102 protein-coding genes, 2 tRNA genes, 1 rRNA gene and 1 riboswitch (1 of these 106 running past the window's edge) are annotated in these 115343 nt (G+C 41.7%); of the genes, 53 read left to right on the top strand and 52 right to left on the bottom strand.

The features are described 5' to 3' along the window. The 4 genes from C9J46_RS12140 to C9J46_RS12155 form a co-directional block, all read right to left on the bottom strand. Positions 1-113, bottom strand: a 16S ribosomal RNA gene (locus tag C9J46_RS12140); the annotation flags it as partial. Positions 114-486: 373 nt separating this feature from the next. Further along, positions 487-1590 carry an acyltransferase gene (locus C9J46_RS12145; RefSeq protein ID WP_107260912.1) on the bottom strand — a complete coding sequence of 368 codons (1104 nt, stop codon included), beginning with the start codon at positions 1588-1590 and terminating at the stop codon, positions 487-489. 22 nt (positions 1591-1612) lie between these two features. Further along, complete coding sequence (locus tag C9J46_RS12150) at positions 1613-2596, bottom strand: acyltransferase (RefSeq protein ID WP_233217747.1); 984 nt, start codon at positions 2594-2596, stop codon at positions 1613-1615. A gap of 356 nt (positions 2597-2952) precedes the next feature. Further along, a tRNA-Leu gene (locus C9J46_RS12155) sits at positions 2953-3037 on the bottom strand. 224 nt (positions 3038-3261) lie between these two features. On the opposite strand from C9J46_RS12155, the gene C9J46_RS12160 reads away from it, so the two are divergent. Next, positions 3262-3753 (top strand): RDD family protein, encoded by a 492-nt coding sequence (locus tag C9J46_RS12160; protein ID WP_107207685.1) that lies wholly within the window; start codon positions 3262-3264, stop codon positions 3751-3753. A 33-nt stretch (positions 3754-3786) separates the two neighbouring features. Here the strand turns inward: C9J46_RS12160 and lptG are convergent, their stop codons facing one another. Beyond that, positions 3787-4860, bottom strand: a complete 1074-nt coding sequence (lptG, locus tag C9J46_RS12165) for an LPS export ABC transporter permease LptG (protein ID WP_107207684.1) — start codon at positions 4858-4860, stop codon at positions 3787-3789. Further along, positions 4860-5960: an LPS export ABC transporter permease LptF gene (lptF, locus tag C9J46_RS12170; RefSeq protein WP_107207683.1), complete on the bottom strand. Its 1101-nt coding sequence runs from the start codon at positions 5958-5960 to the stop codon at positions 4860-4862. Before lptF ends, lptG begins: the two co-directional genes overlap by 1 nt. Before the next feature lie 195 nt (positions 5961-6155). Between lptF and pepA the strand changes: the two genes are divergently transcribed. The 5 genes from pepA to C9J46_RS12195 all read left to right on the top strand — a co-directional run bounded on the left by pepA (position 6156) and on the right by C9J46_RS12195 (position 12648). After that, complete coding sequence (gene pepA, locus C9J46_RS12175) at positions 6156-7664, top strand: leucyl aminopeptidase (protein ID WP_107247465.1); 1509 nt, start codon at positions 6156-6158, stop codon at positions 7662-7664. 49 nt (positions 7665-7713) lie between these two features. Beyond that, positions 7714-8166, top strand: coding sequence for a DNA polymerase III subunit chi (locus C9J46_RS12180; RefSeq protein ID WP_107207681.1), 453 nt, complete (start codon positions 7714-7716; stop codon positions 8164-8166). Positions 8167-8194: 28 nt separating this feature from the next. Then, positions 8195-11056 (top strand): valine--tRNA ligase, encoded by a 2862-nt coding sequence (locus C9J46_RS12185; protein ID WP_107290955.1) that lies wholly within the window; start codon positions 8195-8197, stop codon positions 11054-11056. Between the two features lie 181 nt (positions 11057-11237). After that, positions 11238-11654, top strand: a complete 417-nt coding sequence (locus C9J46_RS12190; protein ID WP_107287771.1) for a DUF2061 domain-containing protein — start codon at positions 11238-11240, stop codon at positions 11652-11654. Positions 11655-11742: 88 nt separating this feature from the next. Then, on the top strand, positions 11743-12648 hold the full coding sequence (locus tag C9J46_RS12195) for a helix-turn-helix domain-containing GNAT family N-acetyltransferase (protein WP_107290956.1): 906 nt from the start codon (positions 11743-11745) through the stop codon (positions 12646-12648). Between the two features lie 69 nt (positions 12649-12717). Here the strand turns inward: C9J46_RS12195 and C9J46_RS12200 are convergent, their stop codons facing one another. Further along, positions 12718-15150 (bottom strand): glycoside hydrolase family 2 protein, encoded by a 2433-nt coding sequence (locus tag C9J46_RS12200; RefSeq protein ID WP_107290957.1) that lies wholly within the window; start codon positions 15148-15150, stop codon positions 12718-12720. Between the two features lie 194 nt (positions 15151-15344). Further along, the gene (rraB, locus tag C9J46_RS12205; protein WP_107207676.1) at positions 15345-15743 is read right to left on the bottom strand and encodes a ribonuclease E inhibitor RraB; all 399 of its coding nucleotides are present in this window, start codon (positions 15741-15743) and stop codon (positions 15345-15347) included. Between the two features lie 304 nt (positions 15744-16047). Between rraB and C9J46_RS12210 the strand changes: the two genes are divergently transcribed. The 5 genes from C9J46_RS12210 to C9J46_RS12230 all read left to right on the top strand — a co-directional run bounded on the left by C9J46_RS12210 (position 16048) and on the right by C9J46_RS12230 (position 19955). Beyond that, positions 16048-17058, top strand: a complete 1011-nt coding sequence (locus C9J46_RS12210) for an ornithine carbamoyltransferase (RefSeq protein WP_107207675.1) — start codon at positions 16048-16050, stop codon at positions 17056-17058. Positions 17059-17330: 272 nt separating this feature from the next. After that, on the top strand, positions 17331-18260 hold the full coding sequence (gene pyrB / locus C9J46_RS12215) for an aspartate carbamoyltransferase (RefSeq protein ID WP_107260904.1): 930 nt from the start codon (positions 17331-17333) through the stop codon (positions 18258-18260). A 15-nt stretch (positions 18261-18275) separates the two neighbouring features. Further along, positions 18276-18743 carry an aspartate carbamoyltransferase regulatory subunit gene (gene pyrI, locus C9J46_RS12220; protein ID WP_107207673.1) on the top strand — a complete coding sequence of 156 codons (468 nt, stop codon included), beginning with the start codon at positions 18276-18278 and terminating at the stop codon, positions 18741-18743. A gap of 218 nt (positions 18744-18961) precedes the next feature. Then, positions 18962-19453 carry an arginine repressor gene (locus C9J46_RS12225; protein WP_107207672.1) on the top strand — a complete coding sequence of 164 codons (492 nt, stop codon included), beginning with the start codon at positions 18962-18964 and terminating at the stop codon, positions 19451-19453. A 115-nt stretch (positions 19454-19568) separates the two neighbouring features. Then, on the top strand, positions 19569-19955 hold the full coding sequence (locus C9J46_RS12230; RefSeq protein ID WP_107207671.1) for a RidA family protein: 387 nt from the start codon (positions 19569-19571) through the stop codon (positions 19953-19955). A 98-nt stretch (positions 19956-20053) separates the two neighbouring features. On the opposite strand, the gene idi is transcribed toward C9J46_RS12230, so the two are convergent. From idi to C9J46_RS12275, 9 genes are all read right to left on the bottom strand, one after another. After that, positions 20054-20578: an isopentenyl-diphosphate Delta-isomerase gene (gene idi, locus C9J46_RS12235; protein ID WP_107207670.1), complete on the bottom strand. Its 525-nt coding sequence runs from the start codon at positions 20576-20578 to the stop codon at positions 20054-20056. Between the two features lie 108 nt (positions 20579-20686). Next, on the bottom strand, positions 20687-21412 hold the full coding sequence (locus C9J46_RS12240; RefSeq protein ID WP_107290958.1) for a 1-acylglycerol-3-phosphate O-acyltransferase: 726 nt from the start codon (positions 21410-21412) through the stop codon (positions 20687-20689). Positions 21413-21585: 173 nt separating this feature from the next. After that, entirely contained in the window at positions 21586-23862 is a 2277-nt protein-coding gene (parC, locus tag C9J46_RS12245; protein ID WP_107207668.1) for a DNA topoisomerase IV subunit A, read from the bottom strand. 73 nt (positions 23863-23935) lie between these two features. Then, positions 23936-25819, bottom strand: coding sequence for a DNA topoisomerase IV subunit B (gene parE / locus C9J46_RS12250; RefSeq protein WP_105059453.1), 1884 nt, complete (start codon positions 25817-25819; stop codon positions 23936-23938). Between the two features lie 214 nt (positions 25820-26033). Continuing rightward, the gene (gene yqiA, locus C9J46_RS12255) at positions 26034-26612 is read right to left on the bottom strand and encodes an esterase YqiA (RefSeq protein WP_107290959.1); all 579 of its coding nucleotides are present in this window, start codon (positions 26610-26612) and stop codon (positions 26034-26036) included. After that, positions 26612-27436 carry a 3',5'-cyclic-AMP phosphodiesterase gene (cpdA, locus tag C9J46_RS12260; RefSeq protein ID WP_107290960.1) on the bottom strand — a complete coding sequence of 275 codons (825 nt, stop codon included), beginning with the start codon at positions 27434-27436 and terminating at the stop codon, positions 26612-26614. The genes yqiA and cpdA overlap by 1 nt, the downstream gene beginning before the upstream one ends. Before the next feature lie 38 nt (positions 27437-27474). Then, positions 27475-27903, bottom strand: coding sequence for a DUF1249 family protein (locus tag C9J46_RS12265; protein ID WP_107207665.1), 429 nt, complete (start codon positions 27901-27903; stop codon positions 27475-27477). A 38-nt stretch (positions 27904-27941) separates the two neighbouring features. After that, positions 27942-28565 (bottom strand): ADP-ribose diphosphatase, encoded by a 624-nt coding sequence (gene nudF, locus C9J46_RS12270; RefSeq protein WP_107207664.1) that lies wholly within the window; start codon positions 28563-28565, stop codon positions 27942-27944. 100 nt (positions 28566-28665) lie between these two features. Beyond that, positions 28666-28887, bottom strand: a complete 222-nt coding sequence (locus C9J46_RS12275; protein ID WP_107207663.1) for a hypothetical protein — start codon at positions 28885-28887, stop codon at positions 28666-28668. Here C9J46_RS12275 and tolC point away from each other — a divergent pair. Further along, positions 28886-30184: an outer membrane channel protein TolC gene (gene tolC / locus C9J46_RS12280; protein ID WP_107207662.1), complete on the top strand. Its 1299-nt coding sequence runs from the start codon at positions 28886-28888 to the stop codon at positions 30182-30184. The two genes, C9J46_RS12275 and tolC, sit on opposite strands and share 2 nt — an antisense overlap. Positions 30185-30258: 74 nt before the next feature. Here the strand turns inward: tolC and hldE are convergent, their stop codons facing one another. The 3 genes from hldE to C9J46_RS12295 all read right to left on the bottom strand — a co-directional run bounded on the left by hldE (position 30259) and on the right by C9J46_RS12295 (position 36369). Continuing rightward, positions 30259-31689, bottom strand: a complete 1431-nt coding sequence (hldE, locus tag C9J46_RS12285; RefSeq protein WP_045083504.1) for a bifunctional D-glycero-beta-D-manno-heptose-7-phosphate kinase/D-glycero-beta-D-manno-heptose 1-phosphate adenylyltransferase HldE — start codon at positions 31687-31689, stop codon at positions 30259-30261. Between the two features lie 78 nt (positions 31690-31767). Further along, the gene (gene glnE / locus C9J46_RS12290; RefSeq protein WP_107290961.1) at positions 31768-34665 is read right to left on the bottom strand and encodes a bifunctional [glutamate--ammonia ligase]-adenylyl-L-tyrosine phosphorylase/[glutamate--ammonia-ligase] adenylyltransferase; all 2898 of its coding nucleotides are present in this window, start codon (positions 34663-34665) and stop codon (positions 31768-31770) included. A 123-nt stretch (positions 34666-34788) separates the two neighbouring features. Then, positions 34789-36369 carry a methyl-accepting chemotaxis protein gene (locus C9J46_RS12295; protein ID WP_107207660.1) on the bottom strand — a complete coding sequence of 527 codons (1581 nt, stop codon included), beginning with the start codon at positions 36367-36369 and terminating at the stop codon, positions 34789-34791. Positions 36370-36499: 130 nt separating this feature from the next. On the opposite strand from C9J46_RS12295, the gene C9J46_RS12300 reads away from it, so the two are divergent. Beyond that, positions 36500-37294, top strand: coding sequence for a potassium channel family protein (locus C9J46_RS12300; protein WP_107247479.1), 795 nt, complete (start codon positions 36500-36502; stop codon positions 37292-37294). Between the two features lie 66 nt (positions 37295-37360). On the opposite strand, the gene C9J46_RS12305 is transcribed toward C9J46_RS12300, so the two are convergent. Then, positions 37361-38875, bottom strand: coding sequence for an inorganic triphosphatase (locus C9J46_RS12305; RefSeq protein ID WP_107207658.1), 1515 nt, complete (start codon positions 38873-38875; stop codon positions 37361-37363). A gap of 185 nt (positions 38876-39060) precedes the next feature. On the opposite strand from C9J46_RS12305, the gene C9J46_RS12310 reads away from it, so the two are divergent. The 3 genes from C9J46_RS12310 to C9J46_RS12320 all read left to right on the top strand — a co-directional run bounded on the left by C9J46_RS12310 (position 39061) and on the right by C9J46_RS12320 (position 41774). Beyond that, the gene (locus C9J46_RS12310; protein ID WP_107207657.1) at positions 39061-39741 is read left to right on the top strand and encodes a TIGR00153 family protein; all 681 of its coding nucleotides are present in this window, start codon (positions 39061-39063) and stop codon (positions 39739-39741) included. Between the two features lie 30 nt (positions 39742-39771). Continuing rightward, positions 39772-41040, top strand: a complete 1269-nt coding sequence (locus C9J46_RS12315; RefSeq protein WP_107207656.1) for an inorganic phosphate transporter — start codon at positions 39772-39774, stop codon at positions 41038-41040. A gap of 116 nt (positions 41041-41156) precedes the next feature. Then, the gene (locus C9J46_RS12320; protein ID WP_107207655.1) at positions 41157-41774 is read left to right on the top strand and encodes a TIGR04211 family SH3 domain-containing protein; all 618 of its coding nucleotides are present in this window, start codon (positions 41157-41159) and stop codon (positions 41772-41774) included. 83 nt (positions 41775-41857) lie between these two features. Here C9J46_RS12320 and C9J46_RS12325 read toward each other — a convergent pair whose 3' ends face one another. Further along, a complete protein-coding gene (locus tag C9J46_RS12325) occupies positions 41858-42814 on the bottom strand; it encodes a general secretion pathway protein GspB (protein WP_107290962.1) in 957 nt (318 codons plus the stop codon). Beyond that, positions 42814-44487, bottom strand: coding sequence for an AAA family ATPase (locus C9J46_RS12330; protein ID WP_199190632.1), 1674 nt, complete (start codon positions 44485-44487; stop codon positions 42814-42816). The genes C9J46_RS12325 and C9J46_RS12330 overlap by 1 nt, the downstream gene beginning before the upstream one ends. A gap of 236 nt (positions 44488-44723) precedes the next feature. On the opposite strand from C9J46_RS12330, the gene C9J46_RS12335 reads away from it, so the two are divergent. Then, a complete protein-coding gene (locus tag C9J46_RS12335) occupies positions 44724-45959 on the top strand; it encodes a multifunctional CCA addition/repair protein (RefSeq protein ID WP_107290963.1) in 1236 nt (411 codons plus the stop codon). 76 nt (positions 45960-46035) lie between these two features. On the opposite strand, the gene C9J46_RS12340 is transcribed toward C9J46_RS12335, so the two are convergent. The 3 genes from C9J46_RS12340 to folB form a co-directional block, all read right to left on the bottom strand. Beyond that, positions 46036-46839, bottom strand: a complete 804-nt coding sequence (locus C9J46_RS12340) for an undecaprenyl-diphosphate phosphatase (RefSeq protein ID WP_107247480.1) — start codon at positions 46837-46839, stop codon at positions 46036-46038. 62 nt (positions 46840-46901) lie between these two features. Then, complete coding sequence (gene folK / locus C9J46_RS12345) at positions 46902-47375, bottom strand: 2-amino-4-hydroxy-6-hydroxymethyldihydropteridine diphosphokinase (protein ID WP_107247481.1); 474 nt, start codon at positions 47373-47375, stop codon at positions 46902-46904. Continuing rightward, the gene (gene folB / locus C9J46_RS12350; RefSeq protein WP_045130746.1) at positions 47372-47725 is read right to left on the bottom strand and encodes a dihydroneopterin aldolase; all 354 of its coding nucleotides are present in this window, start codon (positions 47723-47725) and stop codon (positions 47372-47374) included. The genes folK and folB overlap by 4 nt, the downstream gene beginning before the upstream one ends. A 247-nt stretch (positions 47726-47972) precedes the next feature. On the opposite strand from folB, the gene plsY reads away from it, so the two are divergent. Continuing rightward, positions 47973-48584, top strand: coding sequence for a glycerol-3-phosphate 1-O-acyltransferase PlsY (plsY, locus tag C9J46_RS12355; RefSeq protein ID WP_005369836.1), 612 nt, complete (start codon positions 47973-47975; stop codon positions 48582-48584). A gap of 54 nt (positions 48585-48638) precedes the next feature. Here the strand turns inward: plsY and tsaD are convergent, their stop codons facing one another. After that, entirely contained in the window at positions 48639-49658 is a 1020-nt protein-coding gene (tsaD, locus tag C9J46_RS12360; protein WP_107207651.1) for a tRNA (adenosine(37)-N6)-threonylcarbamoyltransferase complex transferase subunit TsaD, read from the bottom strand. A gap of 249 nt (positions 49659-49907) precedes the next feature. Here tsaD and rpsU point away from each other — a divergent pair, with 249 nt between their 5' ends. The 5 genes from rpsU (at position 49908) to C9J46_RS12385 (ending at position 54707) form a co-directional block, all read left to right on the top strand. After that, a complete protein-coding gene (rpsU, locus tag C9J46_RS12365; RefSeq protein ID WP_005301411.1) occupies positions 49908-50123 on the top strand; it encodes a 30S ribosomal protein S21 in 216 nt (71 codons plus the stop codon). Between the two features lie 31 nt (positions 50124-50154). Further along, positions 50155-50598, top strand: coding sequence for a GatB/YqeY domain-containing protein (locus C9J46_RS12370; RefSeq protein WP_005369839.1), 444 nt, complete (start codon positions 50155-50157; stop codon positions 50596-50598). Positions 50599-50731: 133 nt separating this feature from the next. Next, a complete protein-coding gene (gene dnaG / locus C9J46_RS12375) occupies positions 50732-52489 on the top strand; it encodes a DNA primase (RefSeq protein ID WP_107207650.1) in 1758 nt (585 codons plus the stop codon). Between the two features lie 92 nt (positions 52490-52581). After that, on the top strand, positions 52582-54432 hold the full coding sequence (rpoD, locus tag C9J46_RS12380) for an RNA polymerase sigma factor RpoD (protein ID WP_005369841.1): 1851 nt from the start codon (positions 52582-52584) through the stop codon (positions 54430-54432). 199 nt (positions 54433-54631) lie between these two features. After that, positions 54632-54707: transfer RNA gene (locus C9J46_RS12385), tRNA-Ile, on the top strand. Positions 54708-55109: 402 nt separating this feature from the next. On the opposite strand, the gene C9J46_RS21545 is transcribed toward C9J46_RS12385, so the two are convergent. After that, positions 55110-55286 carry a hypothetical protein gene (locus C9J46_RS21545; RefSeq protein ID WP_158259613.1) on the bottom strand — a complete coding sequence of 59 codons (177 nt, stop codon included), beginning with the start codon at positions 55284-55286 and terminating at the stop codon, positions 55110-55112. A 427-nt stretch (positions 55287-55713) separates the two neighbouring features. Between C9J46_RS21545 and C9J46_RS12395 the strand changes: the two genes are divergently transcribed. The 4 genes from C9J46_RS12395 (at position 55714) to C9J46_RS12410 (ending at position 60144) form a co-directional block, all read left to right on the top strand. Further along, complete coding sequence (locus C9J46_RS12395) at positions 55714-56082, top strand: hypothetical protein (RefSeq protein ID WP_199190633.1); 369 nt, start codon at positions 55714-55716, stop codon at positions 56080-56082. 10 nt (positions 56083-56092) lie between these two features. Further along, on the top strand, positions 56093-57277 hold the full coding sequence (locus C9J46_RS12400) for a site-specific integrase (RefSeq protein WP_107290966.1): 1185 nt from the start codon (positions 56093-56095) through the stop codon (positions 57275-57277). A gap of 251 nt (positions 57278-57528) precedes the next feature. Then, complete coding sequence (locus C9J46_RS12405) at positions 57529-59373, top strand: N-6 DNA methylase (RefSeq protein WP_107290967.1); 1845 nt, start codon at positions 57529-57531, stop codon at positions 59371-59373. 3 nt (positions 59374-59376) lie between these two features. Next, positions 59377-60144: a restriction endonuclease subunit S gene (locus tag C9J46_RS12410; protein ID WP_107290968.1), complete on the top strand. Its 768-nt coding sequence runs from the start codon at positions 59377-59379 to the stop codon at positions 60142-60144. An 801-nt stretch (positions 60145-60945) separates the two neighbouring features. Here the strand turns inward: C9J46_RS12410 and C9J46_RS21950 are convergent. The 5 genes from C9J46_RS21950 to C9J46_RS12435 form a co-directional block, all read right to left on the bottom strand. Beyond that, complete coding sequence (locus tag C9J46_RS21950; RefSeq protein WP_107290969.1) at positions 60946-61071, bottom strand: viroplasmin family protein; 126 nt, start codon at positions 61069-61071, stop codon at positions 60946-60948. A gap of 91 nt (positions 61072-61162) precedes the next feature. Continuing rightward, complete coding sequence (locus tag C9J46_RS12420) at positions 61163-62623, bottom strand: ATP-binding protein (RefSeq protein WP_107290970.1); 1461 nt, start codon at positions 62621-62623, stop codon at positions 61163-61165. Positions 62624-62822: 199 nt separating this feature from the next. Next, the gene (locus tag C9J46_RS12425) at positions 62823-63488 is read right to left on the bottom strand and encodes a hypothetical protein (RefSeq protein WP_107290971.1); all 666 of its coding nucleotides are present in this window, start codon (positions 63486-63488) and stop codon (positions 62823-62825) included. A 315-nt stretch (positions 63489-63803) separates the two neighbouring features. Then, complete coding sequence (locus tag C9J46_RS12430) at positions 63804-64016, bottom strand: YMGG-like glycine zipper-containing protein (protein WP_107290985.1); 213 nt, start codon at positions 64014-64016, stop codon at positions 63804-63806. Between the two features lie 26 nt (positions 64017-64042). Further along, complete coding sequence (locus C9J46_RS12435; RefSeq protein ID WP_107290972.1) at positions 64043-64537, bottom strand: hypothetical protein; 495 nt, start codon at positions 64535-64537, stop codon at positions 64043-64045. A 902-nt stretch (positions 64538-65439) separates the two neighbouring features. Between C9J46_RS12435 and pykF the strand changes: the two genes are divergently transcribed. Then, positions 65440-66852, top strand: a complete 1413-nt coding sequence (gene pykF, locus C9J46_RS12440) for a pyruvate kinase PykF (protein WP_005369842.1) — start codon at positions 65440-65442, stop codon at positions 66850-66852. Positions 66853-67215: 363 nt separating this feature from the next. After that, positions 67216-67839, top strand: a complete 624-nt coding sequence (locus C9J46_RS12445; RefSeq protein ID WP_107247482.1) for an FCD domain-containing protein — start codon at positions 67216-67218, stop codon at positions 67837-67839. 320 nt (positions 67840-68159) lie between these two features. Here C9J46_RS12445 and ilvN read toward each other — a convergent pair whose 3' ends face one another. The 6 genes from ilvN to C9J46_RS12475 form a co-directional block, all read right to left on the bottom strand. Further along, complete coding sequence (gene ilvN / locus C9J46_RS12450) at positions 68160-68657, bottom strand: acetolactate synthase small subunit (RefSeq protein WP_005369845.1); 498 nt, start codon at positions 68655-68657, stop codon at positions 68160-68162. Continuing rightward, on the bottom strand, positions 68657-70375 hold the full coding sequence (locus C9J46_RS12455; protein ID WP_107207648.1) for an acetolactate synthase 3 large subunit: 1719 nt from the start codon (positions 70373-70375) through the stop codon (positions 68657-68659). Before C9J46_RS12455 ends, ilvN begins: the two co-directional genes overlap by 1 nt. A 326-nt stretch (positions 70376-70701) precedes the next feature. After that, positions 70702-72525: a long-chain fatty acid--CoA ligase gene (locus C9J46_RS12460; protein ID WP_107207647.1), complete on the bottom strand. Its 1824-nt coding sequence runs from the start codon at positions 72523-72525 to the stop codon at positions 70702-70704. A 350-nt stretch (positions 72526-72875) separates the two neighbouring features. Beyond that, the gene (leuO, locus tag C9J46_RS12465; protein ID WP_107207646.1) at positions 72876-73829 is read right to left on the bottom strand and encodes a transcriptional regulator LeuO; all 954 of its coding nucleotides are present in this window, start codon (positions 73827-73829) and stop codon (positions 72876-72878) included. A 323-nt stretch (positions 73830-74152) separates the two neighbouring features. Next, a complete protein-coding gene (locus C9J46_RS12470; protein ID WP_107207645.1) occupies positions 74153-75271 on the bottom strand; it encodes an MJ1255/VC2487 family glycosyltransferase in 1119 nt (372 codons plus the stop codon). Positions 75272-75281: 10 nt separating this feature from the next. Beyond that, on the bottom strand, positions 75282-75791 hold the full coding sequence (locus C9J46_RS12475; protein ID WP_107207644.1) for a phosphatase PAP2 family protein: 510 nt from the start codon (positions 75789-75791) through the stop codon (positions 75282-75284). 508 nt (positions 75792-76299) lie between these two features. On the opposite strand from C9J46_RS12475, the gene leuA reads away from it, so the two are divergent. From leuA to thiQ, 8 genes are all read left to right on the top strand, one after another. Continuing rightward, positions 76300-77844, top strand: coding sequence for a 2-isopropylmalate synthase (gene leuA, locus C9J46_RS12480; RefSeq protein ID WP_005369859.1), 1545 nt, complete (start codon positions 76300-76302; stop codon positions 77842-77844). Between the two features lie 63 nt (positions 77845-77907). Then, positions 77908-78996 carry a 3-isopropylmalate dehydrogenase gene (leuB, locus tag C9J46_RS12485; RefSeq protein ID WP_107290973.1) on the top strand — a complete coding sequence of 363 codons (1089 nt, stop codon included), beginning with the start codon at positions 77908-77910 and terminating at the stop codon, positions 78994-78996. Positions 78997-79010: 14 nt separating this feature from the next. Then, complete coding sequence (gene leuC / locus C9J46_RS12490) at positions 79011-80453, top strand: 3-isopropylmalate dehydratase large subunit (RefSeq protein ID WP_107207642.1); 1443 nt, start codon at positions 79011-79013, stop codon at positions 80451-80453. A 15-nt stretch (positions 80454-80468) separates the two neighbouring features. After that, positions 80469-81071: a 3-isopropylmalate dehydratase small subunit gene (leuD, locus tag C9J46_RS12495; protein ID WP_107207641.1), complete on the top strand. Its 603-nt coding sequence runs from the start codon at positions 80469-80471 to the stop codon at positions 81069-81071. Positions 81072-81211: 140 nt separating this feature from the next. Then, on the top strand, positions 81212-81994 hold the full coding sequence (locus C9J46_RS12500) for a DUF547 domain-containing protein (RefSeq protein WP_107290974.1): 783 nt from the start codon (positions 81212-81214) through the stop codon (positions 81992-81994). A gap of 27 nt (positions 81995-82021) precedes the next feature. Then, positions 82022-82135: riboswitch (TPP riboswitch) on the top strand. A gap of 113 nt (positions 82136-82248) precedes the next feature. After that, positions 82249-83238, top strand: a complete 990-nt coding sequence (thiB, locus tag C9J46_RS12505) for a thiamine ABC transporter substrate binding subunit (RefSeq protein ID WP_173425485.1) — start codon at positions 82249-82251, stop codon at positions 83236-83238. 12 nt (positions 83239-83250) lie between these two features. Continuing rightward, the gene (gene thiP, locus C9J46_RS12510) at positions 83251-84861 is read left to right on the top strand and encodes a thiamine/thiamine pyrophosphate ABC transporter permease ThiP (protein ID WP_107290975.1); all 1611 of its coding nucleotides are present in this window, start codon (positions 83251-83253) and stop codon (positions 84859-84861) included. After that, positions 84848-85582, top strand: coding sequence for a thiamine ABC transporter ATP-binding protein (gene thiQ / locus C9J46_RS12515; RefSeq protein ID WP_107207638.1), 735 nt, complete (start codon positions 84848-84850; stop codon positions 85580-85582). The genes thiP and thiQ overlap by 14 nt, the downstream gene beginning before the upstream one ends. Positions 85583-85663: 81 nt before the next feature. On the opposite strand, the gene C9J46_RS12520 is transcribed toward thiQ, so the two are convergent. Beyond that, a complete protein-coding gene (locus C9J46_RS12520) occupies positions 85664-87040 on the bottom strand; it encodes a PhoH family protein (protein ID WP_107290976.1) in 1377 nt (458 codons plus the stop codon). A gap of 322 nt (positions 87041-87362) precedes the next feature. On the opposite strand from C9J46_RS12520, the gene rapA reads away from it, so the two are divergent. The 3 genes from rapA to C9J46_RS12535 all read left to right on the top strand — a co-directional run bounded on the left by rapA (position 87363) and on the right by C9J46_RS12535 (position 92230). After that, the gene (gene rapA / locus C9J46_RS12525) at positions 87363-90281 is read left to right on the top strand and encodes an RNA polymerase-associated protein RapA (protein WP_107290977.1); all 2919 of its coding nucleotides are present in this window, start codon (positions 87363-87365) and stop codon (positions 90279-90281) included. Between the two features lie 152 nt (positions 90282-90433). Next, a complete protein-coding gene (rluA, locus tag C9J46_RS12530; protein WP_107207636.1) occupies positions 90434-91135 on the top strand; it encodes a bifunctional tRNA pseudouridine(32) synthase/23S rRNA pseudouridine(746) synthase RluA in 702 nt (233 codons plus the stop codon). A 141-nt stretch (positions 91136-91276) separates the two neighbouring features. After that, a complete protein-coding gene (locus C9J46_RS12535) occupies positions 91277-92230 on the top strand; it encodes a D-2-hydroxyacid dehydrogenase (RefSeq protein WP_107290978.1) in 954 nt (317 codons plus the stop codon). 67 nt (positions 92231-92297) lie between these two features. Here the strand turns inward: C9J46_RS12535 and djlA are convergent, their stop codons facing one another. Further along, a complete protein-coding gene (gene djlA, locus C9J46_RS12540) occupies positions 92298-93149 on the bottom strand; it encodes a co-chaperone DjlA (protein WP_107207634.1) in 852 nt (283 codons plus the stop codon). A 172-nt stretch (positions 93150-93321) separates the two neighbouring features. Between djlA and lptD the strand changes: the two genes are divergently transcribed. From lptD to C9J46_RS12570, 6 genes are all read left to right on the top strand, one after another. Further along, complete coding sequence (lptD, locus tag C9J46_RS12545; protein WP_370444984.1) at positions 93322-95937, top strand: LPS assembly protein LptD; 2616 nt, start codon at positions 93322-93324, stop codon at positions 95935-95937. A gap of 45 nt (positions 95938-95982) precedes the next feature. Beyond that, the gene (surA, locus tag C9J46_RS12550; RefSeq protein WP_107290979.1) at positions 95983-97284 is read left to right on the top strand and encodes a peptidylprolyl isomerase SurA; all 1302 of its coding nucleotides are present in this window, start codon (positions 95983-95985) and stop codon (positions 97282-97284) included. An 8-nt stretch (positions 97285-97292) separates the two neighbouring features. Beyond that, positions 97293-98285: a 4-hydroxythreonine-4-phosphate dehydrogenase PdxA gene (pdxA, locus tag C9J46_RS12555; protein ID WP_107207632.1), complete on the top strand. Its 993-nt coding sequence runs from the start codon at positions 97293-97295 to the stop codon at positions 98283-98285. Continuing rightward, positions 98282-99106, top strand: a complete 825-nt coding sequence (gene rsmA / locus C9J46_RS12560; protein ID WP_107207631.1) for a 16S rRNA (adenine(1518)-N(6)/adenine(1519)-N(6))-dimethyltransferase RsmA — start codon at positions 98282-98284, stop codon at positions 99104-99106. The genes pdxA and rsmA overlap by 4 nt, the downstream gene beginning before the upstream one ends. Positions 99107-99214: 108 nt before the next feature. Continuing rightward, on the top strand, positions 99215-99607 hold the full coding sequence (apaG, locus tag C9J46_RS12565; protein ID WP_369919091.1) for a Co2+/Mg2+ efflux protein ApaG: 393 nt from the start codon (positions 99215-99217) through the stop codon (positions 99605-99607). A gap of 36 nt (positions 99608-99643) precedes the next feature. Then, positions 99644-100459 carry a symmetrical bis(5'-nucleosyl)-tetraphosphatase gene (locus tag C9J46_RS12570; protein WP_107290980.1) on the top strand — a complete coding sequence of 272 codons (816 nt, stop codon included), beginning with the start codon at positions 99644-99646 and terminating at the stop codon, positions 100457-100459. A gap of 61 nt (positions 100460-100520) precedes the next feature. Here the strand turns inward: C9J46_RS12570 and folA are convergent, their stop codons facing one another. The 7 genes from folA to rplU all read right to left on the bottom strand — a co-directional run bounded on the left by folA (position 100521) and on the right by rplU (position 105280). After that, positions 100521-101003 (bottom strand): type 3 dihydrofolate reductase, encoded by a 483-nt coding sequence (gene folA / locus C9J46_RS12575; RefSeq protein ID WP_107260868.1) that lies wholly within the window; start codon positions 101001-101003, stop codon positions 100521-100523. A 39-nt stretch (positions 101004-101042) separates the two neighbouring features. Further along, positions 101043-101519, bottom strand: a complete 477-nt coding sequence (locus C9J46_RS12580) for a threonine/serine exporter family protein (protein ID WP_045083540.1) — start codon at positions 101517-101519, stop codon at positions 101043-101045. After that, positions 101516-102319 (bottom strand): threonine/serine exporter ThrE family protein, encoded by an 804-nt coding sequence (locus C9J46_RS12585; RefSeq protein WP_107290981.1) that lies wholly within the window; start codon positions 102317-102319, stop codon positions 101516-101518. The genes C9J46_RS12580 and C9J46_RS12585 overlap by 4 nt, the downstream gene beginning before the upstream one ends. Before the next feature lie 127 nt (positions 102320-102446). Next, the gene (gene cgtA / locus C9J46_RS12590; RefSeq protein ID WP_005369899.1) at positions 102447-103616 is read right to left on the bottom strand and encodes an Obg family GTPase CgtA; all 1170 of its coding nucleotides are present in this window, start codon (positions 103614-103616) and stop codon (positions 102447-102449) included. A gap of 83 nt (positions 103617-103699) precedes the next feature. Continuing rightward, positions 103700-104626: a DMT family transporter gene (locus tag C9J46_RS12595; RefSeq protein WP_005369900.1), complete on the bottom strand. Its 927-nt coding sequence runs from the start codon at positions 104624-104626 to the stop codon at positions 103700-103702. Between the two features lie 66 nt (positions 104627-104692). Next, on the bottom strand, positions 104693-104950 hold the full coding sequence (gene rpmA, locus C9J46_RS12600) for a 50S ribosomal protein L27 (protein ID WP_005369901.1): 258 nt from the start codon (positions 104948-104950) through the stop codon (positions 104693-104695). Between the two features lie 18 nt (positions 104951-104968). Next, the gene (rplU, locus tag C9J46_RS12605; RefSeq protein ID WP_005369904.1) at positions 104969-105280 is read right to left on the bottom strand and encodes a 50S ribosomal protein L21; all 312 of its coding nucleotides are present in this window, start codon (positions 105278-105280) and stop codon (positions 104969-104971) included. Positions 105281-105558: 278 nt separating this feature from the next. Here rplU and ispB point away from each other — a divergent pair, with 278 nt between their 5' ends. Together ispB and C9J46_RS12615 are read left to right on the top strand one after the other, a co-directional pair. After that, positions 105559-106530, top strand: a complete 972-nt coding sequence (gene ispB / locus C9J46_RS12610) for an octaprenyl diphosphate synthase (RefSeq protein ID WP_107207626.1) — start codon at positions 105559-105561, stop codon at positions 106528-106530. A 125-nt stretch (positions 106531-106655) separates the two neighbouring features. Next, on the top strand, positions 106656-106847 hold the full coding sequence (locus C9J46_RS12615; protein ID WP_107207625.1) for a hypothetical protein: 192 nt from the start codon (positions 106656-106658) through the stop codon (positions 106845-106847). A gap of 70 nt (positions 106848-106917) precedes the next feature. On the opposite strand, the gene mdh is transcribed toward C9J46_RS12615, so the two are convergent. Beyond that, complete coding sequence (gene mdh / locus C9J46_RS12620) at positions 106918-107856, bottom strand: malate dehydrogenase (RefSeq protein WP_107290982.1); 939 nt, start codon at positions 107854-107856, stop codon at positions 106918-106920. A gap of 392 nt (positions 107857-108248) precedes the next feature. Between mdh and argR the strand changes: the two genes are divergently transcribed. Continuing rightward, complete coding sequence (argR, locus tag C9J46_RS12625; RefSeq protein WP_045083547.1) at positions 108249-108719, top strand: transcriptional regulator ArgR; 471 nt, start codon at positions 108249-108251, stop codon at positions 108717-108719. A 261-nt stretch (positions 108720-108980) separates the two neighbouring features. Next, positions 108981-109964 (top strand): TAXI family TRAP transporter solute-binding subunit, encoded by a 984-nt coding sequence (locus C9J46_RS12630; RefSeq protein WP_107247492.1) that lies wholly within the window; start codon positions 108981-108983, stop codon positions 109962-109964. Positions 109965-110004: 40 nt separating this feature from the next. Here C9J46_RS12630 and C9J46_RS12635 read toward each other — a convergent pair whose 3' ends face one another. After that, a complete protein-coding gene (locus tag C9J46_RS12635; protein WP_107207622.1) occupies positions 110005-110622 on the bottom strand; it encodes a flavin prenyltransferase UbiX in 618 nt (205 codons plus the stop codon). A 12-nt stretch (positions 110623-110634) separates the two neighbouring features. Further along, positions 110635-111987: a UDP-N-acetylmuramate:L-alanyl-gamma-D-glutamyl-meso-diaminopimelate ligase gene (gene mpl, locus C9J46_RS12640; protein ID WP_105061285.1), complete on the bottom strand. Its 1353-nt coding sequence runs from the start codon at positions 111985-111987 to the stop codon at positions 110635-110637. A 199-nt stretch (positions 111988-112186) separates the two neighbouring features. Between mpl and fbp the strand changes: the two genes are divergently transcribed. From fbp to C9J46_RS12655, 3 genes are all read left to right on the top strand, one after another. Further along, positions 112187-113200, top strand: coding sequence for a class 1 fructose-bisphosphatase (gene fbp, locus C9J46_RS12645; protein ID WP_107290983.1), 1014 nt, complete (start codon positions 112187-112189; stop codon positions 113198-113200). 131 nt (positions 113201-113331) lie between these two features. Continuing rightward, entirely contained in the window at positions 113332-113862 is a 531-nt protein-coding gene (gene ppa / locus C9J46_RS12650; protein WP_105059407.1) for an inorganic diphosphatase, read from the top strand. 36 nt (positions 113863-113898) lie between these two features. Continuing rightward, a complete protein-coding gene (locus C9J46_RS12655; protein ID WP_107247494.1) occupies positions 113899-114261 on the top strand; it encodes a rhodanese-like domain-containing protein in 363 nt (120 codons plus the stop codon). A gap of 82 nt (positions 114262-114343) precedes the next feature. Here the strand turns inward: C9J46_RS12655 and C9J46_RS12660 are convergent, their stop codons facing one another. Further along, on the bottom strand, positions 114344-115343 hold the 3' portion of the coding sequence (locus C9J46_RS12660; RefSeq protein ID WP_107287783.1) for a translocation/assembly module TamB domain-containing protein. The gene runs 2756 nt beyond the window's last position; 1000 of the gene's 3756 nt are visible here — the last part of the coding sequence; its start codon lies off the right edge, out of view; its stop codon occupies positions 114344-114346.

Consider the following 115343-nt stretch of genomic DNA (forward strand, 5'->3'; position numbering starts at 1 on the left):
CGTCCGCCGCTCGTCAGCATTGATAGCAAGCTATCAATCTGTTACCGCTCGACTTGCATGTGTTAGGCCTGCCGCCAGCGTTCAATCTGAGCCATGATCAAACTCTTCAATTAAAGTTTTTGTGGTCGCTCTTGTAAAAAGGCGACCGGCTCAATGAATACTGTTAATTCATCATAAAATGATGAATGAATTGACTGTGCTGATACTTACGTATCAATTGGTCACTAGTATCATTGATAAATCTTTCGACTTAACTTTTCAACGAGTGCCCACACAGATTGCATGGTCAAATTGTTAAAGAACAATACTGATTTTGTCGCTTGCCAGTGGCTTGCTCCGTGTCAGTGAGGCCGCATTATAGAGATTCAGATCACATTGGCAAGCTTTTTTTTCAATAAAAAATACCACAAAAATGCGATAGCTCAACATCTAATCACGAACATAATAATCGTATATTTTACACACTGAACGTCTGACATTTCATATCTATTTAAAGCCCATAACCCGTTTTCCTAATGCTTGTCCTTTAAGCTCTATATATTTATATGTCGTCTTCGACACAAGGATAACGATCAAAAGAACAGAAACAACAAGTACATTATTATAAAACGTCGAACCTAAATCGATAAACCGTGCACCCTCTATCATTGGAGCGATTGCTTTACCTAACACTTTTTGTCCTACTAATGCGACCGATGTAACCATAAAGAGAATAGCGGCATGTGTTAAATAGATAGAATAGGACCATTTACCTAAGACTTGAAATATACTTCTATTTAACAGTTTTGAAATCGCACCAGACTCAAAAGCAAAAAACAATACAACAAGATAGAACAATAGCGTTGCGTATATATATCTGTAGCTTATTTCATTTGAAACCAAATAAACTACAGCACTTAAAAGCGCGACTTCAATAATAGAGCCTGCAATAAATGGAATCGATATGTGCTTTACTTTGGTAAATAAAACATACGTGAATGCGCCACCAAAAAAACATGATAATCCATTAAATACATATGGTTGAAGTAGTGTTGAATTGTTCCCCATTAAGCCTAAAACCATAACGGCTATCGTCAACCAGCTCCATACTTTGTAACGACCAAATAGATATAGCGTCAGGAAGAGTAAAACATAGAGATAAAACTCAATGCTTATACTCCACGATGGATAGTTGAACGATAAAGGATCGGTTAATGATGTCCATGATTGCACCATTAATAGGTTAGGGAGTATTTCAGACAGAGATCCATGGCCTGTAAAGGGCAATGTATTAAAACTAAAACCAACGGTTTTATACGCAATATATTTTACCACCTCTAACCCAATGAATACCATCAGCATGCAAACATACAATGGATATAGTCGAAAAAAACGCGATGCTATATAAGATTTAAAGTGTAGGTTGTCCCTAAAACCATAACTATGGGCGAGCACAAAGCCACTTAGGGCAAAGAAAAACTCTACAAATAATTCGCTGCCTCTAAAAAAAGGTAACTCAGTCACACTCCCAACTGCACGAAAGTGAAATAACACAACAGATAATGCACATAACCCGCGAAAGGCATCAAGGGCTTCAAAACGTCTTGCCATATAACAACTCAACTTCAATCAATTAATGTCTAACGACTAATTTGGACTCGATGAAGTGCCAGCTAATCATTGCAAATGAGAAAACAAGTACAGTTGCAATTGCTGTACCTTGATAAATATTCTTGAAAAAACCATACATGATTAATGTTTGTAAGATTGGAAAATGCCAAATGTAGATACCGTATGATATATCACCAATACGCTTGCTAACCGCTATTGGCTTTAACTTAAAGACAATAACGTACACTATAAAACTCACCGCGAACGCATAAATCACAAACCAGCTTTGTAAAAAGAATACTATCGGGATCAAGATCAGTAGATGCCAAAGCCTTAAAAACTTAGGCTCCGCAAAATTCCAATATGCCCCTAGCATGAAGAACACTAACATAGATGGTAATTGTCGATTAATGCTTGCTGGTAAACCATGATACTCAATGAAATACTGCACTGTATAAAAACAGCAAATCGATACTAAACCTAGTAGTATTGTCAGCTTTTTATTATCTAACTTTTTATTCAGTACACCATAGATAATAGGTACACAAATATAGAACATGACTTCAATTTTAATGGTCCATAATGCTGCATTAACAAAAGGTTGAAAATTATTTTCAAATAAACCGGGTAACGTCGGATGCAAGAAGTTAGCGAACACATAATTAGACGCTAAGTATTTACCGGCACCATTATTTATGTCGTCAATAAAACTACCGGAGTAATGAAAATATCCAAAAATAAACGCCGTTGTAATAACAATAAAATACAGTGGGTAAATACGTAAGAAACGTGACTTTACATAAGTCGATAAAGACTTTCTTTTTAAGTAGCTTTTTACTATCAAATAGCCACTAATAACGAAGAAGCAATGCACTGCTAAGCCGCCTGGTACATACATGAGGTATTCATTTTGAGTTTCTATCCCTATATGGAAATAGAAAACAAGTACAGCGAGGAAAATTCGTAATACATCAAAATTATTTTTAACCACGAGATCAAAACTCAAAAATGAACCAGAAATAATTATTACACAGTTTTTTTATAATCAAAGTATCCTTCTCATTTCAGATAAGACCTTCACATAAATTATTATAAATAAAAATGAGAGACTATATATTCATTTAGAACAATCATATCTATCTTTTTGTTATATATGAGTAAATGAGATGACATATTTGATTATAAACTAAATACTTGAATAGCTACGTTATTCGATTGATTCGACGCAATGCTGCAATCAAGTCAGATAACGTCTGTTTAGTGTAACAATAAATATGATATGAATGTCAAGGAGGTGTTGGTGAGCTTACTATCTAAAAACAACAAAGCCCCAATCTTTCGATTGAGGCTTTGTTTGAAATTTGGTGCCCGAGGACGGACTTGAACCGTCACTCCCGAAGGAAACGGATTTTGAATCCGTCGTGTATACCAATTTCACCACTCGGGCTTATTGCGGCTATTATACGTATCCAATGCAGCGAGGCAAGCCTTTATCGTTAAGATATTCAACCAATCTCTTTGACCGCTATTTTTTCATCCTATTTACCTCTTTGTTGGTGATAATAACACCAGACCCCTTACACATTCTGTAGCAATATCAAGCGTTCTCTGACTTATTGTTTACTGTTACACTCAGCACATATGGACACAGTCAGATAAATCGGATGTTTTATGTCAAAATCAGCAATAATAAAAAAAACCACTTCCCCACAATATCCAACCTTATTTCGGCGTTTAGCCGCTTGGTTTTATGATGCTATAATTGTCGCTGCGATTCTTATGCTAGCAGGCGGTATAGCAATGGCAGGAATAGCGCTTTTACTTCATTTTAATATTCTCGATTTAGCTCACTATGAAGATGTAAGTGCTTATTTAACACATCATCCACAAGCTAATTTACTTTACTCTAGTTACTTAGGCGCCGTAATTATTGGATTCTACACTTACTTTTGGACTCATGGTGGCCAAACGTTAGGTATGCGAGCATGGAAATTAAAAGTACAAAATAAAGATGGACGCCCAATTACTATCACTCAAGCATTGATCCGCGCTGCAACGGCAGCCTTAGGGTTAGGGAATTTGCTCGCATACAACACTAAACGTCGAGCATTACAAGACGTAATGGCTGAATGTGAAATGATAGTGACAAAAGATATTCGCTAATAAAAAAGGAGCCTTTAGGCTCCTTTTTCCATTTTATAGTTTGCGTCTTAGCAAATATATCGTGATAAACAAGAACGCTAAACTTGGACCTAATGCCCCTAAAATAGGCGGTAATCGGTACACTAAAATCATCGGTCCAAACACTTGGTCTGAAATATAAAATGCAAAACCAAAAATGACACCTGAAAGGACACGAGCCCCCATAGTAACAGAGCGAAGAGGACCAAATACAAAAGATAATGCTAATAGCATCATAACAGCAATGGATATAGGCTGAAGCGCTTTACGCCAGAATGCTAACTCATAACGAGAAGCATCTTGCTTGGTCTCTTTGAGATAATTCACATAATGATATAAGCCAGACAACGATAATTCTTCAGGTTTCACCGTCACAACCGCTAATTTATCTGGTGTTAATGTTGTTTCCCAATGCTTACTTGCTATATGGCTATTGGTTAACTGACTACTACCTGTCATGTCTGTTATGGTTACATCATGCATTGTCCAACCCGTCGCTTTATCGTAAGACGCGCGTTTTGCAGATGTTACATCTTCCAACTGGCCTTTGTTGTCAAACTGCCAAATATTAACAACATCCACTTTATTGAGATCATGAACACGTCCCATATAAATGAAGCTATTATCATTTTTAGCCCATACGCCACTTTGTGCAGAAATCATACTACCGCCATAAACCCATATCGAACGATACTCACGTGCCATTTTCTGCGCTTGCGGTGCTCCCCACTGTCCCAGTAATACAACCACTATCATCATAGGAACTGCCGTTTTTAAGGTCGATAAACCTATATCAAGTTTAGAAAAGCCTGCCGCTTGCATTACCACCAGCTCAGAGCTTGATGCCAGCATTCCTAAACCAATCAATGCGCCTAATAATACCGCCATAGGAAAGAACATAATGATGTCTTGCGGCATTGATAATAAAACAAAATACAGCGCCTTGAGGAGATCGTAGCTTCCTTGTCCCACTTTTCTTAGTTGATCAACGTATTTAATAATCGCAGATAAGCCCACTAAGGTTGATAGTGTCAGTGAGAAAGTTGCAATGATCGTTCGACCTATATACCAGTCGAGAATTTTAAACATTAACTGCGTCTCCGTAATTTATCTTTAAGGCGTCGCACAGGCATAGAATCCCAGCTATTTAAAGCAAGAGCAACTAACAAGGTTGTAATATTAATTGGCCACATGCCAATAGCTGATGGGATAATACCATCCTCAATCGCTGATTTTGCGGATGAGATCGCTAAGAAATAAGCCAGATAAATCAACACAGCAGGTGCTAATTTTGCAAATCGTCCTTGACGTGGATTAACAGCCGATAGCGGAACAACAATCATTACTAACAATGGAATACAAAGTACTAAAGAGAAACGCCACTGTAATTCAGCTTTTGCAGCTAAGCTTTGATCTTTTATTAAGGTCATTGTGGGCTGGGCTTCCCAATCACGATTACCAGCTTTAACTTCACGTTGCCCTATTAGCGCTTGGTAGTCATGAAAATGAGTAATGGAGTAATTTAGCTGAGTAGGGATGCCTTCATATCGAGCACCGTTATTTAATTCTAACATTTGACGACCATCAGATAACTCTTTGACGGTACCATTGTCTGCAACAATCACACTAGGCTGTAAGGTTCCAGAGGCTTTTAATTGCGCGACAAAAACCTTATGAAGTTTTGAGCCTTTATCGGTGATATTGTCAATAAATATAACCCCACTTCCATTCGGTGCCGGCTGAAACGTCCCCTTTACCAACATATTTAACGTTGGCCCAGCCTTTGTCTCTTCTTTAAGCTGCTCTATATGCTCTTGCGACCAAGGTGCAACCCAAAATGAATTCACAGCGGCAATTGCCCCCGTAATAATGGCCAAAGCTAATGCTGATTGGAGTAATAATTTGTTCCCCATCCCCGTCGCATTCATCACCGTGATTTCACTTTCAGCATATAATCTACCGAACGTGAGTAAGATCCCGATGTATAAACTCAGAGGGAGCATTAATAGTGCCATCGAAGGGATAGATAATCCCATGAAGGTTAGAATGAGATCACTCGGGATCGAGCCATCGGTTGCATCGGCTAAAATGCTAATAAACTTTTGGCTAATAAAGACAAGGAAAAGTACAAAAAGTACCGCTAATTGGCTCTTTAATGTCTCTCTTGTCAAATACCTAACAATAATCACGCGTTATATTCCCATAGAAAACTTGTTTTTTTGATGGAATCACTATAGTTTTTCGATAAATCAGTTATTTTGTTATCTTTCAGCTAAATGAAAGACTGCACTCTAAGCGTATACCGAAATCACGGCAGAGCAAACAGTGTGGTATTATCCAACATTTAGCGTTAATTGTCTTTAATTAGGATGTTAGGAGTACGCATGGAGTTCAGTGTAAAAAGCGGCAGCCCCGAAAAACAGCGTAGTGCTTGTATTGTTGTTGGCGTCTTTGAACCACGTCGCCTCTCTCCAATCGCGGAACAGCTAGATAAAATCAGTGATGGTTATATCAGCTCCTTACTGCGTCGTGGCGACCTCGAAGGTAAACCTGGGCAAATGCTTTTACTACACCACGTACCAAACGTGTTATCAGAACGTGTTTTACTGGTCGGTTGTGGTAAAGAACGGGAATTAGATGAGCGCCAATACAAGCAAATCATCAAAAAAACGATCAGTACTTTAAATGAAACTGGCTCTATGGAAGCTGTGTGCTTCTTAACAGAGCTTCATGTAAAAGGTCGTGATACATACTGGAAAGTACGTCAAGCTGTCGAAACAACTAAAGATAGCTTGTATACCTTCAACCAGTTTAAGAGTAATAAACCAGAGACTCGTCGTCCACTACGTAAACTAGTCTTTAATGTACCGACTCGTCGCGAGCTCTCTTTAGGTGAACGCGCTATCAGCCATGGTCTAGCGATAGCATCTGGTGTTCGCGCAAGTAAAGATTTGGGTAATATGCCACCAAACGTGGCAAACCCAGCCTATCTTGCTTCACAAGCACGCCGTCTAGCCGATGATTTTGAGACCGTAAGCACTAAAATCATTGGTGAGCAAGAGATGCAATCTTTAGGGATGACATCATACCTTGCAGTGGGTCGTGGCTCTAAAAATGAAGCGATGATGTCTGTTATTGAGTACAAAGGTAACCCCGATTTAGACGCTAAGCCTATCGTTCTTGTCGGTAAAGGGTTAACTTTTGATTCAGGTGGTATTTCGATTAAACCTGGTGCTCAAATGGACGAAATGAAGTACGACATGTGTGGTGCAGCCTCTGTGTTCGGTACCATGAAAGCATTAGCTAAGCTTAATTTACCCATCAATGTGGTTGGTGTGTTAGCGGGCTGTGAAAATATGCCTGGCGGCAATGCTTATCGTCCTGGTGATATTTTAACCACCATGTCAGGTCAAACAGTTGAAGTATTAAATACCGATGCTGAAGGTCGTTTAGTGCTTTGTGATGCATTAACTTACGTTGAGCGTTTTGAACCTGAATGTGTGATTGACGTTGCGACACTAACAGGTGCTTGTGTTGTTGCTTTAGGTAATCACATTAGTGGTTTAATGAGTAACCATAATCCACTGTCGCATGAAATTATAAATGCGTCAGAGCAATCCGGTGATCGCGCTTGGCGTCTACCGATGAGTGATGAATACCAAGAGCAAATTGCGAGCCCATTTGCTGATATGGCAAACTTAGGCACGCCTGGCGCTGGTACTATAACGGCTGGTTGTTTCTTATCTCGCTTTACTAAAAAGTACAACTGGGCGCACCTTGATATTGCAGGTACCGCTTGGAAAGGTGGTGCTGCAAAAGGCTCTACCGGTCGACCAGTCCCTCTCCTTGTCCAGTTCTTATTAAACAGAGCAGGCCAAGAGATCGTCGAGTAAAAGACATCGAAAAGGGCCGCAAGGCCCTTTTCTTTAGGAACAAAAAACCATGACTCATGCTACGTTTTATATAATCGATGACAAGCAAGAGAGCGCTGATAGTCACTTTCAGTGCCATTTTGCCTGTCATTTAGCAGCAATGAGTTACCGGCAAGGTAACAGCGTTTACCTACTCGCAGCAAATAAACAGCAAGCAGAACAAATAGATGAATATCTATGGCAGCAAGATCCTGACAGTTTTGTGCCCCACAACCTTGTCGGAGAAGGGCCTAATGGCGGCTCTCCCGTTGAGATAGGGTGGTCAACATTACGTCATACTGGACGCCGTGCTACGCTAATTAATTTAGCGGAAAACGCACCAAATTTTGCGGTTAGCTTTGCACAAGTGGTAGACTTCGTTCCTTGCGATGAAAAGCTCAAGCAGTTAGCGCGCGAGCGTTACAAGGCATATCGTCTTGCTGGCATTCAAATTACGACTGCCACTGCTACTGAGACGCCCTAATTCCACATAGAATCCTTCTAAGAGCGCTATGGAAAAGACATACAACCCACAATCAATTGAACAAGCGCTATATCAGCGCTGGGAAGAGGCTGGTTACTTCAAGCCTCATGGTGATACATCTAAAGATGCTTACAGCATTATGATCCCACCACCAAACGTCACAGGTAGCCTACACATGGGCCACGCGTTCCAGGATACCATTATGGATACCCTGATCCGTTGTGAGCGTATGAAAGGCAAAAACACCTTATGGCAGGTTGGTACTGACCACGCAGGTATTGCTACCCAAATGGTTGTGGAACGTAAGATTGCTGCTGAAGAAGGCAAAACAAAGCACGATTACGGTCGTGATGCTTTCATCGATAAGATCTGGGAATGGAAAGGCGAATCTGGTGGCACGATCACTAAGCAGCTTCGTCGCCTTGGCGCATCAGTAGACTGGGATCGTGAGCGCTTCACGATGGATGATGGTCTATCAAATGCCGTTCAAGAAGTTTTCGTTCGTCTATACCAAGAAGATCTTCTTTACCGCGGTAAGCGTCTAGTTAACTGGGATCCTAAACTACACACTGCGATCTCAGATCTAGAAGTTGAAAACAAAGATAAAAAAGGCCACATGTGGCACTTCCGTTACCCATTAGCTGATGGCGTACAAACAGCGGAAGGTAAAGACTACATCGTTGTTGCAACTACACGTCCTGAAACTATGCTGGGCGATACTGGTGTTGCCGTTAACCCTGAAGATCCACGTTACAAAGATCTGATCGGTAAAGAAATCATTCTTCCAATCGTTGACCGTCGCATCCCTATCGTAGGTGATGAGCACGCTGATATGGAAAAAGGCACCGGTTGTGTAAAAATCACACCTGCACATGATTTCAATGACTACGAAGTAGGTAAACGTCATAGCCTACCTATGATCAATATCCTAACGTTCAATGCCGATATTCGTGATGCTGCAGAAGTATTCACAACTAATGGCGAGCCAAGTGATGCATACAGCACTGCGCTGCCAGAGAAATACCATGGCATGGAACGTTTTGCTGCACGTAAAGCGATTGTTGCTGAATTTGATGAACTAGGTCTACTAGAAGAAATCAAAGATCACGACCTAACGATCCCTTACGGTGACCGTGGTGGCGTGGTTATTGAACCAATGCTAACTGACCAATGGTACGTTCGTGCAGCTCCGCTAGCAAAACCTGCTGTTGAAGCGGTTGAAAACGGTGATATTCAATTCGTACCTAAGCAGTACGAAAACATGTACTTCGCTTGGATGCGTGACATTCAAGACTGGTGTATTTCACGTCAGCTATGGTGGGGTCACCGTATTCCTGCTTGGTACGACAACGACGGTAATGTTTACGTTGGTCGTAACGAAGCTGAAGTACGTGAAAAACATAACCTAGCACCGGTTGTCGTATTACGCCAAGACGATGATGTACTTGATACATGGTTCTCTTCCGCGCTATGGACATTCGGTACGCAAGGCTGGCCAGAAAACACCGCTGATCTTCAAACCTTCCACCCATCTGATGTGTTGGTAACAGGTTTTGATATTATCTTCTTCTGGGTTGCGCGTATGATCATGATGACCATGCACTTCTGTAAAGATGAAGGCGGCAAGCCACAAGTACCATTTAAAACCGTTTACGTAACGGGTCTTATCCGTGACGAAAACGGCGATAAAATGTCGAAATCTAAGGGTAACGTTATCGACCCTATCGACATGATCGACGGTATTGATCTTGAGTCGCTAGTAGAGAAGCGTTGTGGCAATATGATGCAGCCACAACTTGCAGCGAAGATCGAAAAAGCGACACGTAAAACCTTTGAGAACGGCATCGAACCTTACGGTACTGATGCCCTACGTTTCACTCTTGCTGCTATGGCTTCAACGGGCCGTGACATCAACTGGGACATGAAACGTCTTGAAGGTTACCGTAACTTCTGTAATAAGCTATGGAACGCAAGTCGTTACGTACTAATGAACACAGAAGATCAAGATTGCGGTTTCGCAGCAGGTAGCGAGCTTGACTACTCACTAGCAGACAAGTGGATTGAATCACAATTCCAGCTAGCGGCAAAAGAGTTCAATGCTCACATTGATAACTTCCGTTTAGATATGGCTGCTGGTGTACTTTACGAGTTCATCTGGAACCAATTCTGTGACTGGTACCTAGAGCTAACTAAACCTGTTCTATGGAAAGGTACAGAAGCACAGCAACGTGCAACGCGTCATACTCTAATCACAGTGCTAGAGAAGACATTACGTCTTGCGCATCCTGTTCTTCCTTACATCACTGAATCAATCTGGCAGAGCGTTAAGCCACTCGTTGACGGTGTTGAAGGCGAAACCATCATGACTCAGGCATTGCCTCAGTTTGATGAAGCGCAATTTGACCAAGCAGCAATCACTGACATTGAGTTTGTTAAAGCGTTTATCACGAGTATTCGTAACCTACGTGCAGAATACGATATCGCGCCAAGTAAGCCATTATCAGTAATGCTAAAAGTGGCTGATGCCGCTGATACTGCACGTGTTGAAGCAAACCTGACAGTACTGAAATCTCTAGCAAAACTAGAAGAAGTGAAAGTATTGGCGGACGGTGAAGCAACACCAGCTTGTGCTACTGCACTTGTAGGCAAATCTGAATTGATGATCCCTATGGCGGGCTTGATTGATAAAGATGCAGAGCTTGCACGTTTAGACAAAGAAATCGCGAAAATGGAAGGCGAAATCAAACGTACTTCTGGCAAGCTAAGTAACGAAGGCTTCGTTGCTAAAGCGCCTGAAATCGTGATCACTAAAGAGCGTGAAAAGCTAGCCGGTTATGAAGAAACATTAGTGAAGCTTATTGAGCAAAAAGCAACGATTGCTGCGCTATAATCTCACCAATCATTCTTGATTAATAAAAACCGACAGTCACATACTGTCGGTTTTTTTATACCTCAAATTCCACCATCTCCTTTCAAGCAATAGCTTTTACCTATTAATAATATATAAAATAACAAATTTAGTTATTGCTAATATTCAATGATAATGACCTCATCGAATTGAGGATCACCTTATGAAAAAGACAGTCAGTTTTGCCGCCATCCATTTTACTATTGCTTTTACAGTGGCTTACCTTCTTACAGGCGATATCATTATTGGTAGTTTAATTGCAATGATTGAGCCGATGGTTAATACCGTTGCCTTTTATTTCCATGAAAAAGTATGGCAAAGCAAAACACTCAAACAATCACACTTTAATACGCCAAGTCGCAAAACAGTAAGCTTTGCTATTGTGCACTTCAGTGTCGCATTTAGTGTTGTGTACCTTCTTACAGGTGACATACTGATTGGTAGCTTAATGGCAATGATCGAACCTGCAATTAATACCATGGCTTACTATTTCCATGAGCGTGTATGGCAACGTAAAAATCACAACCAAAATGAGACACATCAGCCAACTTGGCTAGATGCAATGGCTTGTCAGCACTAATAAACACCATGATAGATTAAACAGATTGACATTGTTGCAGGCTGCAACTATTTTAATTGCGTAGTGCAATTAAATTCAAGGATGGATCATGCAGCCCCAACAACTTCGTCAGCTCTCGCGCCAATTAGTCCGTCAACTCGGCATGTTAAATAGTCAATGTGGCCAACTCGCCCTTACCCCAGTGCAAGCCCATACTTTGATTGAACTCGAACAAGGGCCTTGTACGGTTAATCAAATGGCAGAGCGTTTACGGGTCGATAAATCCAATGCCAGCCGTAATTTAGCCATGTTACTCAATCAAGGATTAATCCAATCAATTGCTAACCCTAGCGATAAACGTAGCCAACTCTCCCAGTTAACACCCAAGGGTATTCAAACACTCACCGCTCTTCACCATCAGCTTGATCAAGATACCCAAACGATTTTAGATCAGCTGGATCTAGATGAAATAGAGCAGTTAGAAACAAGTTTACGCCGTTATCATAAAGCTTTGACAATCACAGAGCATCAACAGGGGTACGTGCTAAGAGAAATCACGCCTTTGGATAATGCCGCCGTTGCTGCACTCATTCGTCGTGTTTCAGCAGAATATGGATTAACCCCAGATAGAGGCTTTAGCGTTGCGGATCCTCATCTTGATGATCTCTGCCAGCATTACCAATTACCGAAAAGCCGTTATTGGGTAATAGAAAAAAACAATCGTATTTTAGGCTGTGGCGGTATAGCGCCATTAACAGGAGATGCGCAGTGGAGTGAACTGCAAAAAGTCTTCTTCTTGCCAGAGCTCAGAAGTAAGGGACTCGCACGGGTATTAACCGTTAAAGCATTAAAGTTTGCCCGAGAAAATGGCTTTAAAGGATGCTATTTAGAAACCACAGAGGTATTAAAAGAAGCGGTGAAACTCTATCAATCTTTAGGTTTTGTCGATATTCCAACTGCGCTTGGTAATACAGGGCACAACGCTTGTGAAATTCACATGCTTAAAACCTTCTAACATATTAATTGATAATAAAAAGCCTGCTCAGAGACTCTCTCAGCAGGCTTTTTTAAACGATATACTGTATTAATAGCTTTGCTTTAAATGGTAAACACGTAAGCCTTGCACAACTTCATCGTAACTGGCTGAGCCAATGTATTTCACTTGGCGTTGGTGCTCAGGGACGAGCGTGAAGCTTGAATCTTCAAACCGACCTTCCCCTTCAAATTCCAAATGAACATAGAAAGCAGGTTTGCTGCTACTCAGCATCACTGATATTTCACCATTCATTTCAGCAACTTCAAAACGTAAATCAGGATCTTCTAATTCACATTCTTTAGGTTTAGCTGGGAACCATGTGTTTTCAATTAGTTTATCGCCGTTACGTAAATGCACATGGAAGAAGCCTTCAGTCTCGTGACCATCAAGATCCTCGTTTAACCATTCCCACACCACTTTCGTGCAATCAGGATCAAGGAACTCTGAAATAGGTTCACGATATAAAATCTCACCTTCCCAACTCTGCCATACCACTTCACCTTTTAACTCAGCACTATTGCGACCATCATTAATTAAGTGAAGTTTTACCCCTTGCTCATCACGAATAAAGGTCGCCATCTGTGGCGCAAAGAAACGTCGAGTATGATAGTGCAACTGTTTCCAACGACCACTATATTCTAGCGAAGACCATGAGCTTACTGGCCAACAATCATTCAATTGCCAGAATAAAATGCCACGGTTTGTCGGCTTATGTGCACGCCAATATTCTGCTGCCGTTTTAATCGCCATCGCTTGTTGTACTTGCGATAGGTACAACATATTGACGAAACCATTAGGGAAACGGAAATAACGGGTAAACATTTCAGTGATAATCGAGTTACCACGGCTATTTTTCTGATGACATTCAAAACTTGGTGACGTGATATTCCAATCTTGCTCAGGAGCAAACGTCTTCACTGTCGGCAGTGACGGCCATGATTGGAAACCAAACTCTGAGCAAAAACGTGGCGTAACGGTTTGGTAGGCTTCAAAATCTTTACCTGAATGCCATACATCCCAAAAATGCATGTCGCCACGTTTATCATCGTGCCACGCATCGCCAAAATCTAACTCACCATTACACGGCGAACTCGCCCAAAAACGACGAGAAGGATCTTCTTTTTCAACTACTTCTGCTAATGCTCGGTTTAAACGATCATAGTTAACAAGATATTTTTCTCGGTTTTGACGGGATTCAGGATACCAACTAATCGCACCTATCACTTCATTGTCACCACACCATAAGGCTAGGCTTGCATGATCTTTTAGACGGCGGACTTGGTATTCAACTTCCTGTTTTACTTCTGCTACAAAATCAGGTGTTGAAGGGTACAGCGCACAAGCAAACATCAAATCTTGCCATACCATGATCCCTAACTCATCACATAACTCATAGAAGATATCTTTTTCATACATGCCTCCGCCCCAAACACGTAGCATGTTCATATTGGCAGCTAACGCATCTTCAAGCAAAGAACGATAGCGTTGATCCGTCATGCGTGAAGGCATCGCATCCATCGGAATCCAATTGGCACCTAATGCCGAGATCTCAACATCATTAACTTTAAAGACCATACTTTGGCCAAGTTCATCATCTTCAGTGATCAACTCAAGCTTGCGCAGACCAATCTTCTTATTGATATAACTGCCGTCAGCTTCAATTTTAAGATCATATAAACGTGGTTTACCATACCCAGCGGGCCACCAACGACGAGGCTCTGCAATACGGAACAAGACAGATGTTTTCGTTGCGTCACGATCAAGCGTCAAGTGGAAGGTTTGATCGTTAAACGTGACAGCTGCGTTTGCTAATCCTTTCTCTGATACCACTTCATAATTGAGCGTGACAGATAATTCGCACTCTTGATCTAGCCACTTTTGTTTCGTACTCACATGACTGATTCGAACATGCTCAATTGGCTGTAATTCAATATCGCCATATACCCCTAATACAGATAAACAAATACCCCAGTCCCAACCCGCATGACATTGGGTTTTACGCAAGGTATTCATATGAGGGATCTGGTTATTACCTTCTGCCCATGGCACTGGAAATGGCAATTTATCAGCACGCTTTTTAGCTGCAAGATCAGCACGGTGTAATACGATTTCAATTCTGTTGCAGCCTACTTGCAGACAACTTAATACATCTACTTTGTGACGCATAAACATATTATTGAAATCAGCCACAGTGTGGCCGTTTAAACGAATTTCAGCCACGGTATCAAGGTGATCCATCACTAAATCCATCGCATTACAGGCTAACTGCGCTTCGGTTAAGTCGAACTGTCGACTTACGATCCAATCACACTCCCCAACCCATTGGACTTTCTTTTCATTGGTAGCCCAGTAAGGATCAGGGATCTCACCTGCAGCAAAAAGCGCAGAATGAACATCACCTGGTAAATCAATATGCAGATCTTGTAAAGCCGCTCGCTGAACACAGGTTAATTGCCATTGACCATTAAGCGAAATTGTCATCATAACTCCAGCACTGAGTACACTCAGTAAGCTTGATAATAAAAAAGGTATATCTACGCAGTTTTTCAATAACGCACTGTGATCATTATTAAACTTTGATCATTAAGCAGAATAAAAAGTGCGAGTCCCCACAGCTAAAAGGCGAAAAAGCCAGCAAATATGCCGGCTTTTTTATTATTCGTCTATTTTAACGATTATTCTTCGTCGTCGTACTCTTCATCGTCGTCTTCACCAGACTCGAAGTAAGTGCCCCAACCGTCGTAATCGATATTGTGTTTTTCAGCAAGTTTGATCAACTTCTCAGCTTGTTCGTCAATCAACTCAGCGTTCAGTGCTGATTCCATTACAGCATCGAAACAAACAACTTTACCGCCGCCATCTTCTGGCGCTAGTTCAAGTTCTTCTGCTTCTAAAACTTCAAAACCAAGTTTAAAGGCTTCTACAGCAGCACCTTCTAACTCTTCAAACGTATCCGCTGAAAAGTGGTGCTCAATCGTATAAAGAGCATCTGGCTCACTGCCATCTTCAAGTAACGCGGCAATAATTTCGCGTGTTTCTTCTTTTTGCTCTTCGATCAGTTCTGCATAAGGCATGGGTTCACTCCGACTGTGGAATCAATTTGCTGGCAAATATCGCATGGTTTGCCATCAATTACCACCTGTTAGTGAGAAGCACCGATAATTAGTATTGCCTTGAGTTTTAGCGTTCATATTCAACATTCTTATTACTGTCGGAAAAACCAAGGAAACCAAATAATCTTGCATAATAAGCGCACAGCTATTCACAATGAAGTAATAATAAGATAAACATAAAGCAACAATAACGAATATCTAGTAACCTAGTCACAACAAAGGGGTATTCGGTTAGAAACATTATAAAATGCAAGAGGGAACTATCATGGCTTTTAATCTTCGTAACCGTAACTTCCTTAAATTATTAGATTTTACTCCACGAGAAATTCAACATCTTCTCGATTTATCTGCTGAATTAAAAAAAGCCAAATACAATGGTTACGAGCAGCCACGCTTAAGCGGAAAAAATATTGCGCTTATCTTTGAAAAAGCATCGACCCGTACTCGTTGTGCATTTGAAGTGGCAGCTTTTGATCAAGGTGCAAAAGTGACATATCTTGGCCCATCAGGCTCACAAATCGGCCACAAAGAATCAATGAAAGACACCGCGCGCGTATTGGGTCGTATGTATGATGGCATTGAATACCGCGGCTTTGGTCAAGCCATTGTTGAAGAGTTGGGGCAATACGCTGGCGTACCTGTTTGGAATGGGTTAACCGATGAATTCCATCCGACTCAAATCTTAGCTGATTTTCTAACGATGCAAGAACATGGTCGTGGCAAGCAACTCAATGAAATCACCTTTGCTTATTTAGGTGATGCACGTAATAACATGGGAAATTCATTGCTCGTTGGGGCGGCGAAAATGGGGATGGATATTCGTCTCGTTGCGCCCAAAGCGTTCTGGCCTGAAGACGAGTTAGTGGCACAGTGTCGTGAAATTGCATTAGAAACAGGCGCGAAAATCACTCTCACAGAAAATGTGCAAGAAGGCGTTCAAGGATGTGACTTTTTATATACCGATGTATGGGTTTCAATGGGCGAAGCAAAAGAAGCATGGGCTGAGCGTATTCAGTTAATGCTCCCTTATCAAGTCAATATGGACTTACTAAAAGCAACAGGGAATCCACATGTGAAATTTATGCATTGCTTACCCGCTTTTCATGGTGAAGACACCACAATTGGTAAGGAGCTTGCGCAAGAATATCCTGAACTGGCCCAAGGCGTTGAAGTCACCGATGAGGTCATTGAATCCAAACATTCAATTGTTTTTGATGAAGCAGAGAATCGTATGCACACTATTAAAGCGGTCATGGTGGCAACACTAGGGCATTAATAAATGCCTGTTGATAGTTTTCGCAAACGCTTGCGTCACTTAAAAATGACGGTATAATTCTTGCCAATTTGTCGAACACGAGCTAAGAGATGAACCTGACAATAACTCCACTACAGAATTATCGTCACCGCTTTTTAACGCAGGTTCGTGTTTCTATTTTTATAAAAAAAGCCTCCTTTTATTAAGGAGGCTTTTTTTTGTCTGTAAATCGGCAAGGATCACGGTGAATGCCGTATTGAGCGTTATTTATTTTATTTTGAGGGAAAGAAACCATGGCTAATTCGCTGTTTAAAAAGCATATTATTTCCATCCCAGAGCTTAGTCGCGCAGAGCTTGAATTAATTATCCAAACCGCAGGACAATTGAAAGCTGATCCTAATCCTGAACTGCTAAAAAACAAAGTGATTGCAAGTTGCTTCTTTGAACCATCAACCCGTACCCGACTCTCATTTGAAACGGCTATTCAACGTTTAGGCGGGACTGTGGTGGGGTTTGATAGCGCTGGCAATACGTCTCTAGCAAATAAAGGCGAAACCCTGTCTGATTCCGTTCAAGTGATTACTTCATACGTTGACGCTTTCGTTATGCGTCACCCTCAAGAAGGCGCTGCTCGTCTGGCATCTGAATTTTCTAACGGTATTCCTGTGATCAATGGTGGGGATGGGGCAAACCAACACCCAACGCAGACCCTGTTAGATCTGTTCACCATTTACGAAACCCAAGGCACGTTAGATAACATTAATATCGCCTTTGTTGGTGACTTGAAATACGGTCGTACGGTGCACTCGTTAACCCAAGCATTATCTAAATTTGATAACGTGAAGTTCTTCTTTATCGCCCCGGAAGTACTCGCAATGCCAGACTATATTTGTGAAGAATTAGATGATGCAGGTATCGCTTACAGCTTGCACAGCGATATGGAAGATGTGATCCCTGAGCTTGATATCCTTTACATGACGCGAGTACAAAAAGAGCGTTTTGATGAATCAGAATACGCCCACATGAAAGCGGCTTATATCTTAACGGCGAAGATGCTAGAAGGGGCAAGAGACAACTTAAAAGTGCTGCATCCACTACCACGTGTCGATGAAATTACGGTAGATGTTGATAAAACTAAACATGCTTACTTCTTCCAGCAAGCAGAAAATGGTGTTTACGCACGTCAGGCGCTATTAGCCCTAGTTCTTAACGAAACCTTATAAGCAGGAGCGATGATCATGTCTAAAGAAACCCAACTAAAAGTTGAAGCAATCAAAAACGGCACTGTTATCGACCATATTCCTGCGCATGTGGGTATCAAGGTACTTAAGCTCTTTAGTATGGATAACTCGAACCAACGAGTGACAATTGGTTTGAATCTGCCTTCGTCAGCACTTGGTGCCAAAGATCTGATCAAGATCGAAAACGTCTTTATCAATGAAGATCAAGCTAACCAACTCGCACTCTATGCCCCGAAAGCAACCGTTAACCAAATTGAAAATTATGAAGTAGTAAAGAAACTTAACTTATCATTACCTGACTTTATTAGTGCGGTATTTAAGTGCCCAAATACTAACTGTATTTCACACGGTGAGCCGGTAAATAGTGGCTTTAAGGTACTGACTAAAAAAGCAGATATTCAACTTAAATGTAAATACTGCGAAAAAGTTTTCTCTCGCGAAATCGTGACAGAGTGCAATGCATAACTTTGTTATAAACAGCCCGTTAGCTTCATAGCGGGCTTTATTCATTAAATCTCAGCCACAAAATAACACAAAATACCAGCTAGGTATTATTTAGTGATAACCATCAAGTTTCTTCTGATTATTCCTTGTTATCATATCTGCATTAAATATCACGAAAAATGATTATTATTGCGATATAGAACAAATAAAATGCATAAAAAAGCAACAAGGAGCTGTCCATGAATGGACATGAATCACCACACGGGATCATCAGTCATTATTGCGAAAAAAACATGACAGCCGTTTGTAAACAATTATTACAAATGCACCATTTTTCTACTCAAGATCATATTCGCGACGCGCTAATTAAAGAGGGGTTTGATGATATCAGCCAATCTACCGTTTCACGTCTTCTCACTAAACTCAAAATAGTAAAAGCACCAAATGTCTATGGTAAACGGGTGTATTGTGTTACTGAAACCACCAATCCCACATATACTGATTCTGAGATCGCTTCACAAATTGAATTTGTTACTCATAATAAATTAGTGATTGTAGTAAAAACCCATCCGGGCTCTGCACAACTCATCGCTAGAATTATTGACCTTAATCCCCATCAAGAAATTTTAGGCACCATAGCTGGCAATGACACTATTATGGTTGCACCTCGCAATATTGATCGGATCCGTGATTGTGAACAAGCCGTTTGTCTAAGTCTTGGGATGATATAAAAACGTTCTAATCAGCTTGAATCTTCCTGACTTAGCCCCCATAACACCATCAATCAGATAGCGTGACGTGTCACTTACGCTATAACAATCAAAAAAATATAAGTAAGGGTAAACAATGACTAAGGTTCTTCATACAGAGCAAGCTCCTGCAGCAATCGGTCCATACGTACAAGGTGTTGATCTTGGTAATATGGTGCTAACTTCCGGTCAAATCCCTGTAAACCCTGCAACAGGTGAAGTACCGGAAGCAATTGCAGCGCAAGCTCGCCAATCTTTAGACAATGTAAAGGCGGTAGTGGAATCTTCAGGTCTTCAGGTTTCTGACATTGTTAAGATGACTGTTTTTGTTAAAGATCTAAATGACTTCGCTGCCGTTAACGAAGTGTATGGTAACTTCTTTGATGAGCATAACGCACCTTACCCAGCACGCTCTTGTGTTGAAGTTGCACGTTTACCAAAAGATGTAAAAATTGAAATCGAAGCGATTGCTGTTCGTAAATAATCGTTGCTAATAAACGTTTCATTGCATCTTAATTTGCCATAAAAAAAGCTGCTAACGGGATCTCGTTGGCAGCTTTTTTATTCTTAAAACAACACTAATTACTTAGTGGCAAAAGCAAACACTTGACTAAACCATGCCGTAAATAACTCAGGCTGAGTCTTTAGCGTTTGTTTAATCGTCTCTTCAGACCACCAGCGATAATCCATCACTTCATCAGCGTTAGGAACAACCTCTATCTCGCCAGCATCAGCCACCAGCACATGATCGAGCTCATGCTCAAATAATTGGTTATCAAGCTCTGCGTAATAACAGAAGTGACCAATATCAGATAATGAAGTCACTTGCGTGATCCCCATTTCTTCAGCTAATCGTCGTATCCCTGCTTGCTCTATCGACTCATATTGGCGAGGGTGTGAACAACACGTGTTAGTCCACAACCCACCACTATGATATTTGTGCAACGCGCGTTGATGAAGTAAGTATTCACGACCAGACGTGGTATTTCGATATAACAAAACCGAAAAAGCCAAATGCAAAGCACCTTGTTTATGTGCTGCCATTTTCTCTTGTAAGCCTTGAAATTCACCTTGGCTATCAACCAAGACTACATATTCTTCAGTCATCACTCTTTACTACTGTTATAAATTACCCCCTGATATTCAGGGATTAAAATAAAACAAGGACATGTGATAAACATGTCCTTGTTTATTAATACTTACGAAACAAATAAATTAGCGTTTACTACGTTCACTCGCTTCTGCATTAAGCTCTGCTAATTTTTCTTCCATGACATCATGACAACGGCTAGAGAGACTGCGAACATCTTCTTTTGTTAAGCCATCAGTTGAAATCGGCTTCATCACTTCAACAATCACTACACCGTTATTCCAACGATTTAACCTAACATGATCCGTTGAGCTACAAACAATCGGTACAACGGGAACATTCGCACCAATTGCAGCATGAAAAGCACCGGTTTTAAACGGTAATAAACCACGACCACGAGAGCGAGTGCCTTCAGGGAACATCCACACTGAAACTTTGTTTTGCTTAATTTTATCGACAACTTGACCTATGGTACCCACTGCTTTGCTGCGGTTTGCACGATCAATTAAGATGTTACCCGTGATCCAGTATAGCTGACCAAATAACGGTAACCATACTAAACTTTTTTTACCCACGGTAACGGTACGAGGCATGATTGCACCAGAAACCGTAAAAAGATCATAATTATTCTGGTGGTTCGCAATATAAATAGCAGAGCCTACTTTTTCAGCACCCTCTGCGTATCGGAACTCTAATTTGATCCCTAGTACACGTGACATTTTGCTAAACAAACGTCCAAAGGTATAAACGTGTTTAGGGTTACGTGGGCTTAATAAACAATATCCGCAACCAAAAATAAACGTCACGATAGCAAAAATTGCGATAGCAAATATCCGCAAAACAAAAATCATTCTAGCTCTCCTCAGCGTACAAGCGTTCGCTAGTATACTCACAGCAAGAGAAAATACACGTTTTATGTGTATTCTTTACTCACTTGTTATTCGCTTATCAATAGAAACGATACGCACAGCTTAGATCAAAAAAGCCCTCAACTTGAGGGCTTTGAATAGCGCATCAGAAATAACTATTCCGATGGAACGTCAGAAGATTGCTCGTTTGGTGAATCAATCTCCATCCGTGTTACTCGCTGTAAGCCTCGAGGTAACATCGCTCCTCGACGTCCACGCTCACCACGGAAATTATCGAGATCCGACGGTTTCAATCCTAGTTTACGTTTGCCCGCATAAAGAGTGACATGGGTATCTGCACTAATTACCGTTAAGTAGGATAAGAATTCTTCACGCGCTTTTGAACGTGCAGATGGAATGTTGATGATCTTGTTACCCTTACCTTTCCCCAGTTGCGGTAAATCTTTAATTGGGAACAGTAACATTCGACCTTCATTGGTAATGGCTAATATCTGATCATTCTCAATATCAGCAACAGGCTGTGGCGGCAGCACAGCAGCATTTTCAGGTACCGTTAATAAGGCTTTACCACTCTTATTTTTCGATACCATATCTGTGCTCTTACAGATAAATCCGTAACCTGCATCCGATGCCATTAACCAAATTTGATCGTCTTCTGCCATTAACACTTGGCGCATATTTGTGCCTGGAGTTAAATTTAAACGCCCCGTGATAGGTTCACCTTGGCTACGCGCAGATGGCAAGCTATGTGATTCTAACGCATAGCTACGTCCATCAGAGCCTAAGAAAATCGCAGGCTGATTACTCTTACCGCGAGCATGCGCAAGGTAACTGTCACCCGACTTATAGTTTAGCGTGCTCGGATCTACCTCATGCCCTTTAGCATGACGGATCCAGCCTTTCTCTGATAGTACAACGGTGATCGCCTCACTTGGGATCAAGTCACGTTCAGTTAATGCTTTCGCTTCTTCTCGTTCAACTAATGGCGAGCGGCGATCATCACCGTACTTCTCAGCATCAGCGAGAATTTCTTTCTTAATTAAAGTATTTAAGCGACGCTCAGAGCCAAGTAACTTTTCTAGTTGCTCACGCTCTTTGGCTAATTCGTCTTGCTCTGCACGGATCTTAATTTCTTCAAGCTTGGCTAACTGACGCAGTTTAATTTCTAAAATTGCGTCTGCTTGAATCGCTGATAAACCAAAACGTGACATGAATTCTGCTTTTGGATCTTCCTCATTACGGATGATCTCAATCACTTCATCAATGTTAAGGTAAGCGGCCAGTAAACCTTCTAAAATATGTAAGCGCGCATTCACTTTATCTAAACGGTACTGTAAACGACGACGTACTGTTGTACGGCGATATTCCAGCCATTCAGCAATAATCTCCACTAAACCTTTAACTTGTGGACGACCATCTAGACCCAACATGTTCAAGTTCGCACGGAAGCTCTTTTCAAGATCCGTTGAAGCAAACAAGTGATTCATCAACTGCTCGCAATCAATACGGTTAGAGCGTGGCACAATCACAATGCGAGTTGGGTTTTCGTGATCGGATTCGTCACGTAAATCCTCAACCATTGGCAATTTCTTCGCACGCATTTGGCTAGCGATTTGCTCAAGCAGTTTTGCACCTGACGTTTGGTGTGGCAATGCGGTAATAACAATATCACCGTTTTCTTTATGCCAAACCGCGCGCATTCTAATACTGCCTCGGCCACTCTTATAGACTTTCTTTAAGTCAGCTTTAGAGGTAATGATTTCCGCTTCAGTTGGGTAATCAGGGCCTTGAACAAACTCCATTAGCGCATCAAGATCTGCCTTTGGATTTTCAATCATATGTACTGCTGCATTGGCAACTTCACGCGCATTGTGCGGTGGAATATCAGTTGCCATACCAACAGCAATACCCGTTACGCCATTAAGCAAAATATGCGGCAGACGTGCAGGTAACATCTTAGGCTCTTGCATTGTACCGTCAAAGTTTGGTACCCAATCTGCGGTGCCTTGGCCTAATTCAGACAGCAACACTTCAGAAAATCGAGACAAACGTGATTCGGTATAACGCATCGCCGCGAATGATTTCGGATCATCCGGAGCACCCCAGTTACCTTGACCGTCAACCAGTGGGTAGCGGTAAGAGAAAGGCTGTGCCATTAATACCATGGCTTCATAACAGGCAGAATCACCATGAGGGTGATATTTACCTAATACATCACCCACTGTACGGGCTGATTTTTTATATTTTGCCGTTGCACTTAAACCCAACTCAGACATCGCATAAATAATACGGCGCTGTACGGGTTTAAGGCCATCACCGATAAACGGTAAGGCACGATCCATGATTACATACATGGAGTAATTTAAATAAGCGTCTTCAGTAAACTTCCTAAGAGGAAGCTGTTCAACGCCATCCATTGAGACATCAGTCATCGTTAGATAATCCGTCTTTAATTTTGCTTATCTGCCAGTTATTACTAGCAGATGAAATAGAGTAAAAAGCTGATCACACTTCAGCCATATCGCCTTTGCTTTGCAACCAGTGACGACGATCTTCAGCACGCTTCTTACCAAGTAGCATGTCCATCATTTCGTTGGTTTCACTGTCGTCATCAATCGTTAACTGCACTAAACGGCGAGTATTCGGATCCATGGTGGTTTCACGCAATTGCAATGGGTTCATCTCACCCAGACCTTTGAATCGCTGAACATTAACCTTGCCACGCTTACCTTTTAGGCGATCAAGAATACTGTTTTTCTCAGCTTCATCGAGGGCGTAGTACACTTCTTTACCCAAATCGATACGGTACAAAGGAGGCATTGCAATAAACACATGTCCGGCACGTACTAAGGTTTCAAAGTGCTTCATAAATAACGCACACAACAAGGTAGCAATGTGAAGACCATCGGAGTCCGCATCCGCAAGGACGCAGATCTTACCGTAACGTAGCCCACTTAAATCATCACTATCTGGATCAATACCAAGTGCGACCGAAATATCATGGACTTCTTGAGAGGCAAGGACTTGATCGGCAGACACCTCCCACGTATTTAAAATTTTACCGCGAAGTGGCATGATCGCTTGGAACATACGATCACGAGCTTGTTTTGCCGAGCCGCCCGCCGAGTCACCCTCGACAAGGAATAATTCAGTGCGATTAAGATCTTGTTGTGAACAGTCCGCTAACTTACCAGGCAGTGCTGGGCCTGATGCAATTTTCTTACGTACCACTTTTTTGCTTGCACGCATACGACGGTGCGCATTTGCAATACAGACTTCTGCTAATTGCTCTGCCAGTTGTGGACGCTCATTAAGCCATAAGCTAAAGGCATCTTTTACCACACCAGAAACAAACGCCGCACATTGACGTGACGATAAACGTTCTTTGGTTTGACCGGCAAATTGTGGATCTTGGATTTTTACCGACAAGACATACGCACAACGATCCCAAATATCATCAGCCGTTAATTTCACGCCTCGTGGCAGAAGATTACGGAATTCACAGAATTCACGCATCGCATCTAACAAGCCCTGACGCAGACCATTAACGTGAGTCCCCCCTTGCGCTGTTGGGATCAAGTTAACATAACTTTCAGTGATCAATTCACCACCTTCAGGTAGCCATAACAGCGCCCAATCAGCGGCTTCTGTTTGCGAACTGAACACACCAGTAAATGGTTCTTCTGGCAGTAATGTATACCCTTTTACACCTTCAGCAAGGTAGTCTTTTAAGCCATCTTCATAGCACCAACGAATCGTTTCATCAGTGATTTTATTGGTGAATACAATTTCTAAACCAGGGCATAACACTGCTTTAGCTTTTAGATTGCTCTTAAGGCGAGAAACTGAGAACTTGGCACTGTCGAAATATTTTGGATCTGGCCAAAAGTGAACACGTGTGCCTTTTGCGCGACGACCACAGGTGCCTATCACTTCAAGTTCTGAGACCTTATCGCCATTTTCAAACGCAATTTGATATACTTGACCATCACGTTTTACCGTGACTTCAACACGCTTAGAAAGGGCGTTTACAACCGAGATACCGACCCCGTGTAAACCACCTGAGAATTGGTAGTTTTTACCAGAAAACTTACCACCTGCGTGAAGCTTACATAAAATAAGTTCAACCCCTGAGACACCTTCTTCAGGGTGAATATCAACAGGCATACCACGACCATCATCAACCACCTCTAATGATTGATCGGCATGAAGGATCACTTCAACTTTACGGGCATGTCCAGCCAATGCTTCATCGACACTGTTATCGATAACTTCTTGACCTAAGTGGTTAGGTCGAGCCGTGTCGGTATACATACCGGGACGGCGGCGTACTGGCTCAAGGCCATTAAGAACCTCAATGGCTCCAGCGTTATAGCTTTGATCTGTCATATCACGGAAATTTACGGGAAAGTTTTGAAAATAATAGTCAGTAACCCAGCGCTATATGTCAAGTTCTGGGACACATGAAGGCTCATGACTGTGAGTAATGATGCTATTTACAAGAACATCAGATACAACATGTCATAGAAATATAAGTAATATCAGAAAACATATCGCGATACAGAATCACTCGCGAACACTAAACATGGCAACATTCTACCAGTTATAATTCTAAGAATTGGATAATTGATGCAGGAAATCGTTCAAAATTGACAAAACTATGATCCCCATTAGGTTCAACGGTCAATTTTGATTCAGCATATTTCAGCATGGATTGGCGATAGTCTAATACTTCATCCCCCTCTTGCAATAGCACCCAAAAACGTTGTGGAGCATGTAATGTCGCCACATCGAGTTGCTGTAGTTGCGCCATATGCTGGGGAGCAAGTACATAATTTTCGCCACTATATGGATTCTGCTGGGGTCCTAAATAATCAACTAACAACTCATAGGGTTTTACAGCAGGGTTAATTAATACCGCAGGTAAAGCAAACCGTTCACTTAACCAAGTACATAAATACCCACCTAATGAACTCCCTACTAAACCTATCTTGTACTCGTCTTTGAAGCGAAGGATCAACTGTTCAAGATAAACCTGCGCCTCTTCAGGATAGCTAGGTAGTTGCGGCATCACAACCTTAATATCAGGTCGATGAACCGCGCAATACTGCGCCATTTGTTGTGCTTTTAGTGATTGTGGCGAGCTATTAAAGCCGTGTAAATAAATAAGTAATGATGGCATTAGTACCCTGCTGAATCAAACGTTGGTTGGAATACATCACCTTCAAGACGTTCAACGTGAGTAATAATATCCCCTGTCGCGGTTAACTCTAGATAACGCCAACCTGGGGTGACTTGATCTAATGCAAAATCATCAGAATCGGGAAGAAATTGAATACACGTCGAAGGCGTCGCTAGCACTCTGACATCCCGATGAATACGATCCAATTCTTGATGAATATGGCCGCATAAAATAGCTTTCACTTGAGGGTGTTTATCAATCACCTGCCACAGCGCATCACTATTGTGTAACTGATGTTGATCAAGCCATGCGCTCCCCGCGGGTAACGGATGATGATGAAGTAATACCAAAGCATGTCGTTCAGGGTGTAGCGATAAAGCGTGATCAAGTAATGCTAATTGATGATGTGATAGTTCACCATGAGGAACACCAGCCACTTGGCTATCAAGTAGGATAACTTGCCAATGATCACCGACCAAGATTTGTTCACTATCTTTAATTTGTTCAGAAGGTAATATTGATGCCATGGTTGGTTGGTAATCGTGATTGCCCGGTAACCAAAAACACGGTTGTTCCCAACGAGCAATGCCTTCAGCAAAACGTTGGTAGGAATCAGGAGTGTGATCTTGGGAAATATCTCCCGTTGCAACAATTGCATCAAATTTACGCGTAGAAGCATCTACCGCATTAAGGACGGCATGAAAGCTCTGTTGAGTTGCCACACCAAGCAGAGCGCCTGATTCATTGGCAAACAAATGAGTGTCTGTAATTTGAAGAAGAACCACACTATCAGGGTTCGTCTGTGGCAGCGAATAGGTCTGCAAAACGTCAAAAACCTTGTCTTTTAATCAATCAAAAACAGTTAACAAACAGATTGGTTACTGATCCCACGGCGTAAACAATGGTTTAACCAATCGCCTAAAAAACGATTTACTTGATGTTTCTCATCTTTCTGATGCATACGCAAGTTAGGATAATCATATATTGGCTTTAAACGAGAAATCTGTTGAGCGGAACACACTTCTGCGACTCTAGCATCATGATAAAGCCTTACTGTTAACGCTGGCGATAAATAATCAACAACATCTTGATCACTCTTTAACCCTAGAGAAATCATCGTAGTATAGCGTGTGGATTCTATTATTTTTAAGCGATATATATCATCACACACTCGATAAAACCTTTCATCACCCACTTCGTCACTACGAGGTAATAACGGGAGCAACTTAGCATAATTGGTTTCATACAAGCGCATTAGGCTTGATAAATCGACAGAGTATCGAGAGTTCAATGACAAAATCCTTTAAATAGTTACAACCTTTTATTGGCCTATTGCTGTAACTGTAAATAATGAAGCTGTAACCATTGTAAGGCAATAATCGAGGCTGCATTTTCAATTTTACCAGATTCTACCCACTGATAGGCCTGTGTTCTTGACACAACATGCACCCGAATATCTTCACTTTCTTCAGCTAAACCATGAATACCACTCGCTGTTGTGCTATCAACAGTGCCAACGAATATATCCAGCATTTCAGAGCAACCACCTGAGCTTGATAAATAACGCGTCACTTTTTGAAGTTCAGTGACGGTTAGCCCCGCCTCTTCAACAGCTTCTCGTTTAACGACCTCTTCTGCAGATTCACCTTGGTGATCAATCATGCCCGCGACAATTTCTAACTGCCAAGGCTCACAGCCAGCCGCCATCGCACCGACACGAAATTGTTCAATTAAAACAACCTCATCAGTGACTGGATCATAAGGTAATAAGGCGGCGGCATGCCCACGTTCAAACATTTCTCGATTGACCGTATCGCTCCATCCGCCTGCAAAAAGTTTATGACGAAAACGGTATTTCACCATTTTAAAAAAGCCATTGTAGACAATATCTTTCGCCTCAACTTTTACATCATCCACACCAAACTGCAGTGGACTTTTCTCATTTTGGCTCATCATTATTCCCTTGTATAAATAAAGTGCGCTAGCTCGCAATAATTAACAGATAATCATAACAAACAGAGAAGGTTAGCTATCTTTTCATTCAATCAGATTATCAGCAACGTTTAACTTCAACAAAATTAATAAATATTACATTTTTTTTTAAACCAAATTGATAAGAGTTTAAATTTCCACCACCATAAATAAAAAATAAACCATCATATTTAGGTAAATTTTTGCAATGATCAGTTTCAAGCAAGGCATGTTGAGGTAAACTACAATTTGTAATTATATTTTTAGCTCCCATTTTGTCAGCAAGACCAGGAAAGGCATCCATGAAAAAATTGCTTCCAATCGTTATCAGCCTTGCATTTGGCTCACTAAGTCAATCAGCTCTTGCTGATGATCTCGCTCAAATTTATCAGCAAGCAAAACAAAATGATCCACAACTTCTAAAAGCTGCAGCAGATAAAGATGCAGCATTTGAAGCAATTAACTCATCTCGAAGTACGTTACTACCGCAGATTAACTTAAGCGCGGGCTACAATACTTACCATTTAGATGCCAAAGACAAAAATACAGATGGATTTGTTGGCGGTCTTCAGCTTGACCAAGAGATTTATAATCGCTCAAGCTGGATTGGTTTAGATGTATCAGAAAAAAAAGCCCGTCAAAGTGATGCTGCATACTCAGCTGAGCAACAAGGCTTAATTCTTCGTGTCGCACAGGCTTACTTTAATGTTTTAGAAGCCAAAGACGATCTGAGTTTTGGTGAGGCCGAAAAGAAAGCTGTAGGCCGACAACTAGAACAGATGAAACAGCGCTTTGAAGTGGGTCTATCTGCCATTACGGATGTCCATGACGCCCAAGCACAATACGATAAAGTTGCAGCTGATGTGATTCTAAAAGAAAATGCAGTAGCAAATAGCTACGAAGAACTGCGTGAAATTACAGGCCGTGAGTACACCTCTCTGGATGCCTTGAACACCAAGACTTTCTCCGTAACGCCATTACAACAATCACCTGATACGTTTGTAAAAACAGCTGAGACTGACAACCTATCATTATTGGCGTCAAGAATTGGTCAAGATATCGCAAGAGACAATATTTCACTTGCAGAATCAGGCCATCTACCAACCTTATCGTTCACTTCAGGTTATCAATATAATAAGTCAGGACCGGGCACTCCAGATCCAGATCAAGGTTCTTTGACTGCAGGAATTCAGTTAAACCTTCCAGTCTACTCTGGTGGTAATATCAGCTCTCAAGTAAAACAAGCGCAATACGCATATGTTGCCTCTAGTGAAGAGCTTGAAGGCCAATACCGCACAGTTGTGAAAGATGTACGTAACTATTACAACAACATTCATGCCGCTGCTGGTTCAATAAAAGCATACAAACAGCTCGTTATTTCAGCTAAATCAGCTTTAGAAGCAACAGAAGCGGGCTTTGATGTGGGTACGCGTACTATTGTTGATGTTCTTGACTCAACAAAGAGCCTCTATTCAGCAAATAGCCTATTAGCTAATGCTCGTTATAATTATATTCTTGCACAACTACAGCTAAAACAAGCGGTAGGTACCCTGAGTGAGCAAGATATTGTTGATATAAATAAAGGCTTAATTAAACAATAAGTTTTAATCATCAAAAATAAAAAAGCGCCCAAAGGCGCTTTTTTATTATCTGCGATTTTTGTCGCTATAATTTATTAGCCACGACCACCACGGATCGCTTCAATAATTTTGGATGTAGAGCAGCCGTCTTCAAAGTTAAGTACCAGTACTTGACCACCAGCTGCCACAACTTCTTTACCACCCGCAATTTCTTCAGGTTTATAATCGCCACCTTTCACCAAAAGGCTCGGCAGCACTTCACTGATCAAACGTTGTGGTGTTTCCTCGGTAAACGGTACCACCCAATCAACTGCACCAAGACCTGCCAATACCGCCATACGACGGTCTTCTGGATTGACTGGACGACCAGGGCCTTTTAAACCTTTAACTGAGCTATCAGAGTTCACCGCAACAATTAAACGATCGCCTAATTTTGCCGCTTCAGTTAAATAAGCAACATGACCGGCATGTAAAATATCAAAACAACCATTTGTCATAACTACCGTCTCACCACGCGCACGTGCTGACTTTACGGCTTGAATTAATTGAGGCTCAGAAATAACACCAAAACCACTGTCTTGACTACCATGAATGGCATCTGTTAATTCAATAGTAGATAAGGTTGATGTACCCAACTTCGCGACAACGACACCAGCCGCAGCATTGGCTAATTTACACGCATCTGATAACGATTTACCTGCAGATAATGAAGCGGCAAGCACTGAGATCACCGTGTCACCAGCACCTGTTACGTCATACACTTCTTGCGCTTGCGTTGGCATATGTAAAGGCTCACTGCCTTTTTCAAGTAACGTCATGCCATGCTCAGAGCGAGTGACTAACAAGGCTTCAAAATCAAACTTTTCAATAAGGGCTAACCCTTTCTCAACTAAGTCTTCGTCTGACGTGACTTTACCAACAACCGCTTCAAACTCAGATAAGTTTGGTGTAAGCAGTGTGGCGCCACGGTAACGTTCAAAATCCGAACCTTTTGGATCAATTAACACAGGCACATTTGCTTCGCGCGCTAATTGGATCATACCTTGAACGTGCTCTAATACACCTTTCGCATAATCAGATAAAATGACGGCTTTCACATCCGTTAAGGATTGCTTCATGCGCGCAATGATCGGTGCGGGATCAACGTTATGAAAACCTTCTTCAAAGTCTAAACGGATCAACTGTTGCCCACGACTCATTACACGAAGTTTGGTAATTGTCGGATAGTTAGGCAGTGAAACAAAATCACAATAAACGTTCAGTGAAGATAACTTTTCAGTCAGCGCTTTCGCTTGCTCGTCAATGCCCGTTAAACCAATCAATTTTGCATGCCCACCTAATGCTGCAATATTCATTGCAACGTTAGCGGCACCGCCCGGGCGCTCTTCAATCTGATCAACCTTAACAACAGGTACTGGCGCTTCTGGTGAAATTCGCCCTGTAGGACCTGTCCAATAACGGTCTAGCATGACATCACCAACAATCAAGACACCTGCTTGGTTATAATCAGGAAGGGTCAGTTTCATTTTTTTCTCCGGGAATATGAAAACGCTCAAATACTAGCATAAACTAAAATCAAGATGCATCAGGACAATGTTATTCCGTTAATTATCATCACTATTGATTGGCTCTAAAATTTGCAGCCAGATCGCTTCAACATTTTCTCGTAGCTCAACAAATTGTTTATCAGATACATACGCATCTGATCCTAATAAATTAAGCTTATGGGTTTCATTACGCATTTCACAGTAAGCATGCTGGAGTAATTTTGCATCCTCAGCAGAAATGATGCCTTCTTGCGTCATTGATGAAAATATACGGATATTATCAGACCAACGAGTTACGTCAGGTTGCTCAGCAGCATTCGCTAACACAAGAAATTGGGCGAGAAATTCAATATCGGTGATCCCACCTTTATCTTGTTTTAAACCAAACATTCCCGCTTTTTTCTTACCTAAATGATCACGCATTTTATGGCGCATCTCGACAACGGCTTTGGCTAATTCATTTCGTTTGCGAGGAATTGATAATATCTGCTGGCGAACATCGGCAAAGGCATGCTGCAATTGTTGGTCACCATAAATCATGCGAGCACGAACAAGCGCCTGATGCTCCCATGTCCACGCCTCTTGCTGCTGATAATCAGCAAACGCGGTGACGGTACTGACCAATAACCCTGATGCACCAGATGGACGTAACCGCATATCAACCTCATATAACACGCCTGATGCGGTTCGAGTTGAAAATAGGTGAATGATCCGTTGCGCTAGACGTAAATAAAATTGACGGCCATCTATTTCTTTAAGGCCGTTGGTATAAACATTATCAGGGCAATCATGCATAAAAACCAAATCAAGATCAGATCCATAACCAAGCTCCCAACCACCAACTTTACCATAGCCCACAACACCAAACCCTTTCCCCTGTCGTTCAACTAAGTGGCTCGGCTCACCATATTTCTGAGCGATTTGTAACCATGCTTGGTTCACTACAGCTGCAACAATCGCTTCAGCTAAATAAGTTAAGTGATCACTAACCTTCATCACAGGTAAAATACCAGCAATGTCAGCCGCTGCAATTTTCAACAACTGAACTTGTTTAAACTGTCGAATCGCCTCCATTTGCTGCTCCATATCTTCTTCTGGAATACGAGCAAGATATTCACGCAATTCGTCTTTATAACTGGTGAGCTCTGTCGGCTTATAAAGGTGCTGTGGATCGAGTAATTCATCTAATAAAAGTGGATATAACGCCAGCTGATCGGCAACCATTGGGCTTGCTGCACAAAGTCGAATCAATTGCTGTAAAGCGGCTGGGTGTTCAACCAATAGCTCAAGATAAGTGGTACGTGTTGCGATCCGAATGATCAGTTTGGTTAAACGCGGTAACAGTTGAGTCGCATCATCTCGCATCACAACCTGTGATAATACTTCGGGCATTAGGCGAGCTAACACTTCGCGCCCACGGGGGCCCAATGTACGTTTAGATAGCTCAGCTTTAAAACCAATTAAGTGCTCTGCTAACTCAATGGATGCTGGCTCATTTAATTCAGCAAGGATCGCGAGTAAGACTTCATAATTGAGCACCATTGCCCACATTTCATGGTATTGAGCATCAACACTTGCTTGATCATCTTGCTCCTCCACACCGATGATATCTTCAAAAATCAAGTGAATTGCAGACATATGAGATTCGACATCTTGCAGTAAAGCAGCCCAATCAGCATATCCCATTGCACACGCTAAACGTGCTTGACCAAGTGCTTTATCTGGTAACGTTTGGGTTTGTTTATCATCGATTGCTTGGAGTAAATTCTCTAAACGGCGCAAGAAACAATAGCCATCTTGTAACACAGCCACATCTTGTGATGGCAATAAACCTAATTCATTCATCGCTGATAAGGTGGGCAGTAATCCTCGTCCTCGCAGACTCGGTTCACGTCCACCACGGATCAACTGAAATGACTGGGCGATAAATTCAACCTCTCGGATCCCACCAGCGCCTAATTTAATATTATTGCTAAGTCCTCGACGTCTGACTTCACTGCTGATCATCGCTTTCATGCGACGCAAAGCTTGTACAGCACTGAAGTCGATATAACGACGAAAAACAAAGGGCCGTAGCATTTGACGTAATTCTTGATACTGGCTAAAGCTTTCTTTGCCCATCACGCGCGCTTTGATCATCGCATAACGTTCCCAATCACGTCCTTGCTCTTGGTAATAATCTTCAAGGGCAGCATAGCTCATCACTAATGGGCCACTGTCGCCAAAAGGACGTAAACGCATATCAACGCGATAACAAAAGCCATCATAAGTTTGTTGATCTAACGCTTTAATCAACTTCTGTCCTAGACGGGTAAAGAACTGCGCATTGGCAAGACTTCGACGCCCACCTTGTGTTTCACCATTTTCTGGATAGGTAAAAATAAGATCGATATCAGAAGAAAAGTTTAGCTCTCCACCACCCAGTTTACCCATCCCTAATACCAACATAGGTTGAGCTTCACCGCTTGCGTTCATTGGTGTGCCCCAATCAGCACAACATTGACGATATAACCAATGGTAGGCTTCCATGATCAACGCTTCAGCAAGCTGCGATAAAGACTCTAAACTCTGCTTTAACGGGACAACATTAGTAAAGTCATGCCAAGCAATAAGGCACATTTGTCGACGACGAAATTGCCTTAACACATGCATTAATTGGTTTTCATCTTTCACATCATTTAACTGCTCAGATAAGCACTGGCGGTAATCAATCGATTCAAGATGCTGACGATGATGCAGTAGCCAAGTTAGCCATTCAGGATCTTGCACTAATGACGAAAAAATAAAATCACTTAAGCCTAAAACTGAACGCAGCTCTTCTCTATCTTGCCCTTGCCATTGCGCTAACGCTTCAGGGTGATGTTCGGCAAGTTTATGAATAGCAAGATCAGCGGCATCAGCCAGAGAAGTAAAACGAGAAATATTAGGAAAAAAAGCGCTCTTTTCTACAGTCATGTGCTTTCCTTGAACAAGTAATCTGACAGAATTGTTTCTACATTAGCATAGAAAAACGCCCATCAAATGATGGGCGTTATAATTTTATACATTACTGATTATCTCATTACACGAGGCGATGAGTTACACCTGAAATGCCTTAATTTTTGTTTCTAAATCATTAGCATGTTGGTGCATGGTATCTGACGTTTCAGCAAGCTCAGTCACCACTGTCACCGACGCTTCTACCAGCTCTCGTACATTGGTTAAATTCTGGTTCATCTCATCAGCAACCGTTGTTTGCTGCTCTGCTGCGGTGGCAATATGGAAATTCATATCATTAATTAGCTTTACTTGTGCAACAATTTTTTCTAATTCATCCCCAGCATTGGTCACCAAGTCAACCCCTTCAGCCGCCTCTTCAACACTTTGCTCCATCAAACCCACGGCTTGCTGGGCACTTTGTTGTAATTGACTGATCATCTCTTGAATTTCAACCGTTGCAGTTTGTGTCCGTTGCGCCAAATTACGTACTTCATCGGCAACAACAGCAAAACCGCGTCCAGCATCGCCTGCGCGTGCAGCTTCAATCGCAGCATTCAATGCCAGTAGATTGGTTTGCTCTGAAATACTTTGGATTGTCACAATAACTGTGCTGATCTTCTCAACGCGTGCTTCGACCTGATTAACCGCATCAGCAGATTGACGAATATCGCCAGAAAGCTGATTAATTGTGCTCATTGTTTTGCCTACAAACTCTTGTCCTTGCGCTGCTTGCTCTGATGTTCCAACTGTGGCATCAGAAGCTTGCCTTGCATGTTCAGCGACGGTTTGTACCGTAGAGGTCATTTCTGACATCGCAGAAGCTAATTGATCAATCTCTGCAAACTCTTCTTGTGCCGACGCTTTCGTCTCTACCATACTAATTGACATAATATCGGACAGGCTCGAAAGCTCACTCGCCACTGTACGTTGAGCTTGCAATACTTCCTGTAACTGAAAACGTGCGGTTTCTAGTTCACGTGCTAAATCACCAAATTCATCACGGCAATCCATCTCAATCGGCTCAATTAAATTACGTTGTGCCAAATTTTTAATACTTAGTTTTAAGTAATTAATTTGACGTAGCATTATCCTTGAACCACCCAGTAGTAGCACCATAAAGGCAAGGATCATAACCCCTGTTTGCCATGCAATTTGCCATAAGTATTGATGGTAATAGTTATTAGCAACTTGGCTTGACTGAGAGCCCACGACCACTAAATCACGCTGGGGAAGTAATTCTGCATATTCATAACGCCCTTGATCTAACGTTAGTGGAGAAGAGATCGTTAATTGAGAGAGTAAAGCTGACAAGGGTTGATTTTCTGACGTTGTTGCACTGAGTTGATCCAGTTGCGTTACAGATGGATGCCCAACAACCTTGCCACTTTTACGATCAATGATATAAACATACGCGTCTTGAGCAGAAACTTGGTTAAAAAAGGATTTTGCTATATCGACACCTGATTTATCATTACCTTTCAATAAATTAGAATATGAAACCGCTTGTTCTTTGGCACGATCTTTTTGGATTTGTGAGACTGCAGAATAAAATGTTTGGGCATCCCATAACTGCTTTCCAAGTAGCAGTACCGTACTAAATACCATTAATAGGATCAATTTGGGCACAAGACGGATATTTGTTAGTCCTTTTTCCCATGATGAAAAGTGCATCGTTGCCATTTGGATCCTCCTTATTGCCCTTCAATTTTCAAGTCAAATAAATGAAGATGAAGCACAATAACTATCAATGAATTTTGCTATCGTCTTTCTTAATAGCAATATATCGACAATAACCACAAAGACCTTAGTGATGAAAGTAATTGATGACGTAAAGTATGAGCTACATCCCATGAGTTTGATGGCATTGGTTCTCTCTATCACCTCGCTTATCATTGTGACCAGCACACTTTTTCTCAATAAACACAGTCCAACGTTTCGTATTTTTATTGCCATAGACACTTTTATCTGCCTGATTTTCTGGTGCCAACTGCTGATAGATTTATTTAGAAGTGAAAGTAAAGCGGCCTACCTAAAGCACCACTGGCCTGATTTTATCGCCAGTATTCCCGCTATCGAACCGTTACGTTTTATGCGTATTTTACAAGTTCTGCGCGTTATTCGCTTATTACGTTCGAGTAAACACATTTACTTTCAGCTACAAAACAATCGCCGAGAAACCACTTTGGCTTCGATCTTCTTATTATTGACGGTCCTTATCACTATTGGCGCAAGTTCTATCTTATTTGTAGAAGGCAATGTCCCTGAAGCGAACATTCATACTGCAGGGGATGCACTATGGTGGGTATTTGTCACTATCTCAACCGTGGGTTATGGCGATTATTATCCGGTTACAACATTAGGTCGAATCATTGCTGTCGGGATCATCATCTGTGGTGTGGGTTTATTTGGTATGGTGGCTGGTTTGATAAGCTCAATCATTTCAGATCCACAACATGAAAAAGACTTACTCGAAAAAGCACATCGAAAAGAATGGCGAGAAATGCTAGCCAATCAACAAGTCTTACTGGCTAAATTAGATCGCTTGGAAACAAAACTTGATCAACTATCACAAGAGAAAAGCACCAATACACCAAGCCAGCATTAAGAAAACAAAAATATATCGCTATAAAAAAGCCTTGCTTGAGCAAGGCTTTTATTTTCTCTATAGCACTTAAGGCCAATATGGCGCGAGTTCAATACTCATCTTACGTGTTTGATCCATTGCATGGATCAATGATTCATTTTGACGCTGCAACCATTTCTCAATTTGTACAAAGTCATCACCTTCAAATAACGGCAATAACTGACGTATTGGCTCTAAGGCATAAAGGTCGTCAATGCCTTGCAATAAATCAAACCATGGCATACGGAAAGATTGACGTAATTCAGGATCGTAAAGCGCAGCAAAAGATAAACCACACATTAAATTCCGTTGCAAACGTGGTTTCTGATCAATGTAATCAGAACGGGTTAATTGGCGCTCAGCAGGAAAAGCATCCATTAGCTCACGCCATGAACGAGATAAGATATTATCGGCAAAAGGTTTAATCGCACCAGCAAGTTTTGCGCGTGATTTATCATCTAAAAACGGCTGCCAACCACGGCTTAATATCCAACGACTTAAATCAAGCAATAAACCGCAATAACGTGCAGAGTTCATCAAACGCAGCATATCTTCGCTATCGGGTAGCTGTTCATAGCGCGTATCTAACTGCTGTTGTAGTGATTTTCGGACATTTAACTTACGCAACACATAAGATTTATCGTCCGTTAGCGCTTGAATACTATTGGCATCCTCTAACCACGCTAACTCACCTTCTAACCATTGTAATTCTTGGCGTAACAAAGCACTGGCACGACGCGGGATAATACCGCCGAACGTTGCAAAGGTTTGGCGCAATAAGCTTAATGATTGGGAGATTTGAACTAACGCTTGCTGATCTTGCGATTCAGTATAAATTTGTTCGTGGTATAACCAATGCTCTAATGCGTGCTCTAACGTTTTAATAAACGTCGATTCAACCGTATCTTGCTCAGTCGTTGCCACCAGCGTTAAAGGCTTTGGTGTATCACCTTGATAATCTGCTGCTAAGCGGTAGCCACGAGCCGCTTTACTCAAATTACCTAATCGCATACCACCATCCGCACAAAGTGCACGGGCAAGCGTAAATAAAGCATCGGTTTGACCCGATTTAAGCTCTAACTCAACTTCACAAATTGGCGATGATTTACCATTAGTATGGACATCACCATGATCATAGGCCAATTCAATCTGGCTTCCATCCGGCATGGCGACTAACCATTGCTGACGGGTGAAATCGGTTGAGAATAAAGGTTTAATTTGCTGTTGAGCGAGATCAACATCAAAACCTTCTGGCCACGCATCCGCTGGATGTAAAGCCAAAATGGGCGCATCACCATCAATTTCTACATTATATTCAGGACGCTGGTGTAAACCCGCAACGACCCGACCTGCAGTTTTTAATGTTTGTACATAAACATCGTCAAAACGACGTATCCGAAGGCCAATATCATGCTGACGCAATAATTGGTCTGGCGTATCAAAGTAAATATTGCCTAATTCTCGACTGCTCTGCTGCAGAATTTTCGCTTCAGTTATTTTGTTCAATAATTGACTAGAAAATTCTGGTGAGACGATAAACTTCAGTTCTATCTCGGTTTCCATAGTTATACCTATAAACAGTGGCAATCCAAGGATATTTGCTTCTGCGCTTAAGGGCAAGTCAGAAATATCGATAAAACCTTGATCAAAATTAGTTCCACTATACTCATATATACGTTAACATGCGCGCTTCAATGACCATCGCTCAAGATTTAGCCTTTTTCGGGCGCTCTCTAGGTTGATCGGCTATGCCAGTAAATACAATTATGGGGCTCTTTGCAAAATCCCCAATCAAACCACTGCAACGTCACGTTATTCGCGTAACTGAATGTTGTAACTTGCTTATCCCATTCTTTGAAGCATGTAATGCTGGAGACTGGGAAAAGGCGGCTGCTTTACGCGAACAGATCTCGCAACTTGAAAAAGATGCGGATGTGCTTAAGCGTGAGATCCGTCTGAAGCTTCCTCGTGGTCTTTTCATGCCAGTAGATCGTACTGATATGTTAGGACTGTTAACCCAGCAGGATAAACTCGCTAACCTCTCTAAAGATATCGCAGGTCGTGTCTTAGGTCGTAAGCTACAAATCCCTGCGATCATGTACCCAGACTTTGTCGCTTACGTTCAACGATGTTTAGACGCTGCTGATCAAGCACGCCGTGTAATTAACGAATTGGATGAGCTTCTTGAGACTGGTTTCAAAGGCAGAGAAGTGACGCTTGTTGCCGAAATGATTAATCAGCTAGATGTTATCGAAGATGATACTGATTCTATGCAGATTGTTCTACGTCAACAATTAATGTCCATCGAAGACCAACACAGCCCGGTGGATGTCATGTTCCTGTATAAGATTCTCGAGTGGGTAGGCGCAATTGCTGATCAAGCACAGCGTGTAGGCTCGCGTTTAGAGATTATGCTTTCGCGTTCTTAATAACGAGAATTAACAAAACAAGGTTTTACAATGGAAATCCTGGCTAACTACGGCACTCTAATTATTGGAGTGGCAGCTATTTTTGGTCTTTTAATGGCGATTGGTATTGGTGCAAATGATGTTGCCAATGCCATGGGTACTTCAGTAGGCTCAAAGGCGCTAACTGTAAAGCAAGCAATCATCATTGCGATGATTTTTGAGTTTGCAGGTGCTTATCTTGCTGGTGGTGAAGTAACAGATACAATCCGTAAAGGTGTTATCGATACCTCACTCTATGCAGCCCAACCTGAAGTACTGGTATACGGCATGATGTCAGCGTTACTTGCTGCTGGTACATGGCTACTGCTCGCTTCTTATATGGGCTGGCCAGTATCAACAACTCACTCAATTATCGGTGCAATTATCGGTTTTGCGTGTGTGTCTGTTGGTACTAATGCAGTGGATTGGCATTCAATCCAAGGTATTGTTGGTAGCTGGTTAATTACCCCTCTTATTGCAGGTATTTTTGCTTACCTAATATTTATCAGCGCCCAAAAATTAATTTTTGACACTGATACTCCACTGAAAAATGCAAAGCGCTTTGTTCCTGTCTACATGTTTATTACTGCGATGGTCATTGCACTAGTAACAATTAAGAAAGGTCTAAAGCACGTTGGTTTGCATTTAACAACCAGTGAAGCTTGGGTTGCATCACTTGTTGTATCACTACTCGTGATGGTAGCAGGTTACTTATACATTCAGCGTAAATACACCGACGACGGCTCTTCTGTTGATAGTAATGGCTATGCCGGTGTTGAAAGTGTATTTAGCGTACTAATGGTAGTAACCGCTTGTGCAATGGCATTTGCTCACGGCTCTAATGACGTAGCTAATGCGATTGGTCCTTTGTCTGCTGTAGTTTCTACGGTTGAGCATGCTGGCCAAATTGCAAATAAAAGTGAAATTGCATGGTGGATCCTTCCACTAGGTGGTATCGGTATTGTTATCGGCCTCGCAACTCTAGGTCATAAAGTAATGGCTACCGTAGGCACAGGTATCACAGAACTAACCCCAAGCCGTGGTTTTGCTGCGCAGCTTGCAACAGCATCGACTGTTGTACTGGCATCAGGTACAGGTTTACCTATCTCAACGACACAAACACTTGTTGGTGCCGTTTTAGGTGTGGGTTTTGCTCGTGGTATTGCAGCATTGAATCTTGGTGTTGTTCGTAACATCGTTGCATCATGGGTAGTTACTCTGCCAGCGGGTGCACTACTTGCTGTCATTTTCTTCTACATTATGCAAGCCATATTTAGTTAAATAGTGGCACAGGTTCAAAAGAGGGAGGCTTAGCCTCCCTCTTTTCTTGCACCTTCCTGCCAAAATTCTTACTATCAACGACCTTAACAAAATCAAGACTCCCCAAGGATCAGATTGTGAAGCACCTCATTAGTCTTTGTTTACTTATTTGTGCGGCAATTGCGCCTATTGCAAATGCGGCACAAGTTCGTTATATCTCCGACAACCTATTTACCTATATGCATTCAGGCCCCGGCACACAATACCGTATAATTGGTAGCGTTGATGCAGGTACTAAAGTTACCCTACTAAGCTCTAATAAAGCGGCAGGCTTTACCCAAATAACCGATGACCGTGGTCGTAGTGGTTGGGTCGATTCAAAATTTGTTTCAACCGAAATTGGCCTAAAAGAGCGTGTTCCTGCGCTACAAACTGAATTAACAGAAGTTAAGGCTAAACTTGCTGAAGCACTTACTTCAAGCGATAGTCAAAACGCTGGGCTTAAAAACACACTAGCTCAACGTAATACACAGATTAATGATTTAGAAACACGCAATAATAAACTGCAAAGCGAGTTGTCTTCATCTCAAGATCAAATCCGTGAACTTCGCGCAAAAATTGATACTCAAAAAGACGACCTATTAATGAAGTGGTTCACTTATGGTGGCCTTGTTGCAGGTGCAGGCTTATTATTTGGTCTTGTGCTACCTCACCTTATCCCACGCCGTCGTAAACGTAATAACGGTTGGGCATAATGACCAAAGAGGCAGAGGTCTCGACATCTGGATCAAAAAAGGCAGCTAAGCTGCCTTTTTTATTATCTCTTGTTAGCGTGCATTTACCACTCTGATAATGCTGGCATACTGATTTCGTAACCATCAAATTTTAATACCACATCACGTGACTCGATACGGGCTAATTTGACGCCTGGCGCAATACTGTCCCCTTCATGAAATTCCTTACCATTGACCTTAACCCAACGTTTAGCAGGGGCTGACGAATAGATATGCTGCTCAAAGTTCATTTTAGGTAATTGGTTTTGAATCGATGCTGGTAGCAAGCCAATAGGGATCACTTTACTTTGTGATTGTTTAGGCGCTTTAACTGAAGGTTGAGCATCAACTTTATCCCCACTGCGATCCAGTTCATTGTCTTGATAACTTTCGCCATCTGTTGCCACAATCGCGGATTTAAGCTGAGCGGCTAACTTAGGTGATAATCCAGAAAGATCTAAATTATCTAGTTGATAGGGATCTTGATCTTCAGATTGTTTTGCAACAGGTTTAGATACCGCAGCATAACTGTCTGCAGAAGCATTCGCTAAATAAGATTGAGTCGGCGTTGCGACTTCATAATCTTGATAAGCAGGCGCGGCTGAATACAGGCTATCACCAACAGGAAGAGGCTCTGTCACCAATTGAGGATAATCCAGAAAAACAACGTCTTTGTTTGGTGATAATACAGTCGCCTGACGGCTCTCTGCTGGCGCTTGCAATACTCGCTGATCATATGTTGATGTCGAGGGTTGCGATTGAGGTACTTGCTTTAACGGTGCACTCAGCGCTGTTGTTTGAACCTGCTCATATTTGGCTTGCTGATAAAACTTATATCCAACAATTGAAGCGGCAGGAAGTAATGCAATAACAAGTGGCCATGCCCATGATGTTGGCATTTTCTGAGCTTTAACACTTCGCATTGGATGCACAACTTTAACGGTTCCTTGACCCGCTTCTCGTTCAGACTGATCCGTATTTTTATTATCTGATTGTTTTAAACTATCTAGCAATTGAGACATTAGCTGTGCTCCGGCTGTAACGTTGGTCCAGGTAGGTTCATCGCAGAATCCAGCACCATAAGTGTCATTGGCCCTGCTATCCCATCAGCCGCTAAATCTTGTGAACGTTGGAAACGACGCAATTTATCTAATATTGATTGATCAAAATAGCCTTTTCTTGGCGACTCCTCACCAAGAAAATCATTCAATTGTTGGTCAAGCCACGCAACGCGTGGACCATTCTGTCCAAAACGAATACTGGTTTTATCACCTAATGGTGGGCGCCACAATAAACTAAATTGTCCATCCCAACGTGATTCAAACCATTTTGGTGTCACCGAAATTCGCTCTTTCCCTAAGAGTAATTCAATACGATCATCGGTGATCGCGTATAACACCGCGTAAAAAGGCTTCTGCGCGCCATCTTTTAAAGTTACGATCACGGGACGGTTAATTAATCCTAATTTTGCTAATGTCGCTTTACCACTAAAACACGCCAAGCTGATCCGCGAACTGGTAGCACATGTTGCTTGATTTAATGCGGTATCAAAGCCCCATAAACGATATAACGTTTGCATCGAAGTTCGCTCTTTACGACTCGCATCAATCAGTTTCGCTAACCTTTCTTGGGTATTTTCTGGGTGATTTAAGGCTGTTGTTATTTTCTGATTATTTAACTCACTCGATGTCTCAACGGCAGACAAATTTACCGCAGCGTATGACGAATGGTTCGGTGCTATCGGTGATGCAACTGGCGCGACAGGTAATGGCCAATAATGCCATACCCCTATCACTAATGTTGAACATAATGCCATAGCAACTCCCCATGGGAGCCATGATGCCGCAGTTTTAGCCCCTTTTAAGCGCGCTTTTGACTGAACAGGGACTTGCCAACTTAAAATATCTTCACACGCTTGAACCGCCATTGTTTTAGTCACTTGATGCGTGCCGGCTTGACAAGCCAATTGCATCGACTTATCACACACAAGATTAATTAAGCGCGGAATACCTTGAGTTGCTTTCGCAATATATTTGATGCTACTTGCGTCAAATACAGGGTATAAACAATCGACAGCAGTTAAACGGTAGTGAATATACTCACTCACTTCGGTTTCGGTTAAGGGCAACAGGTGATAACGAGAAGTTATACGTTGAGCAAGCTGACGTAAACGCTCTTGTTGCAATAATTGCTGTAATTCAGGCTGACCAATTAACACGACCTTAAGCAATTTTCTGCTGTCCGTTTCTAAATTGGTCAATAAGCGTAATTGTTCTAATACATCAGGCATAAGGTGCTGTGCTTCATCCACCAGCAGCAATGTTTGTCGACCTTCAGCATGATTCGCAATTAAGTGGCGATAAATGATATCTGTTAACTGTTTAAAGCTCGCGTCAGATTGATAATGTAAGCCTAACTCATCACAAATCGCAGCTAATAAATCATGAGCAGATAACGCTGGATTTAAAATAACAGCAACTTGTGTTTGGTGTGACAACCGGGAAATCATCGCACGTAGTACGGTGGTTTTACCGGTACCCACCTCTCCCGTTAATAAACCAAAACCACCACCATCGGTTAATCCTGACAACATATGTGTCAATGCTTCTCGATGTCGTTCACTGAGATATAAAAAACGTGCGCTAGGGACGATAGAAAAAGGCGCTTCAGTGATCCCGAAAAAGTCTTGATACATAGAAATACTCTAGTGCTTAAAATAAGTGATAACCGTTTAACGAGGTTAAATGCTCTTTTGTTCTAAAATACCCGTCAACATTGCGGTATTTATTATCATGGGTATTGATTGGGTTATTGTATACTGCCAAGCAGTAGCGCATAGACCAAGTTCACACTGAATACAGTATTATGGTCAGTTTTTAACTAAAATCGGTAGAGATTCATCTCATTAGTTTCAGATATAAGGAGCTTTCATTGCAAACCTATCTTGTTGGTGGTGCCGTTCGTGACACCTTATTAAACCTTACGGTAACAGATAAAGACTGGGTGGTGGTTGGCACAACACCTGAAGCAATGCTAGCTGCAGGATTTGAACAAATAGGCAGTGACTTTCCTGTTTTTCTTCACCCAAAAACGAAACAGGAACATGCTCTAGCTCGAACTGAGCGAAAATCCGGGCATGGTTATACTGGCTTTACTTGTTATTCTGCACCTGATGTAACGCTTGAACAAGATTTACAGCGCCGTGATCTTACCATCAATGCGATGGCCCAATCACCAACGGGTGAGTTAATTGATCCTTACCATGGACAACAAGATCTTCACGATAAAATTTTACGTCACGTCTCCCCTGCATTTAGTGAAGATCCTTTGCGTGTCTTACGTGTCGCGCGTTTTGCCGCACGTTTTGCCCATTTAGGTTTTACTGTCGCGCCTGAAACTATCGCGTTAATGCAAGAGATGGTGATCAGTGGTGAATTAGAAAGCCTCACACCTGAGCGGGTATGGAAAGAGTGGGAAAAATCACTCTCTAGTGATGACCCACAAGTATTTCTTACGGTACTGCGCCAATGTGGTGCGTTATCAGTTGTCATGCCTGAAATTGATGCACTGTTTGGGGTACCACAACCTGAAAAGTGGCATCCTGAAATTGATTGCGGTATCCATACTTTATTAGTGGCTAAAAAAGCCGCTGAGTTAACGACCGATAAAACCATTCGTTTTGCCGCACAGGTACATGATTTGGGGAAAGCCTTATCCCCAAAGGAGGATCTACCTCATCACAAGACACACTGTCGAGATGGTATTAAACCTATCAAAGCACTGTGCCAACGTTTACGTATACCGAATGACTATCGCGATCTGGCATTATTGGTCTGTGAACAACACACCAAAATCCATTATGCCGAAGAAATGTGTGCTGATACCTTTATTAAAATCTTTGATCAAATTGACGCATGGCGAAAACCCGACCGTGTTGCTCAACTAGCAACGTGCTGCCGTGCTGATGCTCGTGGACGCACCCACTTTGAGCAAACACCGTACCAACAAGCTGATATTTTCCAAACTGTATTTGCTATAGCACAACAAGTGGATGTAAAAGCAATTGTTGCAGCAGGGTTTAAAGGCGCAGAGATCAGAGAGCAATTAGCGGCAAAACGTATAGAGGCAGTTGCTCTACATTTAACAGCGACACGCCAAAGTAGCTAAGTATTAGCTTTAAAACAAAAGACACAAAAAAGCCGACTTAATGTCGGCTTTTTTGATCGTAAATAGCGCGTTAAAATTACTTGGACATCAAGAATAAGAACAAACCAATACCCAAAATTAAGCGGTAGATAACAAACGGTGTCATTCCCAAACGCGTTACTAATTTCAAGAACACATGAATACACGCATAAGCACTGATAAACGAAACAGCAATACCAATACTTAGATTACCGAAATCAATTGGATCTGTGCCCGTCACCAATTTTAAACCAAGGTAACTACCAGCAAGCAGAATAATCGGGATCGACATTAAAAATGAAAAACGCGCTGCAGCCTCACGCGTAAAGCCAAGATACAGTGCAGCTGTCATCGTCGCGCCAGAGCGAGAAGTTCCAGGGATAATAGCCGCCGCCTGCGCTAGACCAATAAACAACGCACTCTTCCAATTCGCTTGATACTCGTTATCGGTTTGCTTGGCGCGTTTATCAACCCACCATAGCAACAAACCAAAGATAATCGTGGTGCACGCAATCACCCATGCTGAACGCAAGTACATTTCGATAAAGTCTTTCATCACCAAACCGAAGATACAGGCGGGGATTGTCGCTATCACAATCATCCATGCTAATTTCGATTCAGCGCTATGTTCACGTTTAAAAATGGAGTTAATCCAAGCGGTTAATAACGAAACCACCTCTTTTCGAAAATACAGAATAACCGCCATCAACGTACCAACATGTACAGCGACATCAAACGCTAAGCCTTGATCAGGCCAACCTAAGATCTCAGACGGTAAGATTAAATGGGCGGAGCTAGAGACGGGTAAAAACTCTGTCAGTCCTTGAATAAGGGCTAACATAAATGCTTCTAAATGACTCATTAATTGTCCTTAATTAAACACAGCATAAAAAGTAAGTAGTGACTAACTTTTTACTAAATGACTCATTCAACAGGCCATAATATTTGCTGTTGAGAAAAATTTTGCCAAAGTTGCGCCAATGTTTGAGTCTCTTGTGGTATCACTAAGTCCGGATTTAACTCACTGAGAGGCCACAAAACAAAAGCAAAACGGTAAATATCAGAACGTGGTAACGACGGTAAAGCATCACTTACAGCATCGCCATACAACAACAAATCAAGGTCGATAGTACGACTTTGATTTTTAACCGCATGTGCCGGACGCCCTAATTGGCATTCAATTTCTTTAAGTTGAGATTGTAATGCAGATAACGATAACGATGTCTGTATTTCAATCACTGCATTAAAAAAATTATCACCATCAAACCCCACAGGCTCAGCTTCAAAAATGCGAGACATTCGCCAGTTACTTGCCAGTGTCTTTACCGCATCTAAGCCAGCTTTTAAATGATATTCACGTTCAATATTACTACCAATACTGATATACGCGGTGATCACTTACTACCTCGCTCTATTTGCACTCCAACGCCACGCGCATTCACCACAGCACCAGGTTTAGTCACTCGCACTTTGATCCAAGGCACATTAAAATCTGTCATGATTAAATTTGCCACATCTTCAGCTACACGCTCAACTAACAGAAATCGTCCCTGTTCAATCAAATTCGTAACAGCGGTACTTACCGTAGAATAATCCAATGCATAAGTAACATCATCACTGTTAGCAGCAGGTCGATTATCATGCGCCATTTCCAAATCAAGCACTAATTTTTGCTTAATTTCCTGCTCCCAGTCATATACCCCAATAGTGGCAATAACTTCTAATTTTTCGATAAATACCGTATCCATGCTCAATCGCTAATTTTGTTAGAGGTCGGATACCCAATGTCAGCAAAAGCGCGTATTATCAGGTAATATTCGTTAACATGAGTGTTGTTAGTAATGATGCAACATTATCACTGTTAACTTGGCTGGAACTATACCACAGCCATGAACGAGTCAAAATTACTGTTCCGTAATATTGACGCAGATAAGATCCAGTTAACATTTCAATTCCTGTTGAACTGGCACTTACCTTAGCTATTCGGAAAAATGCATGACACCACTAGCGCTACTGATGATCATTGCCGCCTACTTACTTGGGTCTATTTCTAGCGCCGTATTAATTTCGCGGTTGTATCGACTTCCCGATCCTCGAAAAAGTGGTTCCGGTAATCCTGGTGCTACTAATGTGCTTCGTTTAGGTGGAAAAAGTGCAGCAGCACTAGTCTTGGTATCTGATATTTTGAAAGGTATGTTGCCGGTATGGTTAAGCTACTTTTTAGGTATTAATCCATTTTTACTCGGTATCATTGGAATTGCTGCCTGTTTAGGCCACATTTATCCACTATTTTTTCATTTCCAGGGCGGAAAAGGAGTTGCAACAGCCCTTGGAGCATTAGCGCCTATTGGATGGGATTTAAGCGGCATGCTGATTACAACATGGGTACTCACACTGGTTGTAACCGGCTACTCTTCACTCGCATCACTTATCACAGCCCTTGCTGCACCAATGCTCACTTGGTTGGTAAAACCTGAATACACCATGCCTGTTTCCATGCTGTCTTGCTTAATTATTTTGCGGCACCACGAAAATATTCGTCGCCTACTTGATGGACAAGAAACCAAGATTTGGGATAAGTTTTCCAAGAAAAACAAAGACGCTTAAACAAAAAAAGCGAAGCTCTTTGCTTCGCTTTTCTATTGCTATACCCATTTTTTATTAGTCAGCAATCGGTTTAAGTTGATCAATCGGCCAGCGTGGAAAGGCTTTAACACCTAAATCCATCGTTTCTTTGTTTTTCAGACGTTGCATGCCTGCATAAGCGATCATTGCACCATTATCTGTACAAAATTCTGTACGAGGATAGAACACTTCCCCTTTTAGGTTCTTCATCATGCTTTCAAGCTCTTGACGTAAGTACTTATTTGCACTGACGCCGCCAGCAATCACTAAGCGCTTTAAACCTGTTTGTTTTAGTGCACGTTTACATTTAATGGCTAAGGTATCGACTACCGCCTCTTGGAATGCAAACGCGATATCAGCTCGGGTTTGTTCATCATCGTCGTTAGCACGAATGGTATTCGCCGCAAATGTTTTTAAACCAGAAAAGCTAAAATCAAGACCGGGACGATCTGTCATTGGACGAGGGAATTTAAAACGCCCTTTAGTACCTTTTTCTGCCATTTTAGACAGTAATGGGCCACCTGGGTAATCAAGCCCCATCATCTTCGCTGTTTTATCAAAAGCCTCACCAGCCGCGTCATCAATCGACTCGCCTAGGATTTGGTATTCACCAATGCCTTTAACTTCAACCATCATGGTATGACCACCAGACACCAGCAAGGCAACGAATGGGAATTCAGGTGCATTATCTTCTAACATTGGCGCGAGAAGATGCCCTTCCATATGGTGCACCGCAACAGCAGGTAAATCCCACGCATACGCTAGGCTGCGTCCAATGGTTGCACCCACTAATAATGCACCAACAAGACCCGGGCCTGCGGTATAAGCAACACCATCAAGATCGTCATGAGTCAGTCCGGCAGAAGCAAGCGCAGCCTTAATCAATGGAATCGTTTTCTTAACGTGATCACGCGATGCCAACTCAGGCACAACACCACCGTAATCCGCATGTAGCTTTACTTGACTGTAAAGTTCATGTGCCAAGAGACCTTTTTCATCATCGAAAATCGCAATACCTGTTTCATCACAGGAAGTCTCGATGCCCAGTATACGCATAACAACCTCTATACTATTAGGGGGTTTAAATGAAAAATCGGTATAGTTTCAATAACAACCGATAACTCAAATAGGGTTAGGAAGTACTAATTAAGGGGCATGTTACCGTTGTTGACATAAATTAACCAGTTCATAGACGTAGAATGCTTTACAAATGCCCCCAGATCAGATTAGAATTTCGCACCATTTTTAATCAGCTGACACTTTGAACGTCAGCTTTAAATAGAATCACTCTGAGGTGAGTATTACATGCCAGTAATCAAAGTACGTGAAAACGAACCGTTTGACGTAGCACTACGTCGTTTTAAGCGCTCTTGCGAAAAAGCAGGTATCCTTTCTGAAGTTCGCCGTCGTGAGCACTTCGAAAAGCCAACAACTGTACGTAAGCGCGCTAAAGCAGCGGCAGTTAAGCGTCACCTGAAGAAATTGGCTCGCGAAAACGCGCGTCGCGTTCGTCTGTACTAATCTTTAGATTTTAATACAGAAGGATCGCGTAATGACTCTAATTGAACGTCTTAAAGACGAACAAAAAGCGGCGATGAAGGCGAAGGATAAACCTCGTCTTGGCGCTATCCGTTTAGTTCTTGCAGCAATTAAACAACGTGAAGTTGACGAAAAGATCACTCTTAACGACGACGACGTGTTGGTTGTATTAACAAAAATGGTTAAGCAACGTCGTGACTCTGTAGCTCAATATGAAGCTGCAGGCCGTCAAGACTTAGCTGATGTCGAGCATGCTGAAATCAGTGTTCTAGCCGAGTTTATGCCTCAACCACTAACTGAAGAGGAAATCTCTGCGTTAATGGATGAAGCTATTGCTGCGACTGGCGCTGCCACTATGCAAGACATGGGCAAAGTGATGGGCGTACTGAAACCGCAAATTCAGGGTCGTGCCGATATGGGGATTGTTAGCAAGTTAGTGAAAACTAAACTAGGTTAATCACTCTCCTATTCAGCGACAAGCCGTGCTATCCTTTTGGGATGCACGGCTTGTTCGTATCTGATTGAGCGAGAACTCCACACACTCCAACAACAATCTTCTTTCATTTCACTATCAGGTTATTTGCTTTCTTATGGCAGGAAAAATACCACGTTCATTCATTGATGATCTTATTTCTCGACATGACATTGTCGATGTCATTGATGCGCGGGTAAAACTCAAAAAACAAGGCAAAAACTTTGGTGCTTGTTGTCCTTTCCATAATGAAAAAACACCCTCTTTTTCTGTCAGCCAAGAAAAGCAGTTTTACCACTGTTTCGGTTGTGGTGTGCACGGTAACGTCCTTGATTTTGTCATGGAATTTGATCGCCTTGATTTTGTTGATGCGATTGAAGAATTAGCTTCACAGCTAGGTTTGGAAGTGCCACGTGAAAACGATGGCAATAACACCCAACGTGGTCCAAAAGCCGCTGACAAACGTAATTATTATGAATTGATGGGCCAAGTTTCACAATTTTACCAATCTCAACTTCGTACCAAAGAAGGTGAAATTGCTATCGATTACCTCAAAGGTCGTGGCTTATCCGGTGAAATCGTAAAGAAATTCTCGATTGGGTTTATTCCTGATCAATGGGACATGGTACGTAGTCGTTTTGGCAGAGATAATGAATCGCAAAAAGCACTTGTCAACACAGGTATGCTGATCGAAAACGATAATGGTCGTCGTTATGATCGCTTCCGTGGTCGAGTGATGTTTCCGATCCATGATCGACGTGGACGAGTCATTGGTTTTGGCGGTCGTGTGTTAGGCGATGGCACCCCAAAATACCTCAATTCACCAGAAACCGATATTTTCCATAAAGGTCGTGAGTTATACGGCTTATATGAAGTGTTACAAACTCACCGTGAACCAAATAAAATCATGGTGGTTGAAGGCTATATGGATGTCGTCGCGTTAGCGCAATTTGGTGTTGATTACGCCGTAGCGTCACTCGGTACATCAACCACAGGCGATCATATTCAAAGTCTGTTTCGTCAAACTAGCACGGTTGTGTGTTGTTATGATGGCGACAGAGCAGGACGAGACGCTGCATGGCGAGCAATGGAGCAAGCGCTGCCGTATTTAACAGATGGTCGCCAACTTAAATTTATGTTCTTGCCTGACGGCGAAGATCCTGATTCATGTATTCGTGCTGAAGGCAAAGACGCCTTTGAACAACGTGTTGATGAAGCGATGCCATTATCAGAGTTTCTCTTCAACAGTTTAATGCGACAAGTCGATACCACCAGCCGCGAAGGGAAAGCGAAACTTAGCACCCTCGCCGTTCCCCTGATCGATAAGGTCCCTGGTGGCACGCTCAGGCTATACTTACGTGAACTACTTGGCAAAAATTTAGGGTTGCCTGACGAAGCCCAGCTTCAGCAACTAATATCAATGCATGGCAAAACATCAAAACCTGTGGGCCAAGTACAAATCAAACGAACACCAATGCGAGAAGTGATCGCATTATTGATTCAGCACCCTCATTTTGTCACTCACCTTGAGTTTGACATGGGTGCATTTGAAAATATTGAATTATCAGGCTTAAATTTATTGCTATCGATAGTTGATAAATGCCGAAGTAATCCCAATATTAGCACTGGACAGCTTTTAGAACACTGGCGCGGTACCAAGAATGAAGCCACAATGGCTCGTCTTGCTGCGTGGGTATTACCGTTGTCGAAAGATGAAGACAACAGCTTAGATGTATTTTTAGACGCAATGGACAAAATTATTGATCAGTGCGTCAAACAACAAATTGAACAGTTGCAGACTAAATCGAGAACTGTCGGCTTATCAGTCGAAGAAAAGCAGGAATTACAGTTACTATTACTGAATCGTCCTGTTTAATAAGTAGTCAACAATTAAGAAATTTGTTATAATTAACGGTTTGCAACTCTGCATACTAAATTATCACTCAGACCCGAAGTTGGATACCGTCTATGGAGCAAAATCCGCAGTCACAGCTAAAGTTACTTGTTGCGAAAGGCAAGGAACAAGGCTATCTGACCTACGCCGAAGTAAATGACCACCTACCAGAAGATATTGTTGATTCTGATCAGGTAGAAGACATTATTCAAATGATTAATGACATGGGTATTAAGGTAGTTGAAACTGCCCCTGATGCCGATGAACTCATGATGACTGAAGATAATGCCGACGAAGACGCCATTGAAGCAGCGGCGCAAGCATTATCAAGCGTAGAAAGCGAGATCGGCCGCACGACAGACCCTGTACGTATGTACATGCGTGAGATGGGTACGGTTGAACTACTTACTCGTGAAGGCGAAATTGATATCGCAAAACGCATTGAAGATGGTATTAACCAAGTTCAATGCTCTGTCGCTGAATACCCGTCTGCAATTGCTCACTTACTTGAGCAATTCGATAAAGTTGAAGCTGATGAGCTTCGCCTAACTGATATTATTTCAGGCTTTGTTGATCCTAACGAAGAAGCAACAGCTGCACCAACTGCAACGCACATTGGTTCAGAGCTAAGCGAAAGTGATCTTGAAGACGAAGATAAAGATCTTGAAGATGACGAAGACGCTGAAGATAGCGATGAAGAAGAAGATGACGGCAGCATCGATCCAGAGCTTGCTCGTGAAAAATTCTTAGAGCTACGCCAAGCCTACGATAAAATGGCGTTAGCAATTGAAACAAACGGTCGTCAAAATGCGACGACTGAAGTTGCAGTTGAAGAGTTATCTGAAGTATTCAAGCAGTTCCGTCTGATCCCTAAGCAGTTTGACCGTTTGGTTAGCTCACTACGTGACTCTATGGATAAAGTACGCACCAACGAGCGTCTTATCATGCGTATGTGTGTTGATAACAGCAAAATGCCGAAGAAAACTTTCGTTTCCTTATTTGCAGGTAACGAGTCAAGCCAAGATTGGATTGATGAAGCGCTAAATTCTGGCAAACCTTATGCTGAGCGCTTAAAAGCATACGAAGAAGATCTTCGTCGTTCTTCTCTTAAACTACGCATGCTAGAAGAAGAAACGGGTCTTTCTATCGAGCGTATTAAAGACATCAGCCGTCGTATGTCTATCGGTGAAGCAAAAGCGCGCCGTGCGAAAAAAGAGATGGTTGAAGCAAACTTACGTCTGGTTATTTCTATCGCGAAGAAATACACCAACCGTGGTCTGCAGTTCTTGGATCTAATCCAAGAAGGTAACATTGGTTTGATGAAAGCCGTTGATAAATTTGAATACCGTCGAGGTTACAAATTCTCAACTTATGCGACATGGTGGATCCGTCAGGCAATCACACGTTCAATCGCAGATCAGGCACGTACCATTCGTATCCCTGTTCACATGATTGAAACCATCAACAAACTGAACCGTATCTCTCGTCAGATGCTTCAGGAGATGGGGCGTGAGCCATTACCAGAAGAATTGGCTGAACGCATGCAAATGCCGGAAGACAAGATCCGTAAGGTATTGAAGATTGCTAAAGAGCCAATCTCAATGGAAACCCCAATTGGTGATGATGAAGATTCACATTTAGGTGACTTCATTGAAGATACCACGCTTCAATTACCAATGGATGCAGCAACAGCAACCAATCTACGTGCAGCGACAAACGATGTACTTGCAGGCTTAACACCACGTGAAGCTAAAGTACTACGTATGCGTTTCGGTATTGATATGAATACTGACCACACGTTAGAAGAAGTGGGTAAACAGTTTGATGTAACGCGTGAGCGTATTCGTCAGATTGAAGCAAAAGCGTTACGTAAGTTACGCCACCCAAGCCGTTCTGATGTGCTACGCAGTTTCCTCGACGAGTAAACTTTAGCATTAAAAAAAGCGAGCCTAGCGCTCGCTTTTTTGTATCTAAAGTTATGAGCACAATAAAATAACAAAGCCACTTATTTGATTTATGCTGCAAATATCTTGAATAGAAGACTAACTGTTGAAAAAGCAAACAAAATCCTAGCCTTAATCGCTAGACAAGGGCAAATCCATCCCCTATAATTTGCCCCATATTGGCCCCTTAGCTCAGTGGTTAGAGCAGGCGACTCATAATCGCTTGGTCCCCAGTTCAAGTCTGGGAGGGGCCACCAAATTTCAGAGAGCCTGATGAAGAAATTCGTCAGGTTTTTTGCGTTTAGGCCTGTCCATATCCGGTCTGCAAATTACTTCAGACACTTCCTGCCAGAAAATACTTAGCTCTGTATTAAATCATCCTAACTCTGCTCATGCCATTTAACAGCAACATTTCAGCTTAAAACACATCGCAGCTAAAAATTGAATTTTGACGTGCATTCCTCGACGTTGACGTCGCCAGATTCACCCTAAATTTTCAGCCCAAGACCGGACTAGGACCGGAGCTGCGATGGCGACAACGTTTTGGGTAAGAAAATTTTTTTTACTACGAGGTAGCGCAATGGTTGAGGGGGGTATTGGGCCAGTCTAGTGTGACCGACCCAGCGATCTAGGATTTTACGGTTGGGGGGATGAGGGCATTAAAATGGGTTCTTAATCAATTTAATACCGGCCAATTCATAACGTATAAATTGGTCTTTTCCATCCCAGTCATCCGGCATACGTGACCCAAGTTTTATTTTAGATATTAGTGCATCTTCTTCTTTAGTTATAACAGCTAACCCCGCCATGTTATGTATAACCTTAGCAATATCCATATACGTTGGTCTTACTAGTTCGCATACGGATGCAAGAATCACTTTTACTGGAATAGAATGCTCCAAAATCAACTCACCCGCTTTAGGGCCTCTTCTTTGCGCCTCAATCGCACATAGGGCTTATCCATTTAGCCATGTGTTTGCCTGAATTTAACTTACCAGCTGATTTTAAAGAGGCAATTCTGACTGAGTCACTAAGATATCCTTTAGTAGAACTATCAATACCAAGCTCATTAAGAATGTATGCAATGATTTTGCATGATGTTATAAATAATGCATCATTTGCAGTGTTAAAGCCCAATGTTTTCATATCTAAGTTAACATTATTACTCAATTTTCAACCTATAAGATGTGGGTAAATACACCGCAATAATTTACATATCAAATACATATTAACTCTATGATTTTAGTCATGATGGAGTTAAATATGATTAAGCTAAACAATCTTCAAGAAATCTTAACCCTACCAATCACTACCGCCTTACAAGAACAAGTCTTATCCATACTCACTGAACCATTCCACGATAAAACAGAAACCCAACAAGCATGGGATGAACTGCAATGCAAACTCTGGTTCCTAACATCTATTTCGGAACTATATGGTAACGGCGTCAATGGTACTGACATCGAGCTGCTAGAACGAGCATTAACCTACACCGAGTTCGAGGATGAATTAGAGCCAGATATGGTACTTACCTTGAGCATCGTCGAGGACTCTGGCAAAGGTATCTATCTATTGATGCCTAAGACATTGCTAGCAGAATTGCGACAACATTTCTCAATCAGTAATGAGTGAGGTGGTAGTGATGAAATCGAAGAAATTTAAGTTCAACAAGCGTCAACTTGACTCACTACCGCCGACGCCGCCGACGAGTCGCAGCAAAGAAACTGAGTATACCGATGAGTTATGCAGTGGTTTAAAACTGATTGTTAACCGCCAAGGTAGAAAGCGATTCCTGTTCAGGTACACCCTCAATGGGACCAAGAAATCTATTCAGCTTGGCGAATACCCTGCGATAGACATCAACACGGCTCGGCAAATCGCTAATGACCATAAGCGGGAAATTGCTCTAGGTAATGACCCCAAAGCAATGAGGGATGAAAAGCGCAACGTACTCACATTCCAAGAGTTCGCAGAGCTGCACTATTTGCCCTATGCCATGATGAACAAGCTCACAGCTATGAGTGATGCAGGTAGTCTCAAGCTCCATTTCTATCCGAAATGGGGTAAGAAACCTCTCTCTGATATCGGTCAGCAAGACATTCAGAAATTGCTTGATGGATTACTTGAGGGACGGAAACCAGCAACCGTGAACCGCCTACGTTCCCTAATCCTGCGCATGTTCAGGCTTGCAATGGAATGGGGATTCGTAGACAAGCATCCCGGTCAGTACATACGTAAACTCAAGGAGAATAATGTTCGTCAGTTCTTCCTTAACCGTCAGGAGGTAGCAAATTTCATCAGGGCATGTAACGAGGAACCAAATCGCACTCAGGCTAATGCATTGAAATTCGCTCTGCTTACGGGGATGCGCATAGGTGAAATAACAAGCTCAAAATGGGAGTGTCTTACCGTCGACGACGACGGCAATTGGAGCCTGTTTTTGCCACATACGAAATCGGGTTTATCTAGGACTGTGCTGTTGAATGATCTAGCTAAGGAGGTAATGAAAGATCAGCGCAGGTTCCAGAAATTAAAGAACCCTTATATCTTCGCAGGTGATGCAGAGGGTAGACCGATTGCCCATCCGAAGAAAGCATTTGCTCGAATCAGGAAAGCATCCGGTATTAAAGATAGCTTTCGTATCCACGATCTTAGGTACAGCTTTGCATCGATTCTTATAAATAGTGGTAACGCTACGCTCTATGACGTTCAGCATTTACTTGGGCATCAGAGTCCGCAGACTAGTACTCGATATGCTCATTTGGCTTCGAGTCGGCTGAGGGAGGTAAGTGCGAATGTGGCTACGTTGGTTGAAGATATTCGATAGATAGTCAATTCCATTAGGCTAATTCGGTAATCAGACGACTTTCCACGGTTGTGTAGTCAAAGAACAAAACAGTGGTATCGAATCTGTCCGCTGTTTTTTTTATTCGTTCATTTAGATGAGCGTGCTTTGTGTACTAACAAAGACAAAAAAGCTCCCATACGTCAATTTCATTAACTAGAACTTTTTATTTTAACACCAATAGTGTAATGTTTCTGAACTTAAATTCACAAGAAGTGTAATAGAGGGTAGTTATGTCTAAGCTTGGAGCTTTTTTTGTAATCTCACCAGAAAATTGGAGATGTCAATCTCATGGAGATGTAGCGGCAGCAAAGCGTAGAGCTGAAGAGTGGTATAAAAAAAATGGTACTTATGATGGTGCTGAAGAGGTCATCGAAGAGTTTGTTCGTCAATGGGCCCTTAATCAGCTGATAGTCGAGTATGGTTATCCTGAGGAATGGTTAAATGAAAAGCTAACAATAGAAGAACCTGTAAAAATGGGGGCTTCAGAAAAGCAAGCTGATATTGCTATAAAAAACCAAAATAGAAGACCTTTTATCTATGTCGAGACTAAAAAGAGAAATGTAACTCCAAGCGAATTTCAAGCTGCTGAGCGTCAATTAGAAACTTATTTAGCTTCAACTCATACTGCAACTATTGGTTTAGTTACGGACGGGAATGAAATTCGATGTGTTAGGAAAAAAATTGATCCTAATGATTTTGAGTACATAGCAGATATCCCTCCTTATGGTGGAGTTACGGCTGCGAAAGTTAAACTGGTTCGTGAAATTCCAGAGTCAGATCCTAGCCGTGTGACAGGCTTGCAGCCACTAACTGAGAAATATAAAAAACTCTTAGTAGAATGTCACAATGTAGTTCGAGATATTGATGGTCTTCATGATGATGAAGCTCTAGATGAGTTGGCGAAAGTAATTTACGTAAAGATTTATGATGAGAGAGCAACTATTGAAAAGGAAGAAGGAACGGAATTTGTATTCCAAACCTATGGTACTAGTAACCCATCAGAAGCAGCATCGATCATAAGGGAGCTTTATCAGGAGGCTCGCAAAAAAGAAATTGAAGTCTATAACCAAAGAATTCCGGGGTATGAACGCTCTAGAGGTGTATTTAAAACTCCTATTAAACTTAGTGATGTAGCTCTTTTTAAAATAGTCGAGAAGTTACAAACATTTTCTTTCATTGATAGTAAAGCCGATATAAAGGGAGCTGCATTTCAAAGTGTTTTAGGGTCTGCAATTAGAGCTGGTATGGGACAATATTTTACACCTGACCCTGTTGTAGATCTAGCTGTTGGGATAATGAGACCAAATTCTTCAGATGTAATTCTTGATCCATTCTGTGGTTCTGGGCACTTCTTGAGCCGGTGTCTTGATTATGTAGTCAAGAAACAAGGTGCACAGCTTGACTCTTATGGACTCCATCAGTTTAAATTTTTCCATCTACATGGGATTGAGAAATCAGACAGAATGGTACGCATCGCAATGACAGATATGATGCTACATGATGATGGTCATACTAACATTCGTAACTTAGATTCACTTCTTAGTTTTGAAAACTATCCAGATATTGTTGCTCTTGGAGACCAAGAAAAAAATACTCCAGAAGTTTTCTCTATGATCCTTACCAATCCACCATTTGGTTCAATTATGCGGCAAGAAGTAATGGGAATGGTTGGGCGATTTGAGTTAGGGAATAAGAAAAAATCATTACCTTTAGAGATCCTTGGGCTTGAGCGATGCTTCCAGTTTCTTAAACCAGGGGGTAAATTAGCAATAGTTTTACCTGATGGGCTCTTAAAAAATAAAAGCTCATTGTTTGTACGCGATTGGGTAAAGAATGTCGCAAGGATCAAAGCTGTAATTAGCTTACCCGAAGAAGCTTTTACTCCATATGGAGCAATGGTGAAAACATCACTTTGTATATTTGAAAAATATCGTGAAGAAGAAAGCTACTGCGACACAGACGAAGCATATCTTTGTGAAATTGAGAACATAGGGTTCGATGCTACTGGTCGTAAAAAAGAAGGTAGTGAGATTTATAATGTCATTGAAGATTTTCACAATACTGTAGGCTGGTAAATTATGAAAAGAAAAGTTGTTAATCAATCTAATCTGAATGCTGAGGGACGATGGGATATCGACTACCATCTCCCAGCTGAGGGGATTAAAAAATACCCATCTAATTTGCTTCATCCAGTGTCAAAAGCGGCAGTTATAGTGAAGGCAAAAAAAGATCCGACTAAAAAACCCGATGAAATGTTCCGATATATTGATATTTCCTGTGTGGAAACTAGCACTGGTACTGTAACTGAGCCCCAAGAGTTAACAGGTAGCGAAGCTCCATCAAGGGCTAGAAAGCTAGTGCAAGCATATGATTTGATTATTTCTACTTGTCGTCCGACTCGAGGTGCTATTGCAGTTGTTCCCGAACAGTACCATAATGAAATATGTTCAACAGGATTCAGTGTTATTAGACCGAAAAAAGGAGTCAACCCTTTCTATCTTCATTTTGCTTTAAGGCTATCTAGCTCACTTGAGCAATTTAGGAAATTTTCTACTGGGTCTAGTTATCCAGCAATTTTAGATAGTGATGTGTTAAAAACACAAATTCCACTACCAGATGAAGCAACTCAAAATAAAATTGCCGCATACATATTAAGCTCTTTGAAAGAAAGACGAAATGCGATCTATACAGCTAACTCGACATTTCACAATAACGTTGAATTAGTAATTGAATCCCTGATTGAAACGTCATCTTTTGACACTGCAATTGAGTTTTCTGAACACTCATGTGCCACCGGTGACATAATAAATCGAATAAATGAGTTAGCACCATCAACCCCAACTTAAAATCCTAGATCGCTGGGTCGGTCACACTAGACTGGCCCAATCCCCCCCCCTCAACCATTGCGCTACCTCGTAGTAAAAAAAATTTTCTTACCCAAAACGTTGTCGCCATCGCAGCTCCGGTCCTAGTCCGGTCTTGGGCTGAAAATTTAGGGTGAATCTGGCGACGTCAACGTCGAGGAATGCACGTCAAAATTCAATTTTTAGCTGCGATGTGTTTTAAGCTGAAATGTTGCTGTTAAATGGCATGAGCAGAGTTAGGATGATTTAATACAGAGCTAAGTATTTTCTGGCAGGAAGTGTCTGAAGTAATTTGCAGACCGGATATGGACAGGCCTAAACGCAAAAAACCTGACGAATTTCTTCATCAGGCTCTCTGAAATTTGGTGGTCCCTCCCAGACTTGAACTGGGGACCAAGCGATTATGAGCGAAGACCCAACCATATAAACCAACATATTTCCCTCCTTTATATAGGCAAGATTTCTCCATCAAATCTTTGCGAGTAAGACCTTGTCGCCTTTGACGATGTGTCGCCATTGCGTCAGCGTCGAACGGGGGGCTAAATCTTTATGGGAGTGGAAGACCGGACTAAAGTGTCAACCCGCTAGAACAATACTCTAACGGGCTGAATTGTTAGCTATATCACCTAAACGTTCACTCGTCTCTTAGAAAGGACACTCATCACCATCTTCCAGAAACATAAGAAACTCACTACCAATTTCATCGTCACTCATATCCAATAGCTCTTCAGTATTCAGGTCTTCAAGATCCCAATATTCATTCCATGCTTCTTGAGCCTCTTTCTATGTTTTATAGCTACAATACTTTGCCCCCTTGTAACCATCAACATAAGTTCTGGTCTCATCCCTGCTGCTAAAAATGCCTGTCTTACGTCCCTTAAATACAACATAAAATTTTTGCTTTGCCATGTTACTCACCTAAAGTTGAAAATTGCTTGTTACTACTCACGCAGACGCCAAAAAAACAGAGGCGTCACATCGTCAACCTACATCACCAGACTTACGAAAATGGTTTCCCTGCTACCTTGATGAAGCGTTTTTTACTTCGCCCTATAAGGAAGTAGATCCCCGCAGCATTAAAGCTCGCCTCTTGGGATTTAAGCTTAACTGTCAAAGATGCCGCCGTTTTAGGCATGCCGTATGAACTCTCCAGCATTTGTAACATCCTCAGTAACTCGCTTGGCTCCCCCTCCCACACGGTTTTGTCTTTGCAATTCATCGCGATGAATTTTTCAAAGGCGATAGTTAGCGAGTCATGCTCTACACCAGATGCTGAGAGCGATTTGACATTATCTTTATAGGCTTTCTGAAGCGAACCATTTGGTAACTCAGCAACTAACTCGAAAGCAGCTAACCAAACGGAAAAGTCCATGATACTAGCTGAGTAAACAGGTTTAACATTCGGTTCAGCTTGAAGAAGCAGAGCAGATAACTGAAGTAACGAACCAAAGATTATGGGTAAATCTCTTGCCCTGCACTCCTTGAGTTCTCGTTCAGAACGGCGATTTTTTTCATCCATTTTCGCTAACGACAAACGTAAGCAACGGTCGGCAAGGTCAGATTCCTTAACAAAGGAGTGGATACCATTGAGTACCAAAGGCGAGTGCAGACTAATGCTCGATAGATCACTATCAGCATAGAGTTTACGTGTGGCAAAACTTGATCCTGTCGCAACTGAGCACAGCAAATCACTCATGTTTCGATTGAGTGAGCGCATGTTGTCATACATCAACACGTAGCTACTGTTGCTGTGGATAGCCAAATCTTTGTTTGAGCGTGGGAATATCAGCGTTGAATTGGAGTTTGGATCCGTTAGCCCTCGAATAATGTTTCCCGATGTAAAACTTTTACCTGAACCTTTTTCTGCTTGTATGACGAGAATTGGATATGGCACACCGACTGCTTTGGGATGAGAGAGTACGTAGGTAATGTATGCAATCAGCATCATTAACTCGTTGATGGAAGCATTTACATATGGCTTTAATAGCTTGATACCCTCTCGCCAATCGCATTCTAGCAAAGGTAAAATCATAGGCTGCATTTGAGGTGAGCGAAGAAAATGAACATGATGAAATTCATCGCCATCTTCTATTATTTCAACTTTTCCATTCCGAAAAACCACCAGATGCCCTTGTTCATCGCCAAGATCAATCAAGACTGACTTTGACACAGAATCTAGCCCTACTCGTTGAGACAAGTAACCGTTGAAAGCAGGGGCTTCATAAGCCATCGCTTCTAGTTCTTCCTTAACTTCATCAATGACTTTGCTGCGAATTCTTTGGTCGAGTTTATTACGAACTTTTGCCCTAATGATATTCGCCATTTCTTGAGAATTTATGTGTGTACATTGAGTTATCGGCCCCAAGTGCTGTTTGTAATATGCGGATCCATCTTTGAACAAAAAATCTTCAGATGAAAATAACTCCACTACGGATTCGAGGCTGTTTTTACTGTCGTTCATCGTCTTTACCAACGTGTATTTGAGCGCTGTTAACGCCCGAAAAATATTGAAGACTGAACCAACAGGTGTGAGATACCACTAACGCTACTGCTTCAGCAGTGAAATTGGTGTAAAGAAAGACTTGTATATAAGGAATTGTATAAAAATAGGTTATTTAGGCGTGTATGTATTTATGCGCTTTAAGCTTTTGAGGTGCGTGTTATTTAAACAACTCCTCGAATGGGTCGTTATCACCCATGTCCATATCAAGATTAGTGCTCGTCAGTTCTGCGACTAAAGCATCAAGGTTGTCTTCTTCCAAGTGAAGGTTTGTGTCAACTGTTTCTACCACTGATTGATGTTCTTCACTGAGTAATCCATAGCGAATTGCATCATCAATACTTGCGACAATATGTTCGTCAGCAAGTTTATCTTGCAGTTCAATCCATTGCTCATCGGTAAGCGGCTCGAAATCTGTTAGGGACATACTTGAAGCCTTTTCAAATTCATACTGTTCTTTTTCTTTACTCGACCACAATTTTATGACTTCCTTTGTCGCAGCTTCAAATGCAAGCGCTTTACTCAGATGCCAAGAGTTCATGGAATTATAAGGCACAAGAGCGAGACGTTTATTGCCATTCTGAAATAGCAAAACAAACAACTCGTATGCACGGATGGAATGCGTCGTTTTCAATGCTTCTTCTAGTTCACTATTTTCTGATGCTACCAGATAGTATTCGCGCTCTAGTTTTAACGCATTGATATGAACATCAACTTTATGAGCCATAAATGGTACGTTATATTGTAGTGAGGTGAGCTCTTCTTGAATTGAACGCCCTTGAGCGTGAAAGCCAATCAGCTTGCTACCTAATGTCAGTGTTTGCATATTATTCTCCATTAGGTGGTGTCTTAATTGATTCGTATTCTATCTATTCCAACTCGTTTTTTAACACAAAAATTTCATCTTAAGCAATTGATTTAAAAAATAAAAACAAGCATCTCAAAGCATTCTCAGAGCCCTTTAAAAGAGCCTATAACGAGCAGTAAGACCTCCCTAGTACAAATACACAGGGATACGTTAAAACCGTTCGCCTACTTTTTAGCCAAAAGGGTGAGTTATCAACCACCCTTTACTTTGATATCCTATCTTTACCCCAAAAAAACAGCAGCCATTCACTGAACAGCTACTGTTTTTACTTATTTAGTCTTCCTCTCCTAGCACGTAACCCAACACGCCACCAACACTTGCACCTACAGCTAGACCTACCGGACCAAAGAACCGACCGATCATTATCCCCGTTGCCGCACCTTTCAGTGCTCCCTTGGTACTATGTTTTATCTCGTAGCGAGTTTCACCATTATCGTTATTCACTACTACTGCCGCTGTTAATACTCTCTTATCAATCTTGCTCATGTCATTCCCTCTATATAAGCAAACATTCATTTGCTCTTTTCTGTTGGCTTAACAAGAGAACCTAGTTCCTTACAACGTTGTTCATATTCAGGTGCTAGCAAGTGCAAGAAGACTGAATTCTCAGCAGGGCTGGTAAGCGCCATATCTCTCAAACAAGCCGCAAGAAACCCCACATCATTAGCGCTGCCACCTTTAAATACAGATTTCAGAACAGTACTCTTGAACAACTTGTTCTTTTGAGCATCCAGAACTACAAAAATATCGTCTAATGCAATCCACTCCTTGCTATGTAAACCTCCGCCTTCGTTACTAGCCAATCGGATATGTAGAGTATTTAGATCATCATGAACCGAAAGCTCATAAAACACCCTATTCTCAGTTTTTCGGCTGAGCTTTTTCGCCTTGCCATTTAAAACAACATTAGCAAAGTGGTTCACAGGAGTTTCTTCAGTCGCTAGCTCAGGACTCTCGCTAACGGTTGGCTGAACAACATCTTCTTTATTGTTTAATTTCCGTGGCATATATCACCTCATTCCAGTTAAAAACAAAAAGGCCCTTACCAGACGAACCAGTAAGAGCCATTACAATTCAATAATATGTATTTGTTTTAAGTATTGTTACTGAAAGGACTCCTGTCTTTTCCGGTCTACTTCCGGTCTTCCACTCCCATAAAGATTTAGCCCCCGTTCGACGCTGACGCAATGGCGACACATCGTCAAAGGCGACAAGGTCTTACTCGCAAAGATTTGATGGAGAAATCTTGCCTATATAAAGGAGGGAAATATGTTGGTTTATATGGTTGGGTCTTCGCTCATAATCGCTTGGTCCCCAGTTCAAGTCTGGGAGGGGCCACCAAACATAGAAAGGCAGAAAAGGTTAATCCTTCTCTGCCTTTTGTTTTATCAACAGTCTTTCAGATTCAGATCACAAAAGCCATTATTGTGATTTCATCAATTACTTTGATAATTATTCACCACAACAGAATATGTTACAGCCTAAAGACAATATTAAATAACCCTTCAAGTCTTGATAAATAACAATACTTTATTTTTATTTTTCAGCATAATCATCATCGTTACGTCACATAACAATGAGACGATTTTGACTCTTAACTCTAAGTGCAAATCATAAGAGTTCTGCTATAATGTTGCGCTCGTTAAACTCATATCCAATAAACTGTTTGATATTATTAATTAACGCAAGTATCAAGATCTAACCAACGATAAGTAACAATAAAAATTTGTACTGTCACTTTATCAAAGCGCCAACGTTTTTATAAAGTAATGTTTATCGAGTTTTTTATTACAACCATCGTAGTAACTATTCTCTCATTTAGGATGTAGTGACACAGCAATCAGATGAGAACATTGGTTCTATGATGATAATTTCCCCTTGGGTAAAAGTTCGTCTGGAGAGACCCTCAATGAAAAAGACCAAGATCGTATGTACGATTGGACCTAAAACTGAATCTGTAGAAATGCTTACTAAACTAGCTAACGCTGGTATGAACGTAATGCGTCTTAACTTCTCACACGGTGACTTCGAAGAGCACGGCCAACGTATTCGTAACCTACGCGAAGTAATGGCTAATACAGGCAAAGAGCTAGCAATCCTGTTAGATACTAAAGGCCCTGAAATCCGTACAATCAAACTAGAAGGCGGTCAAGACTTCTCTCTAGTAGCTGGTCAAGATTTTACATTTACAACTGACACTTCAGTTGTAGGTAACCAAAACTGCGTTGCAGTAACTTACCCAGGTTTTGCTAAAGACCTAACAAAAGGTAACACTATCCTAGTAGACGACGGTCTAATCGAAATGGAAGTGTTAGAAACAACTGATACTGAAGTTAAGTGTAAAGTACTTAACAACGGTGACTTAGGCGAAAACAAAGGTGTTAACCTACCTGGCGTTTCTGTAAAACTGCCTGCGCTTGCTGAAAAAGACAAAGCTGACCTTAAGTTCGGTTGTGAGCAAGGTGTTGATTTCGTTGCTGCATCTTTCATCCGTAAAGCTGAAGACGTACAAGAAATCCGTGCGCTTCTAACCGCTAACGGTGGCGAAAACATCCAAATCATTTCTAAGATCGAAAACCAAGAAGGTGTTGATAACTTCGACGCTATTCTTGATGCATCTGACGGTATCATGGTTGCTCGTGGTGACCTAGGTGTTGAGATCCCAGTAGAAGAAGTAATCTTCGCTCAGAAGATGATGATCGAGAAGTGTAACCGCGCACGTAAAGTGGTTATCACTGCAACTCAAATGCTTGATTCTATGATCAAGAACCCACGTCCAACTCGCGCAGAAGCGGGCGATGTTGCTAACGCAATCATGGATGGTACAGATGCAGTAATGCTTTCTGGTGAGTCAGCGAAGGGTAAATACCCAATTGAAGCTGTCACTATCATGGCGCAAATCTGTGCACGTACTGATTACGTTGTTAAGCCAGAGCTAGGTTCTCGTCTAGATAGCCCTCGTCTACGTATCACAGAAGCGGTATGTAAAGGAGCAGTAGATACAGCTGAGAAACTAAACGCTCCGCTAATTATCGTTGCTACTGAAGCTGGTAAGTCAGCTCGCTCTGTACGTAAGTACTTCCCAACAGCACGCATTCTTGCTGTAACAACAAATACTAAGACAGCAGCTCAGCTATGTCTTTCTAAAGGTGTTACACCTGTTGTTGTTGATTCAATTGAAAGCACTGATGCATTCTACCTACGCGGTAAAGAGCTAGCGCTTGAAACAGGTCTTGGTGCTAAAGGCGACATCGTTGTTATGGTTTCTGGTGCTCTAGTCGCTTCAGGTACTACAAACACAGCATCTGTACACGTACTTTAATTCGTACCTACAGATGTACAAAAAGGAGCTCTTGTGGCTCCTTTTTTATTTTATTCTCTTAACACCTTAAACATCCTCCCCCTTAAGGTGCCCCTTTTAATCTTAACAATAAATACGTGATAGCCCTTACTTTAGGGAATGCGACATCATTATGTTAGCCATCACTTATATGATACCCCTTCTATAAATGATCAAATAGCACCTAAAATGTTTAAGCAATAAACAAACCAATGTATACTTTAGTCTCAAATTGCTAATAAATTCATATATAACAAGACGATAAATTCTCAATAATAATAATAACGAGAATTTAAGAAGCTGAAGAGGATTGACGTGTCTAGCCCGACTTTAACGAATCAGGTTATGGAGATCATCCGACAAGATATCTTGCTCGGTAAACTGACTCCAGGCCAAAAGCTCGTTGTTGCTGATCTTAAAGAGCGATACAACGTAGGCGCATCTCCAATTAGAGAAGCCTTAGTACAATTATCATGGAAAAAGTACGTTAAATTTGCACCACAAAAAGGATGTTGGGTCGCCCCCGTTTCAATTGAAGAACTACAAGATCTTTTTAGTGCTAATAATGTTATCTCTCGAGAGCTACTAACACGTGCGATCACACAAGGTGATGAAGCTTGGGAACTCAATATCTTAACGACCTATCACAAACTCAGTCGCTTAGATCCAGCACTTGATGACACTGATTTATCAGAATGGGAGCAACGACATAGTGATTTTCATACCGCTATTTTAACCAGTACCAACTCTCCTGTAATGCTTGATATCTATAATGATATCTATGATCAAATAAAACGTTATCGTCATATTTGGGTGAGTAAAACACGACAAGCTGAAGATCGTTACAACGATCAAGGGGAACACGAAGCCTTAATGAAAGCAGTCCTTGATCGTGATATAGAGCTCGCACAGAAAATCATGCAGACCCATTTTGAAAGAGCGGTTGATGATATAAAAAACCACCTCTAACCTTTTCAATACTAAATAAAAAGCTCGTTAATACAATTAACGAGCTTTTTTGATTACCAGCCAAAGATCTCTTTATGGTGGGTGTTTAACAGTAATACAACTAACAAAAAGTAAATTGCACTCACTTTACAGCCTAAAATAACGAGAATAGCTGTGGTTAATCGGACCAAAAATTGCCGCAGCATCGCTTACCTCATATGGTATAAGCGCTTCCCTGCCTTCTGCTCCTTACTAAAGGTTAGTCGATATCTATGTATTAAAAAAACAAAAGCCGATTGCTTATTACGACAATCGGCTTTGTTAATAAGTGCGCTATACAATTACGCCTTTAATGCACGCTCTCCTCGAGCCATGCCTACTACGCCACTTCGAGCGACTTCAATAATTTCTGTCGCTTCACCTACTGCCGCTAGAAATGCATCAAGTTTTTCACCTGTACCGATTAATTGAATCGTATAAATTTGGCTTGTCACATCAATAATCTGTCCACGGAAAATATCTGCAGTACGTTTAACTTCTGCTCGCGCAAAACCACTTGCTTTGACTTTGGTAAGCATTAATTCACGCTCAACATGCTCTGATTCAGTAATGTTACTGACTTTTAAAATATCAATCAGCTTATGAAGGTGTTTTTCAATTTGCTCATAAGCCGATTCATTTTTCACATTGGTCGTGATGTTCAAACGAGACAACGTTGGATCGTCAGTCGGCGCAACAGTAAGTGACTCGATATTGTAACCACGTTGAGAAAATAGCCCCACCACACGAGATAATGCGCCCGGTTGGTTTTCAAGTAATACTGAAATAATTCTACGCATTATGTTCTCTCCGTCTTGCTTAACCACATCTCATTCATTGCACCACCACGGATAAGCATTGGGTAAACATGCTCTGTTTCATCAACACTGATATCAATAAAGACTAATTTATCTTTTAGTGCTAACGCTTTCTCTAGTTCACTTTCTAATTTATTAGGATCTGAAATTCGCACACCGACATGGCCATAAGCTTCAGCGATAGCCGCAAAATCAGGCACAGAGTCCATGTATGAATGAGAGTGGCGACCTTGATAGATCATATCTTGCCACTGTTTTACCATGCCTAGGAATCGGTTATTTAAGTTAATAATCTTAACTGGGATATCATATTGCAGCGCCGTAGATAGCTCTTGAATATTCATCTGAATACTGCCATCACCAGTTACACACACCACTTCTTCATCAGGCAAAGCAAACTTCACTCCCATCGCAGCAGGCAAACCAAAACCCATCGTGCCTAAACCACCAGAGTTAATCCAACGACGTGGCTTATCAAACGGGTAATAAAGCGCGGCAAACATTTGATGCTGACCAACATCAGAAGAGACATAAGCTTCGCCATTCGTTAAGCGGTGAAGCACTTCAATGACTTGCTGTGGTTTAATACGATCGCCATCAGTGTCATAACTTAAACATTCACGTTCACGCCACGATTCAATTGATTGCCACCATTGCACGATCTCTTGTTGATCATTTTTAACTTCATGCTCTTTCAATAATTTAAGCATGCTATTTAATACGGTATCCGCCGATCCCACGATAGGAATATCTGCTGATACGGTTTTAGATATTGATGAAGGATCAATATCTATGTGCATGATCGTTGCGTCAGGGCAGTACTTTTCTAAGTTGTTGGTCGTACGATCATCAAAACGCACCCCAATACCAAATATAAGATCTGCGTTATGCATTGCCATATTCGCTTCATAAGTGCCATGCATACCCAACATACCTAAACACTGTTTATGTGTACCAGGGAATGCCCCTAACCCCATCAGGGTATTTACAACAGGAATGTTTAATGACTCAGCAAGCTCAATCAATTGCTCGCTACACGATGACATGATGGCACCGCCACCGACATACAATACTGGCTTTTTCGCAGATAATAGCGCTTTAACACCACGTTTAATTTGTCCTTTATGACCTTGGGTCGTCGGATTATATGAACGTAAGGAAATCGATTCTGGATATTGATATGGATATGCTTCAGCAGGGTTTAACATATCTTTAGGGATATCAACCACAACAGGACCAGGACGGCCTGTAGATGCTATATAGAAGGCTTTTTTGATGATTTCAGGGATGTCTTCAGGTTTGGTTACAAGAAAGCTATGTTTAACGACTGGGCGTGAGATCCCAACCATGTCACATTCTTGGAATGCATCGTTACCAATTAAGCTACTCATTACCTGCCCTGATAACACGACCATAGGAATTGAATCCATATAAGCCGTTGCAATACCAGTAATAGCATTCGTTGCGCCAGGACCAGAGGTCACCAGTACAACACCTACATCACCCGTAGCACGCGCATAGCCGTCTGCCATATGAACTGCAGCTTGTTCATGACGAACAAGAACATGTTCAATATCGCTTTTCTCATGAAGGGCATCGTAGATATCAAGAACAGAGCCACCAGGGTAGCCGAATATATGCTTAACGCCTTGATCGATCATAGAACGTACGATCATATCAGCGCCGGACAACATCTCCATATTTTGTCTCCAGGTCGATGAAACATAGTTAGGGCTTATTTTTAGCCTAATAAACGCCATGAATAATTCATGCTATGTATACTGCGCAATGCCATAACAACACACAGTTACCTGCAACAACTTTAACGCTTTTGCAGCATTTGAATCTAGAGGAAAAGTCGACTTTGATTTTAAAATCTTAAAAATTGCTGTTTTATGACTTTTTACAGGTCAATAAAACCATCTAGGCACATTAATAACCACTGCATAGTTTTATTGCCAAATATGTTACTGGATAAAATAAAAAAGGAGCCATAACGGCTCCTTAATTTATTAAAAATAAAACATTACTTGTCTTTATGAGAGGCCTTTTTATGGCTTTCCTCATACATATGTTCAATTTCTTTGTGATAACGATCTTGAATCACTTTTCGACGAAGTTTTTGAGTCGGCGTTAACTCGCCTTTGTCCATCGAAAATGATTTAGGTAACAATGTAAATTTTTTCACTTGTTCAAAACGTGCTAAATCTTTTTGTAGCTCCACAACACGCTTTTCAATCAACTCGACAATTTGGCTATGTTTGATCAGCTCTAAACGGTCTTTGTATTTGATATTTAATTCGCGTGCATGTTCTTCAAGCGTTTCAAAACACGGAACAATCAAGGCTGATACAAACTTACGAGTATCAGCAATCACAGCTATCTGCTCAATAAAGTGATCTTTACCTATCGCACCTTCAATCACTTGCGGTGCAATATATTTACCACCAGACGTCTTCATTAACTCTTTAATACGATCTGTGATAAACAAGTTACCTTGATCATCAAGATAACCCGCATCACCGGTTTTCAAGAAGCCATCTTCAGTGAAATTTTTCGCGGTTTCTTCTGGCATATTGTAATAGCCACGCATAATCATTGGACCACGAACTAAAATTTCATTCTGCTCGCCAATTTTAACTTCAGCACCAGGCATTGGCATACCAATAGAATCAGGGTTATAACAGCTGTCATCCCAACAAGAAACCGTCGCTGTGGTTTCTGTCATGCCGTAACCTAACTTAACGTTAATTCCAATCGCATGAAAAAAGCGTCCAATGCCCGCATCTAATTTCGCACCACCACATGGCATAAATTTAATATTACCACCGAGTACTGCCTGTAGTTTAGATAGCACCACTTTCTCGGCTAACGCATAAGACTTCTTCAATAACCAAGATGGCTCACGACATTCTTGACGGGCAGCAGACATCTTAGCGCCCATGTTCACCGCCCAGGTAAATATCATTTTGCGGTGTAAGGGTGCGCGAGAGACTTTATCGTGAATACCTGAATAGATTTTTTCAAATACACGAGGAACCGCTGACATATAGTGCGGTTTCACCGTGATTAATGCTTCTTTTAATTTATTCGTATCTGATAGGTAGCAATTTACAACACCACGATGTAGTGCGTAAAACGTCCATGCGCGTTCAAAGACATGCGATAACGGTAAGAAGCATAATGACGTATCACCTTCATCTAATGCTAAACGTTGATCATGTGCTTCAATCTGAGAAGCAATATTTGCATAGTCTAACATGACCCCTTTCGGCGTACCGGTTGTACCCGAGGTATAAATCAGTGTGATCAGATCATCCATTTGTTTTTCAGCTAAACGAGTATCAAGTTCTAGCTGATACTCACCACTTGCTTGCTTAACAAACTCATTATAATGACACGCCAATGGATGTTCTGGGATCGTAACATCGTCAGACAATGCAACAATGCGTTCAAGCTGAGGACATTGCGCTGCAATTTCAACAGCCGCATCCATTTGAGCTTGCTCGCCAACAAAAAGTACTTTTACACTTGCGTCTTGAAGAATATAAGCCGCTTGCTGCGCTGTACTTGTTGGATAAATAGGAACGGTAATACAACGATTGTATAACGCGGCAAAATCAGCAACAGTCCAACGAGGCATATTGTTTGCGAATATGCCAACTTTATCTTGTACTTGTAAGCCTTGGCACAATAATGCTAAAGCCAGTTGCTGAATTTGCTCACCAAAACAATTCCAACTAATATCTTGCCACTCACCATCGACTTGATGACGTAATGCAGGCTTATCACCTAAGCGAGAAACTTGACTGCGAATGCGGTGAACAATATGAAAATCGTGTTGTGCCATAAGTACTCTATTTTTTTAGCTTACACTTGTAAGCTTATTCGAGATATGCAGTCTACAATTCAGCCTATAAAAAGCCAACCATAATGCACATAAAATTATATTTCCCAACGCTTACCCGCTACTCTACGCCTTGTGAATAAAGGCTATCAAACGACTTTTTAATCAAAAAGCAAAAGTGTAAGAATCTATAAATAACATGGTTGAAGAACGAAAAAATCAACCTTATTTCACGTTGCGGCATTATTCATATTGCGAAACAGCAGACAACTCTTACCACTATAATATCGATAGCTTTTAACCAAAAAAGGTCAGCAATTGTGCTGACCTTCACGTTTATATCATGGGGTTTATTACGTTAAATCGCCACAAATTGTCATTAGCTGATCTCGCATCCAGATATTGCCTTTATCCTTTTGTGTAGATTCATGCCAACTTAGGTAACCGCTAATTTTGTTATTCGCAAAGGGAAGCTCTAACACTTTTAAGTGTAGGTTATCAGCCACAGATTCTGCTAACCAACGAGGCGCTACCGCTATTAATTCAGATTGACCGACCACATACATGATATTGCTTAAACTCGCACCTTGATAAGCTTCATTGTAACTGTGCGCTTGATTGTAAATATGATCGGCAAAACCTTTAATTTCAGGGTTCGTTTTTAATACGGCGTGCATTTCATGATTAAATTCAGCTTCAGAAATACTGTCATGTAAACGGGGGTGATTTCCAGATGCGATAACAACAAGTTCATCACTGAATAATTCTGTGCTACAAAAACCTTGTTCATCAAAGCGTACATAATCAATCACAAAATCAATTTCTTGATAACGCAATTTCTGTGCTAATCCGGCTTCAAATTCTGCTTCAAGTTGAAGACGTAAATGAGGAGCTTGGGAGTGCATTTCTTTTAAAATCTGAGGTGCAAAACGTATGTCTGAGGGGCTGCAAATTGCCAACTTAAAAGTACGGCTAGATGTCATTGGATTAAAGATAGAACATGGCAACTCATTCTTCACTAATTGCAGTGCTTGGCGAAGTGGACCAAACAATTGTTTTGCGCGTTGCGTGGGTTGAATACCGCGACCATGACGAATAAATAGCTCATCATTAAACATTACTTTAAGGCGCGCAACTGCATTACTTACCGCAGGTTGTGACATACCTAGATTATGTGCAGCGCGAGTAATGTTCTGCTCTTGCATTACGGCGTCAAAAACAGTTAATAAATTAAGATCAACACTACGTAATGTTGATTCCATTGAGTAACTTTCTGTTGGGAAAACTGACGCTGTTTTACGTGTCATATTATGCCTCTAAATTTATGAGTTCATCGGCACGTCCTATGCCTTCAGTAACTTAGAAGCTTAATTATTGCTTCTAATCTAAACCCGCTTGATTTGGGATGAGACCAGTATTATCCAAACAAATTGATGAGACTAATAATAGAATATAAGTGATTATGAAGATTGTATGAATTAATCCACATTCAGAAATATAAACATTAAAAAATCATAATCTTAAATCAAACATAAAATAAATAAAAAAAGATATGAATAAAATTTTAGACCTTTTTTTAAGGTGAAAAGCGATAACAAATTCAAGAATAATCAGTAATTTTTCTATTAATTCATTTCACCAATGATTTAATAAGCGAAGGTGTTGTCGTAATATATTGGCTTTCAGGGTAATGCTCAGACATTGCTTCAGCAACTGATTCTGGAAACTCGACTTGCTGCCATAACTCTTCTTTTAGCGTATCAAGATCATGCCACTCCTTATTAAGTAACCACTTACTAACTTCACTTGCGACATCTGGGATTTTAACCCGCCCAACACTCTCGCTATCAAGCCAAACTCGCATCGTCGTCACATCTAATGATGGAGTAACATGCGCTAATCCCATCATCGCTAACGTGGCAACATTACTACTTTGTTCAAATTGCCCTTGGAGTGGTTTTAACAATAATTTTTTCCCTAGAGAAATGGCCTCTGAAGGCAGTTCAAAACCACCGTTTGCCACAACACCTTTACAGCAATGTAAATGGTGATGAAAACCCTCTCGACTTAATGGTTTCAACTGCACGTTTTGCCATTGTGATTTACTCTCAATATCGGGGTGATAACAAACAAAATTCACTTGCTGGAAATGAGAGAGTAAATCGGTAATTTGAGAAAGTGACTCAAAGGGTAAATACACCAAAATAAATGGTTTTTGCTGACAACTTGGTGTATCAAAACAAGGAATAATTGGCGGTAATATTGGGCAGTTAAAATGGTGCCAATGCAGACCAATTTGATATTGAGTCGGAGCAAAATAACGTGTAAGTAATCGATCAAATACGCTTTCATTCGCTTTTGGCACATCATGCAGGAAAGCAGCTTGATGACTTAACGAGAGACTGGGCACTTTCTGCTGTTTTGCAGCCCATGCCGTAATGGGCTCAAAATCATTCAACACAAAATCATAACGAGATAAATCTAACGTTTTCACCTCTTGTCGAAATTGCCGTAAATTAAGCTGATGCCATGTTTTTAACCGTTGGATACAGCCTTGTTCGGTAACGAAAGTCAACCCTTTTCCCAATTGATAATCACCAAAGCAGGCCATATCAAAAAACTTATCTCTTTCTCGCCCTGAAAAATAATAATCAACCTCACAATCTAATCCATCAAAAGCACGTGCCATTTCACGAGCTCGAGAAATATGGCCATTACCCGTACCTTGGATCCCATAAAGTATTTTCATTGTATGTTCCTTACAAGATATAACCGGCTAATTCGAAACAAGCAAAACCTAATAATGCGCCAGCAATGATATCGCTAAGATAATGTACCCCCAGCAATACACGGGAGAAGCCAATGCAGCTTGCCCATAGCCACACCATTTCACTATACGAAGGATAAAAGCTTGAAATTAAGGCGGCCATCATAAAAGCCGCCGCAGTATGACCTGATGGCAAGCTATAGCGATCTGAGGGTTTAATAAAGGAGGGTAAACTAACCGGACGACTGCGTTTAAAGCTGTTTTTGAGCAACCAATACAATGGGAGTTCAATCAAAAACATCAACAAACCATAAAAAATGAAAGCCCCCCCCTGTTGTTGATCACCCCACCATATGAGCAAGCCAATCATGGCATATAAGTGACCATCACCGGTTCGTGAAACAATACGGCTAATTTTAGCCAATGGAATATTAAATCGATGACAGAGACATAGCGTTGAAAACGCATAATCAAAACGCTGAATAGGGGTAAGTAATGTCATCATTGTTCTCCTTTTTATAACTATCACTAGGATAAAAAGGACTTGTGACAACAAGGTGAAACTTCAAAGGAGAGTCAGTGACAATCTAGAAGAAAAGAGAATTACGTAAATTGTTAATAATTTGACAACTATTTATCATTAAATGTTATTGCCCTATCATCTCTGTTTTTTTCCCTTATTTATGGAAAAACATATCGCAATAATTAAAAATCAATTAGTTACCGCCATAATTGTAAAATAAACGTAATTATTGGTTGACCTTTGACCTGTCTATTTGGTATTCATTTGTTAATCAACTTTATATAAGTGTGTATAAAATGAAAAAACGTTTCTCTTTACTCCTTAGCCTCCTCCTTATCGTGACTTAAATCGCGCGGGTTGCTTTTGAGTGGGAAACGCCACTAAAGATTTTAAAACCCGCGCAACTTGCGCGGGTTTTTTCATATATCGACTAGCGCAAGTGAATGCGAACTAACCTGTAACGGTAATAGATTAAAAGGAAGTAGCAATGAAAGATCAGGTCATTATTTTCGATACTACGCTACGTGACGGTGAACAAGCGTTATCGGCAAGCCTTACCGTAAAAGAAAAACTACAGATCGCATACGCATTAGAGCGTTTAGGCGTTGATGTGATTGAAGCAGGCTTTCCTGTTTCATCCCCTGGCGATTTTGAGTCAGTACAAACTATCGCGAAACACATCAAAAACAGTCGTATTTGTGCTTTATCACGAGCAGTAGCAAAAGATATTGATGTAGCGGCAGAGTCATTGAAAGTCGCAGAAGCTTTCCGCATTCACACCTTTATCTCAACCTCAACCGTTCACGTACAAGACAAGCTACGTCGTAGCTATGATGATGTCATTGATATGGGTGTCGCAGCTGTAAAGCGCGCGCGTAATTATACTGATGATGTTGAGTTTTCATGTGAAGATGCGGGCCGTACACCAATTGATAATCTGTGCCGCATGGTAGAAGCCGCTATCGATGCGGGCGCTAACACCATTAACATCCCTGATACCGTGGGCTACACCCTGCCAAGCGAATTTGGCGGCATTATCACTCAACTATTTAACCGCGTTCCAAATATCGATAAGGCAGTGATTTCTGTTCACTGTCACGATGATTTAGGCATGTCTGTTGCCAACTCAATGGCGGCCGTTCAAGCGGGTGCTCGTCAGGTAGAAGGAACCATTAATGGTCTAGGTGAGCGTGCAGGTAACTGCTCACTAGAAGAAATTGCGATGATCATCAAAACGCGTCAGGAGTTACTGGGCGTTACAACCAATATCAAACACGATGAAATTCACCGTACCAGTAAAATGGTTAGTCAGTTGTGTAATATGCCAATTCAAGCCAATAAAGCGATTGTTGGTGCTAATGCCTTTAGTCACTCATCGGGTATCCACCAAGATGGGATGCTAAAAAATAAAAACACCTATGAAATCATGACGCCTGAATCGATTGGCCTTAAAAACCAAGCACTAAACCTAACCAGTCGCTCTGGTCGTGCGGCAGTTAAAAGTCACATGGATGCATTGGGCTACACCGAGAAAGAGTATAGCCTAGATAAACTGTATGCTGATTTCTTAAAACTGGCTGATCGAAAAGGCCAAGTGTTTGATTATGACTTAGAAGCACTGATGCATTTTTCTAACCTTCGTGATGAAGATGACTACTTCAAGCTGAACTACCTAAGTGTTCAGTCGGGTAGTGTGATGGCCACCACCAGTATCAAACTATTGTGTGGTGACGAAGAAAAATGTGAAGCGGCGGTCGGTAATGGTCCTGTCGATGCGTTATACCAGTGTATTTACCGCCTAACAGGTTATGACATTGTACTGGATAAATTTGATTTAACCGCAAAAGGCGAAGGCGAAGACGGCTTAGGACAAGCTGATATCATCGCTAATTATAAAGGCAGAAAATACCACGGAACGGGCTTAGCAACCGATATTGTAGAAGCGTCTGGTCAAGCGTTACTGCACGTTATCAATAGCATTCACCGTGCAGATCAAATTGAAGAAATAAAGCAGCGCTCAGCAACTCACTAGTTGATAACGCTTACAGCGACTCACGAATTTATACTTTTAAACAATTATGGAGAGCAAGATACCATGGCTGGTTCTTACAATATTGCAGTTTTACCCGGTGACGGGATTGGTCTAGAAGTGATGCAACAGGCACATAAAGTGCTAAATGCAATCGAGGCTAAATTTAATCTAACCTTTAATCGTACAGAATATGATGTAGGTGGTATTGCTATCGATAATCATGGCTGCCCACTACCTGATGCTACTCTAAAAGGCTGTGAACAATCCGATGCCGTATTATTTGGCTCTGTTGGTGGCCCTAAGTGGGAGCATTTAGCACCTAACGATCAACCTGAACGTGGTGCTCTTCTACCACTTCGTAAACACTTCCAATTATTTTGTAATCTACGTCCAGCTCAAATTCACCGTGGCTTAGAGAAGTTCTCTCCGCTACGCGCTGATATTTCAGAGCGTGGTTTTGATATTGCTGTTGTGCGTGAGCTCACTGGCGGTATTTACTTTGGTCAGCCAAAGGGCCGCGAAGGTGAAGGCGCACAAGAAAAAGCGTTCGATACTGAAGTCTACTACCGCTATGAAATTGAACGTATTGCAAAAATTGCGTTTGAATCAGCTCGCTTACGCAGCAAAAAAGTCTGCTCTATTGATAAAGCTAACGTCCTACAGAGCTCTATTTTATGGCGTGAAGTCGTAGAAGAAATCGCAAAAGATTACCCTGATGTGACGTTAACTCATATGTACATTGATAACGCGACCATGCAGCTGATCAAAGATCCTTCTCAATTTGATGTCATGCTATGTTCAAATATCTTCGGCGATATCATCTCGGATGAATGTGCAATGATCACAGGCTCTATGGGTATGTTGCCTTCAGCTAGCCTTAACCAAGATAAGTTTGGTATGTACGAGCCTGCCGGCGGTTCAGCACCGGATATTGCAGGTAAAAACATTGCAAATCCAGTCGCGCAGATCCTATCAGCAGCACTGATGCTTCGTTACAGCCTAGGTGAAGAAACAGCAGCGCGTGCTATCGAACAAGCGGTATCACAAGCGCTGGAAGCTGGGGAGTTAACTGCCGATCTTGCGAGTGATAAACCAGCACTCACCACCAGTGAAATGGGCGATAAGATCGCAGCCTACATTCAACAAGCATAAGGGAGCATTGAGCAATGTCGAACACTAATAATAACGCTTCAGCTTCACCTAAAACGCTTTATGAAAAAGTTTACGATTCCCATGTTGCCGTTGCAGCAGAAGGGGAAAACCCGATCTTATATATCGACCGTCACCTTGTACATGAAGTGACATCCCCGCAAGCTTTTGATGGCTTGCGTGAGAAGGGTCGTAAAGTGCGTCAAGTATCAAAAACATTCGCCACGATGGATCACAACGTTTCTACCCAAACTAAAGATATCAATGCATCGGGGGAAATGGCACGTATTCAAATGGAAACACTGGCAAAAAACTGTGAAGAGTTTGGTGTCACCCTGTATGATTTAAACCACAAATATCAAGGCATTGTACACGTCATGGGGCCTGAGCTGGGTATTACTCTGCCGGGTATGACCATTGTTTGTGGTGACTCACACACCGCGACTCACGGTGCCTTTGGCGCACTGGCTTTCGGTATTGGTACCTCGGAAGTAGAACATGTCTTAGCCACCCAAACCTTAAAACAATCTCGTGCGAAAACCATGAAGATTGAAGTTAAAGGTAAAGTAGCTGAAGGCATTACAGCAAAAGACATCGTCCTTGCCATCATTGGTAAAACAACCGCAGCTGGCGGTACTGGCTATGTGGTTGAGTTCTGTGGCGAAGCAATCACAGACCTTACAATGGAAGGTCGTATGACCGTTTGTAATATGGCGATTGAACTAGGCGCTAAAGCAGGTTTAATTGCACCGGATCAAACGACCTTTGATTATATTAAAGATCGTGAATTTGCCCCGAAAGGCGCAGACTTTGATGCCGCAGTAGAATACTGGACATCATTGAAATCCGATCCGAACGCCGAGTTTGATGCCGTTGTAACGCTCGATGCTAAAGACATAAAGCCGCAAGTGACATGGGGAACAAACCCAGGTCAAGTGATTGCCGTTGATGAGCCAATCCCTGCCCCTGAAAGCTTTAACGATCCCGTTGAAAAAGCCTCTGCAGAAAAAGCATTAGCTTACATGGGACTAGAAGCTGGCAAAGCCCTGTCTGATTTTGCCGTTGATAAAGTCTTTATTGGTTCATGCACTAACTCACGTATTGAAGATATGCGCGCAGCAGCAGCCATTGCCAAAGGGCGTAAAGTTGCCGCTAACGTACAAGCTTTAGTCGTTCCAGGCTCAGAGCAAGTGAAAGCACAAGCTGAAAAAGAAGGGCTTGATAAAATCTTCATTGAAGCAGGCTTCGAATGGCGACTACCCGGTTGTTCAATGTGTCTGGCAATGAATAACGATCGCTTAGGTCCCGGTGAGCGTTGTGCGTCAACCAGTAACCGTAACTTTGAAGGCCGTCAAGGTCGTGATGGGCGTACTCATCTAGTTAGCCCAGCCATGGCAGCAGCAGCGGCATGTGCCGGACATTTTGTTGATATTCGCCAACTAGATGCCGCATCGGTGTAACAAAAGGATTTGAACATGACAGGTTTTAAACAACACACAGGTTTAGTTGTACCGCTAGATACGGCAAATATTGATACCGATGCGATTATTCCAAAACAGTTTTTGCAGAAAGTAACCCGAACTGGATTTGGTAAGCACCTTTTCCATGATTGGCGTTTTCTAGATGATGCAGGCGAGCAGGCAAACCCTGACTTTATTATGAACGCCCCTCGCTACCAAGGCGCGAGTATTTTACTGGCGCGTGAAAACTTTGGTTGTGGCTCTTCTCGTGAACATGCACCGTGGGCGCTTGCTGATTACGGTATCCAAGTTATGATTGCGCCAAGCTTTGCCGATATTTTCTATGGTAATTCGATCAATAACCAAATGGTGCCCGTACGTCTCTCTGAGCAAGACGTTGACACTTTATTTAAGTATGTCGATGAAAATGAAGGCGCACAGATCACGGTTGATCTTGAAAAAATGATCGTCAGTGCGGATGGTAAAGAGTACACCTTTGAAATTGATGAATTCCGTCGTCACTGCCTATTAAATGGCTTAGACAATATCGGTTTGACACTGCAACACGAAGATAAAATTACAGACTTTGAAAACCGTATTCCTCGCTTCTTAGCGTAATCGTACATCATCTGAAATCGGACGCCCTGTTTAATATAAACAGGGCGTTTTTATTTAAAATATCAAAAAGATAATGAAATTAGCCAATACTTATTACGGTCTTAATCAATATTGTTACTTATTATATTAATAGGAAAAATATGCGTATTGTTATTGCCACTTGGCTGCTGTTATTCACTCTGCCGATCTTTGCTGCGCCAAAATCCGAACTCTGGTCATATTGGCAACCTCATGATCCTAAAAACACAAACAAGATCAGTCATCAAGATTGGCAGCAACTACTCGATAAATATCTTGTCATTCAACCGGATCAAACCTTATTTCGTTATAACCAAGTATCAAGTGCAGATAAACAAAAGCTAGCAACTTATATTAAGCGACTCAGTGCCCAAAATCCTCACCGTTATAATCGTAATGTTCAATTTGCCTATTGGGTTAATTTATATAACGCCCTAACCGTTCAATTAATTATTGATAATTACCCTGTAAAATCAATCACTAAACTTGGAGGTTTATTTAGCTTTGGGCCATGGGATCAAACCATTATTACCATTAATAATAAAAAGCTAACTTTAAACGATATTGAACATCGGATCTTACGCCCTATCTGGCAAGATCCTAGGATCCACTACGCAGTCAACTGTGCCAGCCTCGGTTGCCCTGATTTACTGCCTAAAGCGTTTAATAGCGATCGATTAGACTCCCAGTTAGATCAAGCTGCAACACGTTTTATTAATAGTGAAAAAGCAATAAAAATAACAAAAAATGGCATCACACTGTCATCTATCTATGATTGGTATCAAGCTGATTTTGGATCGTTAATTGAGTTACAACAACACCTTAATCATTATCGTATTACGCCTAACCTACAATTCACTCAGATCCATTACATCTATAATTGGCAACTTAATCAGAAGCTATAACTTCGATACAGTTGCAGGTACAATAGTCTGTTCTCATTGGGGAGCCATTTGGCTGAGATTGTTAGGCATACGTGCTTTATAGCAGGACCCATTGAACCTGAACCAGGTAATGCTGGCGTAGGAATTGAGATGCTCGAACATGCTTTCGAGCTCGCTGACCATTGCATGATGCAACAGCACTCAAACCTGTGCCGCTCTCTCTTTCAATTTTTGTCCCAAGGATGCAGGACATCTCGGAGCGCATAGTGAAAAAAATAAACACTCTTCTTCCCCTAATCTCTCTGTCATTAGTTGCAAGCTCAGCTTTCGCCTCAGACAATACTCTTAATGTTTATACCTACAGCTCCTTTGCTTCCGACTGGGGTCCTGGTCCTGTAGTAAAGAAAGCGTTTGAAAAACAATGTAATGGTTGTACGGTCAATTTTGTTTCTTTAGAAGATGGCGTATCGATTTTAAATCGCGTTCGTCTTGAAGGGAAAAACAGTAAAGCAGATGTGTTATTAGGGCTAGATAACAACCTAATGACAGAAGCGAAAAATACCGGCCTATTAGCAAAAAGTGATGTTGATACCAGTAAGCTCACGCTTCCTAAAGGTTGGAGTGATGATACTTTCATCCCTTATGATTACGGCTATTTTGCCTTTGTGTATGACAGCGATAAACTGAAAAACCCACCAGCGAGTTTAGATGCTCTGATCAAAGATCAAAATATCAGCGTTATCTATCAAGATCCTCGTACTTCAACCCCAGGCCAAGGTCTTATGTTATGGATCAAATCGGTCTACGGTGATAAAGCCCCTGAAATGTGGCAGCAACTAGCGAAACACACAGTGACCGTCACTAAGGGCTGGTCTGAAGCCTATAACATGTTCTTAAAAGGCGAATCAGATATGGTGCTTTCTTACACCACATCACCGGCCTATCACATCATTGCTGAAGACAAACACCAGTACAAAGCGGCTAACTTCAAAGAAGGCCATTACATGCAAGTTGAAGTGGCAGCAAAAATGAAAAATAGCCCACATCCAAAGCTTGCCGATCAATTTATGCAATTTATTGTAAGTGATGCTTTTCAGTCACAAATCGCTACTCACAACTGGATGTATCCAGTAACAAAGCAAAGCCTACCGAAAGGTTTTGATGAACTCACCGTACCAAGCAAAGCACTTGAATTTAGTGCCGACGAAGTGGCAACGCATCGCAAAGCCTGGATCCGAGAGTGGCAGCAAGCCCTCACTCAGTAATGGTTTAAGACTTTGAACAAACGCATTACCTTATTGCCCGGCATTATCAGTGCCGGGCTGATCACTTTTGTTGTTGTTGCCGCGCTCACCGCCTTAATCAGCCAAGCTAACGACTGGCAACTATCAACACTATGGCATGATCCTTATCTGCGACATGTAACTGGATTTAGCTTCTATCAAGCCATCTTGTCGACTCTATTTAGCATCATCCCAGCGATTCCCATTGCTTATGCACTCTCACGACGGCAGTTTGTAGGAAAAGCTCTGCTATTACGTTTATTTGCGATGACGCTCGTGATACCCGTATTGGTTGCTGTTTTTGGGTTATTATCGATTTATGGCAAAAGTGGATTGATCAGCCATAACCTAGAAATACTAGGCTTACCGCCATTAAACATTTACGGTTTAAGCGGGATTTTACTGGCTCACGTATTTTTAAACCTGCCACTGACCGTGCGTTTTCTACTGCAAAGTCTCGATGGTATCCCTGCAGATCAACATCAGCTTGCAGCGCATTTAAGTATTACTGGCTGGAGTAAATTTCGCTTAATTGCATGGCCTCGACTACGCCAACAACTGCCGCATATCGCGGGTTTAGTCTTTATGTTGTGCTTTACCAGCTTTGCCGTGATCATGTCGCTTGGCGGTGGCCCTAAATCAACCACTATCGAGCTCGCCATTTATCAAGCGTTGCGTTATGACTTCGATTTAGCGACAGGGGCTATTTTAGCCTTATGGCAAATGCTACTTTGCTGCTCATTAGTACTTTTTACCCAACGTTTTGCTAAACCGCTTTCCACCCTCAACGGCTCTATCAGCAAAAATGTAGTGAATTATAACGATACATGGCGCGCTAAATGTTGGGATGTATTCTGGATCATTTGTGCGTTAATGTTTGTTATACCACCGATCATAGCCGTCTTTGTATCGGGTATTAACCATCAATTATTTAATATCTTAGAACAAAAGCAGTTATGGTCAGCAATCACTAACTCACTCCATATCGCACTATTTTCCTGCTTATTAGCATTTTGTCTTGGCGTCATGATCCTCATCACGAGTCGTAGCTTACGCTTAGCACGTAAAAAACTGGCTGCTGACGGGATTGAAATGATCGGCACAGTGATTTTAGTGACACCAGGGTTAGTGTTAAGTACTGGTATTTTTCTTTTACTGCGCCAATATACTGATGCTTACAGTGCTGCGTTTTGGGTTGTGGTCTGTGTTAATGCCCTAATGGCACTGCCCTATGTAATCAAAACATTAAGTCAACCAATGCTCCATCTCGCGCAGCAATATAATCCGTTATGTCGCAGTTTAGGGATGACGCATCTATCGCGATTACGTTTGGTTGAGTGGCGTGCGTTACGTGCCCCTATTGCCCAAGCTCTCGCTATTAGCTTTGTCTTATCTCTGGGGGATTTAGGTGCGATTGCATTATTTGGCAGTCAAGACTTTCAAACGCTGCCATTGTATTTATTTGAACTAATGGGCAGTTACCGAATGGATGCTGCTGCTGTTGCTGCACTGGTTTTACTGTTACTCAGCTTAGGTTTATTTAGTGCCGTCGAGTATCTTGTTGTTACTCGCCATCGCCAAGGAGTTCATCATGCTAAACATTAATCAACTCAACTATACCTACTTACCTCAACACAAAAATGAGGTTGCGATGGCGTTGAGCTTTGATGTTCAGCTTGAGCAGGGAGATATCGCTGCACTCATTGGCCCAAGTGGCGCAGGTAAAAGTACCTTATTCGCACTCATTGCTGGCTTTCTCGTCCCTGATAGCGGTGAGATCACCGTTAATAGCCAATCTATCTGTCAGCTAGAGCCTGCGCAACGTCCACTCTCGATGTTATTTCAAGAGCACAATTTATTTCCTCACCTCAGTGTATTTGAAAACATTGCGTTAGGTATCAACCCAAACCTTAAACTTACCGCAGAGCAAAAACAGCGAGTGACTAATTCAGCGAAACAAGTGGGGATTGATACCTATCTTGAGCGTTTACCTGAGCAGCTTTCTGGCGGGCAACGTCAGCGAGTAGCATTAGCGCGATGTTTATTACGAGAGCGCCCTTTGCTACTGCTTGATGAACCATTTTCGGCCCTTGACCCTGCACTGCGTGCGGAGATGTTAAACCTCGTTAAGCAATTAGCCACAACCCGTAATATGACGGTATTGATGATCACTCATAGTCCTGAAGATGCCGAAAAAATTGCCAATAAATGTATTTTTATTAATGAAGGTACTATCAAAGCGGTAGGAGAAACCTGTGATGTTTTATCTAATCCCGTATTACCTGAGCTTAAAAACTATCTCGGTTTAACCCTACCAGAAACATAACCGCAGAATGCAATAAGTAACAATATAAACAAAAAAGCGAGCACCCAATGTGCTCGCTTTTCTTATTCTTCTTGCTAGTGATTAAAGATTTTCTTCGGCAAATTCCGCTAGACGGCTTCGAACCACCCCGTTGAGATAAATATTGGCGCTACCTTCAAAGTTTTTAAAGCGCTCAACAATATAGGTTAATCCCGAGGTCACTGGGGATAGATAGTTGGAATCAATTTGAGCAAGGTTACCCGAACACACAATTTTTGTGCCTTCACCACATCGGGTAATAATGGTTTTAATTTGTGACGCTGTTAAGTTTTGACACTCATCGAGTAAAACAAAGGCATTTTGAATAGAACGCCCACGCATAAAGTTAATCGATTTAAATTGAATATTGGCTTTATCAAAAATGTACTTCATTGAGCCATCAGTACAAACATCATGCTTATGAAGTGCTTCCATAGTATCGGTAACCGCTGCCAGCCATGGCATCATTTTTTCTTCTTCGGTACCCGGTAGGAAACCAATCGACTCAGCGATTTCGGGTGTATTACGAGTGACAATAATTTTGTCATACATCCCTTTTTCAATGACCTGCTCAAGTGCTGCAGCCATTGCTAAAATGGTTTTACCACAGCCAGCAGGACCCGTTAAGATCACTAAATCAATCCGAGGATCAAGCATTGCATCTAGCGCCATCCCTTGATAAATATTTTTAGGATTAACGCCCCAAGCTTGTCGATGCATTAGTCGCTCTTGGCTAATGTCTTTAATGGTGACACTTTCATCATCAATACTTTGAACTCTAGCAGCAAAATCATTGCCTTCATCCAGTAGATATTGATTAACAAAGGGAGTTTCAAATAAGTTTTTAGGTAAGGTATGTAAGGTTGAACGACCTCTATTTTCCGACTGACACTCAGCAACATTTTCCCAAAAATCGCCATGATAGCGATGAAAGCCTTTGGTTAATAATGCGACATCATCAATCAACTGATCGGTACGATAGTCATCAACATACAAGACGCCTGCACCTTTGGCACGCAGTCGCATGTTGATGTCTTTAGTCACTAATACCACAGAACGTGGTGCATGTTTTTGTTGCAGAAAGAGAACGCTATTAAGAATACGATTGTCACCCGCCTTATCGCTAAAGGCATGGACGGTTTGTTTTACTTCATAGTCAGCAAAAATAGCAATAGTACCGCTATGAGCCACTTTGTCGTTGAAAGGAATACCAGCCGAAATTTGCTCTGGTGGTGCGTCGTGGAATATATCTTCAAGCGCACGTATCGCGACTCGAGCATCACGAGAAACATCACGCTTACTGTCTTTAATTCTGTCCAATTCTTCCAGAACCGTCATGGGAATAACCACGTCGTGTTCCTGAAAAGAAAAGAACGCCAGAGGTTCATGAAGCAGAATATTTGTATCAAGTACAAACAGTTTCCGTTCGGCGTCGTCCATAGGCACCTCCTTGGTAGTCTGGACAGCGATAATTAAGCTATCACTCTATTAGCTTACGTCAAAATTACCCATCTGGTTTAATTATGACGTCTTTCTTATTAAGCCCTCGGTAGATGAAAGTTTTATGATGATTTTACTGTGACCGATTTTCATCACTTTCACCGTGACCTTAATCACATCATGCAGTAACATGAGTCCCCTTTTTGAGCTATGCACAAATTTTAAATTCTAGCGTACACTTATCTTCAGTGTAGCTTATTAATACTTTGCACAGCTTATTGCAGTCTCTTTGATATCAAATAATTAGAAGGTTTCTACCACTATGCCATTTGCTTTGGGTCAACGTTGGATCAGTGATACAGAAAGTGATTTAGGTCTAGGTACCGTTGTCGCTCTTGAACCAAGAACGGTTACCTTGATGTTCCCCGCATCAGAAGAAAATCGCCTATATGCACGTAATGATGCCCCTGTTACCCGTGTCATGTTTAACGTTGGTGATGTGATTGAAAGCCATGAGGGTTGGTCACTAAAGGTAGAAGCGATCAACGAAGATAAAGGCGTGATCACCTACGTAGGTACGCGTACCGACACAGAAGAAGAAAATGTCGCGCTACGTGAACTTTTCTTAAGTCACCAAATTCGTTTCAATAAACCGCAAGATAAATTATTTGCCGGTCAAATTGATCGCATGGATCGTTTTGCACTGCGTTACCGCGCGCTGAAAAACCAATACGAGCAACTAAAAAGCCCATTACGTGGTTTATGCGGTATGCGTGCAGGTTTGATCCCACACCAGTTATATATTGCTCACGAAGTCGGTCGTCGCTATGCGCCGCGTGTTCTCCTTGCCGATGAAGTCGGTTTAGGTAAAACCATTGAAGCCGGTATGATCATCCACCAGCAGGTTCTATCAGGCCGTGCTGAACGTATTCTGATCGTGGTTCCTGAAACCCTACAACATCAATGGCTAGTTGAAATGATGCGTCGTTTTAACCTGCACTTTTCTATCTTTGATGAAGAGCGTTGTGTTGAAGCATTTGCTGATGCCGCTAACCCATTTGATACCGCGCAATATGTATTGTGTTCATTAGACTTTTTACGTAAAAGCCGTCGTCGTTTTGAACAAGCGCTAGATGCTGATTGGGATCTATTGGTTGTCGATGAAGCTCACCACCTTGAGTGGAGTGAAGATAAGCCTAGTCGTCAGTACCAAGTGATTGAAGCCTTAGCAGAAAAAACGCCAAGTGTGCTGCTACTAACCGCCACACCAGAGCAATTAGGTCGTGAAAGCCACTTCGCACGCTTACGTATTCTTGATCCTGATCGTTTTTACGACTATGAAGCCTTTGTTGAAGAAGAGCGTCAATACGAACCCGTTGCTGATGCTGTAACCCAACTGCTTGCTGGTGAAAAACTGAATGATGATGCGAAAAACACCTTAACCGAGCTGTTATCTGAGCAAGATATCGAGCCAATGTTACGTGTGATCGAAGACTCCGCTCAAGACGATCCTGAAGCATTAGCGGCGCGTCATGAATTGATCAACAACCTGATGGATCGTCACGGTACGGGTCGCGTATTGTTCCGTAATACCCGTTCAGCTATCACAGGTTTCCCTCAGCGTCATCTAAATATGTACCCGTTAGCAATGCCAACCCAATACACCACAGCCATGCGCGTTGCGGCAATGATGGGCGGTAAAATGGGTATCAATGAGAAAGCGATCAAGCTGCTTTACCCTGAAGATATCTACCAAGAATTTGAAGGTGAATCAGCAACATGGTGGAACTTCGATCCTCGTGTTAACTGGCTACTTGATATGCTAAAAGCCAACCGTAACGAGAAAGTGTTGGTGATTTGTTCTCGTGCGCAAACCGCATTAACCTTAGAACAAGCATTACGTGAACGTGAAGGCATCCGTGCTACTGTATTCCACGAAGGAATGTCGATTATCGAACGTGATAAAGCGGCGGCTTACTTTGCCCAAGAAGATGATGGCGCTCAGGTACTATTATGTTCTGAAATCGGTTCAGAAGGTCGTAACTTCCAGTTTGCAAACCAATTGGTGATGTTCGATTTACCAAGTAACCCTGATTTACTTGAGCAACGTATTGGTCGTTTGGATCGTATTGGTCAAAAGCGTGAGATAGAAATTCATGTACCTTACCTAGAAGGCACTTCTCAAGCTCTATTAGCCCGTTGGTTCAACGAAGGCTTAAATGCCTTTGAGGAAACTTGTCCGACTGGTCGTGCTGTCTATGAAGCGGTATGTGAAGATCTGATCACCTTACTTGCCAGTGACAAACACGATCTTGAAGCGCTTGAATCCGTTATTCAACGTAGCGCTGAAATGCACAATGAACTTAAAACCAAATTAGAGCAAGGTCGCGATCGCCTATTAGAAATTCATTCTAACGGGGGCGAAGAAGCTCAGCAGTTGGTTGAGAAGATCAGCGCTAAAGATGGTGATACTAACCTTGTGACTTTCGCACTGGGCTTATTTGATACCATTGGTTTAAACCAAGATGACAAAGGCGAAAACGCAATTGTTGTGACCCCATCAGAGCACATGATGGTGGCAAGCTATCCAGGCCTTCCTTACGACGGTTGTACCATCACTTTTGAACGTGATACTGCACTTTCTCGTGAAGATATCAACTTCATCAGCTGGGAACACCCAATGATCCAAGGCGGTATTGAATTACTGCTAAGTGAAGGCGTAGGTGCGACAGCAGTGTCATTGTTGAAAAACAAAGCACTGCCTGTTGGTACACTGCTACTTGAGCTTATCTATGTGGTTGACGCTCAAGCACCTAAGCAATCAGGTATTGGTCGTTTCTTACCAAAAACACCGATCCGTATTTTGCTTGATGGTAAAGGTAATAACCTATCAGCTAACGTTGAATTTGAAGGCTTTAACCGCCAACTTAGCCCAGTCAACCGTCACCTTGGCAGTAAGCTCGTTAACTCGGTTCAAAAAGATATTCATACTCTGATTGAGCACGCAGAGCGCGAGATCAGCAAAGAGCTTGATGTCGTACGAAGCCAAGCACAAGCTGAAATGGAAAACACGTTGCGCGCTGAGCTTGATCGCCTTCAAGCCCTGAAAGCGGTTAATCCGAATATTCGTGATGACGAATTAGAGCTAATTGAAAGCCAAATCATTGAGTTAACTAACTACATTGAAAAAGCACAAATCCAACTTGATTCACTGCGTTTGATCGTTGTTAGCCATAACTGATCAATAACTCATCATAACTAAATTAAGGCCGTGAATGTCATTACTGATATTCACGGCTTTTTTCTTTAATCACATCACCAAACATACCAATTTACTATTATTCATATTAATATTCGCCCCGTTGTTATTCATACCTATCCTACGAGTGCATCATGAAACCATTGCCAGTGTTGAACTACAATCCACCTACCGATCCATGGTTGGATACTCTTTTTCTTGATAGCGACATCATCGCCGTTAATAAGCCTGCTGGCATACTCTCAAACCCAGGACGTGCACCAGAGCATCACGACAGCATATTTGCTCGCGTTCTTGAAAAATACCCTAAGTCACAAATTGTGCACCGTTTAGATATGGGGACATCAGGCTTAATTGTGCTGGCTCTAAACAAAAAAGCGGAGTGTCATTTAAAAGCCCAGTTTCGTGAGCGAGAAACACAAAAAGTGTATTACGCTCGTGTGTGGGGACATATCGAACAAGACACAGGAACCGTGGATCTTCCCTTGATCTGTGATTGGCCTAACCGTCCACGCCAAAAAGTATGTTTTGACGATGGCAAGCCTTCTGTAACGCATTACGAAGTCTTAAGCCGTGATGAGAAAACAACCTTGGTCCGTTTACTGCCCGTAACAGGTCGTTCTCACCAATTGCGTGTTCACATGCAAGCATTAGGTCATCCGATTTTAGGCGATAAGTTTTATGCTAATGAGGAAGCAATGGTAGCCTCTCCTCGTTTACTGTTACACGCAGCAGAACTGACTTTTACGCATCCAGGAAGTGATCAACCGATGCATTTGTTTGCCCCTTGTGAGTTTTATCGAGAAGCGCCAACACAAACGATTTTTAGTAAATAAAACCACTGAGTAATCAGCAACTATCGCACGGAAGTTAGATCACGATAAAAAAGAATGCTAGCTTTGTTTTAACAAGCAAAAACCTAAACTAGCATTCTTCTTTTCACACCAAGCGGAACAAAGGTTCCATGGAGTCTAACAGTGGAACATATTGTATTTTTAGATCGTGCTACTATCCCAGCACACATTGATATTCCTCGCCCACAATCAGATCATCAATGGATTGAATATCAACGTACATCACCATCTCAAGTTATTGAACGTCTGCAACACGCAACTATCGCCATTTCTAACAAAGTCCAACTCACTGCTGATATTTTATCTCAACTGCCAAACCTGAAATTTATTGCCATCGGTGCGACAGGAACCAATAACGTCGATGTCGATTATTGTCACCGCCATAACATTCCGGTTTCCAATATTCGAGGTTATGCGACTCGCTCTGTTCCTGAGCACGTGCTCGCAATGATCTTTGCGCTAAAACGTAATTTAATGGGCTATCAGCAAGATATCATCGCGGGTGAGTGGCAGAAACAACAACAGTTCTGCTTTTTCACTCATCCAATTAGCGATATCGCAGGCTCAACAATAGGTATTGTTGGTAAAGGCAGCTTAGGGGTAGCGACAGCCAATCTTGCAACCGCGCTGGGGATGAAGGTGCTATTTGCAGAGCACAAGCACGTCACCACCTGTCGTGAAGGCTATACGCTGTTTAACGACGTATTACAGCAAGCCGATATCATCACCTTGCATTGCCCGCTAACAGATACCACTGAAGATCTTATCGCAAAAACAGAACTGGCACAGATGAAACCTAACGCTATTTTGATCAATACCGGACGTGGTGGACTGGTGAATGAGCAAGATTTAGTCGATGCATTGCTCGATAAAAAAATTGCCGGCGCTGGCTGTGATGTTTTTACTTCTGAGCCGCCAACTGATGATAATCCATTATTACAACAGGCACATTTGCCTAATCTATTACTAACCCCACATGTTGCATGGGGATCTGATTCCGCGATTCAAACACTGGTAGAGCAACTTATTGAAAATATTGATGGCTTTTGTAACAACAAACCGCAAAACCTCGTTTAAGAGCTTTAAAAACAAAAAAGCGAGCACCAAGCTCGCTTTTTCAATTTATTATTCAGCGTAATAACAATTATTTGAATCCTTTCTCTTTTCGGATCAAATCATAGGCAGCTTGTAGCTCTTGGGTTTTTTGTTTCGCTATTTCCATCATTTCTGGTGGTAACCCTTTCGCTGCGAGTTTATCTGGATGGTGTTCATTCATCTGTTTACGATAAGCACGTTTCACATCTTGCGCAGAGGCATTTTCATCAACCCCTAAGACATTAAACGCATCAGCTAATTGATCTCGACTAGGAGGCGCTTGGAAGCCACCACCTTGTTGTTGATATTGCTGATGGAAACCACCTTGTTGAAAACGAAACGCCGCTTCTTGCATACGCAAGCGTTGTTCAAGCTGGGCTTCAGAAAAGCCAAGGTATCGCGCAATAATATGCAGTAACTGACGCTCTTTAGGATGTAATGAACCATCCGCAAATGCTGCTTGAATTTGTAATTCTAAGAAAAATTGGAGTAAATCAGCACGTCGTGCACGACTACGAACACGATTTAGCATCTCTTCTAATGGGAAGTTATCTTCTTTTCCCTCACGAAACGCATTCTGCGCTTGAAGTCGAGATTCGCCTTGTAACCCCATTCGATCCATAATCGCACTTGCAACACGAATTTCCTCTTTTGTCACATGCCCTTTCGCTTTTGCGACATGCCCCATTACTGCAAAACAAGCATGGAAAAACTCTGCTTGTTGCTCTGCACTACTGGCTCTGTTCTGACCAAAACCGGCAAAACCGCCATTCATCTGACGAGCATAAGCCTTATCAAACTGGTGACCAATAAATAAACCAATCAACAATCCAGGCAATTTTCCAATGGAGAGGCCAAGCAACGCACCAATAATTTTTCCCCATATACCTGTCTTCTGCATTCTATACTCTCTGGTAATTTGTTAAATTTTTTCAATGTTTACCCAACAGCATGCGCTGAAAAGATGCCGTCGCGTCGAATTTGCATTATGATAGCTGTCATTTATCGGGAATGCTTGTAAAAAGCGCAATTATTCGCCTTGCTCTCAAACTGATACAGGAATGTTGAATCTGATGTCACTCACCTCTCACAGCTTACTTGCCACCATGATTGGTCTTGCCCTTTATGGGCCGGCAATGGCAGAAGATGCCACATCTTTACATAAAGATATCAACGGTAAACATGCTGTAGCAGAAGATCAAACAACAAAAACAGCCGTTAATAACGATCCTTTAGCTATGGCAGATGGTGTTTTAATTTCGCCAAAAGACCGCAAAGAAAATGCCACATCTTTAGATAAAGATATCAACGATAAACACGCAGTAGCAGAAGATCAAACAACAAAAACAGCCGTTAATGACGATCCTTTAGCTATGGTACGTGGTGTTTGTATAGCACCAAAAGACCGTAAAGAAGATACCAAAAACACACCGATCCACATTGAAGCTGACAATGTTCAAGCTAAAAATGAGCATAAAGCCGTGTATTCTGGTGACGTTATTGTTCAGCAAGGAACGCGTACGATTGCTGCCGATACTGTGACACTTCAACAACCACAAAATATTGTTACAGCAAAAGGCAACGTTTACTACCATGACGGTGGTATAGAAATGGAAGCGAAAGAGCTCCATAGCGATCTTGATACCAAAGACTCACAAATGGATGATGCTGTTTATCGTATGACCTGCCAGCCAGGGCGCGGTGACGCAGAGCAAATCGACAAGAAAAATGTTGATGGTACTCAGTTCTACAAAATGAAAGATGGTACTTTCACTACCTGTCCAGAAGGCGATAAAAGTTGGCGCTTTGCTGCTGGCTCTTTGGAGCGTGATGGTGATTCACCCTTTGCCGATTTATATAACGCGCGCTTTGAAGTACTTAATGTACCGGTATTCTATCTTCCGTGGCTTCGTATTCCTGTAACCGATGAGCGTATGACGGGTTTCTTATACCCAACGTTAACCTATGGCTCACGTAATGGTATGGAATATGAAGCGCCATTTTATTGGAACATTGCGCCAAACTATGACTTAACATTAACGCCAAAATACATGAACCACCGTGGTCTACAAACAACGGCTAAATTCCGCTACCTGAATGAATTAGGTGAAGGCCAAGTTGTCGGTGAGTACATGGGCCATGATAAAAAAGCCGATTACGTAGATTATCAATTGGAAGACAATAAACCCAACACGGGTAAATATTGGGGCTTCCAATGGACACACAGTGGGATCATCGATAAAAACTGGTTAGTTGATATCGACTACAGCAAAGTCAGTGATTACAAATATTTTGAGCGAGGCTTAGATTCTAGTATTGGTGAGCGTGAAGATAATAACCTGCTTCAAACGGCAGAAGTATCTTACCGAAATGCGAACTGGGATACGATGTTAATGGTCCGTGATTTTCAGCTTTTAAAAGATCCTGAAGAAGCTGAATCATCAACAGATAATCGTTCACCGTATCGCTTAATGCCACAACTATCATCAACTTACTATAAAACAGATCTCGGCTACGGTCTCGATTTTAAAATGCCAATGAGTATCAGTAAGTTTGAGAATAGTTCGATATTCAAGCCTGACGCTGATCGTATAACTTTTGAGCCGACATTAACGCTTCCCTACGCGACACCTTGGTGGTCTGTAACTACTCAGGCAAAAGTGAACTACGCTCATTACAACCAAGATAAAAAAGAGTTAAGCAAAAACTCAGATTTTGATGCTCTTAAAGACAGTGTTAATCGTGTTGTTCCTGAATTTCGTGTCAACAGTAGCTTATACTTTGAGCGTGATACCTCCATTTTAGGTAGTCATTATACCCAAAGTTTAGAACCACAAATTCAATACCTTTATGTAAAAAATGTTGACCAAGACGGTATTTATAACCCATTTGATTATATCGGTGGCGGCTATGATTCAACCCGTTTACAACAAGATTACTACGGCTTATTTAGCGATCGGACATACAGTGGTAACGACTATATAGCTCCTGCGAACCAGTTCACCGTCGGCGCATCTACACGCTACTTTGATGAAGATTTTAAGGAACGATTTACCCTATCCATGGGTCAAATCTTCTATATCGATAAACCTGTTAACCAAGGAACTGATAATAAAGAAGCCAAAAGTTACTCAGCGACAGCAATTGAAACAGAATTTAACCTTGATGATAACCTGTTCTTAAAGAGCGCAATGCAATATGACTCAAGTGAGAATGACATTCAGCAAGGTAATGTGACCGTTGAGTACCGTAATGGTGGGGTATTTGTTCAACCGAGTTACCGTTACGTATCAAGTGATTACTTAACAAAATACGTGAACAACCCGAACCCTGTCATTTTAGGCACGAAAGATAAGCGTGACGGTATTTCACAGTTAGGTTTATCCATTGGCTTCCCAGTTAGCGATAATGTTGATGTTAAAGCTGATTACTACCAAGACATGAATGTTAACAAAATGCTTGAAAGTAAAGTTGGCTTCACCTACACATCTGCATGCTGGATGATAGGGCTTAGCTACAATCGTTACGCGAAAGATGCAATATCACAAGATTTTACTGAATACGATAGCAATGTCACTTTCTCATTCAGTTTACTTGGTTTACAAGGTGCCGGACCTTCATTCGGTCAATCATCGGATGATGGCGGTAATATTTTATCTTACGGCGATCCGTTCACTCTTAATAATTAATAGTTAGGCGACACATGTGTCGCCTTATAACCTGATGGAATATAAATGAAAACGTGGAAGTATTCTGTACTTAGTCTAATGATGATGGGTATGTCAGCAACCAGCATGGCAGCACCTCAGGAACTTGACCAAATTGTGATGACTGTTAATGATGGCGTGATCTTACAAAGCGATGTGAGCGCCATGCTAAAAACTGTTCGTCTTAACGCTGCTGAAGAGCACCAACAATTACCGCCTAATAACATTTTACGTCAGCAAGTGATGGATCAACTGATCCTTGAAAACTTACAGATCCAACAAGCTCAGCAGCTAGGGATCCGTATTGATGACAGTCAATTAGATCAAGCGATCGCCGATGTGGCTAAACAACGTAATATGAGCGTAGACCAACTACGTCAAAGCCTTGCTAAAGCAGGAGTTTCTTACTCTATGTTCCGTGAGCAAATGCGTAACGATATGCTAGCCTCTGAAGCGCGTACCATTATTGTTCGTAAACGTGTTAACGTTCTGCCACAAGAAGTTGAGTCTTTAGCCAAACAAATGGCCGAGCAAACTCAACAAAACGTGCAATACAACATTAGCCAAATTCAAATTCGGGTTGATGAAGATGCTGATAAAGCAGCACGTGATAAAGCAAAGCAAGAAGCAGAAGACATTGTTGCTCAACTTAAAAAAGGCGCAAACTTTTCACAACTGGCTTACCGTTATTCAAAAGGACCTAAAGCTCTAAAAGGGGGCGAATGGGGCTGGATGAGTAAAGCAGAAATGCCAACCGTCTTTGCTGATCAGATTAAAAATAACGGTAAAGATGCGATCATTGGGCCATTCCGTAGTGGCGTTGGTTACCACATTTTAAAAATCAACGATGTAAAAGGTATGCCAAACGTCTCTGTTATTGAGGTAAAAGCCCGTCATATTTTAATCAAACCTTCAATGATTCTAAGTGATGCAGCAGCAAAAGCTGAGCTTGAGAAAATTCGCCAAAATATTATTAGCGGTAAACAAACCTTTGCGGCAGCAGCAAAAGCCTACAGCGAAGATCCAGGTTCAGCGGCAAATGGTGGTCAACTAGGCTGGCAAGTACCAGATATGTATGCTCCAGCATTTAAAGAAAAAGTAGAAACGCTACCGATCGATAAAATCAGTGAACCGTTTAAATCTGCATTTGGTTGGCACATTGTTGAAGTTGAAGGGCGTCGCAAAGTCGACCGTACGGATGCTGCAATGAAAAACCGTGCTGCACAAATCATCTTTAACCGTAAATTCAATGAAGAAGCACAGACATGGTTACAAGAACTACGTGCAGGTGCTTACATTGAACCAATGAATACAACCAATAATGGCTAAATAAAGACATGACTGACACACAACGGATTGCAATCACCCCCGGTGAGCCTGCTGGAATAGGCCCAGATTTAGTCATCGCCTTATGCCAAGAAAATTGGCCGCACCAACTTGTTATTTGTGCTGATGCGCAGGTTATGGTAGAACGTGCGGCTAAATTAGGTTTACCACTAACCATTTTACCTTATCAGCCCGATCAACCCGCCCTGCCACATAAAGCAGGAACGATGACGGTTGCGCATATCAATACTGCAGTTGATGTTGTCGCTGGCACGTTAGATGAACGTAATGGCATGTATGTGCTCTCGACGCTTAAACGTGCTGCAGAAGGGTGTATGAATGATGAATTCGCCGCCGTTGTCACCGGCCCTGTACATAAAGGGGTCATTAACCGAGCTGGCGTATCATTTAGTGGCCACACTGAATTTTTTGCTCAACAATCTGACACTGCACAAGTTGTTATGATGCTAGCAACCGAAGGATTACGCGTCGCGTTAGTGACAACTCATATCCCTCTAAGTCATGTATCACAAGCAATTACAGAAGACAGATTAAAACAGGTGATTCGTATTTTACACGCTGATTTAATCAGTAAATTTGGTATTGAGTCACCAAAAATTTATGTCTGTGGATTAAACCCCCATGCTGGTGAAGATGGTTGCTTAGGGATGGAAGAAATAAATATTATTACTCCTACTCTTGAACAATTACGCCAGCAAGAAAACATGGATCTTATCGGCCCTTTACCGGCCGATACTATTTTCCAAGAAAAATATTTAGCTGATGCCGATACGGTATTAGCCATGTATCACGATCAAGGGCTACCGGTGCTGAAATATAAAGGCTTCGGTAAATCAGTTAACATTACGTTAGGATTGCCCTTCATCCGAACTTCAGTAGATCATGGTACCGCACTGGAACTCGCAGGTACCGGACAGGCAGATACAGGTAGCCTTTGGACAGCGCTATCTCACGCCCTAGAATTGGTAGATAAACAAGCATGAGCAGCGATCAAGTCCATCTAGGTCACCGCGCCCGTAAGCGCTTTGGCCAGAACTTTTTGAAAGACCCTTACATCATTGATGGCATAGTGTCAGCAATTAACCCATTACCAGGTCAAAACTTGGTTGAAATCGGTCCGGGTCTTGGTGCTATCACCGAGCAAGTTGGTAAACTTGTTGATAAATTTACTGTTATCGAACTCGACCGCGATCTTGCAGAACGCCTTGAAAGTCACCCCGATCTAGCTTCCAAGCTAACGATCCACCAAGGCGATGCAATGCGTTTCGACTTCACGCAACTTATTAAAGAAAATAATAAGTTACGTATTTTTGGTAACTTGCCATACAACATTTCGACCCCTTTAATGTTCCACATTTTTGAATTCCACAAAGATGTTGAAGATATGCACTTTATGCTGCAAAAAGAAGTGGTTAACCGTCTTGCGGCAGGCCCTGGTAGCAAAGCATATGGCCGCCTAACGGTAATGGCGCAGTATTACTGCCGCGTGATGCCTGTACTTGAAGTGCCGCCAGAATCTTTTGTACCTGCGCCAAAAGTCGATTCAGCGGTAGTACGTCTAACACCTTACGAAGTGTTGCCGTTCCCATGTACCAACCTAAAATGGTTAGATCGTGTATGTAGAGAAGGCTTTAACCAACGTCGTAAAACGATTCGTAACTGCTATAAAGCACTCTTTACAGCAGAGCAACTTGAAGCACTGGGGGTTAACCCAGGCAATCGCCCAGAGAACATTACCGTTGAACAGTTTGTGGCAATGGCGAACTGGCTTGATGCGAATTACCAAAAAGATGCGAAAGCTTAACCTCATTTAAGTGGATTACACAAAAACCCCGATAGCTTCACGGTTATCGGGGTTTTTCTTTATTTGTGGTTGAATGACGCTAAAATGAGAAGAGATCATAAACAAAGGATGTTGTCTGTGAGTACCACTTCTCCCCCAACCATAAAATGTCATGTCGTTACTCATTACCTCGATGATCAATCCGAGCCTGACAAGAGTCGCTATGTGTTTTCCTATACCATCACTATTCATAATCTTGGTCGTGGTCAAGCACAATTGCTTAAACGCCACTGGTTGATCACCGATGCCAATGGCAAAAAACTAGTGATTGATGGTGATGGTGTTGTGGGTAAACAACCCATAATTCAAGCAAGTGATGACTATACTTACACCAGTGGTACAATTATTGATACCCCGCTTGGTGTGATGCAAGGACATTACATTATGGAAGACGGGGACGGTAATAGCTTTAAAGTTAACATTGCCCCTTTTCGTTTGGCTGTGCCTAACATTATTCACTAGCTGTTTACTTTCACTTTCCTCAATAATGAGAGCAATATGGCAACCTACCTTGTTGGTGATATTCAGGGCTGCTTACCTGATCTAAAAAAACTCCTTGCTCAAGCGCATTTTGATCCCAAACACGATCACCTTTGGCTTGCTGGCGATCTTGTCGCCCGTGGTCCTGAATCATTAGAAACATTACGTTTTGTAAAAGCACTGGGTAATAGTGCACAGGTGATCCTCGGTAATCATGATCTTCACCTATTAGCCGCTTCAAATGGCTTCGCACGTTTAAAACCGAGTGATAAAACTCAAGCCATTTTAGACGCGCCCGATAGCCAAGAATTACTTCATTGGCTACGCCATCAACCATTGCTGGCTGAACATCCTGATTTTCCATTAGTTATGGTACACGCTGGCATTAGCCCACAATGGTCGTTAGCAACGGCGCGTCAACAAGCTCGCCGAGTTGAAGCGACCCTTCAATCTGAACGTTATGTATGGCTATTAGAAAATATGTATGGTGATGGTCCTGATTTTTGGCAAGAAGAACTTAATGAATTAGATCAGCTCCGCTATACCATCAACAGTTTTACCCGTATGCGCTTTTGCGAGCCTAACGGACGTTTAGATATGCAGTGTAAAGTAGAGCCAGGAAACCCTGAAGTTGGCAACTTGATCCCGTGGTTTGAAGTAAAGCGCAGTGAGCCGATTGAGAAAACCATTATCTTTGGTCATTGGGCGGCACTCATGGGACATCAAGATAAGTATTGTATTGGGCTTGATACAGGGTGCGTGTGGGGAAACAGTTTAACTATGTTACGCTGGGAAGACGGACAACGCTTTGTTACCGAATGCCCTATTTATTAAATCTTGCCACTTTATCCTATCCAATAATGCCCACTAGCATGGGCATTATTAAACAGTATGATTAATTGCGTTCAAGTACCGTAAAGTCCATCGCATAAGCATTTTTTTCATCTGCTTCATAATGCTCAGACTTCACTTGATGCCACCCCTCTCCCCATTCAGGGAAACGTGTATCACCGTCTAAATTAGCATCAATAAACGTTAAATAAAGACAATTCGCTTTTGGTAAACACGCTTGGTAAATACTACCACCACCGATGATCATTACTTCTTCTACATCACCAGCGGCTTGTATTGCAGCTTCTATATCGCTCACAACAGTGATCCCTTCGGCATGAAACTCAGGGTTACGGGTGATCACAATGTTATGACGACCTGGAAGCGGGCGACCAATAGATTCAAACGTTTTGCGCCCCATTATCACAGGCTTTCCTAAAGTACATTGCTTAAACCAAGCAAAATCAGCGGGTAAATGCCATGGCATCGCATTTTCTTTGCCAATTACTCGATCATGCGCCATTGCGGCGATCATACTGATCTTCATCTTCAGGAAACTCCTTTTTAATATTTGTGATGCTATAGGTTACACCACAGGTCGACGGCGATAAAACAATAATCCCGGCATAGCTAACCCAATGGCTAATGCAGCAACAATAAAGATCGCTTTGAGCAAATTCTCAATCATCACTCCCCATAATTCCATTGAAAAACCACGATGATTAATTTCAACAATCGCAATCATTGCTTTATAAGTAAAAACGCCAGGTACCATAGGGATCATTGCTGCGACAGTAAAGACCTTGGGATGAGCTAAAAAGCGATGCGACCAATGCACACCAATCATACCAACAAGAGTAGCTGCTGCAAATGTAGCCCACTCAATAGGCATTCCCCAGTGCATTAAAAGAAAACGAGTGCCATGCCCTAACGCCCCTCCAATGGCACAATATTTCAGTGCCTTTGGTGGGACATTAAAGACTAATGCAAAGCCAACGGCTGGGATCATAGCGAAAAACATATCATTACCTAGCGCCAGCATTAGTGAGATCAGATCATTCATAGTAACCATCCCCACACATCCAGCACATTCATCGCAGCAACAATACCAATACAAGCGGCAAGTGTTAGTAAACTCGCCATCGTCCACCGTGCTAATCCCATTGAAGGGTAACCTTTTACCATATCAGCAACGGCATTGATCAAAGGAAAACCCGGTACCAACATCAGTACAGACGAAGCCATCGCTAAAAAAGGTTTATCACCAATTTGATAAACTTGTCCAAAACCTGAAATTAATGTGGTAACAAAGGCGGTAAAAGCAAAATTAATCAAAGGATTAAAATGACAATGTGCAATCTCTTGGCGAACAAACATACCAATAGATGAAGCCAGAAAAGTCAGGCAAAAAACTGGCCAATCCCCCCCAGCTAAACGGCTAAAAGAAGCACAAGATAGACCAATCATAATAATCACCAATAAGCGGTGATAACGCTGAGGTTGGATTTGTTCTAATTTGTGGTGAACATCATAACGATCAAGCAGTCCACGCTCAGTTAAAATACAGATCCGTTGAATGTCCGTCACGATCTGCATATTGATCCCACTATCTTGGCAACGCCGCGTGGTCGTAATACAACTTCCCTGATGACGTGTACTGATCACCATCGAACTAGCAGATAATGAGACCTCAACACTTTCAACCCCAAGCGCCAAACCAAGTCGACTTGTCACATCTGCCACTAAGGTACTTTCTGCGCCATGCTGTAAAAGACGTTGACCTGCAGATATCACAAGCCGTGTTATGTCTCTTTGTTCAGATTCTGAGAGTGAAGTAATAATACCGTCCTTATGAGTTGCCATTTATCATCCATTAATATTGCGCATTTATTATCCTATTAGAGTACCGAATAACTCCTGCATCCATTTTGATTAAGCACAAAAAAAGCCGTACCTCACGGTACGGCTTCCTCTACACAATCAGACTTGATTATGGCTTGTAGATGATTTCAACATCGTAATCATCTTCATTCCAATCATCCCAATCATCATCGTCGTCTTCATCCTGCGCTTTCTTAATTTGCTCAGCGTGGTAATCATCCCACTTGAAGTCAACTTTATCTTCTTTCTCTTCTGGCTCGTATTTGATCTTAGGCATAGCATCAATCGCTTCCATCAGATCATACGTTAGCTCTTTCGTACCGGTACGGTTTAGTGCAGAGATACTGTAGTACTTATCTTCCCAAGCAAGGGCTTCTAATACTTCAGTCATTTTCTCTTGCGCTTCTTCTTCATCAAGCAAGTCAGCTTTGTTAAATACAATCCAACGCGGCTTATTGCCTAGCTTATCACTGTATTGCTCAAGCTCATTGATGATAGTGAATGCATTTTCTACCGGATCAGAGCCATCAGCAGGCAGTAGATCAATCATGTGAAGTAATACACGACAACGCTCTAGGTGCTTAAGGAAACGAATACCTAAACCAGCGCCGTCTGCCGCACCTTCAATCAGACCAGGAATATCAGCAACAACGAAATTACGCTCTGCATCAACACGTACAACACCTAAGCTTGGTACTAACGTAGTAAATGGGTAATCCGCTACTTTCGGCTTAGCTGCCGATACAGAGCGAATAAAGGTCGATTTACCTGCGTTAGGTAAACCTAACATACCTACATCAGCCAAAAGCAGCAATTCTAGGCGAAGATGACGAACCTCACCTAAACTCCCCATTGTCTTTTGACGAGGTGCGCGGTTTACAGATGATTTAAAACGGGTGTTACCTAGGCCATGGAAACCGCCTTTAGCAACCATCACTTTCATGCCGTGTTCAGTCAGATCGGCAATCACTTCACCTGTATCGTCATCAACTGCACGTGTGCCTACAGGTACTGTCAGTATTTTATCGGCACCACGTTTACCCGTACAGTTACCACCACGACCATTTTCACCACGCTCTGCGGCATGGAAACGTTCAAAACGATAATCGATCAGGGTGTTAAAGTTTTCATCAGCAAAGAGGTAAACGTCACCGCCGTCACCACCATCACCGCCATCAGGACCACCTTTAGGAATGTACTTTTCAGTACGAAAACTCACTACGCCGTTACCACCGTCACCGGCATCAACTTTGATAACTGCTTCATCTATAAACTTCATTCTTTTCTCCGCACTGTGGCGTTTAACATACAGCCATGATCACTAACTCATCATGGCGTAGTAATTATTGTCATCGACCTAGATTATTTGTGCTGGCGAATAAATTTATGGCCTATAGCACAGCATATCGCACCACTTACCACCACCATCGCACCAAGGTAACCCCAGATGTTCAACGTTACTGGCGCAACGTATTGTGGTAGAGCAAGGCTCGCAAGATCGACAAATAATATCGTAAACAAAGGAGTCAGTGTGATCACTGCACTCACTTGTGAGGCTTGCCAGCGTGACATCGCTTCAGCGAAAGCACCATAGCCAACAAGCGTATTAATACAACAGAATGCCAACATCGCAAGTTGACGATTATCCATTGCATAGATTTGTTCTGGTTGCGCTACTGGCGTAAGGATCAAAGCACAGATCACATAGATCATCAGCAAAATTTGCGCTGATGTAAATTGCTTTAATAACCACTTCTGCGCAAGGCCATATATTACCCACACAATAGCAGCCGCCACAGCTAAACTTACACCTAAAGTATAACCAGAAAAACTGGTAAATAACTCAATTAAGCGTTCATTAAAAAACAGTAGTAAGCCAGCCAATAAACAAATCACACCAATAATCTGGTGCTTAGCAAGCTTTTCTTTAAATACCCATGCACTGGTCACCAATAAGCCCACTGGAGCTAATTGAATGATTACCTGTACCACAGGTGGATTAAGATATTTTAGCGAGCTATTGAACAGGACAAAGTTACCCGCAAGACCAATACTTGCAATCAGTAACACGAGCCCACCAGCTCGGCCTAAATTTGAAATTGTTGGTAACTGCTTTTTCCAGCTTAATAATAAACCTAAACCGACAGATGCCGTAATAAAGCGATACCAAACAATAGTGAAAGGGTCCATCACTTCAACAGCTTGCTTCATTGCTATTGGTAACGCGCCCCAAAAGACAGCCGTTGTTAATGCAAGAAAAAAACCGATCATTGGGCCACGATCTCGCATAAACCCTCCAGATATAAAAAGCCCCGCCAATAGGCAGGGCTTTAATCTTCGTGTCAAAGTTGAATATTATTCAGCTTCGATAGATACGAATTTACGGTTCTTAGGACCTTTAACTTCGAACTTCACTTTACCATCAGATAGAGCGAATAGAGTGTGGTCTTTACCTAGGCCAACATTGTTACCAGCGTGGAACTTAGTACCACGTTGACGAACGATGATGTTACCTGCTAGAACTGATTCGCCACCAAAACGCTTAACACCTAGGCGTTTGCTTTCTGAATCGCGACCGTTGTTAGTAGAACCGCCAGCTTTTTTGTGTGCCATCTTTAAATTCTCCTATTATTAAGCGCTGATGCCAGTAATTTTGACTTCAGTGAACCACTGACGGTGGCCCATTTGCTTACGAGAGTGCTTACGACGACGGAACTTAACGATTTTAACTTTATCGCCACGACCGTGAGTAACAACTTCAGCAGTTACTTTACCGCCAGCCACAAAAGGTGCGCCTACAGATACTTCTTCGCCATTAGCTACTAAAAGTACTGAGTCAAATTCAATGCTAGCGCCAGTTTCAGCGTCTAGTTTTTCTAAGCGTAAGGTTTGGCCTTCGCTTACACGGTGTTGTTTACCACCACTTTGGAAAACAGCGTACATGTCTTACTCCGCTTGTCCGCATAGGCCATTTGCCACATAAAAAAGGCAATGGGTATGCGCTTAATCTTGTCATCAATAGGGCGCGAATGTTACGCGAAAAGAGTTATTCTGGCAAGCCATTATAGAAAGAAAATTGATGAAAAGCTGCTCAACAAAAAAAGTCTTTGAAATAGCGCACGTTGGGGTTATGACGATAGTGCTATTTTAGTGTAAGATTCGATAAACCATTCGAATCACTTTACCGCCCTACGTGGCCAACAATCTTGCTGGATGTATTAATGGATTTCAAAGCTATCCAAGCGCTCACCGCCAACGATATGGCCGAGGTCGACGCGAAGATACAAGCACAACTTAACTCAGAGGTTGTGCTTATCAATCAACTAGGCTTCTACATTGTCAGTAGTGGTGGCAAACGTCTACGCCCAATGCTGGCTGTTTTGGCAGCGCGAGCTTTGGGCTATGACGGTGATCAACACACTACAGCTGCTGCTTTTATTGAATTTATTCATACAGCAACATTATTACACGATGATGTTGTCGATGAATCAAACATGCGTCGTGGTAAAGAAACAGCCAACGCAGCGTTTGGTAATGCAGCCAGTGTTTTAGTCGGTGACTACATTTACACACGTTCATTTCAAATGATGACTAGCCTACGATCATTAAAGATCCTCGACATCATGAGTGAAGCAACCAATGTGATCGCTGAAGGTGAAGTTCTACAATTAATGAATTGTAATGATCCTAACACCACCGAAGATAGCTACATGCAAGTGATCTATTCAAAAACAGCACGCTTGTTTGAAGCTTCAACTCAAATCGCAGCCATTATTGCCCAAGCACCAGCTGAAATTGAGTCAGCACTTCAAGAATACGGTCGTTATTTAGGCACGGCATTCCAACTTATCGACGATGTATTAGATTACATTGCTGATGGTAAAGAAATGGGGAAAAACGTCGGTGACGATTTAGCAGAAGGTAAGCCAACTTTACCACTGCTCCATGCTATGCACCATGGTAATACCGAGCAATCAAGCATGATTCGCGAAGCTATTGAAAAAGCAAATGGGATGGAAAAGCTTGATGCTATTTTAGCTGCTATGCACGAACATGGTTCACTTGAGTACACCCAACAACGTGCAGAAGAAGAAGCAGAGAAAGCCATTGCGGCTTTAGCACCTATTGCAGACTCTAAGTACAAAGAAGCCTTAGTTGCACTAGCACACATGGCTGTACAGCGTAATAAATAAGTCTTCAATTTAGCATCATAGAGCCTGCCAATGTGGCAGGTTTTTTTATCTCTAAAAATCAGATGATCACTATGATCTATAATTGGTATTAGTTTATTTCTTTTGCTGGTAAGTGGGAGTGAATAATGGAAATAACCCAATTAAAGATTGGTATGTGGGTAGAATCATTACATGGCGTGGGGAAAGTGATCGGCATTGATCAACAAAATAACGCCGTAATCATTGAGCATAAGAACGATCATCAACTGCGTTCCATTGAATGCAACGAGATCACTGATCAACCGCAATTGCACACAGGCTGTGATCGTTATTATTAGAAAAGACTTCTCACAGGCAATAAAAAAGCGGCTTAATCGCCGCTTTTTCTTACTCTACTATTTAAACGGGTTACTTTGCAGCGAACTCTTCGCCTAGAGCAATATCACCTTTAAGCGTATCTAGCATGCTGTCCATCGCGGATTGCTCAAAGTCACTTAATGAACCGTAATCCATTACTTCTTCAATACCATCTTTACCCAACAATACAGGTTGTGCGAAGAAACGTGCATGCTGCCCATCACCTTCAACGTAAGCACATTCAACAACACCTTGCTCACCTTGTAATGCACGTACTAGCGCTAAACCAAAACGACATGCCGCTTGGCCCATAGACAAGGTTGCTGAGCCGCCACCCGCCTTTGCTTCAACAACTTCAGTACCTGCATTTTGAATACGTGGTGTTAATGCTTTTACTTCTTCGTCAGTAAACTCAACACCTTCAACTTGTGATAGCAACGGTAAAATAGTTACACCTGAGTGACCACCAATTACTGGAACACTAATATCACAAGGCGACTTATCTTTTAATTCAGCAACAAACGTCTCAGAGCGGATAACATCAAGTGTTGTAATACCGAACAGCTTACGCTTGTTATACACACCTGCTTTTTTAAGTACATCAGCTGCGATAGGCACTGTTGTATTTACAGGGTTAGTAATAATACCAATACAAGCATCAGGACATACTACAGCAATTTTGTCTGCTAGAGATTTAACAATACCGGCATTTACATTGAAAAGATCAGCACGATCCATACCCGGTTTACGCGCTACACCTGCAGAAATAAGGACAACGTCAGCGCCTTCTAATGCTGGAGTAGGATCTTCACCTGCATAACCTTTAATGGTTACAGGGGTCGGGATATGGCTAAGATCGGCTGCAACACCAGGCGTTACTGGTGCAATGTCATATAGAGCAAGATCTGAACCTGCTGGAAGATGGTTTTTTAATAGCAGAGCAAGAGCTTGACCGATTCCACCAGCAGCGCCAATTACAGCAACTTTCATGTTCGTTCTCCTTTACGATAGAAGTATCTTTTTTTATTAATACATCTTACTTAAGCCAATTTTCATTGCATAAGATAAGCATAATAGAAGGACGTTATAGCAAGCCGATAACAAATACAATCTTCGGCCGCGCGCTTTGCGAAGTTGCGCAGAAACCCTTTTTTTTCATCCGATCTTGTCACAACAAAAACAACTTTCATGCAAAAAAGTGAGAATTTAAGCAGTTTTAAACAAATGTTATCTAATAAAAACAACGACAAAGATTATTTCTTACCTTATGCTGAACATTAACACCTGATAATACAAAAATCAGATTTCATGCAGTTTGTTTGCTACTTAGTGATAGGTTATGCAAAAATACCCCACCTCATCTCTGTAGATAATATTTATTTATGCGAAATTCAGATAAACAAGAGCGCTTAGTAAAAGCGTTTAAACTCATTCTAAAAGAAGAAAAATTCAGTTCTCAAGGTGAGATTGTTGATACATTGAAAGCGCAAGGTTTCGATAATATCAACCAGTCTAAAGTTTCTCGTATGCTGACGAAATTCGGTGCAGTACGAACACGCAATGCAAAAATGGAAATGGTGTATTGCTTACCTGTTGAACTCGGCGTACCCACAACAAGCAGCCCATTAAAAGATCTTGTCATGGATGTTGGTTATAACAGCGCACTTGTTGTTATTCACACAGGTCCAGGCGCTGCACAAGTGATTGCTCGCTTATTAGATTCTTTAGGTAAAGCCGAAGGCATCCTTGGCGTAGTTGCGGGTGATGATACGATCTTTATTACACCAACGAGTAGCGTAACAGCAGAAGAGCTTTACGATTCTGTTTGTGAACTATTTGATTACAGTAAGTAATACCTTGGGTCTATTTATTTTCATCATTGAGTGACATAACAAATAGACCCGGCTCTTTGCCTACTTTTATTCCCTATCTCTGACTCTTGTTCTTTATTTCAAGTTTATCTCTTTTCATCTTGCTTATTACTTAATTTGAGTGGTGAAGCACAGACAAAAAAACCTCAGACTACTGTCATTTGTTATGATAAATAGCAAAAATATTCTTTAATACGCTCTCATTCGTATCCATTGACCATCATGATTAGAAAGGATTCATTCATGACATTAAAGAAAAGAATGATGCTTGGGCTATTTAGTTTAAGTTGTTATTTCATCGTATCGACAGCACACGCTCAACGTTTTATCACAATTGGCACAGGACCTATCAATGGTGTTTATTACCCTGCAGGCGGTGCGATTTGTAAATTAGTGAATCAAGGACGACTGCAACATAATCTGCGTTGTTTGGTTGAATCAACCACCGGCTCTATCTACAACATCAATAAACTCAAAGATAAACAATTTGAATTTAGTGTTGTTCAATCTGATTGGCAATTTCATGGCTATAACGGTACGAACCAGTTTAAAGACCAAGGTCCTTATAGCAAGATGAGGGCTATCTTTTCACTACATGATGAGCCTTTTAATATTATTGTTCGTAAAGATTCAGGAATAAATAATCTTGATGATCTTAAAGGAAAGCGGATCAATATTGGTGAGGCAGGATCAGGCGATCGAGCAACCATGGAAATTGTTATGGATAGCCTTGGTTGGACATATTCTGATTTTAAGCTTATCTCGATCCCAGCCGAGGAACGCTCAGAAGCACTATGTAATAACAAAATTGATGCGTATATCAATCTTGTTGGCCATCCAAACGGGGCAATAAAAGAAGCCGCAGTCTATTGTAATGCGAAATTAATTCCAACCACTGGGGCAAATATCGAAAAGATCATTGCTGATCATCCTTTTTATACCAAATCAATGACTCCTAAAGGTTTTTATAAGGGAATTAAAGGGGATACTGAAAGTTTTGGCGTGTCAGCAACATTAATTTCAAGTACAGATGTCTCTGAAGAAACCGTTTATGCGCTAACAAAATCTATCTTTAACAATTTTGATACCTTTAAACGACTTCATCCTGCCTTTGCCAATTTAACTAAAGCTGACATGCTCCAAAACGGATTATCGGTTCCTTTCCATCCAGGTGCTGTACGTTATTATCAAGAAGCTGGATTTTTTCCCTCTAACGAACAAGATTAAAAAAGCCCGTAAGATTAATTACGGGCTTAAATATTTAACATTATGCGCGTTGATCATATCCCCATCGCGGGACTAAACCTTGCTTAACGCCTAAATGATCCAAGATCCTTGCGACCATAAAATCAATTAAATCATCAATCGATTGTGGTTGATGATAAAAGCCAGGAGCGGCAGGCATGATAGTAGCCCCAAGCTGAGAAAGCTTAAGCATATTTTCTAAATGAATGGTCGAAAATGGTGTTTCACGTACCACCAGCACCAATTGACCACGTTCTTTAATCACTACATCAGCAGCACGCTCAATCAAATTTTCTGACATGCCATAAGCAATGGAAGCCAAGGATCCAGCCGAGCATGGGCAAACAACCATTTGTTTCGGTGCAGCAGAGCCAGACGCAACAGGAGAAAACCAATCATCTTTGCCACAAACAGTTAATTTATCAGCATTACCATTTAAATGAACCGCTAATTGTTCTCGTGCTTTATCAGGCGATGCTGATAGTTTCAAACCATGCTCTGTTGCTAAAACCACACGTGCCGCAGATGAAATCAATAAATACACCTGATAATCAGCCGCTAATAAACATTCTAATAAACGTAGTCCGTAAGGTGCACCCGATGCGCCTGTCCATGCTAGCGTTATACGTTTATCTGTCATTACGTTTTCCTATTATTTAGCTAGTGCTGCCAATAACTTATCATGAATACCACCAAAACCACCGTTACTCATCACTAAAATAGTATCGCCCGGTTGTGCTTTGTTTGTAATGTTATTGACCAAATCATCTAAATCTGCGCTGCAATAAGCAGGCTGTGAACATTGCTCAGCAATCTCTTCTACTGACCATGGAATATTTGGCGGTTGGAAGAAAAAAACTTCATCTGCAGCATGTAAAGAAGGAGCAAGATCATCTTTATGTACCCCTAACTTCATGGTGTTAGAGCGAGGTTCTAATACGGCTAAAATACGCGATTGGTTCACCTTTGCACGTAACCCACCTAAGGTTAACTCGATAGCGGTTGGGTGATGAGCAAAATCATCATAAACCGTTACACCGTTAACTTCGCCTTTAAGCTCAAGACGACGCTTAGTATTAATAAATTTAGCTAAGGCTTCACATGCAAGATCTGGCGTAACTCCAACATGACGTGCCGCAGCGATAGCCATTAAGGCATTATTAACGTTGTGATCACCCACTAAAGGCCAATGTACGGTACCCACCATATCGCTATCTAAATACACATCAAATACACTGCCATCGGCATGGTGCTTTTCAGCGCGCCAGTGTCCATCACCACCAATATATTCCAATTCACTCCAGCAGCCCATCTCTAGCGTTTCATCAATATTTTTCACACCTTTTGGCGCTAAAATACGACCATTACCAGGCACTGTACGTACGAGATGATGGAACTGACGTTGAATAGCTTTAAGATCATCGAAAATATCAGCATGATCAAATTCCAAATTATTCATGATCAAGGTTCTAGGGTGGTAATGTACGAACTTCGAACGCTTATCAAAAAAAGCACTGTCATATTCATCCGCTTCAACCACGAAGAACATGCTTTCCCCTAAACGCGCTGAAATACCGAAGTTTCCCAGCACACCACCGACTAAAAACCCCGGTTGATAACCACAATCTTCCAAAATCCACGCCAACATGCTTGCTGTTGTTGTTTTACCGTGTGTGCCCGATACCGCCATTACCCAACGATCATGTAATAAATACTCTTGTAACCATTGTGGGCCTGAGGTGTAACGTAGATTGCTGTTAAGGACATACTCAACACAAGGGTTACCACGACTCATTGCATTACCAATCACCACGAGATCAGGAGCAGGATCAAGTTGTTTCGGATCATACCCTTGGATAATTTCAATACCTTGGGCTTCTAACATGGTACTCATCGGTGGATACACATTGGCGTCAGAGCCAGTGACTTTATGGCCTAACTGCCTTGCAAGCATTGCAGCACCGCCCATGAATGTACCGCAAATACCTAAAATATGAATATGCATTGCTGCTGGCTCCGTGATTAATTCGGTTAGTTTCACGCTTTCACGTTACTTCGTTACCATAAAAAAGATCTTTATATACAATTTCTTATATAACAAAAAATACGATTTAGCACTTCCACTCACCCGCAGGTGAGTTTATCAAGTGCTATATTCTACTCTCTTCACCCGATTATATGACAACATGATGAAAGGAATGTTTATGACTGATATTAGAACGCTTGGTGAATTCATTGTCGAGAAACAGAGTGACTTTCCTCATGCAAGTGGCGAGCTTTCATCCCTATTAGGGTCAATTAAACTCGCAGCTAAAATCGTCAACCGAGAAATTAACAAAGCAGGATTGGTCGATATTACAGGTACGGTCGGCGAGAACAACATCCAAGGCGAAGAGCAACAAAAGCTCGATGTCTATGCCAACGATAAATTTAAAGCCGCTCTTGAAGCAAGGGATCAAGTCTGTGGTATTGCGAGTGAAGAAGAAGATGAAGCTGTTGGATTTGATAAGCCATTAAATTTAAATGCAAAATACGTTGCTTTAATGGACCCACTCGATGGTTCATCTAATATTGATGTTAACGTCTCTGTGGGAACGATATTTTCCATTTATCGCCGAGTTTCCCCTGTCGGCTCTCCTCCAACAAAAGAAGACTTTCTGCAAACCGGCAACCAACAAGTTGCTGCTGGGTATGTCATTTATGGCTCATCCACTATGCTCGTTTATACCACGGGCAATGGTGTTCATGGTTTTACCTATGATCCCTCATTAGGGAGTTTTTGTCTCTCTCATGAGAATATGACCATTCCACAAGATGGCGTCATTTACTCGATTAACGAAGGTAATTACATTCGTTTTCCTACCGGTGTAAAACAGTACATTAAATATTGCCAAGAAGCTGTGCCAGAAGAAAAACGACCTTACACATCACGCTACATAGGCTCGTTAGTTGCTGACTTTCATCGTAATTTATTAAAAGGTGGGATTTATCTCTACCCAAGTACCGCCAGTTACCCTAATGGTAAGTTACGTTTACTTTACGAATGTAATCCCATGGCATTTATTGTCGAGCAGGCTGGCGGTAAAGCAACGAATGGTTTTCAGCGGATCTTAGATATTCCACCAACCGAACTACATCAGCGCGTACCCTTTTTTGTTGGCTCAACCAATATGGTCGAAAAAGTCGAAAGTTTGTTACGTGAATATCCAGAAAACTAACTGTTAACTCGATACATGTCGCGCATTTAAAGGCGCGACACATCAACGATGATGATTTGCTTTTGTTTTTGTTTACATTCATTATAATTTTAACAAACAACACATTTCATTAACCTTAGAAGGAATTAGTCATGAGCCTTAATCAGGTCCCTGCTGGCAAGGATATCCCAGAAGATATTTACGTTGTTATTGAAATCCCTGCAAATGCAGATCCGATTAAATATGAAGTAGACAAAGACAGTGGTGCGATTTTTGTTGACCGTTTTATGTCTAGCCCAATGTTTTATCCGTGTAACTATGGTTACGTTAACCACACGCTATCGCTTGATGGTGATCCGGTCGATGTACTCGTACCAACGCCACATCCACTCGTTCCGGGCGCAGTGATCCGTTGTCGTCCTGTTGGCGTGTTGAAGATGACAGATGAATCAGGTGAAGATGCAAAAATCGTTGCCGTGCCTCACAGCAAACTAAGTAAAGAATATGATCATATCCAAGATGTGAATGATCTGCCTGAATTACTTAAAGCACAAATCACTCACTTCTTCGAGCGCTACAAAGAGCTTGAGCCAAACAAGTGGGTAAAAGTAGAAGGCTGGGATAATGCAGAAGCAGCAAAAGCTGAAATTCTGACTTCCTTTGAACGTGCTCAAAAAAAGTAATTAGCTAATAACACTTATTAATAGCGGTAAAATATAATGAAAAATAAACGTGGTTTACTCGCGGTATTTTTAACTTTTTTTACCGCTATTTCATTTGCTAAAAATGTCACCCCAGATGAATTTTGGCAACTAGAGCAAGCACATAACCCTATCATTGTTGATGTAAGAACAGCCGATGAATTTGCCGCTGGACATATTCCTAACGCTGTTAACATTCCTTTTGAACAGATCGCTACAATTTCAGAATATTTGACAGACAAGTCCAAACCGATATTACTCTACTGCCGCTCAGGCCGACGTGCTGAAATAGCAGAAGCTGAGTTATATTCTCTTGGCTATAAAAACACATTTAACGGCATAAGTTACCAACAACTCCTCCGAACTAAACCAAAGGACTAAACCAAAGGACTAAACGCATGCTACAAACATAAAAAAACCCAATGCAAGCATTGGGTTTTTTATTAGATGGCATCACTAATGATTAATTAAATTCAAATTGGTAAAGCAAGTCCACAGCCTGATCGAGACCATTCACTGCTTCGATATATAAATTCTTCATCAAGCGATAACGTACTGTAAACTCATCTACATCATTAAATAAGCCTACGCCATATTTCACCTGTAGTCCTGGTGCAATATAACCACTAACAGTGACTTGTGAGTCGTCGCCAGCCCCTGCGGTAGATAAGCTAAGATCTTTGATCCCAACGGCTTCACCAACATCACCAACAAGTTGACCACTTTGCGCCAGTCCCATACCTATCAATGCCGTCGTCATCGCATTACCCGAACCACCATCATCCTCACTATCAAGATTACGGCCAGTTAAAATATACGATAAAGCATTTTGTTGTGGCATAGCCGGATCAGAGAAAATCGTTACTTCCGGTTTATCTGCAGAGCCTGTCACCTTCACACCAGCAATAACATCATCTTCGATATTATCAGGATCACGAATCGCTTCTATCGACAGGAATGGTTGATCTGCAGGACCGTTAAATAATATCTGTCCTTTACGGATAAGTAATTCCTGTCCCAGAGCTCGATAAAACGACCCTTTGGCAATATTCACTTCACCGTAAATCATTGGCCCTTTACCATCTTGGCGAACATTCAAATCACCGAATAAACCAGCTTTTAAACCAAACGCTGATAACTTCACGTCATCACCAACATGCACCATAATATTGGTTGTAATATCAAACGGCACAGATTTTTTCGGTTCAACTGGTTCTAGGTTATCTTTTAAAATGACCTGATCTTTAGAAACCGCGATCGCAGATTTTGGTAATTGATTAACCGTAATACGTCCCCATGGAATCCCCACCTTTCCGCTAATATCTGCAGATTTAGGTGTTGCTTTAATGGTGAGATCTGGAGAGACCTTAAGGGAAACCATTGGCGGCATACTCACTTGTAACTCTTTACCATTAATATTTAATTCTGTTTTCCACGCCGCCATATCTTGCCAGTCACCAGTA

Origin of the sequence: Photobacterium sp. GB-36 (assembly GCF_003026135.1) — a bacterium.
GTDB lineage: Bacteria > Pseudomonadota > Gammaproteobacteria > Enterobacterales > Vibrionaceae > Photobacterium.

Bases quoted from the DNA above. Each gene is read 5' to 3' on its own strand.
- thiQ (WP_107207638.1), top strand. From the start codon at position 84,848: ATGCTAAACATTAATCAACTCAACTATACCTACTTACCTCAACACAAA.
- fbp (WP_107290983.1), top strand. From the start codon at position 112,187: ATGACTGATATTAGAACGCTTGGTGAATTCATTGTCGAGAAACAGAGT.
- C9J46_RS21950 (WP_107290969.1), bottom strand. From the start codon at position 61,071: ATGGCAAAGCAAAAATTTTATGTTGTATTTAAGGGACGTAAGACAGGC.
- rpmA (WP_005369901.1), bottom strand. From the start codon at position 104,950: ATGGCACACAAAAAAGCTGGCGGTTCTACTAACAACGGTCGCGATTCA.
- C9J46_RS12330 (WP_199190632.1), bottom strand. From the start codon at position 44,487: ATGTATCAAGACTTTTTCGGGATCACTGAAGCGCCTTTTTCTATCGTC.
- cgtA (WP_005369899.1), bottom strand. From the start codon at position 103,616: ATGAAGTTTATAGATGAAGCAGTTATCAAAGTTGATGCCGGTGACGGT.
- C9J46_RS12240 (WP_107290958.1), bottom strand. From the start codon at position 21,412: ATGATTTTTGTTTTGCGGATATTTGCTATCGCAATTTTTGCTATCGTG.
- folB (WP_045130746.1), bottom strand. From the start codon at position 47,725: ATGGATACGGTATTTATCGAAAAATTAGAAGTTATTGCCACTATTGGG.
- lptG (WP_107207684.1), bottom strand. From the start codon at position 4,860: ATGTTTAAAATTCTCGACTGGTATATAGGTCGAACGATCATTGCAACT.
- C9J46_RS12460 (WP_107207647.1), bottom strand. From the start codon at position 72,525: ATGGCACAACACGATTTTCATATTGTTCACCGCATTCGCAGTCAAGTT.
- mpl (WP_105061285.1), bottom strand. From the start codon at position 111,987: ATGCATATTCATATTTTAGGTATTTGCGGTACATTCATGGGCGGTGCT.
- rluA (WP_107207636.1), top strand. From the start codon at position 90,434: ATGAAACCATTGCCAGTGTTGAACTACAATCCACCTACCGATCCATGG.
- C9J46_RS12470 (WP_107207645.1), bottom strand. From the start codon at position 75,271: ATGAAAATACTTTATGGGATCCAAGGTACGGGTAATGGCCATATTTCT.
- glnE (WP_107290961.1), bottom strand. From the start codon at position 34,665: ATGACTGTAGAAAAGAGCGCTTTTTTTCCTAATATTTCTCGTTTTACT.
- rapA (WP_107290977.1), top strand. From the start codon at position 87,363: ATGCCATTTGCTTTGGGTCAACGTTGGATCAGTGATACAGAAAGTGAT.
- C9J46_RS12225 (WP_107207672.1), top strand. From the start codon at position 18,962: ATGAATGGACATGAATCACCACACGGGATCATCAGTCATTATTGCGAA.
- argR (WP_045083547.1), top strand. From the start codon at position 108,249: ATGCGAAATTCAGATAAACAAGAGCGCTTAGTAAAAGCGTTTAAACTC.
- C9J46_RS12200 (WP_107290957.1), bottom strand. From the start codon at position 15,150: ATGACAATTTCGCTTAATGGTCAATGGCAATTAACCTGTGTTCAGCGA.
- C9J46_RS12305 (WP_107207658.1), bottom strand. From the start codon at position 38,875: ATGGAAACCGAGATAGAACTGAAGTTTATCGTCTCACCAGAATTTTCT.
- C9J46_RS12595 (WP_005369900.1), bottom strand. From the start codon at position 104,626: ATGCGAGATCGTGGCCCAATGATCGGTTTTTTTCTTGCATTAACAACG.
- rpsU (WP_005301411.1), top strand. From the start codon at position 49,908: ATGCCAGTAATCAAAGTACGTGAAAACGAACCGTTTGACGTAGCACTA.
- C9J46_RS12410 (WP_107290968.1), top strand. From the start codon at position 59,377: ATGAAAAGAAAAGTTGTTAATCAATCTAATCTGAATGCTGAGGGACGA.
- pyrB (WP_107260904.1), top strand. From the start codon at position 17,331: ATGGCTAATTCGCTGTTTAAAAAGCATATTATTTCCATCCCAGAGCTT.
- C9J46_RS12300 (WP_107247479.1), top strand. From the start codon at position 36,500: ATGAAAGTAATTGATGACGTAAAGTATGAGCTACATCCCATGAGTTTG.
- surA (WP_107290979.1), top strand. From the start codon at position 95,983: ATGAAAACGTGGAAGTATTCTGTACTTAGTCTAATGATGATGGGTATG.
- C9J46_RS12185 (WP_107290955.1), top strand. From the start codon at position 8,195: ATGGAAAAGACATACAACCCACAATCAATTGAACAAGCGCTATATCAG.
- C9J46_RS12340 (WP_107247480.1), bottom strand. From the start codon at position 46,839: ATGAGTCATTTAGAAGCATTTATGTTAGCCCTTATTCAAGGACTGACA.
- plsY (WP_005369836.1), top strand. From the start codon at position 47,973: ATGACACCACTAGCGCTACTGATGATCATTGCCGCCTACTTACTTGGG.
- leuB (WP_107290973.1), top strand. From the start codon at position 77,908: ATGGCTGGTTCTTACAATATTGCAGTTTTACCCGGTGACGGGATTGGT.
- leuC (WP_107207642.1), top strand. From the start codon at position 79,011: ATGTCGAACACTAATAATAACGCTTCAGCTTCACCTAAAACGCTTTAT.
- C9J46_RS12420 (WP_107290970.1), bottom strand. From the start codon at position 62,623: ATGAACGACAGTAAAAACAGCCTCGAATCCGTAGTGGAGTTATTTTCA.
- C9J46_RS12655 (WP_107247494.1), top strand. From the start codon at position 113,899: ATGAAAAATAAACGTGGTTTACTCGCGGTATTTTTAACTTTTTTTACC.
- C9J46_RS12425 (WP_107290971.1), bottom strand. From the start codon at position 63,488: ATGCAAACACTGACATTAGGTAGCAAGCTGATTGGCTTTCACGCTCAA.
- C9J46_RS12310 (WP_107207657.1), top strand. From the start codon at position 39,061: ATGCCAGTAAATACAATTATGGGGCTCTTTGCAAAATCCCCAATCAAA.
- idi (WP_107207670.1), bottom strand. From the start codon at position 20,578: ATGACTGAAGAATATGTAGTCTTGGTTGATAGCCAAGGTGAATTTCAA.
- C9J46_RS12370 (WP_005369839.1), top strand. From the start codon at position 50,155: ATGACTCTAATTGAACGTCTTAAAGACGAACAAAAAGCGGCGATGAAG.
- C9J46_RS12160 (WP_107207685.1), top strand. From the start codon at position 3,262: ATGTCAAAATCAGCAATAATAAAAAAAACCACTTCCCCACAATATCCA.
- ppa (WP_105059407.1), top strand. From the start codon at position 113,332: ATGAGCCTTAATCAGGTCCCTGCTGGCAAGGATATCCCAGAAGATATT.
- C9J46_RS12475 (WP_107207644.1), bottom strand. From the start codon at position 75,791: ATGACATTACTTACCCCTATTCAGCGTTTTGATTATGCGTTTTCAACG.
- rpoD (WP_005369841.1), top strand. From the start codon at position 52,582: ATGGAGCAAAATCCGCAGTCACAGCTAAAGTTACTTGTTGCGAAAGGC.
- C9J46_RS12180 (WP_107207681.1), top strand. From the start codon at position 7,714: ATGACTCATGCTACGTTTTATATAATCGATGACAAGCAAGAGAGCGCT.
- C9J46_RS12405 (WP_107290967.1), top strand. From the start codon at position 57,529: ATGTCTAAGCTTGGAGCTTTTTTTGTAATCTCACCAGAAAATTGGAGA.
- leuA (WP_005369859.1), top strand. From the start codon at position 76,300: ATGAAAGATCAGGTCATTATTTTCGATACTACGCTACGTGACGGTGAA.
- C9J46_RS12615 (WP_107207625.1), top strand. From the start codon at position 106,656: ATGGAAATAACCCAATTAAAGATTGGTATGTGGGTAGAATCATTACAT.
- C9J46_RS12580 (WP_045083540.1), bottom strand. From the start codon at position 101,519: ATGAATGATCTGATCTCACTAATGCTGGCGCTAGGTAATGATATGTTT.
- djlA (WP_107207634.1), bottom strand. From the start codon at position 93,149: ATGCAGAAGACAGGTATATGGGGAAAAATTATTGGTGCGTTGCTTGGC.
- ispB (WP_107207626.1), top strand. From the start codon at position 105,559: ATGGATTTCAAAGCTATCCAAGCGCTCACCGCCAACGATATGGCCGAG.
- C9J46_RS12630 (WP_107247492.1), top strand. From the start codon at position 108,981: ATGACATTAAAGAAAAGAATGATGCTTGGGCTATTTAGTTTAAGTTGT.
- mdh (WP_107290982.1), bottom strand. From the start codon at position 107,856: ATGAAAGTTGCTGTAATTGGCGCTGCTGGTGGAATCGGTCAAGCTCTT.
- C9J46_RS12435 (WP_107290972.1), bottom strand. From the start codon at position 64,537: ATGCCACGGAAATTAAACAATAAAGAAGATGTTGTTCAGCCAACCGTT.
- leuD (WP_107207641.1), top strand. From the start codon at position 80,469: ATGACAGGTTTTAAACAACACACAGGTTTAGTTGTACCGCTAGATACG.
- C9J46_RS12325 (WP_107290962.1), bottom strand. From the start codon at position 42,814: ATGTCTCAATTGCTAGATAGTTTAAAACAATCAGATAATAAAAATACG.
- ilvN (WP_005369845.1), bottom strand. From the start codon at position 68,657: ATGCGTAGAATTATTTCAGTATTACTTGAAAACCAACCGGGCGCATTA.
- parE (WP_105059453.1), bottom strand. From the start codon at position 25,819: ATGACAGATCAAAGCTATAACGCTGGAGCCATTGAGGTTCTTAATGGC.
- rsmA (WP_107207631.1), top strand. From the start codon at position 98,282: ATGAGCAGCGATCAAGTCCATCTAGGTCACCGCGCCCGTAAGCGCTTT.
- C9J46_RS12570 (WP_107290980.1), top strand. From the start codon at position 99,644: ATGGCAACCTACCTTGTTGGTGATATTCAGGGCTGCTTACCTGATCTA.
- C9J46_RS12400 (WP_107290966.1), top strand. From the start codon at position 56,093: ATGAAATCGAAGAAATTTAAGTTCAACAAGCGTCAACTTGACTCACTA.
- C9J46_RS12190 (WP_107287771.1), top strand. From the start codon at position 11,238: ATGAAAAAGACAGTCAGTTTTGCCGCCATCCATTTTACTATTGCTTTT.
- nudF (WP_107207664.1), bottom strand. From the start codon at position 28,565: ATGAGCCAAAATGAGAAAAGTCCACTGCAGTTTGGTGTGGATGATGTA.
- tolC (WP_107207662.1), top strand. From the start codon at position 28,886: ATGAAAAAATTGCTTCCAATCGTTATCAGCCTTGCATTTGGCTCACTA.
- C9J46_RS12520 (WP_107290976.1), bottom strand. From the start codon at position 87,040: ATGGACGACGCCGAACGGAAACTGTTTGTACTTGATACAAATATTCTG.
- C9J46_RS12315 (WP_107207656.1), top strand. From the start codon at position 39,772: ATGGAAATCCTGGCTAACTACGGCACTCTAATTATTGGAGTGGCAGCT.
- pyrI (WP_107207673.1), top strand. From the start codon at position 18,276: ATGTCTAAAGAAACCCAACTAAAAGTTGAAGCAATCAAAAACGGCACT.
- C9J46_RS12395 (WP_199190633.1), top strand. From the start codon at position 55,714: ATGATTAAGCTAAACAATCTTCAAGAAATCTTAACCCTACCAATCACT.
- C9J46_RS12585 (WP_107290981.1), bottom strand. From the start codon at position 102,319: ATGGCAACTCATAAGGACGGTATTATTACTTCACTCTCAGAATCTGAA.
- C9J46_RS12210 (WP_107207675.1), top strand. From the start codon at position 16,048: ATGGCTTTTAATCTTCGTAACCGTAACTTCCTTAAATTATTAGATTTT.
- hldE (WP_045083504.1), bottom strand. From the start codon at position 31,689: ATGAAACTGACCCTTCCTGATTATAACCAAGCAGGTGTCTTGATTGTT.
- C9J46_RS12145 (WP_107260912.1), bottom strand. From the start codon at position 1,590: ATGGCAAGACGTTTTGAAGCCCTTGATGCCTTTCGCGGGTTATGTGCA.
- C9J46_RS12635 (WP_107207622.1), bottom strand. From the start codon at position 110,622: ATGACAGATAAACGTATAACGCTAGCATGGACAGGCGCATCGGGTGCA.
- folA (WP_107260868.1), bottom strand. From the start codon at position 101,003: ATGAAGATCAGTATGATCGCCGCAATGGCGCATGATCGAGTAATTGGC.
- C9J46_RS12275 (WP_107207663.1), bottom strand. From the start codon at position 28,887: ATGGATGCCTTTCCTGGTCTTGCTGACAAAATGGGAGCTAAAAATATA.
- C9J46_RS12455 (WP_107207648.1), bottom strand. From the start codon at position 70,375: ATGGAGATGTTGTCCGGCGCTGATATGATCGTACGTTCTATGATCGAT.
- parC (WP_107207668.1), bottom strand. From the start codon at position 23,862: ATGACTGATGTCTCAATGGATGGCGTTGAACAGCTTCCTCTTAGGAAG.
- leuO (WP_107207646.1), bottom strand. From the start codon at position 73,829: ATGACACGTAAAACAGCGTCAGTTTTCCCAACAGAAAGTTACTCAATG.
- pykF (WP_005369842.1), top strand. From the start codon at position 65,440: ATGAAAAAGACCAAGATCGTATGTACGATTGGACCTAAAACTGAATCT.
- rraB (WP_107207676.1), bottom strand. From the start codon at position 15,743: ATGCCTTATGCAGAACTGATCGAAGAGCAAAAAGAAGAAACACGCGAA.
- pepA (WP_107247465.1), top strand. From the start codon at position 6,156: ATGGAGTTCAGTGTAAAAAGCGGCAGCCCCGAAAAACAGCGTAGTGCT.
- C9J46_RS12430 (WP_107290985.1), bottom strand. From the start codon at position 64,016: ATGAGCAAGATTGATAAGAGAGTATTAACAGCGGCAGTAGTAGTGAAT.
- C9J46_RS12295 (WP_107207660.1), bottom strand. From the start codon at position 36,369: ATGGCAACGATGCACTTTTCATCATGGGAAAAAGGACTAACAAATATC.
- lptD (WP_370444984.1), top strand. From the start codon at position 93,322: ATGTCACTCACCTCTCACAGCTTACTTGCCACCATGATTGGTCTTGCC.
- C9J46_RS21545 (WP_158259613.1), bottom strand. From the start codon at position 55,286: ATGGATATTGCTAAGGTTATACATAACATGGCGGGGTTAGCTGTTATA.
- C9J46_RS12195 (WP_107290956.1), top strand. From the start codon at position 11,743: ATGCAGCCCCAACAACTTCGTCAGCTCTCGCGCCAATTAGTCCGTCAA.
- C9J46_RS12500 (WP_107290974.1), top strand. From the start codon at position 81,212: ATGCGTATTGTTATTGCCACTTGGCTGCTGTTATTCACTCTGCCGATC.
- dnaG (WP_107207650.1), top strand. From the start codon at position 50,732: ATGGCAGGAAAAATACCACGTTCATTCATTGATGATCTTATTTCTCGA.
- pdxA (WP_107207632.1), top strand. From the start codon at position 97,293: ATGACTGACACACAACGGATTGCAATCACCCCCGGTGAGCCTGCTGGA.
- tsaD (WP_107207651.1), bottom strand. From the start codon at position 49,658: ATGCGTATACTGGGCATCGAGACTTCCTGTGATGAAACAGGTATTGCG.
- yqiA (WP_107290959.1), bottom strand. From the start codon at position 26,612: ATGCCATCATTACTTATTTATTTACACGGCTTTAATAGCTCGCCACAA.
- apaG (WP_369919091.1), top strand. From the start codon at position 99,215: ATGTTGTCTGTGAGTACCACTTCTCCCCCAACCATAAAATGTCATGTC.
- C9J46_RS12445 (WP_107247482.1), top strand. From the start codon at position 67,216: ATGGAGATCATCCGACAAGATATCTTGCTCGGTAAACTGACTCCAGGC.
- C9J46_RS12230 (WP_107207671.1), top strand. From the start codon at position 19,569: ATGACTAAGGTTCTTCATACAGAGCAAGCTCCTGCAGCAATCGGTCCA.
- rplU (WP_005369904.1), bottom strand. From the start codon at position 105,280: ATGTACGCTGTTTTCCAAAGTGGTGGTAAACAACACCGTGTAAGCGAA.